Annotated in this window: 110 protein-coding genes, 3 pseudogenes and 1 riboswitch (1 of these 114 cut by a window edge); of the genes and pseudogenes, 83 read left to right on the top strand and 30 right to left on the bottom strand. The window is 70.7% G+C overall.

Going from position 1 to position 113109, the window contains the following annotated elements:
- Window positions 1-329: pseudogene (locus ACIBZJ_RS31050) on the bottom strand (pentapeptide repeat-containing protein); the annotation flags it as partial.
- 299 nt (window positions 330-628) lie between these two features.
- Here ACIBZJ_RS31050 and ACIBZJ_RS31055 point away from each other — a divergent pair.
- From ACIBZJ_RS31055 to phoU (ACIBZJ_RS31145), 19 genes are all read left to right on the top strand, one after another.
- A complete protein-coding gene (locus tag ACIBZJ_RS31055) occupies window positions 629-1258 on the top strand; it encodes an IPT/TIG domain-containing protein (protein ID WP_395936276.1) in 630 nt (209 codons plus the stop codon).
- Window positions 1259-1321: 63 nt separating this feature from the next.
- A complete protein-coding gene (gene ggt, locus ACIBZJ_RS31060) occupies window positions 1322-3271 on the top strand; it encodes a gamma-glutamyltransferase (protein WP_395935865.1) in 1950 nt (649 codons plus the stop codon).
- Between the two features lie 114 nt (window positions 3272-3385).
- Entirely contained in the window at window positions 3386-3589 is a 204-nt protein-coding gene (locus ACIBZJ_RS31065; RefSeq protein WP_395935867.1) for a Flp family type IVb pilin, read from the top strand.
- Between the two features lie 135 nt (window positions 3590-3724).
- Window positions 3725-3928, top strand: a complete 204-nt coding sequence (locus ACIBZJ_RS31070; RefSeq protein ID WP_395936278.1) for a Flp family type IVb pilin — start codon at window positions 3725-3727, stop codon at window positions 3926-3928.
- Window positions 3929-4030: 102 nt separating this feature from the next.
- On the top strand, window positions 4031-4222 hold the full coding sequence (locus tag ACIBZJ_RS31075; protein ID WP_395935869.1) for a Flp family type IVb pilin: 192 nt from the start codon (window positions 4031-4033) through the stop codon (window positions 4220-4222).
- An 11-nt stretch (window positions 4223-4233) separates the two neighbouring features.
- Window positions 4234-4680, top strand: a complete 447-nt coding sequence (locus tag ACIBZJ_RS31080) for a TadE family protein (protein ID WP_395935871.1) — start codon at window positions 4234-4236, stop codon at window positions 4678-4680.
- A complete protein-coding gene (locus ACIBZJ_RS31085) occupies window positions 4668-5954 on the top strand; it encodes a pilus assembly protein TadG-related protein (protein ID WP_395935873.1) in 1287 nt (428 codons plus the stop codon). Before ACIBZJ_RS31080 ends, ACIBZJ_RS31085 begins: the two co-directional genes overlap by 13 nt.
- A gap of 47 nt (window positions 5955-6001) precedes the next feature.
- Window positions 6002-6739, top strand: coding sequence for a Flp pilus assembly protein CpaB (cpaB, locus tag ACIBZJ_RS31090; protein WP_395935875.1), 738 nt, complete (start codon window positions 6002-6004; stop codon window positions 6737-6739).
- Window positions 6740-6755: 16 nt separating this feature from the next.
- The gene (locus ACIBZJ_RS31095) at window positions 6756-7931 is read left to right on the top strand and encodes a CpaE family protein (protein WP_395935877.1); all 1176 of its coding nucleotides are present in this window, start codon (window positions 6756-6758) and stop codon (window positions 7929-7931) included.
- Between the two features lies 1 nt (window position 7932).
- On the top strand, window positions 7933-9426 hold the full coding sequence (locus ACIBZJ_RS31100; protein ID WP_395935879.1) for a CpaF family protein: 1494 nt from the start codon (window positions 7933-7935) through the stop codon (window positions 9424-9426).
- The gene (locus tag ACIBZJ_RS31105; protein ID WP_395935881.1) at window positions 9423-11345 is read left to right on the top strand and encodes a type II secretion system F family protein; all 1923 of its coding nucleotides are present in this window, start codon (window positions 9423-9425) and stop codon (window positions 11343-11345) included. Before ACIBZJ_RS31100 ends, ACIBZJ_RS31105 begins: the two co-directional genes overlap by 4 nt.
- Window positions 11346-11347: 2 nt before the next feature.
- Window positions 11348-12268: a type II secretion system F family protein gene (locus tag ACIBZJ_RS31110; protein WP_395935883.1), complete on the top strand. Its 921-nt coding sequence runs from the start codon at window positions 11348-11350 to the stop codon at window positions 12266-12268.
- Window positions 12265-12873 (top strand): prepilin peptidase, encoded by a 609-nt coding sequence (locus tag ACIBZJ_RS31115; RefSeq protein WP_395935885.1) that lies wholly within the window; start codon window positions 12265-12267, stop codon window positions 12871-12873. Before ACIBZJ_RS31110 ends, ACIBZJ_RS31115 begins: the two co-directional genes overlap by 4 nt.
- A 288-nt stretch (window positions 12874-13161) precedes the next feature.
- Window positions 13162-14262 carry a phosphate ABC transporter substrate-binding protein PstS gene (gene pstS, locus ACIBZJ_RS31120; protein ID WP_395935887.1) on the top strand — a complete coding sequence of 367 codons (1101 nt, stop codon included), beginning with the start codon at window positions 13162-13164 and terminating at the stop codon, window positions 14260-14262.
- Window positions 14263-14362: 100 nt separating this feature from the next.
- A complete protein-coding gene (gene pstC, locus ACIBZJ_RS31125; RefSeq protein ID WP_395935889.1) occupies window positions 14363-15382 on the top strand; it encodes a phosphate ABC transporter permease subunit PstC in 1020 nt (339 codons plus the stop codon).
- Between the two features lie 2 nt (window positions 15383-15384).
- The gene (pstA, locus tag ACIBZJ_RS31130) at window positions 15385-16470 is read left to right on the top strand and encodes a phosphate ABC transporter permease PstA (protein ID WP_395935891.1); all 1086 of its coding nucleotides are present in this window, start codon (window positions 15385-15387) and stop codon (window positions 16468-16470) included.
- Window positions 16471-16503: 33 nt separating this feature from the next.
- Complete coding sequence (gene pstB / locus ACIBZJ_RS31135; protein ID WP_395935893.1) at window positions 16504-17280, top strand: phosphate ABC transporter ATP-binding protein PstB; 777 nt, start codon at window positions 16504-16506, stop codon at window positions 17278-17280.
- Window positions 17281-17310: 30 nt separating this feature from the next.
- Entirely contained in the window at window positions 17311-17943 is a 633-nt protein-coding gene (gene phoU / locus ACIBZJ_RS31140; RefSeq protein WP_395935895.1) for a phosphate signaling complex protein PhoU, read from the top strand.
- Window positions 17944-18025: 82 nt separating this feature from the next.
- Complete coding sequence (gene phoU / locus ACIBZJ_RS31145; RefSeq protein ID WP_395935897.1) at window positions 18026-18679, top strand: phosphate signaling complex protein PhoU; 654 nt, start codon at window positions 18026-18028, stop codon at window positions 18677-18679.
- 25 nt (window positions 18680-18704) lie between these two features.
- Here the strand turns inward: phoU (ACIBZJ_RS31145) and ACIBZJ_RS31150 are convergent, their stop codons facing one another.
- Together ACIBZJ_RS31150 and ACIBZJ_RS31155 are read right to left on the bottom strand one after the other, a co-directional pair.
- The gene (locus ACIBZJ_RS31150; protein WP_395935899.1) at window positions 18705-19700 is read right to left on the bottom strand and encodes an anion permease; all 996 of its coding nucleotides are present in this window, start codon (window positions 19698-19700) and stop codon (window positions 18705-18707) included.
- 3 nt (window positions 19701-19703) lie between these two features.
- Entirely contained in the window at window positions 19704-20330 is a 627-nt protein-coding gene (locus tag ACIBZJ_RS31155) for a DUF47 domain-containing protein (RefSeq protein WP_395935901.1), read from the bottom strand.
- 282 nt (window positions 20331-20612) lie between these two features.
- Between ACIBZJ_RS31155 and ACIBZJ_RS31160 the strand changes: the two genes are divergently transcribed.
- Genes ACIBZJ_RS31160 through ACIBZJ_RS31170 form a run of 3 tightly spaced genes read left to right on the top strand, consistent with a single transcriptional unit; the run spans window position 20613 to window position 22637 of the window.
- On the top strand, window positions 20613-21527 hold the full coding sequence (locus ACIBZJ_RS31160) for a DUF4352 domain-containing protein (protein WP_395935903.1): 915 nt from the start codon (window positions 20613-20615) through the stop codon (window positions 21525-21527).
- Between the two features lie 58 nt (window positions 21528-21585).
- Complete coding sequence (locus ACIBZJ_RS31165; protein WP_395935905.1) at window positions 21586-21888, top strand: DUF2516 family protein; 303 nt, start codon at window positions 21586-21588, stop codon at window positions 21886-21888.
- Between the two features lie 29 nt (window positions 21889-21917).
- Window positions 21918-22637: an alpha/beta fold hydrolase gene (locus ACIBZJ_RS31170; protein ID WP_395935907.1), complete on the top strand. Its 720-nt coding sequence runs from the start codon at window positions 21918-21920 to the stop codon at window positions 22635-22637.
- On the opposite strand, the gene ACIBZJ_RS31175 is transcribed toward ACIBZJ_RS31170, so the two are convergent.
- The gene (locus ACIBZJ_RS31175; RefSeq protein ID WP_395935909.1) at window positions 22612-23670 is read right to left on the bottom strand and encodes a Glu/Leu/Phe/Val dehydrogenase dimerization domain-containing protein; all 1059 of its coding nucleotides are present in this window, start codon (window positions 23668-23670) and stop codon (window positions 22612-22614) included. The genes ACIBZJ_RS31170 and ACIBZJ_RS31175 overlap by 26 nt on opposite strands.
- A gap of 78 nt (window positions 23671-23748) precedes the next feature.
- Between ACIBZJ_RS31175 and ACIBZJ_RS31180 the strand changes: the two genes are divergently transcribed.
- The 3 genes from ACIBZJ_RS31180 to ACIBZJ_RS31190 are packed head-to-tail and all read left to right on the top strand — an operon-like array spanning window position 23749 to window position 25284.
- The gene (locus ACIBZJ_RS31180) at window positions 23749-24204 is read left to right on the top strand and encodes an Lrp/AsnC family transcriptional regulator (protein ID WP_395935911.1); all 456 of its coding nucleotides are present in this window, start codon (window positions 23749-23751) and stop codon (window positions 24202-24204) included.
- Window positions 24205-24208: 4 nt separating this feature from the next.
- Entirely contained in the window at window positions 24209-24934 is a 726-nt protein-coding gene (locus ACIBZJ_RS31185; RefSeq protein WP_395935913.1) for an alanyl-tRNA editing protein, read from the top strand.
- Window positions 24935-24951: 17 nt separating this feature from the next.
- Entirely contained in the window at window positions 24952-25284 is a 333-nt protein-coding gene (locus ACIBZJ_RS31190; protein ID WP_395936280.1) for a DMT family transporter, read from the top strand.
- On the opposite strand, the gene ACIBZJ_RS31195 is transcribed toward ACIBZJ_RS31190, so the two are convergent.
- Genes ACIBZJ_RS31195 through ACIBZJ_RS31205 form a run of 3 tightly spaced genes read right to left on the bottom strand, consistent with a single transcriptional unit; the run spans window position 25281 to window position 27666 of the window.
- On the bottom strand, window positions 25281-26045 hold the full coding sequence (locus ACIBZJ_RS31195) for a maleylpyruvate isomerase family mycothiol-dependent enzyme (RefSeq protein WP_395935915.1): 765 nt from the start codon (window positions 26043-26045) through the stop codon (window positions 25281-25283). The genes ACIBZJ_RS31190 and ACIBZJ_RS31195 overlap by 4 nt on opposite strands.
- Before the next feature lie 47 nt (window positions 26046-26092).
- Entirely contained in the window at window positions 26093-26911 is an 819-nt protein-coding gene (locus tag ACIBZJ_RS31200; protein WP_395935917.1) for a class I SAM-dependent methyltransferase, read from the bottom strand.
- Window positions 26908-27666, bottom strand: a complete 759-nt coding sequence (locus tag ACIBZJ_RS31205; protein ID WP_395935919.1) for an SDR family oxidoreductase — start codon at window positions 27664-27666, stop codon at window positions 26908-26910. Before ACIBZJ_RS31205 ends, ACIBZJ_RS31200 begins: the two co-directional genes overlap by 4 nt.
- Window positions 27667-27809: 143 nt before the next feature.
- Here ACIBZJ_RS31205 and mshA point away from each other — a divergent pair, with 143 nt between their 5' ends.
- From mshA to ACIBZJ_RS31230, 5 genes are all read left to right on the top strand, one after another.
- Entirely contained in the window at window positions 27810-29093 is a 1284-nt protein-coding gene (mshA, locus tag ACIBZJ_RS31210; protein ID WP_395935921.1) for a D-inositol-3-phosphate glycosyltransferase, read from the top strand.
- Window positions 29094-29102: 9 nt separating this feature from the next.
- On the top strand, window positions 29103-29603 hold the full coding sequence (locus tag ACIBZJ_RS31215) for a YbjN domain-containing protein (protein ID WP_395935923.1): 501 nt from the start codon (window positions 29103-29105) through the stop codon (window positions 29601-29603).
- A 164-nt stretch (window positions 29604-29767) separates the two neighbouring features.
- Complete coding sequence (locus tag ACIBZJ_RS31220) at window positions 29768-31357, top strand: MFS transporter (RefSeq protein ID WP_395935925.1); 1590 nt, start codon at window positions 29768-29770, stop codon at window positions 31355-31357.
- Window positions 31358-31698: 341 nt separating this feature from the next.
- Window positions 31699-34053: a discoidin domain-containing protein gene (locus ACIBZJ_RS31225; RefSeq protein WP_395935927.1), complete on the top strand. Its 2355-nt coding sequence runs from the start codon at window positions 31699-31701 to the stop codon at window positions 34051-34053.
- A 24-nt stretch (window positions 34054-34077) separates the two neighbouring features.
- Window positions 34078-34833: a phosphoglyceromutase gene (locus tag ACIBZJ_RS31230; RefSeq protein ID WP_395935929.1), complete on the top strand. Its 756-nt coding sequence runs from the start codon at window positions 34078-34080 to the stop codon at window positions 34831-34833.
- Between the two features lie 149 nt (window positions 34834-34982).
- Here ACIBZJ_RS31230 and ACIBZJ_RS31235 read toward each other — a convergent pair whose 3' ends face one another.
- Window positions 34983-35681 (bottom strand): HAD-IA family hydrolase, encoded by a 699-nt coding sequence (locus ACIBZJ_RS31235; protein WP_395936282.1) that lies wholly within the window; start codon window positions 35679-35681, stop codon window positions 34983-34985.
- A 17-nt stretch (window positions 35682-35698) separates the two neighbouring features.
- Window positions 35699-36349, bottom strand: coding sequence for a phosphate signaling complex protein PhoU (gene phoU / locus ACIBZJ_RS31240; RefSeq protein WP_395935931.1), 651 nt, complete (start codon window positions 36347-36349; stop codon window positions 35699-35701).
- 196 nt (window positions 36350-36545) lie between these two features.
- Here phoU (ACIBZJ_RS31240) and ACIBZJ_RS31245 point away from each other — a divergent pair, with 196 nt between their 5' ends.
- Window positions 36546-37808 (top strand): sensor histidine kinase, encoded by a 1263-nt coding sequence (locus tag ACIBZJ_RS31245; RefSeq protein ID WP_395936284.1) that lies wholly within the window; start codon window positions 36546-36548, stop codon window positions 37806-37808.
- Window positions 37805-38485 (top strand): response regulator transcription factor, encoded by a 681-nt coding sequence (locus ACIBZJ_RS31250; protein ID WP_142709746.1) that lies wholly within the window; start codon window positions 37805-37807, stop codon window positions 38483-38485. The genes ACIBZJ_RS31245 and ACIBZJ_RS31250 overlap by 4 nt, the downstream gene beginning before the upstream one ends.
- Before the next feature lie 230 nt (window positions 38486-38715).
- Here the strand turns inward: ACIBZJ_RS31250 and ACIBZJ_RS31255 are convergent, their stop codons facing one another.
- Complete coding sequence (locus ACIBZJ_RS31255) at window positions 38716-38904, bottom strand: hypothetical protein (RefSeq protein WP_395935933.1); 189 nt, start codon at window positions 38902-38904, stop codon at window positions 38716-38718.
- A 117-nt stretch (window positions 38905-39021) separates the two neighbouring features.
- On the opposite strand from ACIBZJ_RS31255, the gene ACIBZJ_RS31260 reads away from it, so the two are divergent.
- A complete protein-coding gene (locus ACIBZJ_RS31260) occupies window positions 39022-40059 on the top strand; it encodes a helix-turn-helix domain-containing protein (protein ID WP_395935935.1) in 1038 nt (345 codons plus the stop codon).
- On the opposite strand, the gene ACIBZJ_RS31265 is transcribed toward ACIBZJ_RS31260, so the two are convergent.
- Window positions 40056-40844, bottom strand: a complete 789-nt coding sequence (locus tag ACIBZJ_RS31265) for a hypothetical protein (protein WP_395936286.1) — start codon at window positions 40842-40844, stop codon at window positions 40056-40058. The genes ACIBZJ_RS31260 and ACIBZJ_RS31265 overlap by 4 nt on opposite strands.
- A 113-nt stretch (window positions 40845-40957) precedes the next feature.
- Here ACIBZJ_RS31265 and ACIBZJ_RS31270 point away from each other — a divergent pair, with 113 nt between their 5' ends.
- The 9 genes from ACIBZJ_RS31270 (at window position 40958) to ACIBZJ_RS31310 (ending at window position 49278) form a co-directional block, all read left to right on the top strand.
- Window positions 40958-41944 (top strand): hypothetical protein, encoded by a 987-nt coding sequence (locus tag ACIBZJ_RS31270; RefSeq protein WP_395935937.1) that lies wholly within the window; start codon window positions 40958-40960, stop codon window positions 41942-41944.
- Window positions 41945-41992: 48 nt separating this feature from the next.
- The gene (locus tag ACIBZJ_RS31275; RefSeq protein WP_395935939.1) at window positions 41993-42829 is read left to right on the top strand and encodes a sugar phosphate isomerase/epimerase family protein; all 837 of its coding nucleotides are present in this window, start codon (window positions 41993-41995) and stop codon (window positions 42827-42829) included.
- Window positions 42830-43019: 190 nt separating this feature from the next.
- Entirely contained in the window at window positions 43020-43940 is a 921-nt protein-coding gene (locus tag ACIBZJ_RS31280; protein WP_395935941.1) for a proline dehydrogenase family protein, read from the top strand.
- A 19-nt stretch (window positions 43941-43959) separates the two neighbouring features.
- Window positions 43960-44763 (top strand): pyrroline-5-carboxylate reductase, encoded by an 804-nt coding sequence (gene proC / locus ACIBZJ_RS31285; RefSeq protein WP_395935943.1) that lies wholly within the window; start codon window positions 43960-43962, stop codon window positions 44761-44763.
- 303 nt (window positions 44764-45066) lie between these two features.
- Complete coding sequence (locus ACIBZJ_RS31290) at window positions 45067-45273, top strand: helix-turn-helix domain-containing protein (protein WP_395936288.1); 207 nt, start codon at window positions 45067-45069, stop codon at window positions 45271-45273.
- Window positions 45274-45793: 520 nt separating this feature from the next.
- A complete protein-coding gene (locus ACIBZJ_RS31295; RefSeq protein ID WP_003948845.1) occupies window positions 45794-45892 on the top strand; it encodes a 30S ribosomal protein bS22 in 99 nt (32 codons plus the stop codon).
- A gap of 40 nt (window positions 45893-45932) precedes the next feature.
- Window positions 45933-47024: an NAD-dependent epimerase/dehydratase family protein gene (locus tag ACIBZJ_RS31300; protein ID WP_395935989.1), complete on the top strand. Its 1092-nt coding sequence runs from the start codon at window positions 45933-45935 to the stop codon at window positions 47022-47024.
- A gap of 1080 nt (window positions 47025-48104) precedes the next feature.
- The gene (locus ACIBZJ_RS31305) at window positions 48105-49034 is read left to right on the top strand and encodes a lysophospholipid acyltransferase family protein (RefSeq protein WP_395936290.1); all 930 of its coding nucleotides are present in this window, start codon (window positions 48105-48107) and stop codon (window positions 49032-49034) included.
- Between the two features lie 28 nt (window positions 49035-49062).
- Window positions 49063-49278 (top strand): hypothetical protein, encoded by a 216-nt coding sequence (locus tag ACIBZJ_RS31310; protein WP_395935990.1) that lies wholly within the window; start codon window positions 49063-49065, stop codon window positions 49276-49278.
- Here the strand turns inward: ACIBZJ_RS31310 and ACIBZJ_RS31315 are convergent.
- The 3 genes from ACIBZJ_RS31315 to ACIBZJ_RS31325 form a co-directional block, all read right to left on the bottom strand.
- On the bottom strand, window positions 49275-50159 hold the full coding sequence (locus ACIBZJ_RS31315) for an HAD family hydrolase (RefSeq protein ID WP_395935992.1): 885 nt from the start codon (window positions 50157-50159) through the stop codon (window positions 49275-49277). The two genes, ACIBZJ_RS31310 and ACIBZJ_RS31315, sit on opposite strands and share 4 nt — an antisense overlap.
- A gap of 141 nt (window positions 50160-50300) precedes the next feature.
- Complete coding sequence (locus ACIBZJ_RS31320) at window positions 50301-51599, bottom strand: DUF5667 domain-containing protein (RefSeq protein ID WP_395936292.1); 1299 nt, start codon at window positions 51597-51599, stop codon at window positions 50301-50303.
- Between the two features lie 142 nt (window positions 51600-51741).
- The gene (locus ACIBZJ_RS31325; protein ID WP_395935994.1) at window positions 51742-52911 is read right to left on the bottom strand and encodes an ECF subfamily RNA polymerase sigma factor, BldN family; all 1170 of its coding nucleotides are present in this window, start codon (window positions 52909-52911) and stop codon (window positions 51742-51744) included.
- A gap of 394 nt (window positions 52912-53305) precedes the next feature.
- Here ACIBZJ_RS31325 and ACIBZJ_RS31330 point away from each other — a divergent pair, with 394 nt between their 5' ends.
- The 6 genes from ACIBZJ_RS31330 to hemB all read left to right on the top strand — a co-directional run bounded on the left by ACIBZJ_RS31330 (window position 53306) and on the right by hemB (window position 59599).
- Window positions 53306-53554 carry a glutaredoxin family protein gene (locus ACIBZJ_RS31330; RefSeq protein WP_395935996.1) on the top strand — a complete coding sequence of 83 codons (249 nt, stop codon included), beginning with the start codon at window positions 53306-53308 and terminating at the stop codon, window positions 53552-53554.
- A 179-nt stretch (window positions 53555-53733) separates the two neighbouring features.
- On the top strand, window positions 53734-54501 hold the full coding sequence (locus ACIBZJ_RS31335) for a redox-sensing transcriptional repressor Rex (protein ID WP_395935998.1): 768 nt from the start codon (window positions 53734-53736) through the stop codon (window positions 54499-54501).
- 43 nt (window positions 54502-54544) lie between these two features.
- A complete protein-coding gene (locus ACIBZJ_RS31340) occupies window positions 54545-55903 on the top strand; it encodes a glutamyl-tRNA reductase (protein WP_395936000.1) in 1359 nt (452 codons plus the stop codon).
- The gene (hemC, locus tag ACIBZJ_RS31345; protein ID WP_395936002.1) at window positions 55903-56844 is read left to right on the top strand and encodes a hydroxymethylbilane synthase; all 942 of its coding nucleotides are present in this window, start codon (window positions 55903-55905) and stop codon (window positions 56842-56844) included. Before ACIBZJ_RS31340 ends, hemC begins: the two co-directional genes overlap by 1 nt.
- The gene (locus tag ACIBZJ_RS31350) at window positions 56841-58415 is read left to right on the top strand and encodes a uroporphyrinogen-III synthase (RefSeq protein ID WP_395936004.1); all 1575 of its coding nucleotides are present in this window, start codon (window positions 56841-56843) and stop codon (window positions 58413-58415) included. The genes hemC and ACIBZJ_RS31350 overlap by 4 nt, the downstream gene beginning before the upstream one ends.
- A 125-nt stretch (window positions 58416-58540) precedes the next feature.
- Window positions 58541-59599: a porphobilinogen synthase gene (hemB, locus tag ACIBZJ_RS31355; protein ID WP_395936006.1), complete on the top strand. Its 1059-nt coding sequence runs from the start codon at window positions 58541-58543 to the stop codon at window positions 59597-59599.
- On the opposite strand, the gene ACIBZJ_RS31360 is transcribed toward hemB, so the two are convergent.
- On the bottom strand, window positions 59593-61458 hold the full coding sequence (locus tag ACIBZJ_RS31360; RefSeq protein WP_395936008.1) for a protein kinase: 1866 nt from the start codon (window positions 61456-61458) through the stop codon (window positions 59593-59595). The two genes, hemB and ACIBZJ_RS31360, sit on opposite strands and share 7 nt — an antisense overlap.
- Window positions 61459-61561: 103 nt before the next feature.
- A complete protein-coding gene (locus ACIBZJ_RS31365) occupies window positions 61562-62731 on the bottom strand; it encodes a lytic transglycosylase domain-containing protein (protein ID WP_395936010.1) in 1170 nt (389 codons plus the stop codon).
- Between the two features lie 96 nt (window positions 62732-62827).
- On the opposite strand from ACIBZJ_RS31365, the gene ACIBZJ_RS31370 reads away from it, so the two are divergent.
- Entirely contained in the window at window positions 62828-63802 is a 975-nt protein-coding gene (locus tag ACIBZJ_RS31370) for a hypothetical protein (protein WP_395936012.1), read from the top strand.
- Here the strand turns inward: ACIBZJ_RS31370 and ACIBZJ_RS31375 are convergent.
- On the bottom strand, window positions 63796-64425 hold the full coding sequence (locus tag ACIBZJ_RS31375; RefSeq protein WP_395936014.1) for an MBL fold metallo-hydrolase: 630 nt from the start codon (window positions 64423-64425) through the stop codon (window positions 63796-63798). The two genes, ACIBZJ_RS31370 and ACIBZJ_RS31375, sit on opposite strands and share 7 nt — an antisense overlap.
- Window positions 64422-65513, bottom strand: coding sequence for an S-(hydroxymethyl)mycothiol dehydrogenase (locus tag ACIBZJ_RS31380; RefSeq protein WP_395936016.1), 1092 nt, complete (start codon window positions 65511-65513; stop codon window positions 64422-64424). The genes ACIBZJ_RS31375 and ACIBZJ_RS31380 overlap by 4 nt, the downstream gene beginning before the upstream one ends.
- A gap of 111 nt (window positions 65514-65624) precedes the next feature.
- On the opposite strand from ACIBZJ_RS31380, the gene ACIBZJ_RS31385 reads away from it, so the two are divergent.
- Window positions 65625-66770 carry an NAD(P)/FAD-dependent oxidoreductase gene (locus tag ACIBZJ_RS31385; RefSeq protein ID WP_395936018.1) on the top strand — a complete coding sequence of 382 codons (1146 nt, stop codon included), beginning with the start codon at window positions 65625-65627 and terminating at the stop codon, window positions 66768-66770.
- Window positions 66771-66840: 70 nt separating this feature from the next.
- Here ACIBZJ_RS31385 and ACIBZJ_RS31390 read toward each other — a convergent pair whose 3' ends face one another.
- Complete coding sequence (locus ACIBZJ_RS31390; protein ID WP_395936020.1) at window positions 66841-67482, bottom strand: hypothetical protein; 642 nt, start codon at window positions 67480-67482, stop codon at window positions 66841-66843.
- Between the two features lie 63 nt (window positions 67483-67545).
- Window positions 67546-68172, bottom strand: a complete 627-nt coding sequence (locus ACIBZJ_RS31395; protein ID WP_395936022.1) for a carbonic anhydrase — start codon at window positions 68170-68172, stop codon at window positions 67546-67548.
- 145 nt (window positions 68173-68317) lie between these two features.
- Here ACIBZJ_RS31395 and hemL point away from each other — a divergent pair, with 145 nt between their 5' ends.
- From hemL to ccsB, 6 genes are read left to right on the top strand one after another with little or no spacing between them, the layout of a single operon-like run.
- Window positions 68318-69637 carry a glutamate-1-semialdehyde 2,1-aminomutase gene (gene hemL, locus ACIBZJ_RS31400; protein ID WP_395936023.1) on the top strand — a complete coding sequence of 440 codons (1320 nt, stop codon included), beginning with the start codon at window positions 68318-68320 and terminating at the stop codon, window positions 69635-69637.
- A 1-nt stretch (window position 69638) separates the two neighbouring features.
- Window positions 69639-70289, top strand: a complete 651-nt coding sequence (locus tag ACIBZJ_RS31405) for a histidine phosphatase family protein (RefSeq protein ID WP_395936025.1) — start codon at window positions 69639-69641, stop codon at window positions 70287-70289.
- A gap of 4 nt (window positions 70290-70293) precedes the next feature.
- Window positions 70294-70881 carry a TlpA family protein disulfide reductase gene (locus ACIBZJ_RS31410; protein ID WP_395936027.1) on the top strand — a complete coding sequence of 196 codons (588 nt, stop codon included), beginning with the start codon at window positions 70294-70296 and terminating at the stop codon, window positions 70879-70881.
- Window positions 70878-71711 carry a cytochrome c biogenesis CcdA family protein gene (locus ACIBZJ_RS31415; protein WP_395936029.1) on the top strand — a complete coding sequence of 278 codons (834 nt, stop codon included), beginning with the start codon at window positions 70878-70880 and terminating at the stop codon, window positions 71709-71711. The genes ACIBZJ_RS31410 and ACIBZJ_RS31415 overlap by 4 nt, the downstream gene beginning before the upstream one ends.
- Window positions 71711-73492: a cytochrome c biogenesis protein ResB gene (locus ACIBZJ_RS31420; RefSeq protein WP_395936031.1), complete on the top strand. Its 1782-nt coding sequence runs from the start codon at window positions 71711-71713 to the stop codon at window positions 73490-73492. Before ACIBZJ_RS31415 ends, ACIBZJ_RS31420 begins: the two co-directional genes overlap by 1 nt.
- The gene (gene ccsB / locus ACIBZJ_RS31425) at window positions 73489-74508 is read left to right on the top strand and encodes a c-type cytochrome biogenesis protein CcsB (RefSeq protein ID WP_395936033.1); all 1020 of its coding nucleotides are present in this window, start codon (window positions 73489-73491) and stop codon (window positions 74506-74508) included. The genes ACIBZJ_RS31420 and ccsB overlap by 4 nt, the downstream gene beginning before the upstream one ends.
- A 518-nt stretch (window positions 74509-75026) precedes the next feature.
- On the opposite strand, the gene ACIBZJ_RS31430 is transcribed toward ccsB, so the two are convergent.
- On the bottom strand, window positions 75027-75209 hold the full coding sequence (locus tag ACIBZJ_RS31430) for a hypothetical protein (protein ID WP_395936035.1): 183 nt from the start codon (window positions 75207-75209) through the stop codon (window positions 75027-75029).
- 316 nt (window positions 75210-75525) lie between these two features.
- A riboswitch (cyclic di-AMP (ydaO/yuaA leader) is annotated at window positions 75526-75651 on the top strand.
- 65 nt (window positions 75652-75716) lie between these two features.
- Between ACIBZJ_RS31430 and ACIBZJ_RS31435 the strand changes: the two genes are divergently transcribed.
- From ACIBZJ_RS31435 to ACIBZJ_RS31450, 4 genes are read left to right on the top strand one after another with little or no spacing between them, the layout of a single operon-like run.
- Window positions 75717-76643: an NlpC/P60 family protein gene (locus ACIBZJ_RS31435; protein WP_395936037.1), complete on the top strand. Its 927-nt coding sequence runs from the start codon at window positions 75717-75719 to the stop codon at window positions 76641-76643.
- 35 nt (window positions 76644-76678) lie between these two features.
- Window positions 76679-78124 carry a menaquinone biosynthesis decarboxylase gene (locus ACIBZJ_RS31440; RefSeq protein ID WP_395936039.1) on the top strand — a complete coding sequence of 482 codons (1446 nt, stop codon included), beginning with the start codon at window positions 76679-76681 and terminating at the stop codon, window positions 78122-78124.
- Window positions 78121-79017 carry a menaquinone biosynthesis prenyltransferase MqnP gene (gene mqnP / locus ACIBZJ_RS31445; RefSeq protein WP_395936041.1) on the top strand — a complete coding sequence of 299 codons (897 nt, stop codon included), beginning with the start codon at window positions 78121-78123 and terminating at the stop codon, window positions 79015-79017. Before ACIBZJ_RS31440 ends, mqnP begins: the two co-directional genes overlap by 4 nt.
- Window positions 79014-79643 carry a UbiX family flavin prenyltransferase gene (locus ACIBZJ_RS31450; protein WP_395936043.1) on the top strand — a complete coding sequence of 210 codons (630 nt, stop codon included), beginning with the start codon at window positions 79014-79016 and terminating at the stop codon, window positions 79641-79643. Before mqnP ends, ACIBZJ_RS31450 begins: the two co-directional genes overlap by 4 nt.
- 10 nt (window positions 79644-79653) lie before the next feature.
- Here ACIBZJ_RS31450 and ACIBZJ_RS31455 read toward each other — a convergent pair whose 3' ends face one another.
- Window positions 79654-79869 carry a BldC family transcriptional regulator gene (locus ACIBZJ_RS31455; RefSeq protein ID WP_142709843.1) on the bottom strand — a complete coding sequence of 72 codons (216 nt, stop codon included), beginning with the start codon at window positions 79867-79869 and terminating at the stop codon, window positions 79654-79656.
- A 520-nt stretch (window positions 79870-80389) separates the two neighbouring features.
- Here ACIBZJ_RS31455 and ACIBZJ_RS31460 point away from each other — a divergent pair.
- From ACIBZJ_RS31460 to ACIBZJ_RS31475, 4 genes and pseudogenes are all read left to right on the top strand, one after another.
- A complete protein-coding gene (locus tag ACIBZJ_RS31460) occupies window positions 80390-80842 on the top strand; it encodes an Lrp/AsnC family transcriptional regulator (protein WP_395936045.1) in 453 nt (150 codons plus the stop codon).
- 453 nt (window positions 80843-81295) lie between these two features.
- Entirely contained in the window at window positions 81296-82318 is a 1023-nt protein-coding gene (locus ACIBZJ_RS31465) for a threonine/serine dehydratase (RefSeq protein WP_395936047.1), read from the top strand.
- Window positions 82281-82784, top strand: a pseudogene (locus tag ACIBZJ_RS31470) (pyridoxal-phosphate dependent enzyme); the annotation flags it as partial. The gene ACIBZJ_RS31465 and the pseudogene ACIBZJ_RS31470, both read left to right, overlap by 38 nt.
- A 181-nt stretch (window positions 82785-82965) precedes the next feature.
- A complete protein-coding gene (locus tag ACIBZJ_RS31475; protein WP_395936049.1) occupies window positions 82966-84336 on the top strand; it encodes a hypothetical protein in 1371 nt (456 codons plus the stop codon).
- Here the strand turns inward: ACIBZJ_RS31475 and ACIBZJ_RS31480 are convergent.
- A complete protein-coding gene (locus ACIBZJ_RS31480; protein ID WP_395936051.1) occupies window positions 84299-84913 on the bottom strand; it encodes a putative glycolipid-binding domain-containing protein in 615 nt (204 codons plus the stop codon). The genes ACIBZJ_RS31475 and ACIBZJ_RS31480 overlap by 38 nt on opposite strands.
- 88 nt (window positions 84914-85001) lie before the next feature.
- Here ACIBZJ_RS31480 and ACIBZJ_RS31485 point away from each other — a divergent pair, with 88 nt between their 5' ends.
- Both ACIBZJ_RS31485 and ACIBZJ_RS31490 read left to right on the top strand, forming a co-directional pair.
- Window positions 85002-85379 carry an aminotransferase class I/II-fold pyridoxal phosphate-dependent enzyme gene (locus ACIBZJ_RS31485; RefSeq protein WP_395936053.1) on the top strand — a complete coding sequence of 126 codons (378 nt, stop codon included), beginning with the start codon at window positions 85002-85004 and terminating at the stop codon, window positions 85377-85379.
- Window positions 85380-85402: 23 nt separating this feature from the next.
- Window positions 85403-85549 (top strand): hypothetical protein, encoded by a 147-nt coding sequence (locus ACIBZJ_RS31490; protein ID WP_395936055.1) that lies wholly within the window; start codon window positions 85403-85405, stop codon window positions 85547-85549.
- 64 nt (window positions 85550-85613) lie between these two features.
- On the opposite strand, the gene ACIBZJ_RS31495 is transcribed toward ACIBZJ_RS31490, so the two are convergent.
- Window positions 85614-86891: a hypothetical protein gene (locus tag ACIBZJ_RS31495; protein ID WP_395936056.1), complete on the bottom strand. Its 1278-nt coding sequence runs from the start codon at window positions 86889-86891 to the stop codon at window positions 85614-85616.
- Between the two features lie 166 nt (window positions 86892-87057).
- The gene (locus tag ACIBZJ_RS31500; RefSeq protein ID WP_395936057.1) at window positions 87058-88587 is read right to left on the bottom strand and encodes a C40 family peptidase; all 1530 of its coding nucleotides are present in this window, start codon (window positions 88585-88587) and stop codon (window positions 87058-87060) included.
- Between the two features lie 399 nt (window positions 88588-88986).
- Between ACIBZJ_RS31500 and mqnE the strand changes: the two genes are divergently transcribed.
- Both mqnE and ACIBZJ_RS31510 read left to right on the top strand, forming a co-directional pair.
- On the top strand, window positions 88987-90156 hold the full coding sequence (gene mqnE / locus ACIBZJ_RS31505) for an aminofutalosine synthase MqnE (RefSeq protein WP_395936058.1): 1170 nt from the start codon (window positions 88987-88989) through the stop codon (window positions 90154-90156).
- Window positions 90157-90158: 2 nt separating this feature from the next.
- Window positions 90159-90461, top strand: a complete 303-nt coding sequence (locus ACIBZJ_RS31510) for a DUF4229 domain-containing protein (RefSeq protein WP_395936060.1) — start codon at window positions 90159-90161, stop codon at window positions 90459-90461.
- A gap of 190 nt (window positions 90462-90651) precedes the next feature.
- Here the strand turns inward: ACIBZJ_RS31510 and ACIBZJ_RS31515 are convergent, their stop codons facing one another.
- The gene (locus ACIBZJ_RS31515; protein WP_395936294.1) at window positions 90652-91452 is read right to left on the bottom strand and encodes an aminoglycoside phosphotransferase; all 801 of its coding nucleotides are present in this window, start codon (window positions 91450-91452) and stop codon (window positions 90652-90654) included.
- Between the two features lie 195 nt (window positions 91453-91647).
- Entirely contained in the window at window positions 91648-93726 is a 2079-nt protein-coding gene (locus ACIBZJ_RS31520) for a HelD family protein (protein WP_395936062.1), read from the bottom strand.
- Between the two features lie 430 nt (window positions 93727-94156).
- Here ACIBZJ_RS31520 and ACIBZJ_RS31525 point away from each other — a divergent pair, with 430 nt between their 5' ends.
- The 6 genes from ACIBZJ_RS31525 (at window position 94157) to ACIBZJ_RS31550 (ending at window position 100464) form a co-directional block, all read left to right on the top strand.
- Window positions 94157-94432 carry an isoamylase early set domain-containing protein gene (locus tag ACIBZJ_RS31525; RefSeq protein ID WP_395936064.1) on the top strand — a complete coding sequence of 92 codons (276 nt, stop codon included), beginning with the start codon at window positions 94157-94159 and terminating at the stop codon, window positions 94430-94432.
- A 21-nt stretch (window positions 94433-94453) separates the two neighbouring features.
- Window positions 94454-95305 carry a menaquinone biosynthetic enzyme MqnA/MqnD family protein gene (locus ACIBZJ_RS31530; RefSeq protein WP_395936066.1) on the top strand — a complete coding sequence of 284 codons (852 nt, stop codon included), beginning with the start codon at window positions 94454-94456 and terminating at the stop codon, window positions 95303-95305.
- 15 nt (window positions 95306-95320) lie between these two features.
- Window positions 95321-96949: a molybdopterin-dependent oxidoreductase gene (locus ACIBZJ_RS31535; protein ID WP_395936068.1), complete on the top strand. Its 1629-nt coding sequence runs from the start codon at window positions 95321-95323 to the stop codon at window positions 96947-96949.
- A 68-nt stretch (window positions 96950-97017) separates the two neighbouring features.
- A complete protein-coding gene (mqnC, locus tag ACIBZJ_RS31540; protein ID WP_395936070.1) occupies window positions 97018-98214 on the top strand; it encodes a cyclic dehypoxanthinyl futalosine synthase in 1197 nt (398 codons plus the stop codon).
- Between the two features lie 84 nt (window positions 98215-98298).
- Window positions 98299-99315, top strand: coding sequence for a MerR family transcriptional regulator (locus ACIBZJ_RS31545; RefSeq protein WP_395936296.1), 1017 nt, complete (start codon window positions 98299-98301; stop codon window positions 99313-99315).
- A gap of 129 nt (window positions 99316-99444) precedes the next feature.
- Complete coding sequence (locus ACIBZJ_RS31550; RefSeq protein ID WP_395936072.1) at window positions 99445-100464, top strand: polyprenyl synthetase family protein; 1020 nt, start codon at window positions 99445-99447, stop codon at window positions 100462-100464.
- Between the two features lie 26 nt (window positions 100465-100490).
- On the opposite strand, the gene ACIBZJ_RS31555 is transcribed toward ACIBZJ_RS31550, so the two are convergent.
- Both ACIBZJ_RS31555 and ACIBZJ_RS31560 read right to left on the bottom strand, forming a co-directional pair.
- Window positions 100491-102107 carry an AMP-binding protein gene (locus tag ACIBZJ_RS31555; RefSeq protein ID WP_395936074.1) on the bottom strand — a complete coding sequence of 539 codons (1617 nt, stop codon included), beginning with the start codon at window positions 102105-102107 and terminating at the stop codon, window positions 100491-100493.
- Window position 102108: 1 nt separating this feature from the next.
- The gene (locus ACIBZJ_RS31560) at window positions 102109-102633 is read right to left on the bottom strand and encodes an SCP2 sterol-binding domain-containing protein (protein WP_395936076.1); all 525 of its coding nucleotides are present in this window, start codon (window positions 102631-102633) and stop codon (window positions 102109-102111) included.
- A 100-nt stretch (window positions 102634-102733) separates the two neighbouring features.
- Between ACIBZJ_RS31560 and ACIBZJ_RS31565 the strand changes: the two genes are divergently transcribed.
- Window positions 102734-103426, top strand: a complete 693-nt coding sequence (locus tag ACIBZJ_RS31565) for a demethylmenaquinone methyltransferase (protein WP_395936078.1) — start codon at window positions 102734-102736, stop codon at window positions 103424-103426.
- Between the two features lie 145 nt (window positions 103427-103571).
- Here ACIBZJ_RS31565 and ACIBZJ_RS31570 read toward each other — a convergent pair whose 3' ends face one another.
- On the bottom strand, window positions 103572-104174 hold the full coding sequence (locus ACIBZJ_RS31570) for a superoxide dismutase (RefSeq protein ID WP_395936080.1): 603 nt from the start codon (window positions 104172-104174) through the stop codon (window positions 103572-103574).
- Window positions 104175-104561: 387 nt separating this feature from the next.
- On the opposite strand from ACIBZJ_RS31570, the gene ACIBZJ_RS31575 reads away from it, so the two are divergent.
- From ACIBZJ_RS31575 to ACIBZJ_RS31610, 8 genes and pseudogenes are all read left to right on the top strand, one after another.
- On the top strand, window positions 104562-105821 hold the full coding sequence (locus tag ACIBZJ_RS31575) for a geranylgeranyl reductase family protein (protein WP_395936082.1): 1260 nt from the start codon (window positions 104562-104564) through the stop codon (window positions 105819-105821).
- A 54-nt stretch (window positions 105822-105875) separates the two neighbouring features.
- Window positions 105876-106253 carry an NADH-quinone oxidoreductase subunit A gene (locus ACIBZJ_RS31580; RefSeq protein ID WP_395936084.1) on the top strand — a complete coding sequence of 126 codons (378 nt, stop codon included), beginning with the start codon at window positions 105876-105878 and terminating at the stop codon, window positions 106251-106253.
- A 44-nt stretch (window positions 106254-106297) separates the two neighbouring features.
- Window positions 106298-106957, top strand: a complete 660-nt coding sequence (locus tag ACIBZJ_RS31585; RefSeq protein WP_395936086.1) for a NuoB/complex I 20 kDa subunit family protein — start codon at window positions 106298-106300, stop codon at window positions 106955-106957.
- A complete protein-coding gene (locus tag ACIBZJ_RS31590; protein ID WP_395936088.1) occupies window positions 106954-107685 on the top strand; it encodes an NADH-quinone oxidoreductase subunit C in 732 nt (243 codons plus the stop codon). Before ACIBZJ_RS31585 ends, ACIBZJ_RS31590 begins: the two co-directional genes overlap by 4 nt.
- Before the next feature lie 19 nt (window positions 107686-107704).
- Window positions 107705-109027, top strand: a complete 1323-nt coding sequence (locus tag ACIBZJ_RS31595) for an NADH-quinone oxidoreductase subunit D (protein WP_395936090.1) — start codon at window positions 107705-107707, stop codon at window positions 109025-109027.
- A gap of 66 nt (window positions 109028-109093) precedes the next feature.
- A pseudogene (nuoE, locus tag ACIBZJ_RS31600) lies at window positions 109094-109984 on the top strand (NADH-quinone oxidoreductase subunit NuoE); the annotation flags it as partial.
- A 479-nt stretch (window positions 109985-110463) separates the two neighbouring features.
- A complete protein-coding gene (gene nuoF / locus ACIBZJ_RS31605; protein ID WP_395936092.1) occupies window positions 110464-111771 on the top strand; it encodes an NADH-quinone oxidoreductase subunit NuoF in 1308 nt (435 codons plus the stop codon).
- An 82-nt stretch (window positions 111772-111853) separates the two neighbouring features.
- Window positions 111854-113109 carry the beginning of an NADH-quinone oxidoreductase subunit G gene (locus ACIBZJ_RS31610; RefSeq protein WP_395936094.1) on the top strand. Its footprint extends 1279 nt past the window's final position, so 1256 of the gene's 2535 nt are visible here — the first part of the coding sequence; it begins with the start codon at window positions 111854-111856; its stop codon lies off the right edge, out of view.

The following is a 113109-nucleotide window of genomic DNA, read 5'->3' on the forward strand; positions in this document are numbered from 1 at the left end:
GTACGGCCCGGCCCAGTCCGGCCCGGCCCAGTCCGGCCCGGCCCAGTCCGGCCCGGCCCAGTCCGGCCCGGCCCAGTCCGGCCCGGCCCAGTCCGGCCCGGCCCAGTCCGGCCCCGTCCAGTCCAGCCCAGAGTGGGCCGCGTCCGGCCAGGTCCCGTCCGGCCAGGTCCCGTCCGGCCAGGTCCCGTCCGGTCAAGCCTCGTCCGGTCAAGCCGCGTCCGGTCAAGCCTCGTCCGGTCAAGCCTCGTCCGGTCAAGCCTCGTCCGGTCAAGCCTCGTCCGGTCAAGCCGCGTCCGGTCAAGCCTCGTCCGGTCAAGCCTCGTCCGGTCAAGCCGCGCCCGGTCAAGCCTCGTCCGGCCAAGCCGCGCCCGGCCAAGCCTCGTCCGGTCAGGCCGCGCCCGCGGCCATTCCCGGCACCACCGACTCGGCTCCCGTCACGACGGACCGATCCACCTCGCCGCAACGCCCGACGACCGCGGCCGCCAAGGCGGCCGCGATCCGGGCCGCGGAGAAGGCCAGCGCTCCCGTCGTCGAAACGGCCGCAGTGGCGAACCCGCTGCTCATCGCTCCGGCCGGCGCGCCGGTGTCGAAGCTTCCCGCCGGCGTGACCGCGCTCGCCGCACCGATGATGACGTTCGATCGAGCCCCCGCCACCGGCCTCCGCCCGCCCCAGCTGACCGCCGCCACCGCGCTGGCTCCGCGCGCGACCGCGAACGCCGACCCGGCGATCGCGAGCTTGACCCCGGGCCGGGGGCCGTCCGCGGGCGGCACCGCGGTCACGATCGCCGGCAGCAACCTCGGTGGCGCAGACACCACGATCGTGATCTGCGGCGCCCGGGTCGCGGCCGGCGCGGTCCAGGTCAACAGCACCGGCACGTCGCTGACGTTCACCGCCCCGAAGTGCACCTCGGGCACGAGCGTCGTGCACGTCATCACCAACAGCGGCGTCGCCACGAGCCAATACACCTACGGCGGCACCGCCGGCACACTCGACAGCGACGCGACCCGCCAGGTCTCCGCGACGACCGCCCTCCCGCGGACGACGCTGGCCTCGACCTCACCCGGCAACCTCGCCGCCGGAGTGATCGGCGCGCTGCTCCTGGTCGCCGGCATCGTCGCCCGCCAGGCCGTCCGCCGGGGTCCGTCCCGCTCGCCGCTGCGCCGTCTGGGCAAGCACGCGCTGCCCCACGATCCGCAGGTGATCGGGCTCAATTGGTCTCCCGACCTCGATCACGCCCTGCATCTCCGGGGTCACTGACGATTAACCCCCCGATCAGCGGGCACAGCGTCTCCCCAACGGACAACCGCTGGGGAGGCCCCTGTGGCGAACAAGCATCGGTTCCTCGGAGTCCTGTCCAGCGGTCTGGTCACCGCTCTTGCCCTGGTCGCCACCCCGGCGACCGCGGCCCCGCCCCCCGGCCCCGCCATCCAGACGAACGCCCCCGCCCCGGAGAACGCTCCTGCCGCCCCTCCGGACGGCCCCGCTGCCCCTGAGAACGCCCCGGCCGCCCCGCGGGACGGCCTCCCCGCCCCGGAGAACGCTCCTGCCGCCCCTCCGGACGGCCCCGCTGCCCCGGAAAACGCCCCCGCCACCCCGCCGAACAGCCCCGCGGCCACGGCGATCGGCTACGGCGGCGCGGTCTCGACCGTCGACCCGGACGCGACCGCGATCGGCATCGAGGTCCTCCGCAAGGGCGGCAACGCCGTGGACGCCGCCGTAGCGACGGCCGCCGCCCTCGGCGTCACCGAGCCGTACTCGTCCGGCGTCGGCGGAGGCGGCTTCTTCGTCTACTACGACGCCGAGCGCAAGCGCGTCTACACGATCGACGGCCGGGAGACCGCGCCGAAGACCTTCACCCCGGCCGTCTTCACCGAGAACGGCCGGCCGATCCCGTTCGACGACGTGGTCACCAGCGGTCTGAGCGTCGGCGTCCCCGGTACCCCGCTCACCTGGGCCCGGGCACTCGACTCGTGGGGCACGCGGAACCTCGCCCAATCATTGGCACCGGCCACCGACCTGGCCCGGAAAGGCTTCGTCGTGGACCGGACGTTCCACGACCAGACGGCCGACAACGCGGCTCGGTTCGCCCTGTTCCCGGCCACGAAAGCGCTGTTCCTGCCCGGTGGCCGACTGCCCGCCGTCGGCACCACGCTGCGCAACCCGGACCTGGCCCGCACCTACGAGACGTTGGCGAAAACCGGCGTCGAGGCCGTCTACCACGGCCCGATCGGCGCCGACATCGTCCGCACCGCGCAGCACCCGCCTGCTACCAAGGCCGTACGGAAAGGGCAGCTCACCACCGCCGACCTGGCCGCCTACACCGCTCCGTTCCGCGCGCCGACCCGCACCGGGTACGAGGGCCTCGACGTGTACAGCATGGCGCCGCCCTCCTCCGGCGGTACCACGGTCGGTGAGGCGCTCAACATCGTCGAACATGCCGGTCTGAATGGCCTCGGCCCGACCGGGTACCTGCACCGGTACCTGGCGTCGTCGACGCTCGCGTTCGCCGACCGCAACCGCTGGGTCGCAGATCCCGACGTCCAGGACGTACCGGTCAGTGGTCTGTTGTCGGACAGGTTCGCGGCCACCCGGTCGTGCCTGATCGACCCGGGCCGGGCGCTCACCACCCCGCAGCCGCCCGGCGACCCGCGCACCGTCGGCGGCCACTGCGCCCGGCCGGCCGGTAGCCCGGCCCCGACCCCCTACGAGGGAAACTCCACCACCCACCTCACGGTCGCCGACCGGTGGGGGAACGTGGTGGCCTACACGCTGACGATCGAGCAGACCGGCGGATCCGGGATCACCGTCCCGGGCCGGGGGTTCCTGCTGAACAACGAGCTCACCGACTTCAACTTCACCCCGGTGACGCCGGGCGTCCCGGACCCGAACCTGCCCGGGCCGGGCAAGCGCCCGCGCAGCTCGATGGCGCCGACGATCGTGCTGAGCCACGGCCGGCCGCTGCTCGCGCTCGGGTCGCCGGGCGGGGCCACGATCATCACGACCGTGCTCCAGATCCTGCTCGGGCGGCTCGACCGCGGTCTGAGCCTGCCCCAGGCGATCGCGGCCCCCCGGGCGTCGGCCCGGAACGGAAAGGCCGTCGAGGCCGAACCTTCGTTCGACACCCGTGCGCTCACGGCGCTCGGCTGGACCTTTACTCCGGTGAAGGAGATCGGTGCCGCCACCGGCATCGAGTTCCTCCACGACGGCCGCCTCCTCGCCGCCGCGGAACCCGTACGCCGAGGCGGCGGTTCCGCCGCCGTCGTGCGCTGAATCCAGCAACCGGCCTGCACTCGGAGTACACCGGTACGGCACTCGAACCCCTCGTACGGCCGTCGATGAGAAGGGCACAGGGGCAAGGAGCCCCGGTGAAACAGGGGGTCCGAGATGTTCCTGCACGCCTACACCGCCGTTGTGTCCCGCGCCGCCGTCCGTGTGGACGCGCTGAAGGCCCGCTCCGAGCGTGGCGCCACCGCAGTCGAGTACGGCCTGCTCGCCGCGCTCATCGCCGCCGTCATCGTGACGACCGTCCTGGCGCTCGGCGGCAAGATCAACACCGCGTTCAGCAAGATCAACGCCAACCTCACCTGATCCGGCGACCGCGAGCCGCGACACACACCCGAATTTCCCTCACCCGCGTCGGCACGGATGCCGATAACGGGGTTGTCCGGTAGCAGTCCTGCTGGCCGGCCCACGGATGGACCGACCGACATGAAGCGAGGATCGATGTTCCTGCACGCCTACACCGCCGTTGTGTCCCGCGCCGCCGTCCGTGTGGACGCGCTGAAGGCCCGCTCCGAGCGTGGCGCCACCGCAGTCGAGTACGGCCTGCTCGCCGCGCTCATCGCCGCCGTCATCGTCGCCACCGTTCTCGCGCTCGGCGGCAAGATCAACACGGCGTTCAACAAGGTCAGCTCGAACCTTCCCTGATCAAAGGTCATTCGGTGTGCCCCCGCCCGGGGGCACACCGAAGCCTGGCCGCGACACCGCTGACCGGTCCACGGACGGGCCGGTCGTTCTAAGCGAGGATCGATGTTCCTGTACGCCTACACCGCGGTCGTCGAGCGCGCCGCCGCGCTGAAGGCCCGCTCCGACCGGGGAGCGACCGCCGTCGAGTACGGCTTGCTCGCCGCGCTCATCGCGGCGGTGATCGTCGCGACCGTGCTCACGCTCGGTGGAAAGATCAACACCGCCTTCCAGAAGATCACGGACCTCCTGCCCTGACGGGCCAGCCGATGAGAGAACGCCTCGAACCAACGCCTGCCGTCCCGGCCTCCCGCCGGGGTGGCAGGCGTTCGTCGTCGTGGGGGCGCGATCGGGGTGCGGCCGCGATCGAGCTGGCGATCGTGCTGCCGATCATGCTGGTGATGATCTTCGGCGTCATCGACTTCGGCCGGATGATCAGTGCCCAGGCGACGCTGAGCGACGCGGCTCGGGAGGCCGCCCGTGCGCTCGCGTTCAACCAGGACGCCACGCTCCGGGCCCAGAAAGTGACCGGCACCACGGGCACCACGGTCACGGCGTCGACCGCCTGCCCGTCCACCGGCGCGGTCGCCTCGTCGACAGCGACGGTCACGCTCAATCAGACGTTCACGTACATCACCCCGGTGATGGTCCTGCTCGGCAGCGCCACCACCACGAAGACCCTGACCGCCACCGGGGTGATGGCGTGCCTGGGCTGACCCCGGCGAAGACCCGGCCCTGGTGGGACCGGCTCGCCGGACGCCGGCCGACCGGCGAGCGGGGCGCGGTGGCGATCATCGCGGCCGCGGTTCTGGCCGGCGGCGTGCTGTTCGGCATGGGGACGCTCACGGTCGACGTCGGCAAGCTCTACAACGAGCGCGAGCAGCTCCAGTCCGGCGCCGATGCCGCGTCCTGGGCGCTCGCCCGCGTCTGTGCGACCGCGTCCACGGCGGCCACCTGCGGCAGCCAGTCGCTGCTCGCGTCGTCGCTGGCCGGCGCGAACGCGAAGGACGGCGTGTCCGACGTCAGCCTGATCTGCGGCCGCGGCACCGGCCTGGCCGCGTGCCCGGCCCAGACCACGCTGATGTCCGACTGCCTGGGCACGGCTCCGGCGACCGCGAAGTACGTCGAGGTCCGCACGTCGACCAAACAGACCGACGGGTCGACAAAACTCCCGCCGACGTTCGCGGGCCTGCTGGACGCCTCGAACACCGGGCAGAAGCTCGGCGCCTGCTCCCGGGTGTCGTGGGGGATTCCGAACACCGCGACCGTGCTCGCGATCGGCATCGGCCGCTGCGAATTCTGGAAAATGACGAACAACGGATTGCTGTATTACCTGGTCAGCGGCGTTGGTGGACTGCTCACCGGCCTGCTCGGAGGCCTGGGGACGAGCGTCGGCGGCCTGCTCGGCGCGAACCCGCCCGCGGCCGGCGGCGACCTGATCTTCATCCACGACACGCTGGCCAAGACCACGACCAACCCGGCCTGCAACGCCAACCCGCCGACGACGCCGGTCTCGCCGACGGTCTGGACCGGCGGAAACGGTTTCGGCTTCCTGGCCGGCGCGTACAACGACCCCAACTGCGTGCAAACCGTCACTGTGGGTGACGTCCTGCCCGCCTCCGACCTGGGGTTGCTCGCGCCGGTGAACTGCCTGACGCCGCTGCAGAACGCGGTGGACACCGGCCGGCCGGTTCTCGTCCCGATCTACGACTACCAATGGAACCCGGTCGTCAATCTCAGCGCCTACACGGTCCGGATCGCGGGGTTCGCGGCGTTCGTCGTCCGTGGGTTCCAGATCGGCCTGCTCAACGGCACTCTGAAGGCGGTCGGGTCGCTGTTGAACCTCTCCGGCGGCCCCCAGTGCACGATCCTGGTCGACTACTGCCTCGACGGTTACTTCACGCAGGCGATCGTTCCGGCCCCGGCGGTCTACGTGGGCAGCTTGGGTACCACCGACTACGGCGTCTCACTCATGACGCGGGTCGGGTAGCCGATGGGGAGCCAAACGGTCGATACAGCGAGAATGGCTAATCCCGGATGAGACGTCGTCTACTGGCACTGGCGCTTGCGTTCGTGCTGGCTCTGCTGGGTTGCGTGGGCATACTCGCCTACGTCGGCGGAGCCGACGACCGCGCGGTAGCGGGGAAGAAGCCGGTCGAGGTACTCGTGGCCGGTGCGTTGCTCCCGGCCGGCACCACCGGCGCCGAACTGCGCAACGGCGGCAAGCTGAAGACCGTCCTGATGCCGGCCGAGTCGGTGCCGTCGGACGCGCTCGGGACGATCCCCGCCGGTCTGGACAACCTGGCCCTGACCGCGGACGTCCAGCCCAGCCAGCTACTGCTGCGGGGCGCGCTCGGCCGCAAGCAGACCAGCACCGGCGGCCTGACGATCCCGGCCGGGAAGCTGGCGGTGAGCGTCGACATGACGGCCGCGTCCCGGGTGGCCGGCTACGTCCGGCCCGGTTCCGAGGTCGCGGTGTTCTACACCTACCAGCCGACGGCGGACAGCGCGGACGGCTCCAGCGTCACCAACGCCGAGAAGGCCACCGCGACCCGGGTCCTGCTTCCCCGGGCGCAGGTGCTGGCGATCGGCGAGGCGGGCACCGTCAAGACCGCCGCCGCCGCGACGATCGCGGTCACGCTGGCGACCACCCAGGCGGACGCGGAACGGCTGGTGCAGGCCTCGCAGACGGGAACGCTCTCGCTCGGGCTCCTCAACGACGCGGTGACGGTCGAGCCGGGTAGCGGCGTCGACACCGACACCCTCTTCCGGTAGGCGACAGGAGCCCGGTGTGATCTACCTCGAACCGTCCGCGGAGAACATCATCGACACACCGGCGAACATCGCTGCCGCCGGTTTCACGCTGGTCAACTCCTGGAAGAAGCTCACCGCCCACCTGGAGCGGCACCCGGGAACGCTCCTCGTGGTGCTCGGGGCCGGGGTCGAGTTCGGTGCGGCCGTCGAGTTCGCCGCCTACCAGCGGGTCAAGAGCCCCGCCATGGGGGTGGTGCTGCTCCGTCGTCAGGTGACCCCGCAGATGCTGGCGGACGCCATGCGGGCCGGCATCCGTGAGGTCGCCGACCTGGACGACCCGGCCGCGATCAAGGCGGCGTGCACCCGGGCGCTCGAGGTGTCGCGGGCCCTGCGCAGCGCGGCGCAGAGCAACCGGGAATCGAGCTCGGAGGGGAAGGTCGTCACGATCTTCTCCGGCAAGGGCGGCTGCGGGAAGAGCACGGTCGCCACGAACCTCGCGGTCGCGCTGGCCGCAGGCGGAAGCCGCCGGGTCTGCTTGATCGACCTCGACCTGCAGTTCGGCGACGTCGCGATCATGCTGCAGCTGACGCCGGTGCGCAGCATCGCGGACGCGATCGGCATGGCCGGGCGCCTGGACGAGCCGGGCCTGCGCTCGCTGCTCACCCGGTACTGCCCCGGCGTCGACGTGGCGCTGGCGCCGGCCGGGCCGGCCGAGGGCGAGCACGTCACCCGTGACCTGGTGACCGAGCTGATCAACATGGCGAAGTCGCTGTTCGACTTCGTGGTGATCGACACCCCGCCGTTCTTCTCCGACCAGGTGCTGTCGGCGCTGGACGTCTCGGACCTGTACGTCCCGGTGGTCACCCCGGACCTGCCGACGCTGAAGAGCGTCCGCCTGACGTTGGACATGTTCGACGTACTGGAGTACCCGCGCGAACGGCGGCTGGCCCTCCTCAACCGGGCGAACTCCCAGGTGGGCCTGACGATCGCGGACGTGGAGGAAGCGGTCGGCACCCCGATGGCGGTGCACATGCCGTCCTCGCGGGACGTGCCGGTGTCGATCAACAAGGGTGTCCCGATCGCGCTGGACGACCCGAACAACCCGGTGAGCCAGGCGATCCGGCACCTGGCGAACCGCTGCGCGGACGTGGACGAGTCCACCACGCCGGTCGAGGCGAAGCGCCGGGTGCCCATCTTCGGCCGGAGGAGATGACGTGGGGCTCGCCGACCGGCTGCTGGCCAAGCAGAAGCAGGCCGATCCGGAACTGGAGGACGCCGAGGTAGAGCCGGTTGCTTCGGCCGGGTCCGAACCGGCCGTCCTGCCGATCGAGAGCCGCCGGCTGGCGGCCAAGAGCCGACGATCCACCTCGGCCGACGGGGGCCGGCAGGACGCGGCCTCGCGCTACCGGGAGGCAGGCCGGCAGCTCGCCGACCCGATCACCGAGGTGCGCCACCGGGTCCAGCGGACGCTCGCCGAGATGCTCGGCCCGAAGCTCTACGAGCAGGGGGCCGAAGACCTGGACCTGCGGGTCCGGGACACGGTCAGCGATCTGCTGGCCCGCGAGGAGACGCCGCTCACCGGCCTCGACCGGGCCCGGATCATCCGGGAGGTCACCGACGAGGTGCTGGGCCACGGCCCGATCGAACCGCTGCTGCGTGACCCGAGCGTCAGCGAGGTGATGGTCAACGGACCGCACCGCGTGTACGTCGAGCGCCGCGGACGCCTGGAGATGACCGACGCCGAGTTCAACGACGAGCCACACCTGCGCCGGGTGATCGACCGGATCGTCTCGCGGGTGGGGCGCCGGGTCGACGAGTCCAGCCCGATGGTCGACGCCCGTCTGCCCGACGGCAGCCGGGTGAACGCGATCGTGCCGCCGATCGCGCTGGACGGGTCGAGCCTCACGATCCGGAAGTTCGCGGTCGACCGGCTGACGATCGAGTCGCTGATCGGGTTCGGGACGCTCACCCGTGCTACCGCCGACCTGCTCTCGGCCTGCGTCCGTGGGCGGCTGAACATCGTGGTCAGCGGCGGTACCGGCTCCGGCAAGACGACGATGCTGAACGTGCTGTCGAGCTTCGTGCCGCACGACGAGCGCATCGTCACGGTCGAGGACGCCGCCGAGCTCCAGCTCAACCAGGACCACGTGGTGCGGCTGGAGTCGCGGCCGGCCAACGTGGAGGGACGGGGCACGATCTCGGCCCGCGACCTGGTCAAGAATGCGCTGCGGATGCGGCCGGACCGGATCATCGTCGGTGAGGTCCGGGACGGCGCCGCGCTGGACATGCTGCAGGCGATGAACACCGGGCACGACGGCTCGCTGACGACCCTGCACGCGAACACGCCCCGGGACGCGATCGCCCGCCTCGAGACGATGGTGCTGATGGCCGGCATGGACCTGCCGATGCGCGCGATCCGCGACCAGGTCGTCTCGGCCGTGCACCTGATCATCCAGGTCAGCCGCTTGCGGGACGGCAGCCGCAAGGTCACGCACATCACCGAGGTCGCGGGGATGGAGGGCGAAATCGTGACGATGCAGGACCTCTTCCTGTTCGACTACCGGGCGGGTACCGACGGCAACGGCCGGTTCCTCGGCACGCTGCAGCCGACCGGCCTCCGACCCGGGTTCATGGACGAGCTGTCCGCGCACGGCGTGGCGCTCCCGCCGGACGTCTTCGGAGCAGCGCCGGCCGGGCGCCCCCGGTGAGACGAGCGGGTGCCCTCGCGGCGGCCGCCGCGCTGATCTGCCTCACGGCCGCACCCGCCGTGGCCGCTCCGTCCCCCGACCCGCTCGAGCCGAACTCCGCCGGTGCGACGATCCAGCTCAGCGGCGTGACGACGCTGCCGAGCCAGGTCGAGTTCTTCCTGCACCCGGACGGGTTCTCGACGACGCCCGATCTGGGAACCGGCGTCACGGTCGACGCGGACGGCACGGCGCTGGCGACGACGGTCAGCGAGATCCCCGAATCCGCCTCCGACCCGAACCGCGCGGTGGTCCTCGTCCTGCACCTGGGCGCGGCCGGGTTCGACGCCGCGAACGCCGCGGTGGCCCGGTACGCGGTCGCCGCGCCGGACGGCGTCGCGCTCGGGCTGGTGGCGCTGGCCGAGCACCCGGTCAACGTCCTCGCGCCGACGACCGACCGCAACGACTTCCTGGCCGCACTCGAGCAGGTGGGCGTCGCCCGGTCCGGTGATCTGTCCGGCGCCGTCGCCCAGGCGGACGCGATGCTGGTCAGCGGCGCCGGGTCGGACCAGTACCGCAGCCGCCGCATCCTCGTCGTCTCGTCGGAGGACGCCTCCGCGACCGCGACCGCACAGACGATCGGCGCCCGGATGGCGGCGGGCGGCCGGACGCTCGACGCGGTGACCGTCGGCGCACCGGCCGCGGCGATCAGCCGCCTCGCCGCCGCCAGCGGCGGCCGGGTCCGGACGGTCGGCTCGGCGAACGGGCTGCACGACGCACTGGACGCCCAGGCCGGCGCGCTGGCCGCCGCGGCGCTCGTGCGCGCGAGCGTCCCCTACGAATTCTCGGGCCGGACGACGGACCTGCGGGCCGCCGTCGGCGACCTCACCACCACCGAGCGGGTGGCGCTCGCGGTCGATCCGAACGCGGTCGCGTCCGCGCCGGTCGCGACCCCGGTGCGGGCCGGAACCGCCTGGACGCTGCTGATCGGCCTGGCCGCGGTCAGCGCGCTGCTGGTCTGGTTCGCGGTCCGGGTGCTGACCCCGGCGTTCGCCGACAGCGAGGGCAGGCGGGCGATGGCCCGGCTGCAGCGGATCCTGGAGCACCCGCGGGGCGGGAAGCGGCGCTCGCGGTTCTCGGTGGTCACGCTCTCCGCGAAGGCCGCGACGGCGGCCGGCCGCCTGCTCCGCAACCCGGCCCGGCGGGCGAAGATCGAGCTCTCGCTGGAACGCGCGGGCAGCGCGATGACGCCCGACCAGTGGGTCGCGCTGCGGGTCGCGCTCACGCTCGGACTGACCGTGGTCTCGATGCTGGCGTTCGGATTCCTTCCCGGCCTGGTCGTGGGGCTGGTGGCGGGCCCGCTCGGCACCGGCGGCTGGCTCCGCTTCCGCGCCGGACGCCGGGCCAAGGCGTTCGCCCACCAGCTGCCGGACTCGCTGCGTATCGTCGTCGGCTCGCTGCGCTCCGGGTTCTCGCTGCACCAGGCGATCGACTCGGTGGCCAGCGAGGGCGACGGCCCGGTCGCGACCGAGTTCCGGCGCGCGCTGGCCGAGATCCGGCTCGGTGGCGACCTCGAAGAGGCGTTGGAGCGGGTCGCCGAGCGCAACAACAGCCGGGACGTGCTCTGGCTGGTGATGGCACTGCGGATCCAGAGCGACGTCGGTGGTTCGCTGGCCGAGGTGGTCGAGACGACCGTCGAGACGATGCGCGAACGCGGCCGGTTGGAGCGGCACGTCCGTGCGCTCTCGGCCGAGGGACGGATGTCGGCGTACGTGCTGCTCGCGCTGCCGATCGGCGTCGGCGGGTTCATGTTCGCGGTCCGCCGCGAGTACGTGAAGCCGCTCTACACGACCACGATCGGCATCGGGCTGCTGGTCGGCGCCGTGTTGTTCATGATCCTGGGCGCGCTCTGGCTCCGGAAACTGGTCAAGGTGGAGGTGTAGCCATGGCCTTCGTCCTGGTCTTGTCGCTGCTGGCCGTTCTCGGCGCCGTGATGCTGATGGCCTGGTCGCTGACCGTCACGCTGCGGCCGGGTGAGAAGCTGCTGCGCTCGCTCGAGGCGTTCGAGATGGTCCGCCGCGGTGCGGTGCCGGTCGGGCAGCGGTCGCTGTTCGAGCGCAGCCGGATCGTCGCGCGGCGCCAGTGCGGCGTCGTCGGCAAGACGCTGATGATGCCGAACTCGGAGGCCCGGTTGAACCGGCAACTCTCGTTCGCCGGTAACCCGCCGGAGTGGCCGCTGGAGCGGGTCGTCGCCGCGAAGGGCGGCGCGCTGATCGCCGGGTTGTTCGTCGGCCTCTACTTCGGAGCCGCGTTCGGCGGGGGCAGCGGGGCCGCGCTCGGCCTGATCCTCGGCGGGGCGGGCGGATTCCTGCTGCCCAACCTCCTCGTCTACAACGCCGGTCAGAAACACCAGCAGAACCTGCAGCGGACGCTGACCGACGTCCTCGACACGCTGGTGATCAGCGTCGAGGCCGGTCTCGGCTTCGACGCGGCGCTGGCGCAGGTGGCCCAGAACGGCAGCGGGCCGTTCGTCCGGGAGATCGTCCGGGTGCTGCAGGAGCTACAGCTCGGACGGTCGCGATCGGAGGCGCTGCGCGCGCTGGCCTCCCGCACCACGGTGACCGAGATCCATACGTTCGTGCGTGCGGTCGTGCAGGCCTCCGACCGCGGTATCCCGATCGCCGGTGTGTTGCGCGAACAGGCGCACGAGATGCGGCTCCAGCGCCGGCAGCGGGCCGAAGAGGCGGCCCAGAAAGTGCCGGTCAAGATCCTGATGCCGATCGTCTTCTGCATCTTCCCGGCCCTGTTCATGGTGATCATGGGCCCGGCCGCGGTGAACATCGCGAAGACGTTCAGCACGTTTTGAACGTCCTCGCGGCCGCGGTCCTGGGGCTGCTCGCCTCGCCGCTGCTGCGCCGGGAGATCCGTCGGTACGACGTGCCGGGGCCGCGTCCGGGGGCGGTGGAGGCCTTGGCGGCCGGGTTTCTCGCGCTGGTGACGTGGGCTCTGAGCGGTGGCGCGATCTGGCCGTTGCTGGCGGTCGGCTGGCTGGTGCTGCTCGGCGTCGTGCTGGTCTTCGTCGACCTGGCCGTCCAACGCCTGCCGAACCGGGTGACCGGTGCCGCGGCCGCGGGCGTGCTCGTACTCCTGGCGGCGGCCGGCGACTGGCGCCGTCTGGGCTGGGCCGTGGTCTGCGGGCTCGCGGCCTGCGCCTGCTACTTCGTCCTCGCGTTCGCGGTTCCGGCCGGCATGGGCATGGGCGACGTCAAGCTCGCGGCGTCTCTCGGCCTGGCGCTGGGCTGGTGGGGTGGCACCGTGACGATGCTGGGCATCGCGGCGGGCTTCTTCGTCTACGGCATCGCGGCTGTGGTGCTTCTCGCACGGGGCAAAGTCGGGCGCTCGGATCAACTCCCGCACGGGCCGGCGATGCTCCTGGGGGCGGTTACCGTCCTCGTGCTTTTCGGGGGCTAAACTGCGGCGAAACGCGGCGACCCGCCAGCGATAGTGGCGGTATGTCGGAAACTACTGGGAGTGACATCTTCCCGGTCGATGCACGATCGTGATCGCTGGGCGTGATCTCGTTCACCCAATGGCCACTGAGCTGTGCAGAGACAGTTAATTCTGGCACCAGCGGAGTTCACCCGCCGTTCATTTGGCCCCGGGAAGGCCGTCACCTTCGCTACCTAGCGTTCCGAGTCGACCGGCTCAGTAGCCGGCCCCAGAGGACTGGGCAGTAACCCCCCTGGAGGGACTAGCAACGTGAAGCTGCACCGCACTGGCGCCATCGCCGGGATTGCGCTTGCCAGCCTGCTCGCCATCTCGGCTTGTGGTTCGGACAACACTGACGACACCGCGAGCTCGTCCGGCTCGAGCTCGAGCGCCAACCCGAACTGTGCCGAGGGCCAGCTCGCGGCGTCCGGCTCATCCGCGCAGGGAACCGCCATGAACGCGTGGACCACGGCCTACGCGAAGGAATGTGGCGCGCAGATCAACTACAGCCCGACCGGCTCCGGTTCGGGCATCAAGGACTTCACCGCGGGCAAGGTCGCGTTCGCCGGCTCGGACTCCTCGCTGAAGGACGAAGAGCAGACCGCCGCTGACGCGCGCTGCAAGACCGGCAAGGCCATCAACATCCCGGGCATCGCGACCGCCGTCGCGATCGTCTTCAACGTGAACGGCGTCGACAAGCTGGCGCTGGACCCGGCGACGATCTCCAAGATCTTCCAGGGCCAGATCACCACCTGGAACGACCCGGCGATCGCCAAGACGAACTCGGGCGCCAAGCTCCCGGCGACCGCGATCTCGGTCGTCTTCCGGTCGAAGGACTCGGGCACCACCGACAACTTCACCAAGTTCCTCGACGCGCAGACGCCGGAGACCTGGAAGCTCGGCACCGGCAAGGGCTGGAAGGGCAAGACCGGTACCGGTGCGCCCGACTCGGCCGGCGTCGTCTCCGCGCTGACCGGCAAGGACGGCTCGATCGCCTATGTCGACGCGCCGGACGCCAAGAAGAACAACCTGAAGGCCGCCGGGATCGACACCGGTAACGGTGCGGTCGAGATCTCCGACGACACCGTCGGCAAGGCCATCGCCGCGGCCACGCAGGACTTCCAGGGCAACAACCTGAAGCTCAAGCTGAACTACGGGCTGAAGGACGCCGGTGCCTACCCGGCCGTGCTGGTCACCTACGAGATCACCTGCGAGAAGGGGCTCTCGGCCGACCAGACCAAGCTCACCAAGGGCTTCCTGGGCTACCTGCTGAGCGACGCCGGTCAGACCGCCGCCGCGGACGCCGGTTACTCGAAGCTCCCGAGCGAGGTCCTCACCAAGGCTCAGGCCGCGGCCGCCGCCATCGCCTGATTCCCGCCTGTTCCTGGGCCGGGTGAGGACCGACGTGTCCTCGCCCGGCTCGGGCCTGTCGCCGGGTCTTCTTGCCCCTTCGTCCCAGAGGAAGTTCGTCATGGCTGACCCCTCCACGCAACCAGCCACCCTCACCAACCCGCCGCGGCAGCAGGCCCCCGGAAAGCCGAGCGGACTGGGCGGTCAGAAGTCGACCCGCGGTGGTGACGCGGTCTTCAAGTTCGTCTCGACCGGCGCCGGTGCGATCCTGCTGGCCATCATGGCCGCGATCGCGGTGTTCCTGCTCTACAAGTCCGTCGACGCCTTCACCGGCAACGACTCGAACTTCTTCACGACCAAGGAGTGGAACCCGGACCCGAGCGAGCCGGGCGGCGCGTCGTCGTTCGGTATCGCGGCCCTGACGTTCCACACCCTGATGACCGGCATCATCGCGATGCTCATCGCGGTGCCGGTCGCGATCGGCATCGCGCTGTTCATCACGTTCTACGCCCCGCGCCGGCTCTCGCAGACGCTCGGCTACCTGGTCGACCTGCTGGCCGCGGTGCCCTCGGTCGTCTACGGCCTCTGGGGTCTGTTCTTCCTGGTGCCGAACATGACCGGGCTGTCGGACTTCCTCGACGAGTATCTGGGCTGGATCCCGCTGTTCGACTACCGGCCGACCGGCATCCCCGGTAACCGGTCGGACTTCACGGTCGGCATCGTGCTCGCGGTGATGATCCTGCCGATCATCGCGGCGATCACCCGCGAGGTCTTCCGCCAGGTGCCGCCGGCCCACGTGGAGGGTGCGCTGGCGCTGGGGGCGACCCGCTGGGAAATGATCCGGCTCTCGGTGCTGCCGTTCGGCCGCCCGGGTATGACGTCGGCCGCGATCCTCGGCCTGGGCCGCGCGCTCGGCGAGACGCTGGCGGTGACGATCATCCTGGCCAGCGCCTACAACATCAACTTCCACATCCTGGAGAACGGCGGCGTCACGTTCGCGTCGAACATCGCGAACAAGTACGACGAGGCCGGTGACATCGGGACGAGCGCGCTCATCGCGTCCGGTCTCTGCCTGTTCGTCATCACGCTCGTCGTCAACTCGCTCTCCCAGCTGATCGTGCGTCGCAAGAAGGAGGCCTGATCATGGCTACTCTCCAGGCTTCCCCCGACCTCGGCAGCAATCTACGCGGGCAGAAGCTGCCCTCCTGGGCACCATGGGCGATCGCCGGCGGCGCGATCGTCCTGAGCGGACTGTTGTTCGGACTGACCGGTGACAGCTTCAACAAGGCCCGGTTCGCGGTGCTGGCCGCGCTGCTCTTCGTCGTCCTGCTGACCGGATCCAGCTTCGCCGTCGAAGGCCGCCGTCAGGCCACCGACCGGCTCTTCTCGACGTTCGTCTACTCGACGTTCGTCCTGGCCATGGCGCCGCTGGTCTCGATCATCTATTACACGCTGGCCAAGGGGCTCGGCGTCATCGACGGTGGGTTCCTCACCCACTCGATGTTCACGATCAGCCCGGACAGCTTCGGCGGTGGCGCCTACCACGCGATCATCGGCACGCTGATCGTCACCGGCATCGCCGCGGTGTTCGCGATCCCGATCGGTGTCCTGACCGCGGTGTACCTGGTCGAGTACGGCGACGGGAAGCGGTTCGCGCGGATCGTCAGTTTCTTCGTCGACGTCATGACGGGTATCCCGTCGATCGTCGCGGGTCTGTTCATCTTCACGTTCTGGCTGCTCACGCTGGGCTTCCAGAAGTCCGGTTTCGCCGGTGCGCTCTCGCTGGTCATCCTGATGCTGCCGGTCATCGTCCGGTCCACCGAGGAGATCCTGCGGCTGGTGCCGATGGAGCTGCGCGAAGCGTCGTACGCGCTCGGGGTTCCGAAGTGGAAGACGATCGTGCGGATCGTCCTGCCGACCGCGTTCAGCGGCATCGTCACCGGCGTGATGCTGGCCATCGCCCGTGCGATGGGTGAGACCGCGCCTTTGCTGCTGCTCGTCGGCACGCAGGCCAAGATCAACTTCGACCCGTTCTCGAACGGGGACTCCGCGAACCCGATGGCGACGCTGCCGACGTTCATCTACTCGCAGCTCGGCGCAGCCGCCGGCAACCCGGACGCGCCGGGCACCGCCCGCGCCTGGGGTGCGGCCGTGACGCTCATCGCGATCATCATGATCTTCAACCTGGCCGCCCGGTTCATCGGACGGTTCACCCGGGCCCGCGGCTGAGTCCCGCACACCCCTCTTCGAAAGGCGCCGAACATGTCCAAGGGACTCGAAGTCAAAGACCTGAACGTCTACTACGGCAGCTTCCTCGCGGTCGAGGGCGTGTCGATGTCGATCGAGGCGCGCTCGGTCACCGCGTTCATCGGCCCGTCCGGCTGCGGTAAGTCCACAGTGCTCCGCACGCTCAACCGGATGCACGAGGTCATCCCGGGTGCGCGCGTCGAGGGAGAGGTGCTGCTCGAGGGCGAGGACATCTACGGGAACTCCGTCGACCCGGTGAACGTCCGCCGGACGATCGGCATGGTGTTCCAGCGTCCGAACCCGTTCCCGACGATGTCGATCTACGACAACGTGATCGCCGGTCTGAAGCTCCAGGGCCGCCAGAAGAAGAGCACGCTCGACGACACCGTCGAGCGGTCGCTGCAGGGCGCGAACCTGTGGAACGAGGTCAAGGACCGTCTGAAGAAGCCGGGCGCCGGGCTCTCCGGTGGCCAGCAGCAGCGCCTGTGCATCGCCCGCGCGATCGCCGTCGAGCCCGACGTCCTGCTGATGGACGAGCCCTGCTCGGCGCTGGACCCGATCTCGACGCTGGCCATCGAGGACCTGATCCAGCAGCTGAAGACCGAATACACGATCGTCATCGTGACCCACAACATGCAGCAGGCCGCGCGGGTCAGCGAGCGGACCGGCTTCTTCAACCTCTCCGCCGTCGGCAAGCCCGGCAAGCTCGTGGAGATGGACGACACCCAGAAGATCTTCACCAACCCCACCGACAAGCGCACCGAGGACTACATCACCGGCCGCTTCGGCTGATCCGGGCCCCCTCAACACAGGAGACATCCCGTGCGTACCGAATTCCGCAGTGCCCTGACGTCGGCCGAGAGCACCCTGGCCGACCTGGCGGACACCGCTGCCGGGGCGATCGAGCAGGCCACGGTCGCTCTGCTCGAAGCGGACCTTTCCGCTGCCCAGCGAGCGCAGGAGCAGAACAAGGTTCTGCACGAGCGCGTGAACGAACTGGAGAACACCGCCTACGACCTGCTGGCTCTGCAGGCCCCGGTGGCGTCCGACCTCCGGGTCGTGGTGACGGTGGTCAAGCTGGGTGCCGACGTCGAGCGAATGGGCTCGCTGGCGGCGCACATCGCCGAGACCGCGCAACGGGGCTCGCGGATCCCCGAGCCGCTGGTGCCGGTCTTCCGTCAGATGGGCGAGGTGGCCCAGCAGATGGCGATCGACGCCGGTGCCGTGCTGCGCTCCCGCGACACCACCGACGCCGGGCGCCTGTCCGACGACGACGACACGGTCGACCGGCTCCGGCTGGAGCTGTTCCGCCAGATCGCCGGCAACTGGGAACACGGCGCGGAGGCCGCTGCCGACGCCGCTCTGCTCGGCCGCTACTACGAGCGCTTCGCCGATCACGCGGTCGCGATCGGTGACGCCGTGGTGTACCTGGTCACGGGTGTGGCGGCGGAGTAACCGTCCCTTTTGTATACCGAGCCCGACCCGCGTTCAGCGGGCCGGGCTCGGGTATGTTCCGGCACGACGACAGGGGTGGCACGTGCGCGAGGGCTTTCGCGGTCAGCTGGACGCAATCCGGGGTGCGCTGGCCGACATGACCCACACTGCGGCGACCGCGATGGAGCGGGCGACCGTGGCGCTCCTCGGCGCCGACCGGGAGGTCGCCGACGGCGTGGCCGCGCTCGCGATCCAGCTCGACGGCGCGCGACGGGCCGTCGAGGACCAGACGTACGAGGTGCTGGCGCTCCAGCAGCCGGTGGCCAGCGATCTGCGGACGATGGTGATGGCGATCAAGGTCGGTGGCGACATCGACCGGATGGGGTCGCTGGCCAATCACGTCGGCAAGATCGCGGTGCGCAGGCACCCGGGCTACGCGGTGCCCGACCAGCTGTTCCCGCTGTTCCGCCAGATGGGCGAGATGGCGGTGCGGATGGCTCGCGGGGCCGAGGCGGTGCTGCAGTCCAACGACGCCGCCGACGCCGGCCGGCTGGCGATCGACGACGACGCGATGGACGGCCTGCGCCGCACGCTGTTCCGGACGCTGCTCGACGAGTGGCCGTACGGCGTCGAGGCGGCGATCGACGTCGCCCTGCTCGGCCGCTACTACGAACGGTTCGCCGACCACGCGGTGTCGATCGCCGACGGCGTCGTCTACCTCGTGACCGGCGAACTCCCCAAGGAGTCCCTCGGCTAAGGGCTGAATCGTCCCCACGTGCCGATCAGAACAGCAGCGGGTGGAGAATCGTCTCCAGCGCGGCGGCGACCAGTGCGGCGGCGGGGATCGTCAGTACCCAGGCCGTGACGATGTTCGTCGCCACACCCCACCGCACCGCCGACAACCGCTTCGTCGCCCCGACCCCCATCACCGACGCGGTGATCGTGTGCGTCGTCGAGATCGGCACGTGGAACACGTACGCGGTCGTGTAGAGCACCGCGGCGGCCGCGGTCTCGGCGGCGAACCCGCGCGGCGGATCGAGGTGGATGATCCGCCGCCCGAGCGTCCGCATGATCCGCCATCCGCCGGAGTAGGTACCGGCCGCCAGCGCCAGAGCCACCGCGACGATCACCCAGAGTGGCACGTCGAAGCCGGTCTGGTAACCGCCGACGACCAGCGCCAGCACGATGACACCCATCGTCTTCTGGGCGTCCTGCAGGCCGTGCCCGAGCGCCATCGCGGCGGCCGACACGGTCTGCGCGTACCGGAACCCGCGGCTCATCCGGGCCGGGTGCGCCCGCCGGAACGTCCACAGGATCGCCAGCATCAGCGCGTATCCCAGGCCGAACCCCACCAGGGGTGACACCACCATCGGGATCACGACCTTGTCGATCACGCCGGACCACTTCACCAGCGCGTCCGACGACAGGGCCGCCCCGACCAGCCCGCCGATCAGCGCGTGCGAGGACGACGACGGCAGCCCGAAGTACCAGGTGATCAAGTTCCAGACGATCCCGCCGAACAGCGCGCAGAACACCAGCAGCAGCCCCTCGCCCCCGGACGGGGCGGAAACGATGCCCTCGCCGACGGTTTTCGCCACCTCGGTGCCCAGCAGTGCACCGGCCAGGTTCGCGACCGCGGCCATGATCAGCGCGGCCCGGGGCGTCAGCGCGCGGGTGGAGACCGACGTCGCGATCGCGTTCGCCGCGTCGTGGAAACCGTTCGTGTAGTCGAACGCCAGGGCGATCGCGATGATCGCCAGTACCGGCAGCAGCTCCACCGGTCAGGACTCCTTGACCGCGATCGTCTCGACCGTATTGGCCACGTGCTCGAACGCGTCCGCGGCGGCCTCGAGCTCGTCCGCGACCTCTTTGAGCTTCATCACGGTCAACGTGTCGTACTCGCCGCTGAACAGCCGCACCAGCAGCATCCGGTAGGCGTGGTCGCCCTCGTTCTCGATCTCGTTGGCCTCGATCCAGTACGCCTCGAGGTCCTTGAGCGACTGGAGCCTCGGCATCGCGGCCGCGGTCAGCACCGCCGCGCGGGACAGCGTCTCGATCAGCTCGTGCATCTCCCGGGGCAGCGCGGGCAGCTGCGAGAGCCCGTACAGGTAGATGAGGTTCCCGGCGCCCTCCATGTGGTCCATGACGTCGTCCAGCAGCGACCCGAGCCGGTAGATGTCCTCGCGGTCGAAGGGCGTGACGAACGTCGAGTTCAGCTTCCGGAGCAGCGCGTGCGTCACGTCGTCGTTGGCGTGTTCGATGTCCTGGAGCCGGTCGGAGATCGATTGGAAGTCCGGATCGGCCAGGCTCAGCTCACCGAGGATGTCCGCGCCCGTCACCAGGTTGTTGGCGGCCTGGCTGAAGAAGTCGTAGAAGGCGGTCTCGGTGGGGCGGAGGCGGATACGCACGTGAACCCCTGTGAAAAGTGAGGTGGCCAAAAGGTGGACTGCACGATGATGCTAGGCAAACCGGATGCGTCGGCGTGATTCGGCGTCTGTTTCCGCACCCCGGCGAGCCTCGATCGGCGTCGGCTGCGGGCCGGGCGCGTACCGGTACGCGAGCGGGCCGGTACTCAGTGCGAGCACGGCGTCGGCCAGGGTTAACGAAGCCTCAAGGCCGCCGCCAACTTCGGCGCGGCCGTGATTGGATGCTGCGGTCACGTGTGAACGCCTGATGATGGAGTTTCTCGAATGGCACAGCCCGAGGCGCCCGGCCCCGCGGCCCCTGGTCCCTACTCCGGCTACGGAGCACCCGGCTACGGGCCTCCCGCTGCCGGAGCCCCCGGACCAGGCGCGCCGGCCCCCGGCTACGGAGCCCCGGGCTACGGCCCGCCCGCGTCCGGTGCTCCGGCATCCGGTGGGCCCGCCCCGGGCTACGGCCCGCCGTCGTCCGGCTACGGAACCCCGGAATACGGGCCGTCCGCCTACGGGGCGCCGCAGGCGAACGCCGCCTACGGCGCGCCGCCGCCCCCGCCTCCGAACCGGCCGGTCGGCCTGATCATCGGGGCGATCGTGGCGGCCGTGGTGCTGATCATGGTGGCCGGCGGCGTGATCGCAGCGGTCGTCATCAACAACCGCGGTTCGAACGACGACCCGACGATCGCGGCCAGCGACGGCCCCACCGCGGCGCCGACGACGCAGGGCGCGCCGTCGGCGGCCGAAGACCCGACCACCGACTCGACGGCCCCGACGAGCGGCCGCGGCGTGATCGGCAAGCCGGTCCAGCAGGGCGACATCATCATGACCGTGCTCGCGAAGCCCGAGTGCGGCGTGAAGTCGATCGGCAGCGGTTACACGACGTACGAGCCCAAAAAGGGCCAGTGGTGCCTGATCAGCATGAAGTTCGAGAACGTCGGCAAGTCCGCGGTGAAGCCTCGCTCGTACAGCACCAAGCTGATCGACGGGCAGGGCGGCGAGACGCTGATGGATCTGTTCTCGTTCAAGGCGAACCCGGACGACAAACTCGACCTGTTCGAGAACATCTACCCGGGCAAGGCCGTCACCGGCATCATCGCGTTCGACATCCCGTCCGACCAGGTCCCGGCCACGCTGAAGCTGAACCCGGACGGCGACTACGACGACGAGGTCCAGATCTCACTCAAGTAAGCGGCGGTGGCTACCGGGTCAACGCCCCTTACCTAGCGCACTCCCGTAGGCTGGGAGCGTGGGTGGATGGGTAGGCCAAGTCATCGGGGCCATCAACGTGGTGGTCCTGGTCGTCAGTCTCGCGCTCGAGGCGTGGGCGTTCGTGCACGCCTTGATGCAGAAGGCCGAAGCGTTCCCGGCCGTCGAGACGTTGCAGAAGGGCGTCTGGCTGGCGCTGATCGGCGGCACGATGCTCGCGTCGCTGCTGTTCTTCGCCTTCGGCATGCTCTTCGCGATGATCGCGCTGATCGCGGCGCTGGTGTACCTGCTCGATGTGCGCCCGCGTATCCGCGAGATCAGCAACGGCGGTAGGAGCTGGTAGACCGGCTGGTCACCGGCGGCGGCGAGCCGGTGACGGTGTTCGCGCACGGTCTCGGCGGCAGCATCGCCGATACGCGTCCGCTCGGGTCCGGCGTGAGCGGCACCCGGGTCTTCCTCTCGTTCCGCGGCCACGGTGCCTCGGAGCCGCTCCGGGTCGGCTGGACCTACCGCGACCTCGCCGACGACCTGCTCCAGGTGGCCGACGAGTACGGCGCGACCAGGGCGGTCGGCACCAGCCTCGGTGCCGGTGCGCTGACCCGCCTGGTCGCCGACGCACCCGGCCGTTTCGAACGTCTGGTGTTCTTCCTGCCCGCCGCGCTCGACCGGCCCCGGCCGGTGGAGGCCCGGAGCCGGTTCGCCGCGATGGTGTCGGCGCTCGAGGACGACGATCCCGAGCGACTGGCCGCCGTGGTCACGCTGGAGGTCCCGGAGCCGAACGCGTCGAGCACCGCGGCCCGGGCCTACGTCCGGCAGCGGGTCGCCGCGCTGCGCGCGCCGGGCATCGCCGAGGCACTCCGCCGCCTGCCCACACTGACCGTTCTTCCTTCTGCGGACGCGCTGCGCGCGGTCACTGCCCCCGCGCTCGTGCTGGGCTGCGCCGGCGATCCGCTCCACCCGGCCGGGGTTGCTCAGGCGCTGGCGGACGCTCTGCCGAGCGCGCAGCTGCACCTCTACCCCGAACCCGGAGTCCTCTGGAACCAGCGGGCCGACCTCCGCCGCCGGATCAGTTCGTTCCTAGCCGTTCGGTGACGAGCCGTTCGGTGACCAGCCGTTCGGCGGCCGCGGCCGGAGTGAGTCCCTCGGCCTCGGCCAGCTGGTAGACCCGGGTCAGCGTCTCGCCGATCGCGTCGATGCGGGCGGCCACCGCGGCCTCGGGCTCGCGGTAGAGCTCGGTGGCGACCGCGTGGACGATGCCGCCGGCGCTGACCACGTAGTCGGGGGCCCAGAGGATGCCGCGGTCGTGCAGTAGCCCGGCGACGTCCGCGGACGCGAGCTGGTTGTTCGCCGGGCCGACGATCGCCCGGCAGCGCAGCTCCGGTACCAGGGCCGGCGTCAGCACGCCCCCGAGCGCGGCGGGCACCAGCACGTCGACCTCGGCGGTGAGCGCCGACTCGGGGGACGCCCATCGCGCTCCGAGCTCGTCGGCCAGTGCTTCGGCGTCGGCCCGGACGTCGGAAACGACCAACCGGGCCCCGGCCGAGGCGAGCCGCCGGGCGACGTCCGCCCCTACCGAGCCGAGCCCGACGACGGCGAACGTCCGGCCGGCCGGCCACGAACGTGCGGAGGCCGTCGCACCGCCCGGATCCGGCAGGCGGTCGACCGTGGCGCGGAGCGCTGCGAGGACTCCGGCCGCCGTGCCGGGGGACGAGCTGCCGCTGCCGCCGGCCGACACCGGCCGGCAGAAGGCATGGGAGGTGCGCTCGCCGATCACGACCATGTCGTCGGACGAGGTCCCCACGTCGGGCCCGGTGCCGTACCGGCCGCCGAGTGCCTCCACCGCGTCGCCGACGTCGAGCAGCAGTTCCCGCCGGTCCGGACGCGCTCCCGGAGGCAGTGCGACCACGGTCTTGCCCCCTCCGTTCGCGAGTCCGGCCAGCGCGTTCTTGGCGGTCATCGAGGACGAGAGCCGGAGCGCGTCCTCGACGCCGTCGCGCCAGTCGGCGTAGTTCCAGATCCGGCAGCCGCCCAGCGCCTGCCCCCGTGCGGTCGAGTGGATCGCGACGACGATCGGAACCCCGGACCGGCGACCCGCAGTGACGTGAAGCTCCTCATGCGTGAACATGCCGAGAACGTAGAGCCATCTGCGGCGTGAAAGCCGACAGGCCGAACGAAATTCGGTCCGTCCGCAAGAATGCCGGTCATGGACGACATTGATTCGGCGATCCTGGCCCATCTCCAGCGCGACGCACGGCAGACCAACCGCGAGCTGGCCGCCGCGGTCGGGCTCGCCCCTTCCACCTGCCTGGAGCGCGTCCGGGCGCTGCGGGCCGCGGGCGTGCTCACCGGCTTCCACGCGGCGGTCGACCTGGCCGCGATGAACCGCCGGGTGCAGGCGTTGATCTCGGTGCAGGTCCGGCCGCTCAGCCGCGAAGTCATCCAGAGCTTCAAGAGCTACACGGCCGCGCTGCCCGAGGTGCTCTCGGTGTACGTCGTGACCGGCCAGCACGACATCCTGCTGCACGTCGCGGTGCCCCATGTCGACGCGATGCACACGTTCCTGATGGACCGGATCACCGTGCGCCGGGAGGTGATCGGGTTCAACACCTCGGTGATCTACCAGCACACGCGAAACGCGGTGGTGTCGCCGCTACCGTGACGGCATGCCGCACACCCACCGACTCGACCTGCTCGACCCGACGCTGCGCGAGTGGGATGCCACCGTGCTGCACGTCGACACCGAAAACCCGGAGCAGGGGATCGTGCTCGACCGCTCGGCGTTCTACCCGGGCGGCGGAGGCCAGCCGCCGGACCACGGGACGCTGCTCTGGGGCGGCACCCAGACGCGCATCGCCGGTACCCGCAAGGGCGACGACCTGTACCTGATCCCGCAGGAAGGCGACCCGGTGCCGCCGGTCGGCACTGCCGTCCGGGGCGCACTCGACGACGAGCGCCGGACGCTCCTCATGCGGACGCACTCCGGCCTGCACGTCCTCTGCGGGGTCGTGTTCCGCGACTTCGGCGCGCTGGTCACCGGCGGCAACATGGAGCCGGGCGAGGCCCGGATGGACTTCAACCTCCCCGAGGTGCCCGCCGGCTTCAAGCAGACGATCGAGGACGCGGTCAACCTCGAGGTGGACGCCGACCGGCCGGTCGAGGTCAAGGTGCTGCCGCGCGACGAGGCGTTCGCGATCCCCGACATCGTCCGGACCGCGACGAACCTGGTGCCGCGGGAGCTCACCGAAGTCCGCGTGGTGGACATCGTCGGACTGGACGCCCAGGCCGACGGCGGTACCCACGTAGCGTCTACGAAACAGATCGGCCGCATCACGGTGGCCAAGATCGAGAACAAGGGGCGCGGGTTCCGCCGGGTGCGGGTGCGCCTCTGATGACGGAGAGGTCGTTCGTGGGCGTGTGGGTATGGCTGGCGTCGGCGATCGTGGCCGAGGTGACCGCGACCAGCGCGCTGAAGGCCTCGCACGGGTTCACGGTGCTCTGGGCGAGCATCGTGGTCGTGCTCGGGTACGGCTGGTCGTTCTTCGGGCTGTCGCAGGCGCTGAAACTCGGCCTGGGCATCGGCACCGCCTACGCGGTCTGGGCCGGTGTCGGCACCGGCCTGATCGCGATCATCGGCTGGGTCGCGTTCGGCGACAAGCTCGGGATGACCGCGATCGCAGGCATCCTGCTGATCGTCGTCGGGGTCGTGCTGGTCAACCTGAGCGGTACCGCCCACTCCTAGGCGTTGAACAGTGCCTCGGGTAGCGCGGGGTTGCCCTCGACGGTGAGCACCGACAGCGGGATCCGGCCCCAGAGCGCGAGTTCCAGATCGCTCGCGGTGCCGGTCACGGCCGACTGGGCGTGCGGCGGGTCGTCGAAGACCGTGCCGGTGTCCAGTAGCGAGATACCGACGCCCCGCATCCGCACGGCCCAGTGGGCGTCCACGTCCGTCGCGCGCAGCGTCACCACGCCGCGGGGAGTGTCGTCGGCCCAGTCGTGCTTGGCCGGCAGGAACGTGTCGAGCATCTCGTCCACGCCGTCGACGGCCAGCCGGGCGTCGATCGGTTCGGTGAGGGCCGCACCGGCGCCGAGCTGGGCGTCCCAGCGGTGGATCGCGGTCTCGTGCGCCATCCGGCGGAACCAGAACCGCGCGACCGGCTCCTGAATGGACCAGTTCCAGGCCGGCGTACTCGGATCGGTCGACCCGAGCGCGGCCAGGAGGATCCGGAACGACTCGTCCCACCACTCGATGACGTCCGTACCGGACGGCGCGGCCTCGGGCGCCTCCCCGTCTTCGGGCGGCGTCGTGACGCCGCGGACCACGTGCGCGCCGTGGAACCGGTAGACGGCCCCGACGTGGGCGACCAGCCGCTCGACGTTCCACCCCGGACAGGACGGAACCGGCGAAGCCAGTGTCTCGGGGGTGAGCGCCGCACGGAAGCCCGCGCCTTCGCGCCGCAGGTTGTCCAGCCAGAATTCCGCGTCCGGGCGGCTCTCGCTCATGAGTCGCGTCCTGTCGTGGTGGGAGGCTTTTTGGGGTCGGCACAAGCCTAGGGCGTCGCAGGGTCCGAGGCGCGGGGAGCTACCGCGTCCCAGGGGAGCGTCACCTCGCCGAGCCGCCATCGCCTCGCGGTCCCCCGTACCGGCCAGCCTTCGCCGGCCAGGCGACCCACCGCGTCGAGGAAGCGCTGCCGCGGCCCGAACGGCGCCATCGGGGCAGCGGCGTCCCAGGCCGCGTCGAACGCGTCGAACAGCGCGTGCACGCGCTCGCCGGGCACGTTCCGGTGGATGAGGGCCTTCGGCAGGCGCTCGGCGAGCGTCGACGGCCGGTCGAGGGACGCGAGCCGGACCGAGAACGTCAGCGTCCGGGGACCCTCCGGACCGACGGCGACCCAGCCCCCGATCCGGCCGAGCTCATCACAGGTTCCGTCGATCAGCAGGCCGTCGGGCGCGAGGCCTCCGCGCAACGTCGTCCAGGCGTCGGCGGCGGCCTGCTCGTCGTACTGGCGCAGCACGTTGGCGGCCCGGATCACGGCCGGTCGCAGCCCGGCCAGCTCGAACCCACCCCGCCGGAACGTCAGCCCGGGCGGCTCGGCGGCGTCGGCGGCGGCGGCCACCCGGTCGGCGTCGAGCTCCAGGCCGACCACCCGGACGTCCGGATGCACCGACCGCAACCGGGTGTAGAGCTCCACGGTCGTGACCGGGGACGCGCCGTACCCGAGGTCGACGACCAGCGGCGCGGGCCGGGCCCGCATTTCCTCGACGAGCCAGCGGTCCATCCGGCGCAGCCGGTTCGGATTGGTGGTGCCTCGGGTGGGCAGGCCCAGCGCGCGAGCGCGCCCCGCGGCCAGCCGCGGGGCACGTTTCACCTGGTCCGGGAGACCTTGTAGTTGGACGCCTGGGCGACCGGGCGGACGACGACGAGGTCGATGTCGACGTGCTTGGGCCGAGTGACGGTCCAGCCGACGATGTCAGCGATGTCGTCGGCGGTCAGCGGCTCGGCGACGCCCTCGTACACCTTGTCGGCGCGGGCGTCGTCGCCGCCGAAGCGGTTCAGCGAGAACTCGTCGGTCTTCACCATGCCGGGTGCGATTTCGGTCACCCGGATCGGCAGCCCGTTGAGCTCCAGCCGCAGCGTCTCGGAGAACGCGTTGATCGCGTGCTTGGCCCCGGTGTACCCGCCGCCGCCTTCGTAGACGCCGTGCCCGGCGGTGGACGACATCAACACGACGATCGCGTCGTCGGCGGCCTTCAGCGCCGGCAGCAGCGCCTTCGTGACCCGCAGCGTGCCGATGACGTTGACCTCGTACATCCACTGCCAGTCGGCCGGGTCGGTGACCTCGATCGGCTCCTGCCCTTTGGCGCCGCCGGCGTTGTTGAGCAGCACTTTCACCGGCCCGGGCAGGGCTTCGACAGCGCGGGCGAACGCGGCCACCGAGCCTTCGTCGGTGACGTCGAGGGGGATCGCGACGCCGTCGATCTCGGCGGCGAGTTCGTCGAGCCGGTCCTTGCGCCTGGCACCCAGCGCCACCTGGAATCCCTCGGCGGCCAGCCGCCGGGCGCTCGCTGCTCCGATACCACTGCTGGCGCCGGTGACCACGGCGACCGGACGGGGGTTGCTCATACCCCGATAGTGCCGCATGCCACGTGCGGTCACCGACGAGCGTCCGCTGGAAGATAGTTGAAGTCGGGAGTGTTACGTAAGCTCAGGCCGGGGGATGACCGACGCCGTTCTTCTCATGGTCTACCTCGTGGAGGGGAGTACGGGTGTCGTTGTCGACCCGCAATCGCGGGCGGTTGCCTCGTCGGGTAGCGACGATCACCCTCCATACCTCTCCGCTAGATCAACCAGGAACCGGCGACGCGGGCGGGCTCAACGTCTACGTCGCCGAGGTGTCCCGGCGGCTCGCGGCGGCGGGCGTCGAGATCGAGATCTTCACCAGGGCGACGTCGTCCGACCTGCCGCCGGTCGTCGAGATGGCTCCCGGGGTGCTGGTCAGGCACGTGCCGGCCGGTCCGTACGAGGGTCTTCCCCGGGACGAGCTGCCCGGCCAGCTCTGCGCGTTCTCCGGTGCGGTGCTCGAGGCCGAGGCGCACCAGGAACCCGGCTGGTACGACCTCGTGCACTCGCACTACTGGCTCTCCGGCCAGGTCGGCAGCCTCGCCCGGATGCGGTGGGGCGTCCCGCTCGTGCACTCCGCGCACACGCTCGCGAAAGTGAAGAACGCGGCGCTGGCCCTCGGCGACAAGCCGGAGCCGGCCGGCCGAGTGCTCGGCGAGGAGCAGGTGGTGGCCGACTCCGACCTGCTGGTCGCGAACACGCCGGCCGAAGCCGGGCAACTCGTCGAGCTCTACGGCGCCGACCCCGAACGGGTGTCGACGGTGGCGCCCGGCGTCGACCTGGCGCGGTTCCAGCCCGGAGACCGGCGGGTCGCCCGGCGCCGGTTCGGCCTGCCGGAAGACGGCACCGTGCTGCTGTTCGTCGGCCGGATCCAGCCGCTGAAAGCCCCCGACATCCTGGTGCGGGCGGCGGCCGACCTGGTGGCGTCCGACCCGTCGCTGCGGCAGTCGCTGACCGTCGTCGTGTGCGGCGGCGCGAGCGGCAACGGGATGGGGGAGCCGGCCGCGCTGCGGCGGCTCGCGTCCTCCCTGGGCGTGGCCGATCTCGTCCGGTTCCTGAAGCCGCTGCCGCCGGACGAGCTGGGTCAGCTCTACCGGGCCGCGGACGTGACGGTCGTCCCCAGCCACAACGAGTCGTTCGGGCTGGTGGCGGTCGAGTCGCAGGCCTGCGGTACGCCGGTGGTGGCCGCCGCGGTCGGCGGTTTACGGACCGCGGTCGCCGACGGACAGTCGGGTGTGCTGGTGCCGTCGCACGACCCGGCCGACTACGCGACCGTGCTGCGCCGGCTGATCGCCGAGCAGCGCTACCGGGCGAAGCTCGGGCACGGAGGCGTACAGCACGCAGCGATGTTCTCCTGGCAGCGCACGGCTGACGGCCTGCTGGATGGGTACCGTGCCGCCATGCGTTCGCGCTACCTGACGCCGGTCTGAGGAGGTCGCGTGCCGAAGGACGAACTGGTCGCGCTGGTCGAGGCGTTCCTGAAGGAGCGGGAGGCCGAGTACGACCGCACACCCGCGGGCGGCTTCGTCGTCACGCTGCCCGGCACGCGCAAGCAGAAGACGCTGGCGAACCTGGTGATCGGCGACCACGCCATGCGCATCGAGGCGTTCGTCATGCGGCACCCGGACGAGAACCGGGAAGAGCTGTACTCGTATCTCCTCACGAAGAACGCCCGGATGTACGGGGTGGCTTTCAGCATCGACAAGGCCGGTGACGTCTTTCTCACCGGCCGGGTCCCGCTGACCTCGGTGAACGAGGACGAACTCGACCGGCTGCTCGGGTCGGTGCTGGAGTACTCCGACGAGAGCTTCAACACGATGCTCGAGATCGGGTACCCGAGCGCGATCCGGCGCGAGTGGGCCTGGCGCGTGAAGCGCGGTGAGTCGCTAGCCAACCTCGAGGCGTTCTCCGAGTGGGCGGCCGGTCCAGAACGACCCTGACGGCCGAGCGCGCCTCCTCATGACGCCTCGCTGATGTCACGACGTCGGCGCGCTCGGACGCCAGGGCCGCCCTGGACCGGCTCCGGCTCAGAACAAAAGGCCGAGTGCCCAACTTGTTGTAGTGACCAAAAGTTGCATCGGTCAATGATCTGCGGATAGCGTCGGTGGACGTGGACCAAGAGACCGTGCATCGGCGTCGCTGGCTGATTCTCGGCGTGCTGGTGGTGTGCCTGCTCGTCGTCATCCTCGACAACACGATTCTGAACGTCGCTCTGAAGACGATCCAGCAGGACCTGGGCGCGACCCAGTCCCAGATGGAATGGGCGATCAACTCCTACACGCTGGTCTTCGCCGGGCTGATGTTCAGCGCCGGTGTACTCGGCGACCGCTACGGACGGCGACTGTTCCTCATCGTCGGCATGATCGTCTTCGGGCTGGCGTCGGTGGCCTCGGCGTTCGCGGACTCGCCGGCGCAGCTGATCGGTACCCGGGCACTGATGGGCATCGGGGCAGCGCTGGTCCAGCCGCAGACGCTCTCGGTCATCACGAACGTCTTCGACCCGTCCGAGCGCGGTAAGGCGATCGGCATCTGGGCGAGCTTCTCCGGCGTCGGCATCGCGATCGGGCCGGTGACCGGCGGTCTGCTGCTCGAGCACTTCTGGTGGGGCTCGGTCTTCCTCGTCAACGTGCCGTTCGTGCTGGTGGGCGTCGCCGCGATCGCGCTGTTCGTGCCGGAGTCGAAGGACCCGTCACCGGGCCGGATCGACCCGTTCGGCGTGCTGCTGTCGATCGCCGGCCTGTCGCTGCTGGTCTACGGCATCATCCACGGCGGCGAGACCAACGACTGGGGCTCGCTCCCGGTACTCGCACCGATCTTCGGCGGGGTGGCACTGGTCGCACTGTTCGTGATCGTCGAGGCACGCAGCAGCCATCCGTCGCTGGACGTCACGCTGTTCCGGAACCCGGCGTTCTCGGCCGGCGCGGTCAGCATCGGGCTGGTCTTCTTCGCGATGCAGGGCGCCACGTTCTTCCTCGCCTACTTCTGGCAGGCGGTGCGGGACTACTCGCCGCTCGAGGCCGGTCTGCTCGTGGTGCCGGTCGCGGTGGGTATCGCGCTGGCGGCGCCGCGGTCGGCGAAGATGGCGGTCCGGTTCGGGACGCGGGTCGTGGTCGCGTTCGGCATGACGCTGGTCGGGTTCGCGCTGGGTGCCTACTCGTTCGTCAGCCGGGACACGCCGGTCTGGGTCATCGAGATCATCGTCTTCGCGCTCGGCTTCGGCATGGGGAACGCGATGGCGCCCGCCACCGAGGCGGTCATGTCGGCGGTGCCGCGCTTCAAGGCCGGTGCGGGTTCCGCGGTCAACAACACCGTGCGGATGGTCGGTGGCGCGCTCGGCGTCGCGATCATGGGGTCGTTGCTGTCGGCGTCCTACCGGACGAACCTCGGCGACGCGGTGAACGTGCTGCCCGCGGCAGCGCGCGACGGTGCGGGGGAGTCGATCGGCGGTGCGCTGGAGGCCGCCGGTCAGCTGGCCTCCCGGTCGGCCGGGGACGCGATGGCGCTGGTCGAGTCGGCCAAGGTCGCGTTCGTGGACGCCATGCACGTGACCGCGGTGGGGTCGGCGGTCGTGGCCTGGCTCGGAGCGATCGTCGCGTTCATGTTTCTGCCTCGGCGGCGGGTCGCTGACGAGGCACCGGGGGAGCCGGACGGCGCTGCGGAGGAACCGGCGGAGACGGCGTCTTCGAAGGGGTGAAGTCGGTAGGGCGGTTCGGTCGCATAAGCGGATGATTCAGTCTTAACTAGTTCAGTTAGGCGACCGAACCGCGGATCTGTGAACTTTCTTAACGGCTGCTTAGCCAGCGCCTAAAACTTCGGAGCTCCCACTCGCGTTCTACCCCTTTTGCGGGGCGGAAGCGGGATTTGTGGGCGGTACGAGCTGCCTACGATCGCGCTCGACGTGCCGGTCAAGCGGGGAGCAACGTGAACGGTCAGCCTCGAGAGCCTCATCAGCGAGCCACAGGGGCAGCGTCCGTTCCTCCCCAGCGGCCGTCCACTCCGTCCGCCCCGCCTGCGCCCGCCGCGCCTCCGCCGCAGTTGAGCTGGTCGGCCGGGCCGGGTCCGGCCGGCCGGACGGCGCAGCCCGACATCGCGTCGCAGACCGGGCCGTACGCCACGACGGCGGCCCCGGTCAGTGGCGCCCCCGTGAGCCCGGGCGGCAGCCCGATGTACGGCGGCTCCCACCGGCGGGCCCGCAACGGCACGCGCAAAGTCCTCGACCAGCGTCCGCTCTGGCAGCGGCCGAAGCTGCTCTCGCTCGCCGCCGCGTTCGTCGCGACGGCGTTCATGGCCGCCGACGGCAAGCTCCGGATCATCCCGTTCCACCTGTTCAGCGGCGCGGCCGACGGCACGGTCTCGGTCGCGTTGGACAAGGTCGTCAACGAGTTCCGACCGCACAAGCAACTCGGGGCCGGCGTCGACGGGCTGGAAGGCGGCGAGATCGCCAAGGTCTGGACCGAGAAGAACATCGGCGCGATGAAGTCCGCCGGCTGGGGCGCGATCAGCTACCGGCTCCGCACCGAGCTCGGCGTCAAGGCCTGGCACTGGAACCCCACCGGTACCTGGTCGAACGCGGCCGCGAAGGAGGGTTACTGGACCTCCAGCGACACGATCACCAAGGACGCCGGTGTCTCCTACGGCTACCACTTACCCCGCCGTGGCAACACGATCGACCAGGCCAACAACGACGCGTTCGCGAAGCTCACCGACGGCGACCCGAACAGTTTCTGGAAGAGCAACCCGTACCTGGACTCGCGGTTCACCGGCGAGCCCGACGCCGAGCACGCGCAGTGGATCATGATCGGCCTCGGCTTCGCCAAACCGGTCCAGGACGTCACGATCAACTGGGGAACGCCGTACGCGACCCGGTTCAAGGTCCAGTACTGGTCCGGCAGCAACGACGCGATCCACCCGTCGCACCCGACCGCGAACTGGAAGGACTTCCCGAACGCCGAGTTCGCGGGCACCGGTGGCAAGCAGACCGTCACGGTGGCCGACTCCCCGGTCAACGCGCAGTTCGTCCGGATCGTGCTCACCGCCGACTCCGACACCGGACCGGCCGGCTCGACCGACGTCCGCGACCGGCTCGGCTACGCGGTACGCGAGCTCTCGATCGGCTACTCGAAGGACGGGTCGTTCGTCGACCACGTCGTCCATCGGAAGGACCAGAAGCAGTCGCCGACCTGGGTCTCGTCGACCGACCCGTGGCACCGGGCCTCGGATCTCGACAAGGACTACGAGCACGCGAGCTTCGAGCGCACGTACGCGAGCGGGCTGACGAACAACGAGCCGATGATGATCCCGGTGCCGGTGCTGTACGGCATTCCCGAGGACGCCGCCGCGCTGATCTCGTACCTCAAGAAGAAGAAGTATCCGTTCACCCAGGTCGAGATGGGCGAGGAGCCCGACGGCCAGATGGCGACGCCGGAGGACTACGGCGCGCTGTACCTCCAGGTCGCCGACGCGATCAAGAAGGTCGCCCCCGACGTCGAGATGGGCGGGCCCGGCTACCAGACCGTGCTGCCGGACTGGATCCACTGGGCCGACGAGACCGGCGACAAGTCCTGGACCAGCCGGTTCGTGAAGTACCTCCAGGGTCGCGACCGGATGGACGACTTCGATTTCTTCTCGTTCGAGTGGTACCCGTTCGACGACGTCTGCGGGAATCAGGCGAAGCAGATCGCGCAGCACCCGGCGATGTTCGATGCGCTCATCGAGAAGCAGTACGAGCACGGGCTGCCGCGGGACGTCCCGATGGTGATCACCGAGTACGGGTACTCGTCGTTCGCCGGCCAGGTCGAACTGGAGTTCCCGGGCGCGATCGTGAACGCCGAGACCGCGGCCCGGTTCCTGGCTCGCGGTGGCCACACCAGCTACTTCTACGGCCTCGAACCGAACTGGGTGTTCCAGGAAGAAGAAGGCAAGCCGTGCAACACGTACGGCAACCTGATGATGCTGCAGTTCCACGACGACTTCCAGATCCGGCCACTGGTCGGGTACTACGCCGCGCAACTGGTCACCCGGCATTGGGTGGAGCCGGGCAACGACGAGCACCAGATGCTCGAGACCACTAGCAACCTCGTGCTGCCGGACGGGAACCCGCAGGTCACCGCGTACGGCGTGAAGCGTCCCGACGGCAAGGTGTCGGTGATGCTGATCAACAAGGACCCGAAGAAGGAGGTCACGGTCGAGCTCGAGGGCACCGGCGGTGACCTGGACGGGCCGGTGCAGATGTACCAGTACTCGAGCGAGCAGTACGACTGGGAGCCCGGTCCGGTCGAGGAGAGCGGCGGTAAGCCGCGGAAGAGCCTCCCGCCGCAGAAGACCAGTCATCGCTCACCCAAGGTCACGCTGCCCCCGTACAGCATCTCCGTGGTGCATGCAGAGCGTTGACCCAGGTCTGGCAGGCTGTCGGGCATGAGTGAAGCGATCGGAACCCTGGTTTTGCTCCGCCACGGCGAGAGCGAGTGGAACGCGAAGAACCTGTTCACGGGGTGGGTCGACGTCGACCTCAATGCCAAGGGCGAGGCCGAGGCGCGCCGCGGCGGCGAACTGCTGAAGGATGCCGGCCTCCTGCCGGACGTGCTGCACACGTCGGTGCTGCGCCGCGCGATCCGGACGTCGGTCCTCGCGCTGGACGCGCTCGACCGGCTGTGGATCCCGGTCACCCGGAGCTGGCGGCTGAACGAGCGGCACTACGGCGCCCTGCAGGGCAAGAACAAGAAGCAGACGCTGGACGAGTTCGGCGAGGAGCAGTTCATGCTCTGGCGTCGCTCGTACGACACGCCGCCGCCCCCGCTGGACCGGGACGCCGAGTGGTCGCAGTTCGGCGATGCGCGGTACGCCGCCCTGCCGCCGGAGCTGCGTCCGCAGACCGAGTGCCTCAAGGACGTCCTGGAGCGGGCGCTGCCGTACTGGTACGACTCGATCGTGCCCGACCTGCAGGCCGGGAAGACCGTGCTGGTCGCGGCACACGGCAACTCGCTGCGCGCGGTCGTGAAGCACCTCGACGGCGTCAGCGACGAGGCGATCGCCGGCCTGAACATCCCCACCGGCATCCCGCTCCGCTACGACCTGGACGCCGATCTGAAGCCGCTGAACCCCGGCGGCACGTACCTCGACCCGGAAGCCGCCGCCACCGCCGTAGCAGCAGTAGCCAACCAAGGTCGCTAGGTGGGCGGCCCGCCCAGAACGACGCCGGCAGGCGAGCGCGAGGCCTTGAGTATCAGCTATACGCGGCGGCCTCGCGCTCGACTGCCGGCGCCGCTCTGGGCGGGCTCCAGGTCAGGACGACGTGCTTACGGCGCGAGGCGCCTGCGGGCTTAGCTTGCCGCGGTGAGGACGGCGGCGTCGTCTCTGGCGGGCGCTTTGAGGCTGATGGCGGTGAGGTCCGGCACGACGACGTCGGCGTCGCCGAGGTCTTCGGCGGGGTGTGACGTCGTCACCGCGACGACCGGACAGCCGGCGTCGCGGCCGGACCGGATGCCGGCGGGCGCGTCCTCGAAGACGACGACCGCGCCACCGGCTCCGAGCCGCTCCATCCCGATCAGGTAGGGCTCCGGGTCGGGTTTGCCGGCCCGGACGTCCTCCGCGGTCACCAGCACGCTCGGCGTCGGCAGCCCGACCGCCGCCAGCCGGGCCGTGGCGACCGCCAGCGTGCCGCTGGTGACGATTCCCCACGGCACCACGCCGTCCACCGCGTCGACGAGCTGGTGGGCGCCGGCGACCGCGGTGAGGCCGGCGATGTCGTCGGCCTCCAGCGCGGCGAGGCGTGCGGCGGCGTCGGCGACCTGGTGGGCCGGAAGCATGCCGCGGATGTGGTCTTCGGCGCGCTTGCCGTGCAGCTGCTCCGGGAGTGCCTCGGGCGGCAAGCCGTACCAGCTGAGGAACGTGGCCCACTGCCGCTCCACGACCGCGGTGGAGTCGACCAACGTCCCGTCGAGATCGAAGAGAATCCCGGCGAGCGTCGTCGACCAGATCTCTGGGTTGGCAAGACGATCAAGGTGCGTTCGCGCGGCCATCACGACCGCATTCTTCCTCAGGCGCTGGCCGGGAGCACACCCGTCACCAGTTGCACCATCCGCCTGGCCAGCGAAACCGCATGATCGGCGTAACGCTCGTAAAACCGCCCGAGCAGCGTCACGTCGATCGCGGCCTCCATTCCGTGGGCCCAGTTGTCGTCCAAAACCCGGTCGAACAACTCCCGATGGAGCGCGTCCATCCGGTCGTCGTCCCTCGCGATCTCGTTGGCGAGTGACACGTCTCGCTCTACTAACACGTCGCGTGTCTTCACGATGATCTTGTCGACGACCTCGGCCGCCTCGGCGAAGATCGGCCTCAGCTCCTCCGGCACCGCGCAGTCGGGATAGCGCATCCGGGCGATCGTCGCGACGTGCCGGGCGAGGTCGCCCATCCGCTCGAGCGACGAGACCATCCGCAACCCACCGATGATCGTCCGCAGGTCGACCGCGACCGGCTGCTGCCGGGCGAGCAGGTCCATCGAGCGCTCTTCGAGCTCGCGGTGCAGTGCGTCGATCTGGGCGTCGCCGGAGATGACGGTCTCGGCCAGCGTGAGGTCGGACGTGAGGAGCGCGGTCGTCGCCGAATCCATCGCCAGTTGGGCGAGGTCGGTCATCCGGACGAGGATCTCGTTGATCTTCGAGAGCTCGCCGTGAAACGAATCGCGCATCTATAGACCCTTTTCGACCGACTTCAACTCGGTTTGCCCGGCAGTTTTCTCGACGTTAGTGGTCGACCGGGCGCCCGGCCTTTCTCCCTCGGTGTCGATCCCCTGAAAGTTGAGCAGCTATCCGGTGAACAGCTGCCACAAATTTCGGTCAAGCGGTCACGTTAGGGGCACTGGGCTCCGAGCGCCTCATACGATCATTGTCGTGGATCTCGTATCGGCGCTGCTCATCGGCGTCCCGGCCCTGCTCTTCGGAGTCGTGGCCGGGCTCGCGGTGCACGCGTTCGCGCGGCGTCGGCCGCGGGTCGAGACGACCCCCGAACCGACCACGGCGATGGACCTCGATCTGGTCCGCCGGAGCCTGGACGGGCTGGGAATTGGCGTAGTTGTTCTGGATCCCCGCGACGAAGTCGTGCTCGCGAACCCTGCGGCACGTAGGCTAGGGGTTGTCCGGGACGGTCGGATCGGACATTCGGTACTTCGCGCCTTCAGTCGGCAGGTTCGGCAGATCGGTGAGGTGCGCGAGACCGAGGTTGAGCTGCCGCGCGGGCGCGGCCTGGAACCGTTGGGGGTTCGGGTCCGGGCCGCCCCGCTCGGCGTCGGCGGTCATGCCGTGATGCAGGTGGAAGACGTCACCGAGGCGCACCGGCTGGCCAACGTCCGCCGTGACTTCGTCGCCAACGTCAGCCACGAACTCAAGACGCCGGTCGGTGCGCTCTCGCTGCTGGCCGAGGCGATGCTCGACGCGGTCGACGATCCGGCCGCGGTCCAGCGGTTCGCCTCCCGGATGCGCCACGAGTCCGGCCGCCTGGGCCGGCTGGTCCAGGAGCTCATCGAGTTGTCCCGCCTGCAGGGCGCCGACCCGCTGCCCGAGCCGGTCGCGGTCGCCGTCGACCAGATCGTCTCCGAGGTCGTCGATCGCACCAGGACGGTGTCCGAAGGCAAGTCGATCTCGGTGGTGTCCGGCGGTGAGCGCGGTCTCGTCGTCGAGGGCAACGAGAACCAGCTGATCACGGCGCTGGTCAACCTGGTCGAGAACGCCGTGACCTACAGCCCGGAGCGCACCCGGGTCGCGATCGGGACCCGCCGCCGCGGCCACCTGATCGAGATTTCGGTCTCCGACCAGGGCATGGGCATCACCGAGGGCGACCTGGACCGCATTTTCGAGCGTTTCTACCGGGCCGACCCGGCCCGGTCGCGCGCAACCGGTGGCACCGGGCTGGGCCTGGCCATCGTCAAACACATCGCGACCAACCACGGCGGCAGCGTGGACGTCTGGAGCGTGGAGGGATCCGGCTCGACGTTCACGATCCGGCTGCCGGACCCCGGCTGCGACTCGCCGGGGTTCGAGGATTTCGACGCACTGGAAGACCTCGACGAGGAACCGGCTTCCGCCGGGGAAAGTCCGGGCATCGAGGCCCGAGACGATCGCCCCACAGCAGTAACGAGAGGTGACGCGTGACCCGAGTTCTGGTGGTCGAAGACGAGGAGTCGTTCTCGGACGCCTTGTCGTACATGCTCCGCAAGGAGGGTTTCGAAGTCGGGCTCGCCGCCACCGGGCCGGATGCACTGACCGAGTTCGATCGGGCCGGCGCTGACATCGTTCTGCTCGACGTCATGCTGCCCGGCCTCTCGGGCACCGAGGTCTGCCGGACGCTCCGCGCGCGCTCGACGGTGCCGATCATCATGGTGACGGCCCGCGACGGCGAGATCGACAAGGTCGTCGGGCTCGAGATCGGCGCCGACGACTACGTGACGAAGCCGTACTCGCCGCGGGAACTCGTCGCCCGGATCCGGGCCGTGCTGCGCCGCCGGACGGAGCCGGAGGAGCTGACACCGGCGACGCTGGAGGCCGGCCCGGTGCGGATGGACGTCGACCGGCACACGGTCACGGTCAACGGTGACGGGATCTCGCTGCCGCTCAAGGAGTTCGAGCTGCTGGAGATGCTGCTCCGGAACGCCGGTCGGGTGCTCACCCGGGGGCAGCTGATCGATCGGATCTGGGGCGCGGACTACGTCGGCGACACGAAGACGCTCGACGTCCACGTCAAGCGTCTGCGCGCCAAGATCGAGCCGTCGCCGTCGAACCCGCAGTACCTGGTCACGGTGCGGGGCCTAGGCTACAAATTCGAGGCTTAGTGGGCGGCCCGCTGAGGACGACGGATGACAGGCGAGCGGGCCTCCTTGAGACACCGAGGCCAAGGTCTCGGCGTCGGCCCGCTCGACTGTCACCGACGTCCTCAGCGGGCTCCGTGTCAGAGCGATCGGGTTCCCTTGAGGGGCTGGGGGCAAGGTCTCGGCGTCGGCCCGCTCGACTGTCACCGACGTCCTCAGCGGGCTCCACGTCAGAGCGATGCGCCTGGCGGCGCTCAAGCGGCTGCGCCGCACGAAGCGAGTTCGCGCGCGGGAGCGTTGCGGCCGGTGGTGATCGTGACCAGGCCGCCGCAGTGGCATTCGACCTCCATCACGATGCCGTGGTCGGTGTTGTCGTAGCGGCGGATGTCGTCGGTGCTGGCCAGGGTGCGCGCCCCGTGGTGGGGGCAGTCGATTGCGAACATGCAGATAGCGTCCCGCCGGACCGTGTGACGGTGTGAGTGACCGGAACGACCCCGTCCGAAAGAAAACTGCCAATGTCTGTGTATCGCTGATCGCAAGAAAGCTGCCATGATGACCGCATGATCGTCACCGGCGTGACCCCCAACACGATCGGCGCGCTGAGCTTCGGCATCGTCACCGAGGTCTTCGGCTACGACCGCACCGCGATCGGCCTCCCCGAGTTCGACTTCCGCATCGTCCCGGCCCAGGGCGGTCCGATCCGCACGCTCTACGGCGCGACGATGCACCTCGACGGTGACGTCACCCGGATCGACGAGTCCGACCTCGTGCTCGTCCTGCCCTGGGAGACGTTCCACGTCCCGCCGCCCGAGCCGTACCTCGAGGCGCTGCGCCGGGCCTATGACCGCGGCGCCACGCTGATGGGCTTCTGCTCGGGCACGTTCGTGCTCGGTAAGGCGGGTCTGCTGACCGGACGCAAGGCCACCACCCACTGGCAGAACGCGGCCTACATCGCCGACCAGTTCCCGGACGTGACGATCGACGCCGACGTGCTCTACGTCGACGAGGGCCGGGTGCTGACCGGTGCGGGCAGTGCGGCCGGGCTCGACCTCTGCCTGCACTGGGTCCGCCGGGAGTACGGCGCACGGGTCGCGAACGCGCTGGCCCGGTCGGTGGTCGTGCCGCCGCACCGCGATGGCGGGCAGGCGCAGTACATCGTGTCGCCGCTGCCCGAGGTCGGCGACTCCGACCGGCTCGTCGACGTGCTGGCCTGGATGCGGACGAACCTGCACGAGGCGTTGACCGTCGACGCGCTCGCGGCGAAGGCGCTGATGAGCCCGCGCAGCTTCGCCCGGCACTTCCGGGCCACCACCGGCACGACGCCGCGCGCCTGGCTGCTGGTCCAGCGCCTGCAGCGGGCCGAAGAACTGCTGGAGGGCGGCGACCTCCCGGTCGAGGAGGTGGCCCGCCGGGTCGGGTTCGGCACCGCGGCGGCGCTGCGCGACCAGTTCGTCCGCCGGCGCGGCGTCCCCCCGCGCGACTACCGACGCGCCTTCCGTTCGGCGTCCGAGTGCCCCGCGTCCGAATTCCCGGCGTCCGAATTCCCGGCGTCCGAATTCCCGGTGTCCGAATGCGCTGAGGAAGAAGGCGCAGCCTAGGCGCCGGCGGCGCGGGAGGCCTCGACCGTGGCCGGGTGGGGTGCGATGAGGCCGCGGGCCTCGCGGGCCTCGCAGAGACGCTTGAGCTCCGCGTAGGCGGGCTCGCCGATGAGCGCGGTCAGCTCCGGCCCGTAGGAGAGGTACAGCGGCTCCGCGCCGACGTGTGCCTCGGGGGCCGAGGTGCACCACCAGTGCAGGTCGTGTCCGCCCTCGCCCCAGCCGCGGCGGTCGAACTCTCCGAGCGTGTCGACGAGGATCTGCGTGCCGTCGGTGCGGGTCACCCACTCCTGCTCCCGCCGGACCGGCAGCTGCCAGCAGACGTCGGGCTTGGTCTCGAGCGGGTGCAGACCCTCGCGCAGCGCGAGCGCGTGCAGCGCGCAGCCCGCTCCACCCGCGAAGCCCTCCCGGTTGTGGAACAGGCAGGCGCCGTCGACGACCGCGGTCCGTAGCCGGTCTTCCTCGTCGCCGACCGAGTCACGCTCGGTCCAGGCCTTCGAACTTCCCTTGCGATGGAACTGCCAGTCGGCCGGCCCGAGCCGCTTCACGAACTTCGCCACGCGCTCGACGTCGTCGTCGTCGGTGAAGAAGGCACCGTGGCTGCAGCAGCCGGTCTCGGCCCGGCCCTCGACCACACCGTGGCAGCCGACACCGTAGATACAGGTCCACCGAGACAGCAACCAGGTGAGGTCGGCCTTCACCACGTGCTCCGGATCAGCCGGATCGATCAGCTCGAGCCACTCGCGGGGGAAGTCGAGTGAGACCTCGGCATCGCGGGGGCGGGGCATCGGAAGTTGCACCGTACGGGCCACGGGTCACACAGTACGACGTGTGCTCCGGCCTGGGTGAACACTGGGTGACGGGACGCCGGGAGCTGCGAATCCGGGCGTACCGTCGAGGAATGCGGTTGGGGGTTCTGGACGTCGGATCGAACACGGTTCACCTGCTGGTGGTTGATGCCCGGCGGGGTGGGCACCCGCTTCCGGCGTATTCGGAGAAGTCGGTTCTGCGGCTGGCCGAAGCGGTCAACAACCGGGGGAACCTGTCCGAGAAGGGCGCACACTCCCTGCTCGACGCGGTGGCGTCGGCCAAGGACGCCGCGCGCCGGCTGGACGTCGATCACCTGCTCGCGTTCGCCACGTCCGCGATCCGCGAAGCGCGCAACGGCGAGAAGGTGCTGGAGAAGGTCCGGAAGGAGACCGGCGTCGCGTTGTCGGTGCTGTCCGGCGAGGACGAAGCACGGCTGACGTTCCTCGCGGTGCGCCGCTGGTTCGGCTGGTCGGCCGGGCGGCTGCTCTGCCTCGACATCGGCGGCGGTTCGCTGGAGATCGCGGTCGGAATCGACGAGAGCCCGGATCTGGCGCTGTCCGTGCCGCTGGGCGCGGGCCGGTTGACCCGGGAGCGGATCACGCACGACCCGCCGGCCCGGCGCGAGATCGCCGAGCTCCGCGAGTACGTGGACGGCAGGCTCGATCCGGTCGTCGAGAGCGTCGCCCAGGCCGGTCGGATCGACCGCGCGGTCGTCACGTCGAAAACGTTCCGGACGCTGTCCCGGCTGGCGGGCGCGGCACCGTCCGCGGCCGGAGCGCGGGTCCGGCGGACGCTGACCGTCGACGGGCTGCGGCAGATCACCGAGTTCATCTCCCGGATCTCCTCGTCCGACCTGGCCGAGATCGAGGGCGTGAGCTCGGGCCGGGCGCACCAGCTGCTGGCCGGTGCCGTCGTCGCCGAGGCCACGATGCGGCGGCTCGACCTGACCGAGGTCGAGCTGTGCCCGTGGGCGCTGCGCGAGGGCGTCATCCTGCAGCGGCTCGACTGGCTCGACAGCGGCATACAAGACCCGTCGCTCCCCGGGCTCGCGGCCGACCTGGTACCGGCCAACGCCTAGGCGGCACGGGACGGTTGGCGCCGAGCACCGGGGGCTACTCTGGATGGAGTGACCAGGGAAGGCGACACACCGCAGACGGTTAGGGTTCCGGCCGCCAAGGTCGGGCTCTCCACCGCGTCGGTGTACCCAGAGACGGCCCCGGCGGCATTCGAGCTCGCTGCCGCGCTGGGCTATGACGGCGTCGAGGTCATGGTGTGGAACGACCCGATCAGCCAGGACGTCGATCAGCTCCGCGATCTGCAGCAGCGGTACGGCCTGCCGGTGCTCTCCATCCACGCGCCCTGCCTCATCATCACCCAGCGCGTCTGGAGCCCCGACCCGTGGGAACGGCTGCGGCGGTCGAAGGAGGCCGCTGAGGTGCTGGGCGCCGACACGGTCGTCGTCCACCCGCCGTTCCGCTGGCAGCGCGAGTACGCGCGCAACTTCGAAGACGGCATCGAGCGGCTGGGCGCCGAAACGGCGGTGAAGTTCGCGGTGGAGAACATGTTCCCGCTGCGGGCCCGCGGGCGGGCGTTCATTCCGTACGCGCCGCACTGGGACCCGACGTCCGGCTCGTACCGGCACTTCACGCTCGACACGTCGCACACCGCCGTCGCCCGGACCGACGCGCTCGCCCTGCTCGACCGGATGGGCAGCCGGCTCGCGCACCTGCACCTCGCCGACGGCAGCGGGCTGTTCAAGGACGAGCATCTGGTGCCCGGTCGTGGTGATCAGCCGTGCGGCACGGTGCTCGAGCGGCTGGCGTCGAGCGGGTTCCGCGGATCGGTCGTCGTCGAGGTCGGTACCCGCGGGATGGACCGCGAGCAGCGGGAGGCCGACCTGGCCGAATCGCTGGCGTTCGCGCGGCTCCACCTGGCCGCTCCCGCGACGTCCCAGCCGGTCTGATCTCACATCGTGCGACAGCTGCACCCCGATGTCGTGCATGTTTCGTAGGACGCTCGTACTCTTTCGGAGGGCGCCCCACCAAGGCGCCCGTGCTGCGCCCCCGGATCGGGACACCACCCGGCCCGGGGGCGTTGCGTCTGTTCGCCGGGCCTTCACGGAGGTAGGCGGGAACCCACGTTAGGCTCCCTTCATGCTTCGAACGGCGATCCTCGCGGCGGCCGGCCACCCGACCGTCGAGCGCCTGGTCACCACGGCGTCGGTCGCCCGGAACCTGGTCTCGCGCTACGTCGCGGGCGACGAGGTCGACGACGCGGTGCGCGTCAGCCGTTCGTTGATTTCGGACGGGCTGACCGTCACCCTCGACCGGCTCGGTGAAGACACCGCCAACGAGGCCGACGCGGCGTCGACCACCGACGGCTACTGCGCGCTGCTCGACGCGCTGGCCGAGGCCGGGGTCGCACCACCGGCCGAGGTGAGCGTGAAGCTGTCGGCGGTGGGCCAGCGGCTCGACCCGAAGCTCGCGACCGAGAACGCGCGGAAGATCTGCCAGGCGGCGGCCGGGGTGGGCACGACCGTGACCCTCGACATGGAGGATCACACCACCACCGACCTGACGCTCGACACGCTGGCCGTCCTGCGGGCCGACTTCCCGAGCACCGGCGCGGTGCTGCAGGCCTACCTGCGCCGCACCGAGACGGACTGCCGGGACCTGGCTGTTTCCGGCTCCCGCGTCCGGCTGTGCAAGGGTGCCTACGCCGAGCCGGAGTCGGTCGGGTTCGAGACCGCACTCGACGTCGACCGGTCGTACGTCCGCTGCCTCAACGTGCTGATGGCCGGCGACGGGTACCCGATGCTGGCCACCCACGACCCCCGCCTGATCGCGATCGGCGAGGAGCGGGCCCGCTGGTACGACCGCACGCCCGACTCGTTCGAGTTCCAGATGTTGCACGGGGTGCGGCCGGACGAACAGCGGCGGCTGGCGCGGGACGGCTACACCGTCCGGATCTACCTGCCGTTCGGGCGAGACTGGTACCCCTACCTGATGCGTCGGCTCGCCGAGCGCCCGGCGTACGTGGCGTTGTTCGCCCGGTCGCTGGTGTCGAGCCGCTGAGTTCTCGGAAGGCTTTCCTGTGGACACGTTGGCGATCTTCGGTGGCGGCAAGCTGGGCGAGGCGTTGCTCTCCGGCCTCCGGCGGGCCGGGCGGACGCCGGAGGAGATCGTCGTCGTCGAGCGATCTCCCGAGCGGGCCGGGTATTTGAGCGAGAAGTACGGGGTGCGGTGCGTGCCCGCGGCGGAGGCGGTCGCCCACGCCCGGACGCTGATCGCCGCGGTGAAGCCGCAGGACGTCGGCGTGCTGCTCGACACGCTGGCGCCGCTGGTGAGCGCCGACCAGCTGGTCGTCTCGGTGGCGGCCGGGATCCCGACGAAGTACTACGAGCAGCGGCTGGCCGACGGCGTCCCGGTGATCCGGGTGATGCCGAACACTCCGGCGCTGGTCGACCAGGCGATGAGCGTCATCTCGGCCGGTGCGCACGCGGAAGAGAAGCACTTGGCCGCGGCCGAGGCTCTGCTGGCGCCGGTCGGGCTGGTCCGGCGCCTGCCGGAGTCGCAACAGGACGCGGTGACGGCGCTGTCCGGGTCCGGGCCGGCGTACTTCTTCTTCCTCGTCGAGGCGATGATCGACGCCGGGATCCTGCTCGGGATCTCCCGTGAGGTCGCGGCCGACCTGATCGTCCAGAGTGCACTCGGTGCCGCGACGATGCTGCGCGACACCGGGACGCATCCGGTGCAGTTGCGCGAGGCGGTGACGTCCCCGGGCGGGACGACGATCGCGGCGATCCGCGAACTGGAGCGGCACGGGGTTCGGTCGGCGCTTCTCGATGCGATCGAGGCCGCCAGGGACCGGTCCGTCGAACTGGGCAAACTGTACTAATTGGCGTCGATGACGGATGAGCCCACTGTGGTCGGTGGGGTGTCTGGCGTGCCGCGTGGTGGGCTCCGCGTGCAAATAGTGGGACGGGCGAGCTGTCCGGGACGTGACAAAACATGAATCCACCCCGTCCAAAGTGGGGCAAATCTGGGCGAAAGGGTGGCGTCCGTCGCGATAAGCATGGACAGAGTTGCGGAGGGTATCGCTCGCTCCCACTTGCACCGTTACTCTACTAAGAGCACGTGCGTGACCACCGTGCCGGAGGGGAAGCCGGCACCCGATACGTGCCCGGGTGAGGTGGGTCGTATGGCAGTAGTAGGACCATCGAATCTGTCCGACGTTAGGTTCCTCACCGTCGCTGAGGTGGCGACGTTGATGCGAGTCTCGAAGATGACCGTGTACCGGCTCGTCCATTCCGGAGAGCTGAACGCCGTACGGGTCGGGCGCTCGTTCCGTGTGCCCGAACGTGCAGTGCACGAGTATCTTCGCGACGCGTTCACCGACTCCGCCTAGAGAGACGGCTCTGATTCGGGTTCGAGTAGGTAGCGGCCGGGGAGTCCGCTGCGTTCTCCACCCCGAGTCGGGGAACCTGACCTGATCGGGTGGCTTGCCACCCAACAGGACAGCCGTGGCTCGTTACCGGCCCCCCTGCCGGCCAACGACCACGGCTTTTCTGTGTTTTGTGGGCGGCCCGTCCAGGACGACGCTGGCAGGCGAGCGCGAGGCCTTGAGTATTTGTGTATACGAGGCGGCCTCGCGCTCGACTGCCAGCGTCGCCCTGGACGGGCTCCAGGTCAAAGCGTGGGTTCTGAGGGCGTGGGTTGTGGGGTGGGCTTTGGGTTGGGGCGCTTGGGTTGGGGCGCTGTTTGTGGGGTGGGGTGGGCGCTGGTTGTGAGGCCTGCGGGGTGGGTGCTTGGCTGGGTGCTTTGGGGGCTTGGCGCTGGGGGCGCTCGGCGCGCGGGGGGATCTGGCCGGTGGGATAGGCTGTGGGTCTGCTCTGCTCGATCCGGTCGATGAACGCTGAGGAAGTCGTATGGGTTCAGTCATCAAGAAGCGCCGCAAGCGGATGGCGAAGAAGAAGCACCGCAAGCTCCTGAAGCGGACCCGCGTCCAGCGTCGCAACAAGAAGTAAGCAGGGCGGTCGCGCCACTTCCGGGGTCCGGGGAGGGCACATGTCGGCAGATGATTCACGCTCCGGTGCGCCCCGGGTCGTCCTGGTCACCGGCGTCAGCCGGTACTTCGGTGGACGCCTGGCCGCCCGGCTGGCCGCCGACCCGAGTATCGAACGGGTACTCGGCGTCGACACGGTGGCCCCGGACGCGGAAACCGCCGAACGGATCGGCCGCACGGAATTCGTGCGCGCCGACATCCGTAACCCGCTGATCGCGAAGGTCATCGCCGACGCCGGCGTCGACACCGTCGTGCACATGAGCGTTCTCGCGACCCCGGCCGGGCTCGGTGGCCGGGCGTCGATGAAAGAGCTCAACGTCATCGGCACGATGCAGTTGCTCGCGGCGTGCCAGAAGGCACCCACGGTTCGCAAGCTCGTCGTCCGGTCGTCGACGGCGGTGTACGGGGCCTCGCCCCGCGATCCCGCGGTGTTCACCGAGACCATCCAGGCCAAGGCGAACCCGCCGAGCGGTTACGCCAAGGACGCCACCGAGGTCGAGAGCTACGTCCGTGGCTTCGCCCGGCGGCGTCCGGACGTGATCGTGACGACGCTGCGGCTGGCGAACATGCTCAGCCCGCGTATCGACACCCCGCTGGCCCGGTACTTCGCGCTGCCGGTCGTCCCGACCGTGCTGGGCTTCGACGCCCGGCTGCAGTTCCTGCACGCCGAGGACGGTCTCGACGTGCTCTGCCGTGCCGTGGTCGAGGATCATCCCGGCACCTACAACGTCGCCGGGCCGGGTTCGCTGCTGCTGTCGCAGGCGATCCGGCGGGCCGGGCGGGTTCCGCTGCCGGTGCCGTCGTTCACCACCCCGTATCTGGGGATGGTCGTGCGGCAGGCCGGTGCCATCGACTTTTCCGCCGAACAGACCCGGATGCTCACGTACGGCCGGGTCGTCGACATCACCCGTCTCCAGCAGGAGTTCGGCGTCACGCCCGCGTACACGACCGCTGGTGCCTTCGACGATTTCGTCCGCGGGAGCGATCTGGCGTCCGTGCTGTCGTCGGAGAACCTCGGCGTTCTCGAGCGGACGCTGACCGCGCGGTGGTCGGCAGCCAGACGCCTGGTCGAGTCGGTTCGAGGACCCCGGTAGGGCGAGACCCCCGGTTGGCAAGGAGTGCCGCACATGCCCGACGCCCAGATCATTCCCTTCGACGGTGGCGCCGCCCGTGCACAGCGCCGCGCGAGGAAGGGAGACGGCCCGCCCCCCGCCCCCGCGGATCCCCGCGTAGCGGAGGTCCCGGCGGCGGAGGCCCAGCCCGGGAAGGCTTCCGGTGCAAAGGCGCCGAGCGCGAAGGCGCCCGCGAGGGCGGTGCCGCCCGTGAAGGCCCCCGTGAGGAAGGCGCCGGGGGAGAGGTCTCCGGCCGCGACGGTTTCTGCGCCGGAGGCGCCGGAGTCGAACGCTCCGGCCGCGGATTCGGAGTCGAACGCTCCGGCCGCGGAGGCCCCTGCGACGAGCGCGCGGGTGGCGAGTGCTTCGGTGGCGGAGGCTCCTGCGACGAGCGCGCCGGTGGCGAGTGCTCCGACGGCGGAGGCTCCCACGAGGAAATCGACGACGGCGAACGCTTCCGCTGCGGAGGCCCCTGCGACGAAGGTGCCGGCGACGGCCGTGGAGGCCCCGGCGAGGGCGGCGGCGACGGCGGCGAACGCTCCGGCCGCGGAGACGGCCACGAACGCTCCGGCCGCGACGGCGCCCGCGAGGAATGCTCCGCCGGCCAAGGCTCCGGCGGCTAAGGCTCCGGCGGCCAAGGCTTCGGCCAGGAAGGCGGCTGGGGCGGCTGCCGCGGCGAAAGCGTCCGGAGGACAGACATCCGGGGCGAAGGCGCCGGGGGCGAGCGCCTCAGCGGCGAAGGCCGGGGCGCCCGCGGCGGCCAGTGCTCGGGCGACGAAGGCCCCGGCGGCGAAGGACGCGGCGGCCGGGGTTTCCGGGGCCGGGACGCGCGGGGCAGGGACGCCCGGGGCTGGAACGGGCGGGGCTGGGTCCGGCGCGCTAGGGGCGGAGAGCGTCGTTGCGGACGCGCCTTCCGTAGACGGGGGCGCTCCGAAGAAGGTGCCCGCCGGGAACGTGTCTGGCGCTCAAGCGCCGGGCAGGAAGATCCCGGCGAAGAAGATCCCGGCGAAGAAGATCCCGGCGAAGAAGATCGCTGTGAAGAAGGTCGCGGCCAAGGCGCCGGTGAACCGAGCGGCAAGCCCCAGCCCCACCGCCCGCGGCGCGGCTCCCGCTGCCGCGACCTCCCGCTCCGGCGCGGAGCCGGCTCGGGCTCCGGACGTGTGGGATCGGCGGGTGGCGAACGCGCTGGCGTTCGCCCGGCGTCGCCTCACCGGCGAGTACGAGACCGACGAGTTCGGCTTCGACCCCGAGTTCTCCACGTCGGTGCTGGCCCCTGCGCTCCGCCCGGTCTACGAGAAGTGGTTCCGGGTCGAGATGTCCGGCCTGGAGCACGTCAGCGACACCGGCGGCGCGCTCGTCGTCGCGAACCACTCCGGCACGGTCCCGCTGGACGCCGCGATGCTCCAGCTCGGTCTTCTCGACCACCACCCGGCGGCGCGCAACCTTCGGCTGCTCGCTGCCGACCTGGTGTTCCAGTTGCCGTTCGTCGGCGAGCTGGCCCGCAAGTCCGGCAGCACGCTGGCCTGCCAGCCGGACGCGGAGCGGCTGCTGTCCGGCGGCGAGCTGGTCGGGGTGTTCCCGGAAGGCTTCAAGGGTGTCGGCAAGCCGTTCAGCGAGCGGTACAAGCTGCAACGCTTCGGCCGTGGCGGGTTCGTGTCGGCCGCGCTCGCGACGAAGGCCCCGATCATCCCGTGCGCGATCGTCGGCGCCGAAGAGATCTATCCGAAGATCGGCGACGCCAAGATCATCGCCCGGATGTTCGGGCTGCCGTACTTCCCGCTGACGCCGACGTTCCCGTGGCTCGGGCCGCTGGGCGCGGTGCCGCTGCCGTCGAAGTGGTACATCGAGTTCGGTGAGCCGATCGAAACCTCGGCCCTGGCCGCGGGTGCCGACGACCCGATGCAGGTGTTCAACCTGACCGACCAGGTCCGGGAGACGATCCAGCAGATGCTCTACCAGCTGCTGATGCGCCGGAAGAGCGTGTTCGGATAGCCGGGCGGTTTCGGGGTAACCGACCGGCATGACCGAGAACAGCAACGAGACCGGCGGCGTCACCGAAGAAGAGCGCCGCCTGGCCATGGCGACCTACTCCGGCGACGGCCAGAACGACGACGCGACCGGCGGCGACGCGCTGGCCGAGGTGTGGCAGGACCGCGGCGCCGACGAGCCCGAGGGTGAGTCCGCCGAAGGCCACCGCCCCACGCCCGACGACGACCGCAGCGCGACGAACCTCTAAGCGATGCGTTTGCGCACGGCCAGCGTGCCGGCGACGCCGGTCGCGACCAGGCCGGCGGCGGCTACGGCGGGGCCGCCGAGCTTGGCGGCCTTGCGGGCCGTGCGGTAGTCGCGCACCTGCCAGCCGCGCTCGCGCGCGACCTTGCGCAACGCGGTGTCGGGGTTGATCGCCACCCCGGTGCCGACCGTGCTGAGCATCGGGACGTCGTTCACCGAGTCGCTGTACGCGGTGCACCGGCCCAGTTCCAGCCCCTCCCGGCGAGCCAGCGACAGCACCGCTTCGGCCTTCGCCGGGCCGTGCAAGGGCTCACCGACCAACCGGCCGGTGTACTTGCCGTCGACGATCTCCGACACCGTGCCGAGCGCCCCGGTCAGGCCCAGCCGGTGGGCGATGATGTTGGCCAGCTCGACCGGTGTCGCGGTGACGAGCCAGACCCGCTGCCCGGCGTCCAGATGCATTTGGGCCAGTGCCCGCGTACCGGACCAGATCCGCTTGGCCATGACCTCGTCGTAGATCTCCTCGGCGTGGCCGAGGAGATCGCCGACGTCGCGGCCGGCGACGAACGCGAGTGCGGCCTCGCGGGCCGTCATCATCCCCGCGGCGTCTTCGAGGCCGGACATCCGGAACTTCATCTGCTGCACCGCGAAACCCATCAGGTCGCGGCCGCTGAAGTACTTCCGTGCGGCCAGGCCGCGGGCGAAGTGGAAGATCGACGCACCCATCATCATCGTGTTGTCCACGTCGAAGAAGGCGGCCGCGGTCGTATCGGGCACGACGAGCGGGGGCGACTCGACGTCGGCGGCGGCCGCGCTGGCGGCCCCGGCCACGACGGCCAGGGCGTCTTCGCGGGTCCGGCCGCGTCGGTTGACGAGCGTGATCACGCTGCTACCTCCGAAACACACTGACGTGCAGAAACGCGCCGACGCAAGTGTAGAGTCGGCTGCCTTGGGCGCTCTGTGCCGCCCGGGGCAACAGAACGTGAGGCGTACACGCCCAGCGTGTGAACGTCCGGAGCGGACCGGTTAGTCCTTCGGACGCTCGCTCTCCAGGGCGCTCCTGACGACGCTGTCGAGGCTGTCGCTCGGGAACCCGGTCTCGCCGGAACCGACCAGCGAACCGATCGACGCTCCGGTGGTGAACGGCGGCGGGAAGACGGTTCCGGATTGCGGGACCATGCTCTCGGCGCTGCTCGACGGGCTGGCGTCCCACTCGTCGTCGGTGGCGGGCGGAGACGTCCGGCCGACGGCTCCCGGGGAGCCGAGGCCGGTACCGGCGGCACTGCCGGTCGGGGACGCGGACGGCGACCCGGACGAACGGCCCGAGTTCTGCCGCCGGGTCGGGGCGGGCCAGTTGCGCGGCGGCGGCGCCGGCTCGCTCGAGGGTAGCGAGGTTTCCTCGGACCGGGGCCGGGAACACTCCTCGGCGATCGGGCCCAGATCGTCGCTGGTGGCCGGCGGAGCGCAGCGCACGACTCCTCGAAGGGTCGCGGAGCGCACGCTGATCCGGTCGAGCAGGGCCACCGAGGCACGGATCCGGCGCACGGCGGGCGTTGAACGGGTGACCCGAGCCAGGTGATCCAATTCACGCCGCTGGGCCTGCGTGAACTCGTTCACGAGGTCGAGCGGGGCCGGATGGTGCTGGGTCACCGCGGCGGTGCCCAGGTCGGCCATGCCGAGCCGGGTGTCGCTGTCCATGTCGTCGAACAACCGCGTGAGCTGACGCAGGTCGGTGGTCGCGGCGGCGGCCTCGGCGAGCCGGTTGCGAGCGAAATCGAGGTGGAGCTGGCCGCGGGCGACCGACGAGCGGGCCAGCGTCAGCTGAGCGGCCTCACGGCTGCGCTTGACGCCGTAGAGCGCGTCTCCGGGGTTGGCGCCGCCGGAGGCGAACCCGACCCCGGAGAGAGCCACCAGACCGGCGAGCGTGCCGCTGATCACCGTGACCCGACGGGGAACCCGGCGGCGCAGGTCGGGCAGGGCCCGGGGACGCGCGGGGAGCTCGGCCGGAGGCGGGTTGAAGCCCGGCTCGGCGTTGATGCCGTGCACCGAGGCCACCGCGATCAGTCGCTGTCGCAGCCGGTCGCGGAACTCGTCGTCGGCGCGTACCTGCGAACCGGCTCGACCGAGGCGCTCCGTGAGGAGCACCAGGTCGGTGACCTCGTCGGTGCCGTCTTCGGGCGCCCGATGGGCGCCGGAGACGTGTTGTCTCGCTGCGTGCTGGGGTACGTGACCGGCCCGATCCGGATATCGGCGCTCGGTGCCACGACGGCCAGCCACCCGCGCGTTGAAGTCCCGTGCTCGTCGGCGTTCGGCAGGACTCAACATCACCGTGGGCACCTCCTCTCCGCCCCCTCGGTACCGGCGTCCCGGTGCCGAGCAGACCGTCTGCTCGGCATCTCGGATAACGCGCCGTGCCGTCCGTGGGTTACGGGTCGGCGTCGTACCAGGAGGAGTCGGTTCGGGTCCGTCACAGAGTGAATCCCTCTGGAAGGAGTCGTCCGAGCGTCCGGACCGCACGGTATTGGAGCGCCTTGATCGCGCCGTCGTTCTTGCCCATGATCTGGGCCGTCTCGGAGACCGAGAGGCCCTGCAGGAACCGCAGCGTGATGCATTCCTGCTGCTCGGGGTTGAGCCGGCGGACGGCGTCCAGCAGCGTCGCGTTGTCCAGCCGGGCCAGCACCTCCGCTTCCGGACGTCCCTCGGGGCCGTGGTCCTCGTCGTCGGCGTCCCGCATGTCCGCGGTCGTGACCTCGAGCCGGGCCCGTGCGGATTTGTAGTGGTCGGCGATCAGGTTGCGGGCGATCGTGACCAGCCAGGCGCCGAGGTCGCGGCCCTGCCAGGTGACGCTGCCGATGCGCCGGAGCGCGCGGAGCCAGACCTCGCTGGTCAGGTCCTCGGCGACCGAACGGGAGCCGATCCGGTAGGAGATGTACCGGTAGACCGTGTCGAAGTACCGGTCGTAGATCCGCGCGAACGCCTCGGTGTCGCCGGCCTGGGCCAGCCGGACCAGCCGCCAGACGTCGTCGCCGTCGTCCCTGGCCCCGTCCGGGTCGCGGTCGGGTTCCCGGGACCCGAGCGGTCCGCGTCTCGACCCGCGGGTCGGAGCCGGGACGTGACCCGGTGGGCTGCTCCCCGACCCGCCGACGACCCCTGACCCACCGACGACCCCGGGCCCACCGAGGGCCCCCGGCCCGCCGATGACCCTGGTGCTACCGGTCGTCTCGGCGTCGTCGGCCGGGCGCCGCGGCGCGGGGTTGCGCTGCGCACGGGAGGACGGCCGGCTCTGCCTGCGCGGATCGGCCGGATGGGGTTCCGGCTGTTCGGGCACCGCTCCGCCGGGACCGGGACCGGGACCGCCACCGGAGCCGGAGCCGGGCCGGGCACCCGCGCCGGGCAGCGGCGGGCCACCGCTCGGCTGGGCCGGCACCTCGGGGGCCGCGTGCGCACCGCCGGCACTGCGGGACCACGGCAAGCCGTGGCCCGAGTGCCTGCCGGTGAGGCAGCGCAGCCCGGAACCGACACTCAGACCGGCACTACGCAGACCGGTGCGGTCGCGCAGGTCGGTGAGAGCCGACCGGAGATCGGAAAGGTCGAGTTCCAGCCCGGTGCCCCGAGGCAACGCGCCGTATCCCGCCATTCCGCCGATCATGCTCGTCCCCCCATGTGGCCCACCGCGCCCGCCGGGGAAGTCGCGAGCAACGACTTCGGCCGAACGGCTGGGTGTCCGGGTGGACCAACTACAGCATGTACATGACTGATAACGGAGAGATCATACTTTCCCCAAGGCTGCCGCCGCGCCGGGGACGCACACACCACGACATTTCTTCCATTCCGGCCCCCAAGTCGTGCACTGCGGCACATCCTGACACTGCAGTGCCACAGAGAGTTGCAAAAACTCGACCACGCCCCCGGACTGGGGTCAGTGGTCTGCCCGGAGTGGAGGGAATGCCCCCTGAAGTCACAAGAGGCTCGTCCGTCGCTGCCGGAACACCCTTCAGTGACGGACGCATCGCCGGTCTAAGTTGGGCGGCATGGCGGCGACCGACCACACCGTGACCCTGCTGACCCGGGCCGGGTGCCATCTCTGCGACGACGCGAAGGACGTGATCTCCCGGATCGCGTCCGATACCGGCGTCGGCTGGCGCGAGGTCGACGTCGACGCCGATCCGGACCTCGCCGACGAGTACGGAGACCGGGTGCCGGTGGTCCTGCTCGACGGTGCCGAGCACGGCTTCTGGCGGGTCGAGGAGCAACGGCTGCGCCGCGACCTCGCGGGCTGAATCCTTTCGAACTCACGTTCTGTGGCGAGCGGGCTTCAGAAAGTGTCTGTGGTGCTCGTCACCACGTCTCTGGCCTGCGTCGTCGACTTTGTGCAGGCGTTCACAAGCGGCTAACGTGAAGCGAGACGCTGTTCCCGTAACTGGTGCAAAACAGCGGTCCCACACAGTCGAGGAGACCGATGTCCGATCGTCCGCGCATCCGCACAGCGGGTCGTACCCGCGGCGTGCCCGACGCGACGGTCGCCCGGCTCCCGGTGTATCTGCGGGCGCTGCACGTGCTCGCCGACACCGGCTGCGACACGGTCTCCTCCGAGGAGCTCGCGGTCGCGGCCGGGGTGAACTCGGCCAAGCTGCGCAAGGACCTGTCGCACCTGGGCTCCTACGGCACCCGCGGGGTCGGCTACGAGGTCTCCCTGCTGGTCGACCAGATCTCCCGTGCGCTGGGTCTCACCCAGCGCTGGGCCGTCGTGCTGGTCGGGGTCGGAAACCTGGGTCACGCTCTGGCCGGCTACGCCGGTTTCGCCTCCCGCGGGTTCCGGATCGCTGCGCTCTTCGACGCGGACGCCGAGCGGGTCGGCCAAACCATCGCGGGCATCGACATCCGGCACATCGACGATCTCGACCGGGTCGTCGTCGAGGAGCAGGTGTCGATCGGCGTGATCTCGACGCCGTCCGAGGCCGCCCAGGAGGTGGCCGATCGGCTGGTCGAGGCCGGCGTCACCAGCATCCTGAACTTCGCACCCTGTGTGCTGCAGGTTCCCGACGGGGTCGACGTCCGCAAGGTCGATCTCGCGCTGGAGTTGCAGATCTTGTCCTTCCACGAGCAGCGCAAGGCCGACAATGCGTCGAGCCGTGCTGCGGTGAACGGAGCCGAGATCGCCGTCAACGGCAGCGTCACCCCGTTGCCGGCTCCGCGAGTCGACGCCCGGGAGGTCGTCGGGCAGTGAGCGCGTATCGAACCGGGACCCTCGAGCGGAGCGTGCACCAGGTATGAGTGTTGTCGTCGTCGGCCTCAACCACCGCACCGCACCGGTACGCCTGCTCGAGCGCGCGTCCGTGCCGTCCTCCGAACTCTCCGGTGTCCTCGCCGCGCTGATCAGCGGCGCGCACGTGGCCGAGGCGGTCGTCCTCTCGACCTGCAACCGCGTCGAGGTCTACGCCGCGGTCAACACGTTCCACGGCGCTCTGCACGAGATCGGTCAGGTCCTGTCGGCCCGCACCGGCGTCCACATCGCCGAGCTCGCCGATCACCTCTACGTCCACTATTCGGACGCCGCGGTGCGGCACGTGTTCTCGGTCGTGTCCGGCCTCGACTCGCTGGTCGTCGGCGAGCCGCAGATCCTCGGCCAGGTGCGCGACGCGTACAACGCCGCCGACGGGCACGGCGCGCCGGGCCGGGTCCTGCACGAGGTCATGCAGCAGGCCCTCCGGGTCGGCAAGCGCGTCCACACCGACACCGACATCGACCGCGCCGGGCAGTCGGTGGTCACCGCCGCCCTGCGCGTGGGCGCGGAACGGGTGGGCTCGCTGACCGGCCGCCGAGCGCTGATCGTCGGCGCGGGCTCGCTCGGGGCCCTCACCGCCGCCACGCTCCGCCGCGAGGGCGTCGGGCCGATCACCGTCCTCAACCGCACCGGCGGCACCGCCCACCGGGTCGCCGCGGGCGTCGGCGGCCGCGGTGGCGACCTCACCGGGCTGCGGGCCGCGCTGTCCGAGGCCGACATCGTGGTCACGGCCACCGGCGCGACCGAGGCCGTGCTCACCTACCAGGACGTCTCCGCCGCGATCACCGCACGCGGCCCCGAAGCCCCCGACCTGGCGATCCTCGACCTCGCGGTCCCGCGCGACACCGAGCGCGCGGTCGACGCGCTGCCCGGCGTCGTCGTGCTCGACATCGAGGCGCTGACCGCCGCGCTGGCGAACGAACCGGCGTCGCTGGCGGTCGAGGACGCGCGGTCGATCGTCGAAACCGAGGTCGAGGCGTTCGCGGCCTGGCAGCGGTCGACCGAGGTGGCGCCGACCGTGGTCGCGCTGCGGGCCCGGGCCGACCAGGTCGTGGCCGGTGAGCTCGAGCGCCTGCACTCCCGGTTGCCCGACCTCGACGAGGTCTCCCGCCGCGAGGTGGAGAAGACCGTCCGGCGGGTCGTCTCGACGTTGCTGCACACGCCGACGGTCCGGATGAAAGAGCTGGCCACGGCCCCTGGCGGAGACCGCTACGCTGCGGCGGTCCGGGAATTGTTCCTCCTCGACGGGCACGCGCGGCCGGCGGCCGCCGTCACCGTCGAACCGGACGGTGTCAACCCGTGGATCGTCGCCGACAGTGTCCTGAGCGAGGGGGAGGTGCGCTGATGAGTGGGCCACTGCGGCTGGGGACGCGGGCCTCGAAACTCGCGCTCGCACAGTCCGGCGACGTCGCCATCGCGGTGACGGCGGCCACCGGCCGCGAGGTCGAGCTGGTGCACATCAGCACCGAGGGCGACCGCGACCGCGCGACGCCGCTGACCCAGATCGGCGGCACCGGCGTCTTCGTCTCGGCACTGCGTGACGCGCTGCTCGCGGACGAGATCGACTTCGCGGTCCACTCGTACAAAGACCTGCCGACCGCCGCCGCGCCCGGCCTGACGATCGCCGCGGTGCCGTTCCGGGCCGACCCCCGGGACGCGCTGATCGCGCGCGACGGCCTCACACTGGAGAAGCTGCCGGCCGGTGCCCGCGTCGGCACCGGGGCGCCGCGCCGGATCGCGCAGGTGCTCTCGGCCCGTCCGGATTTGGTCTGCGTGCCGATTCGCGGGAACGTGGACACCAGGATGAACAAAGTCAACAGCGGTGAACTGGATGCGGTCGTACTGGCCGTAGCGGGCCTGGCCCGCCTCGGGCGCGCCACCGAGATCACTGAAGCGCTCGACCCGGACGTGCTGGTGCCCGCACCGGCACAGGGCGCGCTGGCCGTCGAGTGCCGTGCCGACGACACCGAGATGGTCACGCTGCTCGGCGCGATCGAGGCCTCGGCCGCACGCGCCGAGATCACGGCCGAACGGTCGCTGCTGGCTGCGCTCGAGGCCGGGTGCAGTGCCCCGGTCGCCGCCTGGGCCACGCTCGACGGCGAAACGCTCACCCTGCGGGCCCGGGTCGCGGCCCTGGACGGTACGTCCGTGCTCACCGAAGCCCGGACGATCACCGTCCCTCACCCGTACGACAGTTTGCACACCGACGCCGAAGCGGTCGGGAAGCAGCTCGCTGCCGACCTCCTCGCCGCAGGCGCCGACACCCTGATGGGGAGAACCGCATGACCCGTCGCTCCACGACCGGCCGAATTACGTTCGTCGGGGCAGGCCCCGGCGACCCGGGGTTGCTCACCCGGCGCGCGCTCGAGGCCGTCTCCGACGCCGACCACATCCTGCACGACCGGTCGCTGCCGCCCACGCTGCTCGCCGCGGTGGTAACCGCCGCGCCGGCCGAGGTCGAGGTCAGTGTCGCCGAAGGCGCTGCGGGTGACGTCGCGAAGGTGCTGTTGTCCGGCGCCCGCTCCGGCCGCACGGTCGCCCGCCTGGTGGCCGGAGACCCGCTCACCTCCGAGTCGATCGTCCGCGAGGTCCAGGCCGTCGCCCGGACGTCGGTGCCGTTCGAGGTCGTACCGGGCGTGCCGCTCGCCGAGGGTGTCACCGGCTACGCCGGTGCGCCGACCGGTGGCCTGCGCACGACGGTCGAGGTCCGCGACGTGACCGCGCTCGACTTCGACGCGATGGTCGCGGTCCCCGGCTCGCTGACGCTGACGATGGACGCCGGTGACCTGCCCGCGGTCCGCGACGGGCTGCTGGCCGCCGGGATGAGCGGTCAGGCGACGATCCTGGTGACCGGCGACGGCACCACCGACACCCAGTCGACGTCGGTGGCGACGCTCGACGGCATCGTGGACGCGGCGATCGGCCTGTACGGCACGCTGGTGGTCTCGATCGGGGCCGGGGTCGGGCTGCGCGACAAGATCTCCTGGTGGGAGTCGCGGCCGCTGTACGGCTGGAAGGTCCTGGTTCCCCGCACCAAGGAGCAGGCTGGCGCGATGAGCGCCCAGCTCCGGGGCTGGGGCGCGATCCCGGAGGAGGTGCCGACGATCGCCGTCGAGCCGCCCCGGACGCCGGCCCAGATGGAGCGGGCGATCAAGGGCCTGGTCACCGGCCGGTACGAGTGGGTCATCTTCACGTCGACCAACGCGGTCAAGGCGGTCTGGGAGAAGTTCGCCGAGTTCGGTCTCGACGCCCGGGCGTTCGCCGGCGTCAAGATCGCCTGCGTCGGCGACGCCACCGCGGCGGCCGTGGAGGCGTTCGGCGTCAAGGCCGAGCTGCTGCCGAGCGGTGAGCAGTCCAGCGACGGTCTGCTGGCCGACTTCCCGCCGTACGACGAGGTGCTCGACCCGATCGACCGCATCCTGCTGCCGCGGGCCGACATCGCGACCGAGACGCTGGCCGCCGGCCTGATCGAGCGCGGCTGGGAGGTCGACGACGTCACGGCGTACCGCACCGTCCGGGCCGCCCCGCCGCCCGCGCCGATCCGCGACGCGATCAAGTCGGGCGGGTTCGACGCGGTGCTGTTCACCTCGTCGTCCACGGTCCGGAACCTGGTCGGCATCGCCGGGAAGCCGCACGCCCGCACGGTCGTGGCCTGCATCGGGCCGAAGACCGCCGACACCGCCCGCGAGCTCGGGCTGCGCGTCGACGTGCAGCCGGAGACGTCGAACGTGCCGTCGCTGGTCGAGTCGCTGGCCGAGTACGCGCTCGAACTGCGGGAGAAGCTGGCCTCGCTGCCGGCCAAGCCGCGCCGGGGGGCCAAGGCCCAGGGCCCGACGGCGGGGCGGCTGGCCCGCTGAATCGACCGGTTCGGGTGACGCACTGAACGTCACCTGAACCAGCAAACTCATGGCCGCGTGATGCACAGTGGAGAGGTGCACGGGGTACCCAGTGGTACCGCGCGGCCGGGAGAGGGAGATAGCTGATGAGCGGGACGTTGCGGCGCGCCACGGGTGGTGCCCCGTCGCTGGAGAAGCTCTGCCCCGGTCTGTCGCCGGGCAGCGGTGGCGGCGGTGGCGGGTTCCCGACCGTCCGGCCGCGGCGTCTCCGGCAGAGCTCGGCCATGCGCCGGCTCGTGTCCGAGGTCCGGGTGCACCCCGCCGACCTGGTTCTCCCGCTGTTCGTCAAGGAAGGGATCCCGGAGGCGCGGCCGATCCGGTCGCTGCCGGGCGTCTTCCAGCACTCCCGGGACTCTCTGAAGCGTGCCGCCGCCGAAGCGGTGGCGGCCGGCACCGGCGGCATCATGCTGTTCGGGGTGCCGACCGAGCGTGACCACTGCGGCACGACCGACGCGGTGCTGAACACCGCGATCGAAGACGTGATCGCCGAGGTCGGAGACGACACGGTCGTGATGAGCGACCTGTGTCTGGACGAGTTCACCGACCACGGGCACTGCGGGATCCTGGCCGCGGACGGCTCGGTCGACAACGACGCCACGCTGCTGCGGTACGCCGAGATGGCGGTGGCCCAGGCCGACGCCGGGGCGCACGTGCTCGGGCTGTCCGGAATGATGGACGGCCAGGTCGGCGTCGTCCGGGCGGCCCTGGACGCGGCCGGGCACACCAACACCGTGATCCTGGCCTACGCGGCGAAGTACGCGTCCGGGTTCTACGGGCCGTTCCGGGACGCGGTGGAGTCGCAGCTCAAGGGCGACCGGAAGACCTACCAGCAAGACCCGCCGAACGCCGCCGAGGCACTGCGTGAGGTCGCGCTCGACATCGCCGAGGGCGCGGACATCGTGATGGTGAAGCCGGCGCTGCCCTACCTCGACGTGCTGCGGCAGGTCGCCGACGCGGTCGACGTGCCGGTGGCGGCGTACCAGGTCTCGGGTGAGTACGCGATGGTCGAGGCGGCGGCGGCGAACGGGTGGATCGACCGCGAGCAGGTCATGCTCGAGACGCTCGTCGGCGCCCGTCGGGCCGGCGCCGACTTCGTGCTCACGTACTGGGCCACCGAAGCTGCCGGGCTGCTGGAGCGTCAGTGAGGCGGGCCGGCGGCCCGTTTGGTCAGTAGCACCAGGATCGGCACCAGCGGGACGAGCCACCAACCCAGGGTGGCCACGGCCCAGACCATCGACGTGAAGCCGGTCGCCAGATAGCGGACCGCCAGCAGGACGGCGACCAGCGTGCCGGCCCAGCCGGCCGCGGTCTTGGCGGCCATCGCCCAGGACGCGGTGCCGCCTCGGCGGACGAGCGCGACGCAGGCCAGCAGCAGCAGCGGGATCGCGGCCAGCCGTCCGGCGACCGTGGCGGCGTCCGCGGTGTGGTTCGCGGTGACCCAGGTGGTGACCGGGTCGGGCATCCAGTTCAGGCGCCGGCCGACCGTCGAGCTCAGGTCGAAGGCGTCGCCCAGCCAGGGTGGGGCGGTCAGCGGGCCGCCGACCAGCAGCGAGCGGATGCGCGGGGTCTGGGCGATCGCGTCGACGAGCGCGAGCAGTGTGAGGCCGAGGAGCCAGGTGCTCCAGGCCCGGCGGCCGCCGCGGCTCCTGATCGGCGGGCACTGCAGCCGCTCCCACGGCACCCGCCGGCGCGTCTTCACCGCCGGCGCGCGGTAATCCCGGCTCGGCGCTCCCGGCGGCGCCCACGGCGCCCGCTGCGGAGGCGGCCCCCCGTTCGGAACCGCGGGCCCGATCGGTGGAGATGCGCCGATCGGTGGGGACGCGCCGATCGGTGGGGACGCGCCGATCGGTGGGGACGCGGCCCGGATCTTCGCGGCGGCGCCCTGCAGGCGGGCGGCTCCCTCTTTCAGGCGGCCGACGGCCACCTGAGCCGGCGACGGGCCCTCCAGCGCCGGAGCGGCCTTCTGCGCGGGCGCAACGGCCTGCCCCATCGAGCGGCCCGACTCGGCCGAGCGGGCCGATGCCACCTCGAGCGGAGCGCCTCCCGCCCGACGGGAGAAGCGGTCGGCCAGGTACGCGACGAAGTCCAGCGGCGGAGCGTCGGCCCCAGGATCCGCGGACGACGACGGCGGGACACCCTCGAACGGTTTCGTGGGCGCGGGCCGGTACCGGATCGCGTTGTCGACCTCGGACGGGAGCCAGTCGTCGCGGTCGGCGAACGAACCGACCTGGCGCACGATCCAGTCCAGCGGCGGCCGCGCGGCCGGCTCCTTCGCGAGGCAGCGCCCGATCAGCTCGGCCAGCCCGGGAGGCAGCCCGGACAGGTCCGGCGGAGCGCTCGACACCCGGTGGGCCACCGCGAACGACTGCCCGGCGCCGAACGGCGCGAGGCCGGTCGCCGCGTGCGCGAGTACCGCACCCAGCGAGAACACGTCACTGCTCGGCGCCAGCACGGCGCCCGCGAGGTGCTCGGGCGACATGTAGCCGGGCGTGCCCAGCAGCGGGCCGTCGCCGGTGAGATCGATGCCCTCGACCGCCTTCGCGATGCCGAAGTCGATCACCCGGGGCCCGTTCTCGGAGAGCAGGACGTTCGAGGGCTTGAGGTCGCGGTGGATCACCCCGGCCCGGTGGATCATCGAGAGCGCCTCGGCCAGGCCCGCCGCCAGCGCCCGGACCGTGTGCTCCGGGAGTGCCCCGTGCTCGGTGAGTACCTGAGAAAGAGACTGACCCCGGATGTACTCGGTCGCGAGCCAGGGCGGATCCGCGTCCGGGTCGGCGTCGAGCATCGCCGCGGTGAACGGACCGCCGACCTGCCGGGCCAGCGCTATCTCGCGGCGGAACCGCGTCCGGAAGTCGGGGTTGATCGCGAGGTGGCCGTGCACGGCCTTGACCGCGACCAGCCGGCCGCCCGGCGACCGGCCCAGGTACACGGTGCCCATGCCGCCGGTTCCGAGCACGCCGACCAGGCGGTACTGCCCGAGCTGTCCTACGGTCGGTGCGCTCACTGAGGCTGGGCTCCTTCCCCGTTCGCCCGGGGCCGGCACACCCTCCGTGCCTACCCGGCCCGGCCCCGGGCCCCAGCAACCATCCTCTGCCTCTCAGTCAAGCTCACGTCGCACGGCCGTACGCGTCCGCGTACTCGTAGACCCGCTCGACGTACGCGGGTACCCGGTTGTAGCTGTAGACGGCGGACGACCAGCCGTCGGCGGTGGACAGGTTCTGGCCGCCCGCGCAGAGGTAGTACCCGGCGGCGAGTGCGGCGTCGTCGATGTCGTAGGGGTCGGCGCGGCCGTTGTGGTCGGCATCAACCGACCAGGCCTTCCAGGTCGAGGGCAGGAACTGCATCGGGCCGATCGCGCGGTCCCACTGACGGTCGCCGTCGAGCGTCCCGCCGTCGGTGTCGCGGACGCGTTCGACGCCGATCCCGGCCAGCGGGACGCCGATGATCGGCTTCGTGCTCGTGCCGTCGGGCGCGAGGCCGGCGCCTCCGTAGCGTCCGTGGTTGGACTCGACGGCACCGATTCCGGCGAGCAGCGTCCAGGAGAGTTTGCAGCTCGGCTCGGCCGTGGTGAGCACGGCCTCGGCGTAGCCGTACGCCTGGAGCGCGACCGGGGGGATGTCGATCTGGCGCAGCGCGTTCGCCCAGTGCGCGAGGGCGTCGGCGGGGCGGGGGGAATGCTCTTCCGGCCGTTCCTGCGGAACCAGCGCCTGCGCGCTGGGAGACGGCAGAAGCGTCGGCGGTTCGGCCGACGGGCTGGCCGGAGTCGCGACGACCCGGGGCGGGGCGGGGGGTGCGGTGAGCGGGGGTTGCGTCTCGCCGCGGCTCCAGCCCCAGACCGCCCAGCTCGCGCCGGCCAGGCAGAGCACGAACGCGGCGGCGCCGGCGACCGGGGCCAGGTAGCGGCGCGCGGGGCTGCGGGGGGACCAGGCGTGCGGGTGGGCGGTCCGCTCGTCCGGGGTGAGCTCGGGCCACGGACTGAGCGGTGGTGGCTCGGGTATCTCGCCGAGGTCGTCGACGATCTCGGCGGTACCCCAGCCGCCGCCGGTGGCCGGGGTCACCGGCTCCACCGACGGCCGGGCCCACCTGCCGTCGGCGGTACCGGCGGTACTGGCGGTACTGGGAGCACTGGCGGCTCGGGCGGCCTGGTCGGTCTGCTGGGCCCAGGCTTCGGCGTGGTGGGTCCAGGCTTCGGCGGCCAGCCGCCACGGCTCGGGGGATTGCGGTCGCTCAGGATCGTTAGCGTCTTCTTCGTCGGAATTGCCCGTTTCGGTGCGCACCGTCACAGAGTGCCGCCTCCGACCGCCGGACGCACGCTTTCCGGGCAGGTAGTTCAACTCATGTGCGCAGGTCGGAGCAGTTGTCATGATGACACCATGACCACGCCGACCCCCGACGCCGTCCGGACCACGCTCGCCGAGCTGGTCCACGAGCAGGTCCTCACCTCCGAGCAGGCCGACACGGTGTCGAACCGGCTCACCGCCCTCTGGGCACCAGCGACTTCCTCCCCGCGACGGGGCCGCATCGTGGAGGTCGCCGGCTACCTCGGCGGTGCGATGGTGCTCGGTGGTGCGGCCGCGATCGTCGTCCCGACCTGGGATTCGTTTCCGGCCCCGGCCCGGTTCCTGCTGGCGGTCGTCGTGACCGTCCTGCTGCTCGGCGGGACGGTCGCGGCCCGGTTCGCGCAGTTCGGCGAGGCCGACGCCCGGCACCGCCTGGCGTCCGCGCTCGGTGCCCTGGCTGCGGGGGCTGCGGCGATCGCGGCGGCGGTCCCGGCGGACGACGCGCACGAGCTGCTCGCCGGCTCGATCGCGGCGCTGGCGGTCGCGGTCCCGGCCTACGCGCTGGTGCGTGGGGCGCCGCTGCTGGCCGGCGCCTGGCTGGCGTCGTCGCTGCTGATCGGTGACGTCCTCGACCGGTCGCAGGTCGAGGGTCTGCTGCCCTGGGGGCTCGCGTTCGCGGTCGTCGGCGCGCTGTGGCTGCTTCTGGCCGTGCCGGTGCTGGGGAACCCGGTGAAGGAGCCCGGGCTGGTCGCGGCCCTCGGGGGGTGCACCGGCTTCGGCGCGGCCGAGGCGCTGATCACCGAAGACAAGGTGCCCCTGACGATCGTCGGCCTGGTGATCGGGGCCGGGTTCGCGGCGGCGGCGCTCGCGCTCTACCTCGGTACCCGGACGTGGCCGGCGCTGATTCCGGCCGTCCTGATCGCGCTGGTGGTGCCCGCGACCGCGCTGGCCGGCCTGTTCGACAACGTGCTGGCGGCTGGGTTCGCGGTGGTGATCATCGGCGCAGTGCTGCTGGTTGCGGGCGGCGTCGCACTGGCGACCCGCCGCCCGCAACCCCGGACTCAGTGACCCCGGTCGATCCATTCCTGCAGATGCGGTGCCTCGGCGCCGATCGTCGTCGTGTCGCCGTGGCCGGTGTGCACGACGGTGCTGGCCGGTAGGTCGAGCAACCGGCCCCGGATCGACTCGATGATCGTCGGGAAGTCCGAGTACGACCGGCCGGTCGCGCCCGGGCCGCCGGAGAACAATGTGTCACCGGAGAACAGCGCGTCCAGCGCGGGCGCGTAGAAGCAGACGGCCCCGGGCGCGTGCCCCGGGGTCGCGAGCACCTCCAGCGACACTCCGGCCACCGACAGCGTCTGGCCGTCGGCCAGCTCACCGTCCGGAGCACGGTCGGGGTAGACCGCGTCCCACAACATCCGGTCGGCCGGGTTCAGCAGGATCGGCGCCCCGACGTACCCGGCCAGTTCCACGGCCGCGTTGATGTGGTCGTTGTGCCCGTGCGTGCAGGCGATCGCGGTCACGGTCCGGCCGCCGACCGCCGCCGCGATCGCGTCCGCCTCGTGCGGAGCGTCGATCACCAGGCACTCGGAGTCGTCTCCGACGATCCAGACGTTGTTGTCGACCTCCCACTCGCCGCCGTCGAGCGCGAAGATCCCGGACGTGACGATGCGGTCGATCCGGACCGTCACTCGAACACCACGACCGAGCGCAGCACGTCACCGTGGTGCATCTTCTCGAACGCGGCCTCGACCCCGTCGAGCGGAATCGTCTCGGTGACGAACTTGTCGAGCGGCAGCCGGCCCTGCAGGTACAGGTCGATCAGCATTGGGAAGTCGCGGCTGGGCAGGCAGTCGCCGTACCAGGACGACTTCAGCGCGCCGCCGCGTCCGAACACGTCGATCAGTGGCAGTTCGAGCGTCATGTCCGGCGTCGGGACGCCGACCAGCACGACGGTGCCGGCCAGGTCACGGGCGTAGAACGCCTGCTTGTAGGTCTCCGGGCGGCCGACGGCCTCGATCGCCACGTCGACGCCGAAGCCGTCGGTGAGGTCCTGCACCGCCTTGACGACGTCGTCGACCTCGCGGGCGTTGATCGTGTGGGTCGCGCCGAACTCCTTCGCCCACTCGAGCTTGCGGGGGTCGACGTCGATCGCGATGATCCGCCGCGCACCGGCCAGGTACGCCCCGGCGATCGCGCCGTCGCCGACGCCACCGGCGCCCCAGACCGCGACGCTGTGACCACGGCCGACGCCACCGGTGTTGATCGCCGCGCCGATGCCGGCCATCACGCCGCAGCCGAGCAGACCGGCTACCGCGGGGGCGGCCTTCTCGTCGACCTTGGTGCACTGGCCCGCGGCGACCAGCGTCTTCTCGACGAACGCGCCGATCCCCAGCGCGGGCGACAGTTCGGTGCCGTCTTCCAGCGTCATCTTCTGCTTGGCGTTGTGCGTGTTGAAGCAGTACCAGGGCTGGCCGCGCAGGCAAGCACGGCAGTCGCCGCACACCGCGCGCCAATTCAGCACCACGTAGTCGCCGGGCGCGACGTTCTCGACCCCCGGGCCGACGGCCTCGACGACACCCGCTGCCTCGTGACCGAGGAGGAACGGGAAATCGTCGTTGATGCCACCCTCGCGATAGTGCAGGTCGGTGTGACAAACGCCGCAGGCCTGCACCTTCACGACGGCCTCACCGGGGCCCGGGTCGGGCACCAGAATGGCCGTGACCTGGACCGGAGCGCCTTTAGCTCGCGAAATGACTCCACGTACCTGCTGGGCCACTGCGACTCCCCTTCCCGCGCGTGCGCACCGGAGAGCGGACGCCCCGGCGCGTGCGGTGATTGTTACGGGACGATGATCCTCCAGAGAAGCCTACTGACGGGGAGAACGCCGGTGGACAGGGTGGTCATCGTCGGAGCATCGCTCGCCGGCTGGTCGTCGGCGCGTTCGCTGCGGCTGGGCGGCTTCGACGGCGTGATCGACCTGGTCGGTGAGGAACCGCATCGTCCGTACGACCGTCCGCCGCTCTCGAAGGCCTATCTGGCCGGAGATCTCGACCTCGACGGCATCTCCCTGCTGACCGACGGCGAGGACGCCTCGGTCACCTGGCGCCTCGGCGTCCGCGCCGTCGGCCTGCGCGAACGCACCGTGGTGCTGGCCTCCGGCGAGGAGCTGACCGGCGACGCGGTGGTGATCGCCACCGGCACCGCACCGCGCCTGCTGCCCGCCGCCGCCGGGCTGCGGGGCGTCCACACCCTCCGTTCGAATCTGGATGCGGACGCTCTGCGAGCGGCGTTCGTGCCGGGCGCGCGGGTCGTCGTCATCGGGGCCGGGTTCATCGGGGCCGAGGTCGCGTCGACGGCGTCGAAGCTCGGGGCGTCGGTGTCCGTGCTGGACGCGGCCCCCGAGCCGATGGCGCAGGTGTTCGGCCCCGAGATGGCGGCCGTGGTGAGGGGCCTGCACGGCCAGCACGGCGTACCGCTGGAGACCGGGGTCTCGGTGGCCGGGTTCTCGTCCGCCGACGGTGCGGTGACCAGCGTCGTACTGGGCGACGGACGGGAGCTGCCCGCGGACGTCGTCGTGGTCGGCATCGGCGTGGTGCCGTCGGTGGGGTGGCTCGAAGGATCCGGCGTGGCGCTCGACAACGGCGTGCTCGTCGACGCGGCCGGACGGACGTCGGTGCCGGGCGTCTGGGCCTGCGGTGACGTCGCCCGGTACCCGTCGGGGCGGGCCGGTGGGCCGATCCGGGTCGAGCACTGGACCCATGCCCGGGAGCACGGGGCCGCGGTCGCCAAGGGGCTGCTGGGCGAGCCGGTGGAGTACGACCCGGTGCCGTACGTCTGGAGCGAGCAGTACGGCGTGATGGTGCAGTTCGCCGGGTTCGTGCAGCCGGGGGACTCGGTCGAGGTGGTCGACGGAGACCCGGCCGACCACCGGTTCGTCGCCGCCTACAAACGGGAGGGCCGGTTGGTCGCGGTGCTCGGGGCCAGGATCCCGCGGACGTTCGTGCGACTGCGACGGGAGCTCATGACGGTGTGAGTCCGTCACTACAGACAGAACGGTGGCCGCGGACCCTCCCGATCCGCGGCCACCGAGTTTCCGAGGGTGGTCAGCCCTTCAGATTGAGCGTCAGCTTATTGCCGTCGCCGGCGAGCAGTGTCGTCAGGAGCGGGGTCAGCAGACCGCAGTGCGTGAAAGCCGGGATCTTGTAGGTGCCTTCCACCGTCGTCGTCGAGAAGATGTCGATCGGCGTGGTGTTCCTGAGCGTCGCGCTGGTCGCCGCCCTCGTGGTGCAGCCGGGGCTGACCAGGTTGAGCCCCGGCAACGAGTCCTGGAAGACCCGCAGTACCCGCAGCTTGAACGTCGTCGTCGTGGACAGTGTGTTCGCGCCCAGGTCGACGGTGCCGGTCAGCCCGCCCTGCGGCACGATCCGGACGATCGACGTGGTCGGGATCAGGCTCGCGAGCTTGAGGTGCACGGTGAGGTCGGGGATCTCGGCCGTACCGGTGAGCGTTTTGGCGTCCAGGTCGATCGAGGTCTTCACGACCGACGTGGGGATGGCGGCGGTGACCTTCTGCTTGGCGAGGAAGGTCGTGCCGGTGGTGTTCGCGAAGACCAAGTCGATCGGGGCGGCCTGAGCCGGCTGCGCGAGGGCGAGGGCGACGACGGAGGCCGCCGCGGCGGCGGTCAGCGTGGTGAGCAGACGACGCAGGGGACGCACGAGTTCCTCCTTGAACGCGGGGTCGCTCACGTTACTGGCGGGTAATGCTGATTAGCCAGCGAATGATGGCAACTTCGTCCGCACGCACAAAGCTCAAAGAAATCTTGCGCGTCCGTCTTCCAATTCGTAGACCGCGCCGACCAGCTTCACCGAGCCGTCGGCGACCGCGTCGGCGATGGCCGGGGAGCGCTCGATCAGCAGGTTGATCACCCGGACGACGTTGTAGCCGATCGCCCGGTTGAGCTGTTCTTCCTTCGTGCCCCCCTCGCGCTGGGCCTGCAGCGTGATCGGCAGCACCCGCTCGACCAGGTCACGTACCGAACCGCTCGGCTCGAGTTGACCGGACGCGGTCTCGGCCGCGGCCTTGAGCGCGCCGCACGACTCGTGCCCCATCACGACCACGAGCGGGACGTGCAGCTGGGTGATCGCGAACTCGATGCTGCCGAGCACCGCGAAGTCCACGATCGGCCCGGCCGTGCGGCACACGAACAGGTCGCCGAGGCCCTGGTCGAACACGATCTCGGCCGGAACCCGCGAATCGGCGCAGCCCAGGACGGCCGCGAACGGCTCCTGACCGGCGACGAGCTGCACCCGGCGGGCGTCGTCCTGATTCGGGCGGGCGGGTGAGCCGGCGGCGAAGCGTGCATTACCGGCCACCATCAGCGCGTACGCCTCGTCGGGAGTGGGACGCACCGGAAATTCCACGGGCTGAGCAGACACGGCGGCTCCTCTGGAGTCGTCAGGGGCCTCGGAAAGCGACCCGAGTCTCCTGTATACGACTGTATTGGCACGACTGCCTAACCGATGTGCGCGTCACCACGCCCCCGACGAGACGTCTACGGCCGGTAGTTGACACAATGGCGGCGTGAGCTATCCCGACGACGCGCCCCTCTCGGCCGACTGGTTCGCGCGCGCCAGCACCGTCGTGCCCGGCGGGGTCAACTCGCCGGTCCGGGCGTTCCGGGCGGTCGGCGGTACGCCCCGGTTCATGGTCCGAGGCCGCGGGCCCTACCTGCACGACGTCGACGGCCGGGAGTACGTCGATCTGGTCTGCTCGTGGGGGCCACTGCTGCTCGGCCACGCGCATCCCGACGTCGTCGCCGCGCTCGCCGACGCCGCGAGCCGGGGCACCAGCTTCGGGACACCGAGCCTCGGTGAGGTCGAGTTGGCCGAGGAGATCGTCGCCCGGGTCGAGCCGGTCGAGCAGGTCCGCCTCGTCAACTCCGGCACCGAGGCGACGATGAGCGCGCTCCGGCTGGCCCGGGGCGTCACCGGCCGCAGCAAGGTCGTCAAGTTCGCCGGCAACTACCACGGGCACGTCGACGCGCTGCTGGCCGCGGCCGGGTCGGGCGTCGCCACGTTCGGGCTGCCCGACACGCCCGGAGTCACCGGCGCGAGCGCGGCCGACACGATCGTGCTGCCCTACAACGACGCCGACGCGCTGAAGGCCGCGTTCGCCGAGCACGGTGACGGGATCGCGGCGGTGATCGTCGAGGCGGTGCCCGCGAACATGGGCGTCGTCCCGCCGGTCGGCGGCTTCGACGTGCTGATGCGGGAGCTCTGCACGAGCGCCGGCGCGCTGCTGATCAGCGACGAGGTGATGACCGGCTTCCGGATCTCCCGGGCGGGCTGGTTCGGCGCGTCCGGGGGCCGGGTCGTTCCCGACCTGTTCACGTTCGGCAAGGTGATGGGCGGCGGTCTGCCTGCCGCGGCGTTCGGCGGCAAGGCGGACGTGATGGCCGCGCTCGCTCCGGCCGGTCCCGTCTACCAGGCCGGAACTCTCTCCGGTAACCCGCTGGCCTGCGCGGCCGGCCTGGCCACGCTGCGCGCGGCGACGGACGAGGTCTACGCGGCGGTCGACGCTTCGGCCGGACGAGTGGCCAGGTTGGCGTCCGAGGCGTTGACTGAAGCCGGTGTGCCCCACCGGGTGCAGGCGGCTGGCAACCTGTTCTCGGTGTTCTTCGGCGCCGGTGAAGTCCTCGACTTCGACGGCGCCAGGCGGCAGGACACCGCGGCCTACGCGGCGTTCTTCCACGCGATGCTGGCCGAGGGCGTCTACCTGCCGCCCAGTGCCTACGAAGCGTGGTTCCTGTCGGCGGCGCACGACGACGAAGCTCTGGGTCGCGTCGCGGCAGCGCTGCCGGTAGCGGCCCGCGCTGCGGCAACGGCCCGGACGGGAGACTGAGTTGACGGTCACGACCATCGTGCACGTGATTCGACACGGCGAGGTGTACAACCCGGGCGGCATCCTCTACGGACGCCTGCCCGGCTACAAGCTGTCGCCGCTCGGCGAGCAGATGGCCAAGGTGACGGCCCAGCACCTGGCCGGTCGTGACGTCACGCACCTGTTCGTCAGCCCGATGGAACGCGCGCAGCAGACGATGGAGCCGTTCGCCGAGCAGTTCGGCCTCGAACCGACAGTCGACGACCGGCTGATCGAGGCGACGAACCTGTTCGAGGGCAAGCCGTTCGGCCCCGGCGACGGGCTCTGGCGGCACCGCAAGTACTGGCACTACCTGCGCAACCCGTTCCGTCCGTCCTGGGGCGAGCCGTACGCGCAGCAGGCCGAGCGGATGTTCTCGATCGTCTCCGACGCCCGGAAAGCCGCGGCCGGTCACGAGGCGGTGTGCATCTCGCACCAGTCGCCGATCGTCATCCTGCGGCGGCACCTGGAGAAGAAGACGCTCTGGCACGACCCCCGGCGTCGTCAGTGCGCGCTGGCCAGCGTCACGTCGGTGCGATTCGAGGACGACGAGGTGGCCGGCGTGGAGTACGCCGACCCGGCCGCCGCCCTGATCGCCCAGTCGAAGACCGCGCAGACCGAGCGAGGCGCCTGACACCATGTCCTTCCCCTCCTGGCTCCTCCGCGGGATCGCCGTCGCCTCGCTGGCCGTGCTGGCCGCCTGCTCGACGGGGTCGGACGCCGTGGACCAGGACTCGGGTGGCTCGCTGCGGTTCGTGGCGGGTTCCGGGGCGTCCAAGTTCTACGAGGCCGGCGATCGCAAGCAGGCGCCGGACATCTCCGGCACGCTGCTCGACGGCGGCAAGTTCACGCTCAGCCAGGCGCGGGGCGACGTCGTCGTGTTCAACTTCTGGGGCTCGTGGTGCGGGCCGTGCCGCGCCGAGGCCGACGACCTGGAGCGGGTCTACACCGCGACCAAGGCGAGCGGGGTGCGGTTCGTCGGCGTCAACGTGAAAGACACCGAGTCGCGGGCGAAGGCGTTCGACGTCAACTTCAAGATGTCGTACCCGAGCCTGTTCGACTCGGCCGGGCGGGTCGCGCTGCAGCTCCAGGCGGTACCGCCGAACGCGGTGCCGGCGACGATCATCATCGATCGCGACGGGAAAATCGCCGCGGTGTTCCGCAAGGGCCTGCTGGACGACGAGTTGCAGCCGGTGGTCGAGCGGGTCGCGGCGGAGAAGCCGTGAGCCTTCCCGAACTCGTCACCGAGGGGCCGCTGGTCGTCGCGGCCGGGGTGAGCGCGCTGGCGGGGCTGGTCAGCTTCCTCTCGCCGTGCGTGCTGCCGCTGGTGCCGGGTTACGTCTCGTACGTCACCGGGATCGCCGGCGCCGACCTGGACGCGGCACTCGGCACGGATCCGTCCGGCCGGCCGGTGGAGGCCGCTCCGGCCGGTGGTGTGGCGTTGGCGACCCGGGCCGAGGCGCCTCCGCGGGTGCGCGTACGCGGGAAACTGCTGCTCGGGAGCCTGCTGTTCGTCGCCGGGTTCACCGCGGTCTTCACTCTGCTGGCGTTCGCGACCGGGGGACTGGGCTCGTTCCTGCTCGAACACGAGCAGGCGCTGCAGCGGGCGGTCGGGGCGCTGGTCATCGTGTTCGGCCTCGGCTACCTGGGCGTCCTGCCGGGGTTGCAGCGGGAGACCAGGGTCCGCTGGCTACCCGCGTCCGGGCTGGCCGGGGCCCCGCTGCTCGGCGCGGTGTTCGGGCTCGGCTGGATCCCGTGCGTCGGCCCGACGCTCGGCGCCGTGCTGGGGCTGGCCGTCGTCCAGGGCGGGGCCGGGCGGGGCGCGTTGCTCGCGGTGGCCTACTGCATCGGGCTCGGGGTGCCGTTCGTGCTGTTCGCGCTGGGGTTCCGGCGGGTGCTGGGTGCGTTCGCGGTCGTGCGTCGGCACAGCGTGTGGGTCGTCCGGATCGGTGGGGTGCTGCTGATCGCGGTCGGCGCCCTGCTGTTGCTCGGTGGGTGGGACGACCTGGTGATCTGGGTGCGCAGCGTGTTCGGCGCCGGAGGAGTGGCGCTCTGATGTCGACCACGACCCCACCGGACTCCGCCGAGACCCGCGCCGACGACGAGGCCGTCACCGGGCTCGCCACCGCGCCGGAGGACGCAACCGCGCGCGAAGACCGTCGCGCGGGCCGCACCGACCCGGACGGCGACGGGCCCGGCGGCCGCGGACCCGGCGCCTGGGGCCCGGGCGGGTGGAACGCGCTGGCGGCGGCACCCCGGCGCTGGTGGCGCCAGCTGACGAGCATGCGCACCGCGCTGGTGTTGCTGTTCCTGCTCGCGCTGGCCGCGGTACCGGGCAGCACGTTCCCGCAGCGCTCGCTGAACCAGGCCAAGGTCGAGCAGTACTTCAGCCAGCACCCGACGCTCGCCCCGATCCTCGACAAACTCTCGGCGTTCGACGTCTTCGCCGCGCCCTGGTTCGCGGCGATCTACCTGCTGCTGTTCGTCTCGCTGGTCGGCTGTCTGGTCCCGCGGATCCGCGTCCACGGCCGGGCTCTGGTCAGACGGCCACCGGCCGCACCACGGAACCTCGGCCGCCTGCCGGTCTCCGCGACCGCGGAGGTGGGTGGCGAAGCGGCCGTGGCGGCCGCCGCCGTCCGCCGGACCCTGCGGAAGAACCGCTGGCGGACGGTGGAACGCACCGAGCCGTCCGGCGCGGTGACGGTCAGCGCCGAGAAGGGCTACCTGCGGGAGACCGGGAACCTCGCGTTCCACGTGGCGCTGGTCGCGCTGCTGGTCGGCGTCGCCTCCGGCTCGATGTGGGGCTGGAAGGCCAGCATGCTGGTCGTCGAGGGCAACGCGTTCTGCGACACCGTGCAGGCCTACGACTCGTTCACCCCCGGCACCCGGATGCGCGACGCGTCGCTGCCGCCGTTCTGCGTGCAGCTGGACGATTTCCAGGGCACGTACCTGGCCAACGGTCAGCCGAAGGACTTCCTGGCCAAGGTGAAGTACGTGGAGGGCGACCGCGCGTACCGGGAAGACCCGGACCGGTCGTACGACATCAAGGTCAACCACCCGCTGCGGCTCGACGGCGCGAACATCTACCTGATCAACCACGGCTACGCGCCGGTGCTGCGCTACACCGACAAGTACGGGACGGTGTTCGAGGAGTCCCCGGCGTTCCTGCCGCAGGACGCGCAGCTCACCAGCGAGGGCGCCTTCCTCCTGCCGGACGCCAACCAGAATCCGAAGTCGACCGACCGTGCCCGCGACGTGCAGATGGCGTTCACCGGCTTCTTCCTGCCGACCGCGCCGACGTCCGGGCCGCCGATCCGGTCGGTACGCCCGGAACTGGCCGACCCGGCGGTCACGCTGGTCGGGTACCGCGGTGACACCGGGCTCGACTCCGGGATCCCACGGTCGGTCTACTCGATCGACCAGAACCAGGTCGACAGCGGCGCGCTGAAGTCCGTCGGCTCGAAGAAGCTTTCGATCGGCGAGACCTGGACGCTCGACGACGGCACCAAGCTGCAGTTCGTCGGCGTCAAGGAGTTCATGACCGTGCAGGTCGGCCACGATCCGGGCGAGAAGATCGTGCTGGTCGCGGCCGCGTTCATGCTCGTCGGCCTGATCACGTCGCTCACCGTGCGGCGCCGCCGGCTGTTCGTCCGGATCTCGCCCGACGGCCGGATGGACGTCGGCGGCCTGGCCCGGACCGACCCCGACCGGTTCACCGAAGAATTCGATGTGCTGTCCCAGCGGCTCGCCGACGCCGCCGGTGTCGCGCAACCGCCACCTGACGCACCCGCCGACACCAAGGAGTCGGTCGCCGTGGGGAAAGAAGGATCGTCATGACGGACGCCCAACTCGCGGACCTCTCGAACACGCTGCTCGTCGTCGCGATCCTGGCGTACACGATCGCGATGTTCGGCTACGCCGTGGAGTTCGCTTTCGGACGGAAGGGCCTGGTCGCGGCACGTGCGGCCACGCCGGCGCAGCGGAACCGGGTCCTGGTGGGGGCCGGCGGACCGGCTTCCGACGCGCCGGTGTCGCCGGCCCGGCCGGCCGTGGCTCCCGTGCCCTCACCGGGCGGGCGGGCCGCGTGGTTCGGCCGGGCCGCGGTGGTCGCGGCGGTCCTCGGTGCGCTCGCGCAGCTCGGCTGCCTGGCGTCGCGGGGAATCGCGGCCGGGCGGGTGCCCTGGGGCAACATGTACGAGTTCGTGTCGGTCGCCTGTGTGGTCGGCACGATCACGTGGCTCGTGGTCTCGGCCCGGCGGCCGGTGCGGTACCTGGGCATGTTCGTGATGCTGCCGGTGGTGCTGCTGCTGGGGCTGGCCGGGACCGTGCTGTACGTGGACGCCGGGCCGCTGATGCCGGCGCTGAACTCGTACTGGCTCTGGATCCACGTCTCCACCGCGTCGATCTCGGTCGGGATCTACCTGGTCGGCGGCGTGATGTCGGTGCTGTACCTGCTGCGCGACGGTTACGACCGCCGGGTCGCGGCGGGCCGGCCGGCGAACGCGCCGGGCTTCCCGTTCGGGGTGGGACGGCATCTGCCCGGTGCGGACGGGCTGGAGCGGCTCACGTTCCGCCTGCACGCGTTCGGGTTCCCGATCTGGACGTTCGCGATCATCTGCGGGGCGATCTGGGCCGAGGCGGCGTGGAGCCGGTACTGGGGCTGGGACCCCAAGGAGACCTGGGCGTTCATCTCCTGGGTCGTGTACGCCGCCTACCTGCACGCCCGGGCCACGACGGGCTGGCGCGGGCGCCGCGCCGCCTTCATCGCGGTGGTCGGTTTCGTCACGATGATGATCAACCTCTACGTGATCAACTTCGCGGTCAGCGGTCTCCACTCCTACAGCGGGCTTTAGTGGGCGGCCCGCCGAGAACGACGCTGACAGCCGCGCCACACGACTTGAGTATGACCAATACGGGGCGTCGTGTGGCGCGGATGTCAGCGTCGCTCTCGGCGGGCTCCAGGTCAGAGCGCGGCGCTGGCGCGCCTTGAACGGCGCTGGCGCGCCTTGAACGGCGCTGGTGTGCTACTTGGTTTGGGTGACCGGTGCGGGGTGTCTGGTGGCGCGGGGGTGGGCTCTCCCTCGGAGGGCTCTCGGCCCGGGCGCGGCGCTGGCGCGCCTTGAACGGCGCTCGTGCCGATCGGTGCGGGGTGTCTGGTGGCGCGGAGGTTGGTGCCGCTCTTGGTGGGCTCTCGGCCCGGGTGCGGGGCCGCGCGCCTTTGAGTGGCGGCGTGCCTTCGGCGCGGTGGCGGGCCGGGTCGGTGGTTCGGGGCGAGGCCATTCGGCAGCCTGGGAGCGGGATCGGCGCGTTGTGGGGTATGCCACTTCGGGCCTTGTGTGGGGTGGGTCGGAACCTTAATTCTCGGGTGCGGTCAGCGGCGGTCCGGGGGTGGCTGGTCCGGGGGTGAGGGCTGATCGTCCGAACGGGGGGTGTCGTCCCGGCGGCGATAGGCAAGGGCGGCTTCGTAGTCGTCGCCCCGGAGCCAGCCGACCACCACCACGTCCTCGTGTTCGGCCTGCTGCGCCATGGTTCCGTCCCCCTCGATGCCGGTCACGTTATCGACAAATTACCCCAAAGTTCCGAATCCGGGTGGTAGGTAACGGTCGTATCGGGCGTCACAGCCGTCACGACGTGCGGGTCGTCCGTTCGGCTGTCCATAGTGGACCAGCAGGTCCGCCGTTCGGCGGAGGGATCCGCAAAACCGCATTAAGAAGCGCTTAAGAAGACGTTCCGGAGTGGACTAACTACGCGGCGCTGTCATCTGTTAGACGTTCACTCAGAAACTCCGGCGAGGCTGGACCGGCGAGTAACACATGGCCTACCGTGTCCCACGACTCTCCGAACGTCCGCCGTTCACCATGGATGGCGTCGGGTAGTCGTCGCCTAATCGAAAGAACCGGGGAACCGAGTTCCCGGGGTGAATCCGCCGTCGAGGCGGTAGGGCAGCTCCCGCCCGAACCCGTCAGCTAACCCGGTCGGCGACCTAGTGGGAGTAAGGAGTGCCGCGCCAGTGAGATCCGTTCGGACTCACGCTCGTCGTCCGATCGTTCTGGTCAGCGTCTTGGCTGCGATTCTCAGCCTCGCGCTGTTACCGGCAGGCGGCGCCAGCGCGGCACCGTCGCTCACCGATGCCGAGAAGCAACTCGATGCGCTCGGCGTCAAGATGGACAAAGTCAACGAGCAGATGAACAGCGCCAAGGTCCAGCTCAAGCGGGTCAAGACCCAGCAAGCCGGGCTGAACCGTCAACTCTCGGCGTCGCAGGCCAAGCTCGACGCCTCGCAGGAGGCGGTCGGCAAGATCGCCGCCGCTGCCTACCGCGACGGGCGGATGCGCCTCTCGTCGTCGATCATCGACACCGGCTCGCCGGCCGACTTCCTGGACCAGCTCGCCACGATGGATTGGCTGTCCGCGCAGCAGCGCGACACGATCGACGAGGCCAAGGCGTACCAGGCCCAGTTCGACGGCACCAAGAAGAAGGTCGACCTCCAGGTCCAGACGGCGACGCGTCTGGAGAAGCAGCTCGACACGCAGAAGAAGTCGATCGAGAAGGACCAGGCCAAGTGGGAGCAGGTCCGCCGCTCCGCGTACGCCAAGAAGTACGGCAGCTCGTACACCACCGTGACGTACAACGGGCAGGCCAGCGGCAACGCTGCCACGGTCGTCCAGTTCGCGCTCGCGCAGCAGGGTGAGCCGTACGTGTTCGGCGGCGCCGGCCCGAACGTCTGGGACTGCTCCGGGCTCACGATGATGGCCTGGAAGCAGGTCGGCGTGAACCTGCCGCACTCGGCGCACCAGCAGTACAACATGATCCCGCACGTCTCCAGGGAGAACCTGCAGCCGGGCGACATCGTGTTCTTCTACTCCGACCTGCACCACTCCGCGATCTACATCGGCAACGGTCAGGTCGTGCACGCGCCGACCGAGGGCCAGCCGGTCCAGGTCGAGCAGGTCAACAACATGCCGTTCGCCGGGGCCGGACGCCCGTAGCGCGAGCTGTCGGTGGGCCATGAATACTGGTGTTCATGGCCCACACCGACCTTCGTGAGTTCCTGAAGCGGCTGGAGAAGGCCGGTGAGCTCAAGCGGGTGACCGCGCCGGTCGATCCCACGCTGGAGATCAGCGAGATCACCCAGCGCGTGGTGCGCGACGGCGGCCCGGCCCTGCTGTTCGAGAACCCGACGCGCGGCGAGATGCCGATCGTGATGAACGTGTTCGGCACCGAGCGCCGGATGGCTCTCGCGCTCGGCGTCGACTCGCTGGACGAGATCGGGCAGCGCATCGCGGGCATGCTCAAGCCCGAGCTGCCGCAGGGTTTCAGTGGCTTCCGCGAGGCGCTGGGCAAGCTCACGCAGCTCAAGAACGTCCCCCCGAAGAAGGTGAAGACGGCCCCGTGCCAGGAGGTCGTCTTCAAGGACGACGCCGTCGACCTCGACCGGCTGCCGGGCCTGCAGGTCTGGCCAGGAGACGGCGGGATCTACCACAACCTGGGCCTCACCCACACGAAGCACCCGGAGACCGGCGCCCGCAACCTGGGCCTCTACCGCCTGCAGCAGCACAGCCGGAACACGCTCGGCATGCACTGGCAGATCCACAAGGATTCCACCGCGCACCACGCGGTGGCCGAACGGCTGGGGCAGCGGCTGCCGGTCGCGATCGCGTTCGGCTGTGATCCGGTGGTGTCGTACTCGGCGACCGCCCCGCTGCCGGGAGACATCGACGAATACCTCTTCGCGGGCTTCCTCCGGGGCGAGCGGGTCGAGATGGTCGACTGCCTGACGGTGCCGCTGCAGGTGCCCGCGCACGCCCAGGTGGTGCTCGAGGGGTACCTCGAGCCGGGCGAGCGGGCTCCGGAGGGCCCGTTCGGCGACCACACCGGCTTCTACACGCCGGTGGAGGACTTCCCGGTACTGCACGTCGAATGCATGACGACGCAGCGCGCGCCGATCTACCAGTCGATCATCACCAGCCAGCCGCCCCAGGAAGACGGCCCGATCGGCAAGGCCACCGAGCGGATCTTCCTGCCGCTGATCAAGTTCATGATCCCCGACATCGTCGACTACGACCTGCCGGATGCCGGCGTCTTCCACAACTGCTGCATCGTCTCGATCGACAAGCGGTTCCCGAAGCACGCGATGAAGGTCATGAACGCGATCTGGGGCGCCGGGCTGTTGTCACTCTGCAAGCTGATCGTCGTGGTCGACGCCGACTGCGACGCGCACGACTACCGCGAGGTCGCGTTCCGGGCGTTCGGCAACGTCGACTACAACCACGACGTGTTGCTCACCACCGGGCCGGTAGATCACCTCGATCATGCGTCCTACCAGCAGTTCTGGGGTGGCAAGCTGGGGGTGGACGCCACCCGGAAACTCCCGGCGGAGGGTTATCACCGCGGCTGGCCGGAGGAGATGCGGATGAGCCCGGAAGTAGTCGCGAAAGTCGACGCGCGCTGGCGGGAGTTCGGGCTGTGACCTCGGCCCTCGAGTCGCCGAACAAGGTCAAGGCGTTCCTGCGCCTGGTCATGATCGAGCACTCGGTGTTCGCGCTGCCGTTCGCCTACGTCGCCGCGCTGACCGCGATGCGAGGTGAGGGTCCCGACGTCCAGTGGTTGACGCTCGGCTTGATCACCGTCGCCATGGTGGCGGCGCGGACCGTCGCGATGGCCGCCAACCGCATCATCGACCGGCGGATCGACGCGCAGAACCCCCGCACCGCGCAGCGTGAGCTCGTCACCGGAGCGCTGTCGGTGCGGTCGGCCTGGGTGGGCCTGACCGTGGCGCTGGTGGTGTTCCTGGCGTCCGCGGCCTGGCTGGGCTGGCTCTGCCTGGTGCTGTCGCCGATCGCGCTGTTCTTCCTGACGATCTACTCGTACGCCAAGCGCTTCACCGACTTCCCGCAGGCGTTCCTCGGGCTGGCCCAGGCGATCGCGCCGCTGGGGGCCTGGATCGGCGTCACCGGGCACTGGTCGTGGGCGGCGTTCGTGCTCGGGCTGGCGGTCGGCACCTGGATCGGTGGCTTCGACCTCATCTACGCGTGCCAGGACGTCGACGTCGACCGGCGGATCGGTGTCCGGAGCGTGCCGGTGCGGTTCGGTGTCGCGGCGTCCCTGCGGGCCTCCGCAGTCGTGCACGTGGCCACGGTGGCGCTGTACGTGTGGTTCGGCGCGATGACCGGCTACGGGTGGCTGTGGTGGGCCGGGGTGGTGTTCACCGCCGTCGTGCTGGCCTACGAGCACGTGATCGTGCGTCCGGACGACCTGTCGCGGGTCAACCGGGCGTTCTTCACCGCCAACGGCGTGATCGGGCTCGTCCTGTTCCTGTTCGCGCTCGCTGACCTGGTGTTCCTGCAGGGCCTCCGCTGGTGACCAGGCTGCCCTGGGTTGTCGGTGTCTCCGGAGCGAGTGGAACGTCGTACGCGCGGTCGGTGCTCAACGGGTTGCTCGACGCCGGTGAGGCGGTCGACCTCGTGGTGTCGCGCGCGGCCCGGCTGACGCTGATCGACGAGACCGGGCGGTCCGTGCGCGACGCGCACTGGGAAGAGGACGTCGCGGCCTGGCTGGGACGCGATCTCAAAGACATGCGCTACTGGGCGGCCGGCGATCTGGCGGCCGGGCCGAGCAGCGGCTCGTACCCGGTACGGGGAATGATCGTGGTGCCCGCGAGCACGGCGGCCGTGGCCGGCATCGCACTCGGGCTCTCCAAAGATCTGCTGCAGCGGGCCGCGGACGTGAACCTGAAGGAGCGGCGGCCGCTGGTTGTGGTGCCCCGGGAAACCCCGCTCTCCCGGGGGCACCTCGTCCATCTGCTGGCGCTCCACGACGCCGGAGCGGTGGTGCTGCCGGCCAGCCCCGGCTTCTACGCCGGAACCTCCACGGTGCAGGAGCTGGTCGACTTCGTTGCGGGGAAGGTGCTCGACACCCTCGGAGTGGGCCACACCCTCTTCACCAGATGGCGCGGCGAACTGGGTGGGGCACGGGCGCGCCCGAACTGAGAGACGTGGTCTAATGCCCCGCCGCTCTGCGCTCCTCGAGTTCGACATCCGGGTCTCCGGATGCGAGCAGCGCGCGGACCTCGGATTCCCGGAAGCGACGGTGACCACCGGGCGTGCGGATGCTGCTGATTCGCCCAGCGGCCGCCCACCGTGTCACGGTCTTGGGGTCCACCCGGAAAAGCGCCGCGACCTCACCTGGGGTGAGTAGACGCTCGCCAACCTCCACTTTCGCCTCTCTTCTCGCCGGTGCGAAATCGCACGTTGATGCGCCGGAACGGCGCGGCGTTATTGGTTCGCGAGTCATTCAAGCACCGGAGGTCTCCTCGGCGACCGGAAACGGCCAAACTGATCTGATCGGGAGTCGATGGTCGATGCATCACCGATTGTGTGGCCGCACATCGATTCGCTGTGGTGCCGACCAGTCTCTACCCGGGTGACCTGCGATTACGGAGATTTCACGGCTGGTTGACACAGCGTCGGCAAGGCTTCGAGTCATCGTTCGATTCCGAAGACGTAGTCGTGTGCCTGTGGTCACGAATTGTCGAGCCCTGTTCAGCGAGTGCGCTTGGGTCCACATCGAACCAGTTCGTTTGCACTTCCTGACGACAGCGTTCGCTGCGACAACGTCGACCACGTCTGTTTCCGCGCACTGGCGGGTCAGCGTGCGGCGCGCGTGCGGCTTACGATGCCCTGGGCCGGCGAGCGGCCGTGTCGGTGCACAGCCGGAACCACCGGAGAGGGGCGTCGTGGACGAGATCGACCGGCGGTTGCTGGACACGCTCCGGAGCAGCGGCCGGGAGACGTACGCGGAGTTGGCCCGGCGCGTCGGGTTGTCGGCCCCGGCCGTACACGACCGCGTGGGCAAACTCGAGTCCACCGGCGTCATCACCGGCTATCACGCGTCGGTCGACACCACGGCGATCGGTCTCGACGTCACCGCGCTGATCGGCGTGCTGCAGGCCGAGAGTTCGGAGCAGGACGAGATCGCCGAAGCGCTGCGGCGCTTGCCCGAGGTCGAGTCGTGCTGGTTCGTCGCAGGTGAGGAGTCATTCCTGCTCCTCGTGCGAGTGCCTGACGTGGCTTCTCTGGAGCACACGATCGGCCGGCTGAACCGCATCCACGGCGTGGCCCGCACCCGGACGACCGTGGTCCTCTCCACTAAATGGGAAGGACGCGCTCGTCCGTTGGACGACCGCTGAACCGGACGGATTCCGTACGCGAGTGACTCTCGCTTTAGCTTCCCGTTTCGGTCCGCAACCGATTTTAGGCGGACGCCGCCGGGCCGCTAATTGCGGACAGGATCGGTTCTCCGTCTGTCGGGGTGGCGACAATTTACCGTCCGTCCGTAACGCTTGTGGGTCCACCTCGGAATCGTGAACGGAAATTCGTCGGCGATTTGGATCTGGGCCGTCCCGAGTCGGATACCGAGAGTGGTGAACCGATAGGGGGAACGGCTGGGGCTTCTGTGTCGAACGGCGAGTGGGTTTTGCCGGGTCGGCGGATGGGCTCCAATTGGAAGAGCGATTCCTGGATCGAATTAGCATCCTCTTAAAAGCGGATAAAAGGTCTGTATTGGACCTGAGGGCCGTTCGGTGGTCAGCCCGCCCTCGCTACCGGGGACGCGTAGGGCAGGGGTGGCTATCGTGGCCGTCATGACCGCGATCCCCACCACAGCCCCCTCATTGGTGACGCTGAGCGACATTCAGGCCGCTGCCGACAGGATTCGGAACTTGGTAGTGCGGACGCCGCTGTTGCCGTGCGCGTGGGCGGAGGCCGGGCGTCCGCTCTGGTTGAAGCCGGAAAGCCTGCAGGCGACCGGAGCGTTCAAGCTGCGCGGCGCGAGCAACGCGCTGGCCCTTCTCGACGCCGGGCAGCGGGCGCGCGGGGTGGTCGCGCAGTCGAGCGGCAACCATGCCCAGGCGGTGGCGTACGCGGCCGCGCGGCTCGGGATCCGGGCCACGATCGTCATGCCCGACACGACGCCCGCGGTGAAGCTCGAGGCGACGCGCGCCTTCGGGGCCGAGGTGATGATCGTGCGCCCGGCCGAGCGCGACATTCGTCCGCTGGAGCTGGTGGAGCAGTACGGGTACGCGCACATCCCGCCCTACGACGACCCGTGGATCATCGCCGGGCAGGGGACGGTGGGGCTGGAGATCGCGGCGGACCTGGCGGCGGGCACCGGAGACCCGGTCCCGGACACGGACGGCGCGCCGGATCTCGTCCTCGTACCGGTGAGCGGGGGAGGTCTGATCTCCGGCGTCGCCACCGCGATCAAGGCGCTGTCGCCCGCGACCCGGGTGATCGCGGTCGAGCCGGAGCTCGCCGCGGACGCGGCGGAGAGCTTCCGCGCCGGGCGGCGCGTCACCTGGACCGCGGATCGGACCTACCGGACGATCGCCGACGGCCTGCGCACGACGTCGCTGGGCGTGCTGCCGTTCGCGCACATCCGCGAGCACGTGGACGCCGTGGTGACGGTGTCGGAGGAGGAGATCGTCGCGGCCGTTCGGACGCTGGGGCGCCGCTCGCGGCTGGTGGCCGAGCCGTCGGGCGCCGTGACGACGGCGGCCTACCTCTTTCACGCGTCGGAACTGCCCGCGGCCTCGCGGACCGTGGCGGTCGTCTCGGGCGGGAACGTGGATCCGGCGGCCTACCTCGGGTATTTCGGTGGGGTCTGACCGCGACTGGACCGACGAGGCGGTCCGGCGGGTCGAGGCGGACGCGAACCGCTCGGCCGATACGCACCTGCTGACGTTCCCGCTGCCGCAGCGGTACGCGGACGTCGATCTGTACGTGAAGGACGAGTCGACGCACCCCACCGGCTCGCTCAAGCACCGGCTGGCCCGCTCGCTGTTCCTGTACGCGCTGTGCAACGGCTGGATCCGCGAGGGGACGACGGTCGTGGAGGCGTCGTCGGGCTCGACCGCGGTGAGCGAGGCGTACTTCGCCCGGATGCTCGGGCTGCCGTTCGTCGCCGTGATGCCGTCCGGGACCAGCGCGGAGAAACTGGCGCTGATCGAGTTCCAGGGTGGGCGCTGCCATCTCGTCGAGGACCCGCGGACAGTGCACGCGCAGGCGCACCGGCTGGCCTCGGAACTCGGCGGCCACTTCATGGACCAGTTCACCTACGCGGTCGAACGGGCTCGACCTGGCACCTTATGCCGAGACGCTGGCCCGGTTCGACGAGACCGGAGAGTGGGTGCCGCCGGTCGCACCTTCCCATCGCGCGGCGGAGTCCGGGTGAACCGCTGGTCTTCGTCCCTGGCGCAGTGCAGCATGAAGGGTGAGAGGTCGCTGGGGGGCGTGCCGGAGGTCGGGGTAGACGGTGATCAGGGATCAGGTGTCCGCGCTCGTCGCCCGTCAGCCGCTCGTCCTCGTCGTGGGGCCGGCCGGTGCGGGGCGTAGCGCTGCGCTGACGATGCTGGCCGGTCCGGCTGCGGGCGGGACGATGATCGACCTCGGGGCCTTATGGATGGCCGTCGACCCGCCGGGAGACAGGCCCCGCACGGTCCGGCTGAACGGCGCGCCGTCCGCGGTGACCGGCAAGGCCTGGGAGGCGATCGCCGGAGCGATCGGGGCGGTGGCGGCCCCTCCGGCGGTGGTGCTCGTCGACACGTTCCAGGGGTTGTCGGCCGCACTCGGGCCGGCCGGTGCGGCGGAGACCGTGGGGGCGCTGGTCGCGCCGGGGCGCACGGTCGTGCTGGTGCTCGACGACCTGGCCGAGGCGGAGCAGTTCGGCCCGCTGGCGCTGCGGTTCGGTGCGGTGGTGAGTGTGGACGGTCAGTCCGTGCGGGCAGTGGCGCCGGTGGCCGATGTGATCGCTCACTCGGCGGAGGGCGCGGTGGGCGGGCCGCCGCCGGCCGGAGAACCGCCCCGGCGGGCGTGGGCGGAGGCGGCGGCCGAATTGGCGAGGCCGGTGCCGGTGTCGCCGCCGGCGGGTGGTGCCGGGGTCGTGGTGCCGGAACCGCGCAGCGGGGGCGAGGAGCGATCCGGGACGGGCGAGCGGCGCCGGTGGTGGTGGCGCCGGAACGAGCCCGCAGCTACTGCACCTAGCGTGCCTACCGTGCCCACTGCGGCGAGTGCGCCGCCGCGGGCGCCGGGTGCGGGCGACCAGGGCGTGAGGGGCGGCGGTGGGGCGCTGGGGGCGCCTCCGGTGGGGCCGCCTCCGGCGGTCGAGGCGTTGCGGTACCCGGAGCCGGACTCGTCGGTGGGACCGGCGGTCGAGGTGGCGGTCCGGGTGGTCGACACCGCTGGGGCGCCGGTCGCTCAGCCGCTGACGCCCGGTGGGTACTACCTGATCCAGCTCGCGATGCGCGCCGCTCCGACGCGCGGGCCCGACGACGGGGGCGGTGCCTGGGTGCAGGTCTCGGTGGTCTCCGACTCGGTGCCGGTCTCGGGCGGCCCGCACACGATGTTCGTCCCCCGCTCCGGAGCGGCCTGGACCTGCCCGTGCCAGCCCGGCGGCCCCCACACCTGCCTGCCGGAGGAACGCTCCGAGCGGCTCGAGCTCCCGTTCGTCGCACCCCGGCGTCCGGACGTGTACCGCGTGCATCTCGCGGTGCGGCACCGGGCCACGGTGATCCACCAGACGCGGCTGGAGCTGCCGGTCGCGGGCCCCGGCTTCATCCTTCCGGAGTCGGCCGGGCCGAGCGCGACCGTCACGTACGAGGCGTCCGGGCCCGCGGCCGGTCAGTAGACCGGGTCGCGAGGCCCGGGTAGTCGACGACGAAGCCGTCGTCGTCGACGGCGAGCTGCACGCGGTAGTCGCCGGAGCGGAACCCGATCTCGCCCGGCCCGGCGGCGACGTACTTCTGAGCGCTCGCCACCACGGCGAGCGACGGCAGCTCGACGAACGCGACCGTCAGGTCGTACTCGGTGCCGACCTGCTGCTCCCGCAGGTTCAGACGGCGGATCGGCAGCGTGTTGGTCAACGGCGAGAACGCGATGTCGACGTCGACCGCGTCGGTGAGCGTCTCCGGGTACTCGGCGCCGGGCTGCGGACCGGCCAGCGCACCGGTCTCGCTGGCCCGGACCTTCCAGGCGTCGCGTCCGGACTGGCGGACGAGCCGCAGCGAGCGGGACCAGCCGGCGCCCTCGGTGGAGATCTCCAGCGACGCGGTGGCCCAGCGCTCGTCGGTGCCGAGCGTGTAGCGGGCGCTGTACGGCTCAGGGGCCGCACCGAGCGCCCAGCTGGTCGCCCGGAGTCCGTGGCCTGCGGAGATGACCGCGAGTTCGGCTCCGAAGCCGAACCGGTTCCATGCGTATTCAGCCATGAGCGTGCGGCCCCTCGGGTAGACGTCGGCGCAGCGTCCAGCCTTGCACGGCACGATGGGGACATGGACGTCTGGGCGAAATCGGCGGGTGATCGCCGACGAGATCCACGCCCCGCTGACGCTCGGCGAGGCCGTGTTCACGCCGTACCTCTCGCTGGACGCCCGGGGTTTCGCGGCCGTGTCGGCGTCGAAGGCGTGGAACCTGGCCGGGTTGAAGACGGCGATGCTGGTGGCGGGGCCGGCGGTGGTGTCGTCGCTGGAGCGGGCGGACGACGACGCCTCGTCGTCGACCGGGATCCTCGGGGTGATCGGGTCGGTGGCGGCACTGACCGAGGGGGAGGAGTGGCTCGACTCGTTGCGGGCGGCGCTCGAGGTGAACCGGCGGGTGCTGGCGGCGGAGCTCTCGTCGTCGGGGGTGGGGTTCCGGACGCGACGTATCTGGCCTGGCTCGATTTCCGGGGCGTAGGGCTGGGGGACGAACCGGCTTCGGTGCTGCTGTCGCGGGGACGGGTCGCGTTGTACCGGGGGCTGGAGTTCGGGCCGGAGGGTGCCGGGTTCGCGCGGTTGAACTTCGCGACCAGCTCCGAGGTGTTGAGCGAGGCGGTGTCGCGAATCACGCTGGGCCTGGCGCGTTAGTACGGGCGCGTCAGTACGGGCGCGCTGATACGGGCGCGTTTGTACGGGCGCTGGTAACGGCGCGTCAGGAGAGGACGTTGGTGAGGACGTCCATGATCGTGTCGCCGGCGACCATGGCGATGCCTGCGCCGATGGCGACGGCGACGAGGAGGACGATCGCGACGATCAGGACGGTTTTGCCGGTGCTGGATTTGGGTTCCGGCTGCGGCGGGGCCGAGGTCGCGCCGAGCAGGGCACCGGCGAGGGACGACGTCTGCTCGGGGTTGTAGTCGGTCGGGTGGCCCGGCGTCGCTGTGCCGGGTGGGAACGGGGAGTCGGCGGGGCGGCCGGTGTACCCGGACTGTGGTGGGTGCGCGGACTGGGCTGGGGGCGCGGACTGAGGCGCGGGCGTGGTGGGGTGCGCGGTCTGGCCGGACTGGGCCGCCGGGCCCGGAATGGGGGATTGGGCGGATTGTGCCTCCTGGGCGGAGGGGCCGCCGGCCGGGTAGGCGGACCAGCCGGGTTCGTGCGTCCAGGCCGGGCGGGCCACCGTGGGGATGTCGTCCAGCGGGTCGAACAGCGGCGCACCCACCGGCGGCTGTGCGGTCGGCGGTTGGGCGGTCGGCGGTTGGGCGGCCGGGATGCGCGCGGCGGCGCGGGCGCCCGCCGGGGGACGCGGCGGAGCGACCGGCTCCGGTACCGAGGCCTTCCCGGCACCGGCCGCCGGGGCCGGGTTGTGTGCGGGCGCGCCGCCGTAGACCGTCGACGGCCCGGTCGGACGAATGCGCGTCTGGTCGACCGAGCCGGCCGCCGGGCCGGAAGCGGTTTCCCCGGCGGGGCTGACGGGCCGGATCCGGGTCTGGTCCAGGGCGGCCGGGGGTGCCGGGGCGGGACTGGTCGGGCGGATCTGGGTCTGATCGAGGGGGGCCGGACCGACCGGGGACCGGTGGATCGCGGTCTGAGCGGAGGCGTCCGGAACCAGCGGCGACCGGTGGATCGCGGTCTGGTCGGTCCGCGAGGTGGACGAACTGCTGGGCGCCGCCGGGGAGCCGGGCCGGATCTCGGCCAGACGAGCCGCGATCTCCGGGGGGAGCGGGGCGATCCGGGTCTTGGCGGCCGGACCGACGTCCTCGTTCAACTCCTCCGCGGTGGGCGGCGCCAGCCGGGAATCGGCCGTGGGCGGCGCCAGCCGGGAATCGGCCGGCCCGGCCGCCGGGCTAGCCGCTGGTCCGGGCGTCTGCTCCGGGGCCGGGGAGTCGGCCGGGCGCTGCTCCGGGATGACCGGCGGTGTGAAGCGGGCACCACCCGGCAGTTGCGACGGATCGAGCCGCACGGTCCGGGGGCCCTCTTCCTCCTCGGTCATCACTGTCTCCACCTCTCGGTCGTCCGGGCTCCGCACCACACGGTTCCAGGCCCGGGGAAACGGTGCCAGGTGAGGGTCAGCATTTCCGTTGTGCAGCTGACAGAACCGCCGTTCGGGGGCCAAATTCCGGAAGACCCGCAATCGGCGCGGTACGCCCGGTGCCCGATCAGCGCCGACGGACGGGTGGGGCCGGAGTCTTCGGCTCGGCCGGAGCTTTCGGCTCCGCCGGTTCGGGAGGCACCGAAGGCTCCGCCTTCTTCGCGCCCGCCTTCCTAGCGCCAGTGGTCTTCGCGCCCGCCTTGTTCGCGCCCGCCCGGCGCGTCGGCGCCCGGTGCTTTCCCCCGGCCGTCGTGGGATCCTTCACCTCAGAGCGCTCGGCTGCGTCGGAGCGTCGGGTCGCGTCGGACTGCTCGACCGCCCCCGAGCGCTGGGCCGGCCCCGAGTGCTGGGTCGCCTTGGAGTGCTGGGTCGCCTTGGAGCGTCGGGTCGCCTCGGAGCGGCGGTCGGCCGGGGCGCGGTGCTTCCGGCGGGGCCGGTCCGGGCGCAAGGCCTCGGCGTAGGAGGAGTACGAGCGCGTGGAGCGGCGCACGTCCAGGCGCCCGGGCACGACCCGTCCCGCCGCGAAGAACTCCGACCACCAGACCGGCGCAACCCGGACGACGTCCCCTTCGGTCGGTGCATGCACCATCAGCCCCCGGCCGAGATACACCCCGACGTGGTGGATCGTGTTCCAATCGGCCCGGTCCGTCGCGAAGAACAGCAGGTCACCCGGCAACAGCGCGGTCACCGACACCGGCGCGCTCGCCCGGTACTGCGGCCGTGCGGTGCGCGGCACCGCGACGTCCGCGGCCGCGTACGCCCTCTGCACCAGGCCGGAGCAGTCGAATCGGTCCGGGCCTTCCGCGCCCCACTCGTACGGTTTGCCGCGCTGGTTCAGCGCGAACCCGACCGCGGTCAGCGCCGCCTTCCCGGCGCTTCCGTCGGAGTCGCGCAGGTACTTCCTGGCCAGCGCCGCGTTCGTGGCGTCCCGTTCCCGGTTCAACGCGATCAAGGCGGACGCCCGGGCGGCGCGCAGGCGTCGGATCGTGGCCGAGCGTGCCGCCAGATTGCGGCGGAGCGCGTCGATCAGGACGGTCTGGCTCTGTACTTCTTCGGCGGCGTGCGCGGCGACTTCGGCCCGGAGTTGTTCGCTCGCCTCCGCGACGTCCAGATCGATCGCAGCGGTGCCGATCTTCGGGACGCCCGGCTGGCCGAGCATCGCGGACCGCGGGTCGGTCACCAGGCTCCGGGGCCGGTTGGCCTCGGCGATGAACGAGGCGCGCGCCCACGCCTCGGCGCCGGCCCGGGCGCCTGCGGTCTTCACGGCCGCGGCGGTCACCGCGACGGCGGCCCGGTCGTACGCCGACCGGAGCGTGCTGAGCTGGGCCTGGGCGTCGGTCAGTTCGTCCGCCAGCGCCTCGGCGGCCGCGGTCTCGCGGGCGATCCGGGCCAGCACCGGATCGGTCGCCGGCCGGGGCCGGGCCGCGGGCGCGGCCGCCCGTCCGGAGGCTGCCGGAAGCATGCGGACGTTCTCGAGCGGCTGGGCGATCACTGCTCGGACCTGGGGGGAAGAGGCCCAGGCGGCGCCGGTGCCGGTGGCGGCGATCAGCGTCAGTGCGGTTGCGGCCGTGATCGAGAGCCGGGCCGAAGACTGCACGACGGGGGGCTTCCGGTGCGCGCCACCCATCAGCCGCGAGGCCCGGGCACATGTCCGTCTGAGAACATTAACCGGGTATAGCAGTTAATACGTAAATAGTCACGTATTGAACCCATGACGACCGTTCGCGCGGTCGGCGGAGCGCCCCGGCTCGGCTCGGCCGCGGTCGCCTGCGACGGGGCGAAGCCGGCGAAGCCGGCCGTCAGAACGGCGGCGAGCGCGACTAGTGGCATGGGTTTCATGTCCGGTCCTGTCTGGGTAGCCCTCAAAAAAAACGGACTAATCAGACGTAATCGCTGTCAGTGCCGACCGGCATCAGGGATTCACCTACGGTTCGCGGTGGGCCGGGACACAGCCCGCTCGGCCCGGGTGTCCGAGAGGCGCGCGTACGCTGGGCTCATGGATTCCGGCCTCATGCGCGAGATCGAGCAGAAGGTACGAGCGGGCGAGCGGCTCTCGTACGACGACGGTGTCGCGCTCTACGACTGCGACGATCTGGCCTGGCTCGGCGGCCTCGCGCACGAGGTGCGCACGGCCAAGAACGGCGACGTCGTGGTGTTCAACGTGAACCGCCACCTGAACATGACGAACGTCTGTTCCGCCTCCTGTGCCTACTGCTCGTTCCAGCGCAAGCCGGGCGAGAAGGACGCGTACACGATGCGGATCGAAGAGGCGGTCCGGCTCGCCAAGGGCATGGAGGGTGAGGGCCTCACCGAGCTGCACATCGTCAACGGGCTGCACCCGACGCTGCCCTGGCGGTACTACCCGCGGTCGCTGCGGGCGCTCAAGGAGGTCCTGCCGAACGTCTCGCTGAAGGCGTTCACCGCGACCGAGATCCACTGGTTCGAGAAAATTTCCGGCCTCCCCGCCGACGAGATCCTCGACGAGTTGATCGACGCCGGGCTCGAGTCGCTGACCGGCGGCGGTGCCGAGATCTTCGACTGGGAGGTCCGGCAGCACATCGTCGACCACGCCACCCACTGGGAAGACTGGTCGCGCATCCACCGGCTGGCCCACTCGAAGGGCCTCAAGACGCCCTGCACGATGCTGTACGGGCACGTCGAGGAGCCGCGTCACCGCGTCGACCACGTGCTACGGCTGCGTGAGCTGCAAGACGAGACCGGCGGTTTCCAGGTCTTCATCCCGCTGCGCTACCAGCACGACGGGGCGAAGCCGGCCGACGGGAAGATCCGCAACGTGCTCGAAGAGCGGACGCAGATGGCGACGCCGGCCGAGTCGCTGAAGACGTTCGCGGTGTCGCGCCTGCTGTTCGACAACATTCCCCACGTGAAGTGCTTCTGGGTCATGCACGGGCTGTCGCTGGCCCAGCTGTCGCTGAACTTCGGTGTGGACGACCTGGACGGCTCGGTCGTGGAGTACAAGATCACCCACGACGCCGACCGTTACGGCACGCCGAACACGATGCATCGAGACGGGCTGCTCGATCTGATCCGGGACGCCGGGTTCACGCCGGTGGAGCGCAACACGCGGTACGAAGTCGTGCGACGCTACGACGGCCCGACGTCGCTCGCCGAACGGCGTGCCGAGCCGCAGCCGATGTGGAGCTGAGAATGACCGAGCCGGATGGCTCCGAAGACCGTAGGCATGCGTTGGAGCGTCTGCACCCGGGCTTTCTCTACACGACGGCCCGGTTCATGATTTTCGTCGCCTGCGTCGTGCTGTTGTTCGTGATCGGGTTCCGGTCGTGGTTCCTGGTCATGGGGGCGTTGCTGCTCTCCGCACCGCTGTCGTTCTTCCTGCTGCGCAAACAGCGGGAGGCTTTCGCCGAACGCGTCGAGGGCCGGGTGAGCAGGCGTCAGGCCGACAAGGCCAAGTTGCGCGCCGCTCTGGCCGGCGACGACGACCAGCCCTAGGCGTCGAGCGGCAGAGGTTCGCCCGGGCCCGGCCGAGCACCGGATCGACCTCGCCGGCGACACCCCGCTGGCCAGCGCGGGCAGCAGCCGGTTCGCGAACTGACGCTGTGAGCAGTCAGGCTGCAGTACCCCCACCTGTGAGAGCCGCATTCGCGTGGAGGCCAGGTCGACGTGTGCCATCAGGCGGTGACTAGTTGAGGTGCCGAGCCCAGTGCTCTGCGCAGTGCGCCATGTCCGCGCGCCAGGCATCGTCCGGTGTCTGTTGCTGGATCTCGGCCCAGAGCGAGGCGTTGGCGGTGGCGAAGCCCTCGCGAGCACCGGCGGGTGCGTCGTGCCAGCCGGGTACCCGGGCGACCCAGGTTTCGGCGGACTGTGCGTCGTGGCCGGCGTTCATGAGTCGGATTGCCCAGACGCTGGGGTCGAGCCAGCTGGGGCCGAGGGTGGGCCAGGCCCAGTCGATGAGGTGGGCGCGGCCGTCGCGAATCAGGATGTTGTCGGGCGCGAGATCCGTGTGCAGGAGCTGGTCGCCGTCGAGCAGAGGGAGCAACTCCGGGCGCGAGTATGCGGCCCAGCGCTGACCGGCTCGACGGAGACCCGGGGTCTCCGGGCAGCGAACATTCGCTAGCTCGACCAGAGCGTCGACCACGAGAGCGAGATCGGGAGACCCAGGGGTGTAGTCGGCGGCCCGGGCGTCCTGGAGGAGTTCGTAGCCGAGCAGGTCCCAGCCGGCGGTCTGGACGCGCCAGAGCAGTCGTGGGCAGCTGGGCGGCAGGTACGGGTTCACGGCGGCTTCGCGGTCTTGCGCAGTGACCTGCCGGTTGTCGGTCTGGATGCCTTTGACGAAGACCGCGCCGCTCTGAACGCCGAGCCGGGTCGCGAGCGCGGAGTTCTTTCCGTCGCTGGCGTCGCTGGTCCAGTGGATCGGGCCGGTGTGCTGCTCGATCGCCGCGCGGGCCTCGGTGGGGAGTTGGTCCCAGGTGAGGCGGGGCATGGACACGCGGTTTCTCCGTGACGGTTGGTGCACGGCGGACGCCCCGACTTTACGACCCACGCCTTGATCAGCGACGGTCTCTGCTGGACGGCAATCCTGTACGGAGCCGACTACGCTCGTCTCCTCGGCCGCGACCGTGTCCTCTCGAGGCGCTGACAACTGTCGTCACCGGGCCAGAGGACGCACGGCCGCAGGTCAGGACGCATCCGGCCGTCCAGGATCGAGGCATGGGTCGACTTTGGTACTGGAATTGCTGGCCAGGGACTCGGGCAACGGCCGGGTGTGGAGCACGATCAGGCGGGAGACGGCTCGGGTCAGCACCACGTAGAGGCGGTTCAGTCCGCGTGGCTCCGCGGCGACTATCGCCGCCGGTTCGAGGACGATGACGGTGTCGAACTCCAGGCCCTTGGCGAGGCTGGCCGCGAGCACGGTGACGGGTCGCTCGGTCGCCTCGGGTTCGGTGGGCGAGAGCTCGACGGCGACAGGTACTCCGGCGGCGGCCAGCCGGGCGGCGACGCCGGGTGTCTCGGCATCGGCGCTGATGACACCGATCGAGCCCGGGAGTGCCATCGCTTCTGCGATGGCCGCCGCGAGTGTGTCGTCGAGGTCGGGGACTGCGCGTACGTCGAGTGCGCCTGTGGTGCGGCGCATCGAGGTGGCCGGGGCGACGCCGGTGGCGAGGGCGGGCAGGAGGCGGTTGGCGTAGTCGACGATCTCGGCGGGCATGCGGTAGCCGGTCGTCAGCGGGGTGATCTGGGTGTCCGGCTTGTCGAGGTCGGCGAGCAAGGCCTTCCAGTCGGTGGCGGCGTGGACGGCGGTGCCTTGGGCGAGGTCGCCAAGGACGGTGAGTGATCCGTGTCGTGACCGGCGCGCGATGGCGCGGGCCTGCATGGGGGAGAGGTCTTGGGCCTCGTCGACGAGGACGTGCCCGAATCCGGGGACTCGTTCGAGCTGGCCGGCGACCTCGTCGATGAGCGCCGCGTCGGCGGCCGACCACTTCGGGCGGCGCTGCGCGGGCCGGATGATGGCGGCCTGCTCGTCGGCGGTGAGGATGCCTTCGGCGGCGACGGCGAGGAAGTCGGGTTCGGCCAGGATCCGATTGACCAGGCCAGTCGGGGTGATAGCGGGCCACGATTGGTCGAGCCACGCACGGACGGGCTTCGACCGGGCCACGCGGCGTACCCAGGAGTCGGATGGTGCGCCGCCGCGGTATTCGCGCTGACGGCGGAATCGTTCGGCGACTTGGAGCGCGGCGCGGTCGCGGCTCGTCGCGTACGGGACGCCGGAGACGTAACCGGCCTTCGTCTCGGCCAGGATCGTGCGGAGCTCTCCGGGGCCGATGCGCAGGCGCACGCCGGGTTCGACGAGCACGATCGGCTCGGTGGGTGGTGCGAACCCGGCTGCGAGTGCGTTGGTCAGGACCGTCGCCATCCGGGCGTCGCCCTTGACGCGGGCGGCGGCCGGGTCGTCGATCGCGGTGACCGGCCCGTGCGCGACGACGTCGTCGATGGTCATCTGCTTGACGTCGGCCTCGCCGAGCGCGGGCAGGACCTGACTGATGTAGCTCAGGAACGCGGTGTTCGGGCCGACGACCAGTACCCCGGCGCGGCGGAGGCGCTCGGGATAGGCGTAGAGCAGGTAGGCGACGCGGTGCAGGCCCACGGCAGTTTTTCCGGTGCCCGGGGCGCCTTGGACGCACAGACTCGTGTCGAGTTCCGCGCGGACCAGCACATCCTGATCGGGCTGGATCGTGGCGACGATGTCGCGCATCGGGCCGACACGAGGCCGTTCGATCTCCTCGGTGAGCAGTCGCGAGCCCAGCCCCGATTCCTCTCCGGCGGTGAGCTGCTCGTCCTCGAACGAGGTGAGCGCTCCGCGGTCGAACCCGAACCGGCGTCGTCGCTGGACGCCTTCCGGCGTTACGGCGCTGGCCTGGTAGAACGCGGTGGACACCGGGGCGCGCCAGTCGACGACCATCGGCTCGCCGCTCGCGTCGGTGACGTGGCGGCGGCCCACGTGGAAGGTCTCGCCCGCGTACAGCGTGCCGCTCGCCCCGAAGTCCAGGCGGCCGAAGAACAGCGGGGTGGTGCCGTCGTCGAGGAGTTGCTCCATGCGCTTGGCCAGAGCGCGGGCGAGCATCTCGGCGGAGAACGGGTCGCCGGCGGCGTCGCTACGGGTCAGTTCCTCGGTGCGCTGGCGCATCGCGGCCAGCGCCGCGCGAGAGGCTTCGAGGTGAGTGGCTTCGTGTGCGAGTTCGGTGTCCAACGACGTCATTGGGGCCTCCGGGACCGGTGGATGGTCCCCACTGCCCTAGGCCCGGCGCGACGATCGGCCTCGCTCCGGGGCGCCCGGCTTCGACGGGGTTCTGGCGTGATGTTCGCCGCCGTCGGCGGCAAGACCAAGAACGATACGGCTGCGGACGCTCTGAGGCGAACCAGTTCCTGAGATGCGGCCCGCGTCAGCCGTGCCTCATCAGCGGTGTGGTCCCGATCCCGGGCGATGACGTCGAGGTGCGTCCCGCTGACGAAGGTTCGTGTGGCCGGGCCGGCTCGGACCGGCGTCCTGGTCGGGCTGGACGCGGCGCCGGTGAGGCGGCTGCGGGACCCTCGGCCGAGAGCTGATTTCTGATGGACCAAGAAAACTGGTCTAACTGGCATTAATCGTGCGATATTGGACGCACACTGGCAGGGAGAGGAGTCCGTTCGTGCTCAAGCGCACACCGCTGGACAACGCCAAGACCAAGGTCACGTTCACCCTGCCGATCGACGACCTGACGCAGTCCGTCAGCGTCGTGGGCGACTTCAACGGCTGGCAACCGGGCAAACACGAGCTGACCCCCCGCCGCAACGGCACCCGCAGCGTGACGCTCACGCTGCCGGCGGGTGAGCACCGGTTCCGCTATCTGGGCACCGGTGGCATCTGGCTCGACGACCTGGAGGCCGACCGGATCGACTCCCAGGGCAGCGTTCTGGTCGTCTGAACCCGACGTACTGTCGGAAGGGTGAAGGAAGCCCCCCGACGCCCCCGGGTCGGACACATCCAGTTCCTGAACTGCCTCCCGATCTACTACGGGCTGGTCAGGACCGGTGCGCTGCTGGACGTCGAGCTCAGCAAAGACACGCCCGACCGGCTGAACGACGCGTTGGTGCGCGGTGACCTCGACATCGGGCCGATCAGCCTGGTCGAGTACCTGCGCAACGCCGACCAGTTGCTGCTCCTGCCGGACATCGCGGTCGGCTCGGACGGCCCGGTGCTGTCGGTGAACATCGTGTCGCAACGGCCGCTCGACGAGCTGGACGGCCGGCGCGTCGCGTTGGGGTCCACCAGCCGGACCAGCGTGCTGCTGGCCCGGATGTTGCTCGCGGAGCGGTACGGCGTCCGGCCGGACTACTACGTCTGCCCGCCCGAGCTCGGCGTGATGATGCAGGAGGCCGAGGCCGGTGTCCTGATCGGCGACGCCGCCCTGCGCGCTCTCTACGAGGGCCCCGGCAGGGGCCTGACCGTAACCGACCTGGGCGCGGCCTGGCGCGAGTGGAGCGGTACCCCGATGGTGTTCGCGGTCTGGGCGACTCGGCGCGACTTCGTCGAGAGGCACCCCGGCCAGGTGAAGGACGTGCACGACGCGTTCCTGCGCTCGCGTGACCTCTGTCTCACGCAGATCGACGAGGTCGCCGCGGACGCCGCCCGCTGGGAGGTGTTCGACGCCGCGACGCTGGCCAACTACTTCCGGACGCTCGACTTCTCGCTCGGTGCACGCCAGGTCGAGGGGCTGCGCGCGTTCGCGGCCAAGGCGGCGGAGGCCGGTGAAGTGCCGCCGCTTCCGGCCGGTGGGCCGGAGTTCGTCGAGCTGTAGTTGCGGCTCGGCGCGATGCTGACGGACGTGACGACACGACGGGGTTGGACACTGCCCGGGCTACCGGCGTTGGCGGGGCTGGCGTCGGCGGCATCGGCGCTGGGTGCGGCCGAGGTGGTGGCCGCGTTCGTCGGACCGTCGTCCTCGCCGTTGACCGCCGTGTCCGGCGAGATCGTCGACCGGATCCCGAGGTCGATGGAGCAGTTCGGGATCCGGACGCTCGGGCATTGGGACAAGCCGGTGCTCACCGGAATCGTCGTGCTGGTGCTCGCCGGCGTCGCGGCGCTGGCAGGCATTCTGTCTCGGCGTCGGGTAGCGTATGGATTGTTGGTAATTATAGCTTTTGCGGTAATTGGGGTAGTTGCAACGGCTTCTCGGCCTGACTCGACCAGTTCCTCGGTCTGGCCGACCGTGGTCGGCGCGGGAGTCGGCCTGGCGGTGCTGTCGTGGCTGGTACCGCGCGCACTGGCCGCCGAGGACTCCGCCCGTGCCGCGGAGCCGGCCGATGTCGGGGGTGCGGCCGGCTCCGCTCCCCAGCCCGTCGGGCCTCCGCCGCTTCCGGTCACCGGGGGCGGAGCGGCCTCCCGGCGGGCGTTCCTGTATCTCGCGGGCGGCACCACAGCGGCGGCGGTCGTCGTCGGGGGCACCGGACGGGGGGTCGCTCGCTGGCGGGGCGTCAGCGACGAGCGAGCGGCGATCCGCCTGCCGAAACCCGCTGATCCGGCACCACCGGTCCCGGCCGGCACCGAGCTCGACGTCCACGGCATCACCCCGTTCTTCACCCCGAACGGCGACTTCTACCGGGTCGACACCGCGTTCGTGCTCCCGCAGGTCAACCCCAAGAGCTACCGACTGAAGATCCACGGCCGGGTCGGTCGCGAGATCTCGCTCACCTACCAGGACCTGCTCGGCATGCCCCTGGTCGAGCGTGACGTGACGCTCACCTGCGTCTCGAACGACGTGGGTGGCAACCTGGCCGGAAACGCCCGCTGGCTCGGCGTCCGGCTGAAAGACCTGTTGGACGAGGTGGCGCCGCACCCGGACGCGGATCAGCTCGTCGGCCGCTCGGCCGACGGCTGGACCTGCGGAACCCCGACGGTGGCCTGCCGGGACGGACGCGACGCGCTGCTGGCGATCGGGATGAACGGCGAGCCACTGCCGGTCGCGCACGGGTTCCCGGTGCGGATGGTCGTGCCCGGTCTGTACGGCTACGTGTCCGCGACGAAGTGGCTGGTCGACCTCGAGCTCTCGCGGTTCAGCGACTTCGACGCGTACTGGGTCCCGCGCGGCTGGGCCCAGCAGGGGCCGATCAAGACCGCGTCGCGGATCGACACCCCGCGCGCCGGAGCGAAGGTGGGAGGCACCGTGACGGTGGCCGGTGTCGCCTGGGACCAGCACACCGGGATCGAGAAGGTCGAGGTGCGGGTCGACGACGGCCCGTGGCAACCGGCGACGCTGGCCACGGCCGACTCGCGCGACACCTGGCGGCAGTGGCACTGGGACTGGGACAACGGCGTCAAAGGGGACCACACGCTGACCGCGCGGGCGACGAACGCCGACGGCGAGACCCAGTCCGAGCGGTACGCGCCCCCCGCGCCGGACGGATCCCAGGGCTGGCACTCCGTCGACGTCACGGTTCGTTGACCGGGCCCCGGCCGCCGACGACGTCGGACACCGATCTCCGGCCGGAAGGCCCGGGTACCCTCGACTGCGTGACCGGAACCGCTGCTACTGCCGACATCCTCCAGCGCGCCGCTGACGGTGGCCGCATCTCGCCGGACGAGGCGTTGCTGCTCTACACCGACGCGCCGCTGCACGCGCTCGGCGGGGCCGCCGACACGGTCCGGCGCCGGATGTACGGCGACATCGCCAACATCGCGACGTACATCATCGACCGGAACATCAACTACACGAACGTGTGCGTCACCGCGTGCAAGTTCTGTGCGTTCTACCGCGCGCCGAAGCACGACGAGGGCTGGTCGCACGACCTGGACGAGATCCTCCGGCGATGCGACGAGGCCGTGCAGCTCGGCGCGACCCAGATCATGCTGCAGGGTGGTCACCACCCGGAGTACGGCGTCGAGTACTACGAGACCGTGTTCAGCGCGATCAAGCGCGACTTCCCGTCGCTGACGCTGCACTCGCTCGGGGCGTCCGAGGTCGAGCACATGTCGAAGGTGTCACACGTCTCCATCGAGGAGGCGATCACCCGCATCCATGCGGCCGGGCTCGACTCGTTCGCCGGTGCCGGTGCCGAGATCCTGGTCGCGCGGCCGCGGAAGGTCATCGCGCCGCTGAAGGAGTCCGGTGAGCGCTGGCTCGAGGTGATGGAGACCGCGCACGGCCTGGGCGTCGAGTCGACGGCCACGTTCATGATGGGCACCGGCGAGACCAACGCCGAGCGCATCGAGCACATGCGGATGATCCGTGACGTGCAAGACCGCACCGGCGGTTTCCGCTCGTTCATCCCGTGGACGTACCAGCCGGAGAACAACCACCTGAAGGGCAAGACCCAGGCCACCGGGCTGGAGTACCTGCGGCTGGTCGCGGTCGCGCGGCTGTTCTTCGACAACGTCCGGCACCTGCAGGGTTCCTGGCTCACGACCGGCAAGGACATCGGCCAGCTCACGCTGCACTTCGGCGCGGACGACCTCGGCTCGGTGATGCTCGAGGAGAACGTGGTGTCGAGCGCCGGGGCCAAGCACCGCTCGAACCGCACCGAGCTGATCCACCTGATGCGCAGCGCAGGACGCGTACCGGCCCAGCGCGACACGCTCTACCGCCACCTGGTCGTCCACACCGACCCGGCGAACGACCCGACCGACGACCACATCGTGTCGCACTTCGCGTCGACCGCTCTGCCCGGCGGCGGCGTCGGACGCACCCTGCCGCTGGTCGAGGCCAGCTGAGAGTGATCTCGGCGCGCGAGATCCAGCGGGGCGCGCGATCATCTGTAGGTGGCGAGTGACGAGCGCGGTGGTGCGTCCGAGACGGTGCGCCCGTCCTGGACCGGCCCGCGTCTGACCGCGGGTGCGGTCGCCCGGCGGCTCGGCGTCGCGGTCACCACGTTGCGGACCTGGGACCAGCGGTACGGCCTCGGGCCGAGCGAGCACGAGGCCGGGCGGCACCGGCGCTACTCCGTGGAGGACGTCCGCCGTCTGGAGATGATGCGGCGGCTGACGTTCCAGGGCGTGTCGCCGGCGGACGCGGCCCGCACCGCTCTGGCGGCCCGGGTCGACGAGCTGGCTGAGCCCGCGGCCCGGCCGGCCGCGCGGGTTCCGAGCCGGCGGGTGATGCCGGTCGGGCTGGCCCAGGCGGCGGCACGTGGGCTGGCCCGGGCGGCCGGCAGCATGGATTCGGACGCGATCGCCGAAGAGATCCGGACCTGTCTGCGTACCTACGGGACGGTGCTGACCTGGACCGAGGTGCTGGTTCCGGTGCTCACCGCGCTGGGCCAGCGCTGGCAGGCCGGGCACAGCGTCATCGAAATCGAGCACCTGCTGTCCTGGCACATCTCGACCGAACTGCGGATGGTGATGCCCGGCCCGTCGGGTCCGCGCCGGTCGCGGAACAACGACGAGCCGATCCCGGCGCTCGCCCCACCGCGGACGCTGCTCGCGTCGGTCGACGACGAGCAGCACACGCTGCCGCTCGAAGCGCTGGCCGCCGCGCTGCGGGAGGCCCGGCGCGGCACCCGGATCCTCGGTGCGCGGGTCCCGGCCGACGCGATGGTCGAGGCCGTGCGCCGGACCGGGCCCGCGGTCGTCGTGCTCTGGTCGCAGATACCGGACAACGCTGATCCCACCGTGTTCACACGGTTGTCGGGGCTCGGGCGTCCGCTCAGGATGGTGGCGGCCGGGCCGGGCTGGGTGACCGCCCGCCGACGGTTGCCCAACGGCGTCGCGTTGCCGACGACGCTCGTCGAAGCCGTGGAGGGGGTGCTGGCGGCGCTGGGCGGACCGACCGGTACCGGGGCGTCTCGAGATGCGGGCCGACGCCTCTCACGGTAGGAATCGAGTCAGCGTTAATCGACTCAGAAGCGATGCGCAGCCGGATGGGACGAGGTCGACATGAGCACGCGAACCACCAGCACGGCTCGGAGGTCCGTCGTGCCGAAACCCAGACCGACGAGCGTGGACGTGCGGACACGCGTCGGTCTGGTGCTGGAGGAATTCCTCGCCGACTACACGGCGGTGCTGGGCCGGGTCGGCGAGGAGCTGTCCGACCTCGAGGCACCGCTGCAGGCCGCGGTGCTGGCCGGGGGGAAGCGTCTCCGGCCGCTGTTCGCGTACTGGGGTGGCCGGGCCGCCGGTGCACCGGACGGCGAGGAGCTGGTCCGGGCCGCGGCCTCGCTGGAGCTCCTGCACGCGTTCGCGCTGATCCACGACGACGTGATGGACGACTCCGACCTGCGTCGCGGACGCCCGTCGGCGCACCGGGCGCTGGCGGCCGCGCACCAGGCGGCGGGGCGGCACGGCGACCCCGACCGGTACGGCTCGGCGGCGGCGATCCTGCTGGGCGACCTGCTGCTGGTGCTCTCGGAGCAGATGCTGGTGTCGTCCGGCGCCGGCATCCGGGTCCGGGACGTGTTCGCGTCGATGCGCCTGGAGTTGATGGCCGGGCAGTACCTCGACATCGCCGCACCGACGCGCGGTGGCGTGTCGCTGGAGCGTGCGCTGCGGATCGCCCGCTACAAGAGCGGCAAGTACACGGTGGAGGCGCCGCTGCACCTCGGCGCGGCCGTGGCGGGCGCGCCCGCGGCGGTGGTGGACGCGTACACCGCGTTCGCGCTGCCCATCGGTGAGGCGTTCCAGCTGCGTGACGACCTGCTCGGTGTGTTCGGTGACAGCGCGGTGACCGGCAAGCCGTCGGGCGAGGACCTGCGCGAGGGCAAGCAGACCGCGCTGATCGCGCTGACCCGTACGCACGCGTCGCCGGCGGGGCAGGAGTTGCTGGCCGCGCAGCTCGGCCACCCGTCGCTGGACGTGGACGCGCTCCGCGGGGTGATCGTCGACTCGGGGGCGTGCGAGCGGGTCGAGCGGATGATCGCCGACCGCTGCGAACACGCGCTGGCAGTACTGGACGCCGCTCCCCTAGCCCCCGAAGGCCGCGACGCCCTACGCGAACTAGCCATAGCAGCAGCCAACCGCCACGCGTAGCCGGGTTCTGACCTGGGGCTCGCCTGTCAGCGTTGGTCTGGGCGGGCCGCCCTCAACAGGCGGGGGACTACTTTGCCGGTCGCGTTGCGGGGCAGCTCGGCGAGGAAGAACACGTCCCTCGGCACGCAGAACCGGGCGGCGCGATCGCGCACCAGGGCGCGGATCGCGTCCTCGTCCAGCGTGTGGCCCTCGCCGAGCACGACGTAGGCGGCGAGCCGCTGCCCCCAGTCGTCGTCGGGCACGCCGACGACGACGACCTCACGCACCCCGTCCGCCTCGGCCAGGATGTTCTCGACCTCGCGCGGGAACACGTTCTCGCCGCCGGACACGATCATGTCGTCGTCGCGACCGTCCACGAACAGCAGGCCGGTCCGGTCGAGGTGGCCGACGTCGCCGGTGCTCATGAAGTCGCCCCGGACCTCCTTGCCCGCGCCGTTCGTGTAGCCCTCGAACAGCATGCCGTTGGAGACGAAGATCCGGCCGGTGACGCCGACCGGCAGTTCGCTCCCGTTCTCGTCCAGGATCGTGATCCGCGTGCCGAGCGGCATGCCACCCGCGGTCCGCGGTTCCCGGCGGAGGTCGGCCGGGGTCGCGATCGTCGCCCACGACACCTCGGTGGACCCGTACAGGTTGTAGAGCACGTCTCCGAAGGCGTCCATGAAGTGCGGCGCGAAATCACCGATCAGCGCGGACCCGCTGCTCGCGACCGCGCGCAGCGCGCTCAGGTCGTGGGCTGCGCGGACGTCCGGTGGCAGCTCCAGCATGCGTTGCATCATGATCGGGACGACGAACACGCCGCCGGCGCCGTGCACGGCGAGATCCCTGAGCGTGGTTTCCGGATCGAACCGGCGGCGCAGTACCAGCGTCGCCCGCAGGCCCATCCCGACCTGCAGGCCGGCGAAACCCCAGGTGTGGAACAGCGGCGCCGGTATCGCGATCGTGTCCCGCACTTTCAGCGGGATCTTCGACAGGATCGACGCGAGCGCGCCCAGCCCGTGCGGCGGCGGCCGTCGCGCGCCTTTCGGAGCTCCGGTGGTGCCGGACGTCAGCACGATCGTCCGTCCGACGATCTCCGGTGGGGCGGCCCGGCCGCCGGGGTGCGTGGCGACCAGGTCCTCGAGCGTGCTTCCGGTCGTCGTGCTTCCGGTCGTCGGGGTTTCGGTCCAGGCCACGACCAGGGGGACGCCTGGCGGCAGGTCGCCGACGAGCGGGAGGAACTCCTCGTCGGCGATGAGGAGTTCGACCTGCTGTTCGCGCAGGACCGTCTGGATCTGGGCGGCCGGGAGCCCGGTGTTGAGCAGCACCGTGTCGGAGCCGAGCATCGCGGACGCGACCAGCGCCTCGATCAGCCCGGCGTGGTTGCGGCAGAGCACGGCGACCCGGGTCTTGCCCCGCACGCCGAGTTCCGTCAGGCCCTGGGAGATCCGGGTCGCGCGGTCGATCAGCTCGGCGAACGTCACCTGGCGCCGCTCGTCGATCAGCGCGATCCGCTCGGGGTCGCGGGCCGCGGCGCTGGTGTAGCCACCGGCCAGGCTCAGGCCCCAGCTCTTGAGCGCGACGAGTTGCCTGGTCACCCGGTCGGGACGCCCTGGCGCGATGATCCCGGCCCTGATCAGCGTGGTGGCGAGCTGCCCGGCGTACATCTCAGGCGGCCGGGATGACGAAGATCTTGGCGAGTACCGCGGCCAGGCCCAAGTCACCGCGGACCTTGAGCTTGCCGGTCATGAACATCGTCGTGGGCCTGCCGTTGCCGGACGTCAGCAGCAGGAACTCGGGGCCGCCGAGGATGATCGTGGTGTCGGCCTCGTACTGCGCAGTGGCGTTCGCGTCGCACCGGTCGCCGTGCAGCACGAGTTCGAACTCGTCCGTGCGACCGTCCGGACCGCCGGTCACGTTCCAGTGGATGACTTTCCGGGCCCGGGGCTCGCCGGCCCGGTAGTGGTCGGCGAAGCGCCGGAGGATCTGATCGAGGACGGCCGTCCGCAGCGGGCTGTTCATCACCGCTTCGAGCTGGTCCCGCCGGGCCCGGCCGATCAGCCGGGCGAACGCGGCCGGGTCGAGCGAGTCCAGGCTCTCCTCGGACGCGGCGGCGAGCAGCGACTCGAACTCCTCGACGCTGATCTTCTTCGGATCGATCTCGGCCAACTGCCGGGGATCTAAGGGCGACACGGCGGGCTCCCTCGGGTCGGTAGTTTACGCGCCAGTAGGTTACTCCCGGGTTAAACAACCGGGCCAGTGGTTCTGGGAAACCGCCGATTAGGCTGTGTCCATGACGCGGGCCTCCCTGGACAAGCTGCCGAGCGACGTGGCGTCGATGTTCGACCAGGTCGCTCCACGCTACGACCTCACGAACACGGTGCTCTCGTTCGCGCAGGACCGGAAGTGGCGGGCGATCACCGCGGACGTGCTCGACCTGCGTCCGGGGGAGCGGTGCCTCGATCTGGCCGCCGGAACCGCGGTGTCGACGGCCGAGCTGGCGCACTCCGGTGCCGAGGTGATCGCGTGCGACTTCTCGCTCGGGATGCTCCGCGAGGGGCGCGGCCGGGGCGTCCCCCTGGTGGCCGGCGACGCGATGCACCTGCCGTTCCCCGACGCGACGTTCGACGCGGTGACGATCTCGTTCGGGCTGCGCAACGTCGCCGACACGGCGGCCGGGCTGTCGGAGATGGCGCGGGTGACGAAGCCGGGCGGCCGGCTCGTCGTCCTCGAGTTCAGCCACCCGACCTGGGCGCCGTTCCGCACGGTGTACACCGAGTACCTGATGAAGGCGCTACCCCGCGTCGCCCGTGCCGTGAGCAGCGCGCCCGACGCCTACGTGTACCTGGCCGAGTCGATCCGAGCCTGGCCGACGCAGGAGCGACTGGCCCGCACGGTCGCCGACACCGGCTGGAACGCCGTCCGCTGGCGCAACCTGACCGGCGGCATAGTCACCCTCCACCATGCTTTGAGGGCGGCCCGCTGAGAACGACGCTGACAAGCGAGCGTGCCTTCTTATTACGCTTCGCCGGTGTAACGACGTCGGCGCGCTCGATTGTCAGCGTCGCCCTCAGCGGGCTCCGGGTCAGTGCAAAACGGCGCCGCGCGCCTACGGTCACTGCAAAACAGGGCTAGGCGCCGACGGTCAGGCACGCAATGCGCTTTCCGGCGGTGCCGGCTCGGCCGGCCATGGTCTGGGTCTTGTCGGCGTGGAGGACCAGCGACTTCGGGGTCTCCGAGAACACCCACATCTGGGTGCTCTTGCTGGTGCCGTCGCCCTGCGAGTCGGTCGTGACGTCGAGCCAGACCTCGTTCTGCGCGTTCGCGTACGCCGGGTTCACCGACGGCGGCGACGCGGACGCGGCCGGGTCCATCCGGTGCTGGTAGTGCGGCCCGGCCGCGTCGCCGGCTGCACCGCAGGGCTTCGTGTGCAGGTGGGCCCCGTACGTGCGGTTCGGCAGCAGCTTGCTGACCGACAGCGTCACGGTCGTGGTGTCGACGATCTGCGCGACCACGAGGTGCGCCTCGGCACCGGCCGGTACCAGCGAGGAGTCGTACGAGATCGCCTTGTTGCCCGGCGAATACCGGCTGAACGTTCCCTGCGCCACGATCGGCCGCGGTGCCTCGAGCGCCCCGGACGCCACCGACTCCGGCCGATCGGCGGGGTCCGTCCGGCCGCATCCGGCGGCGACCAGGGCGGTAGCCGCCAGGACGAGCGCTGCGGTCCGACGCATCAACAGCCTCCAAGAAACGCCCGCAAAGAACGCTACAAATACGTATATGTAGCGATTCACTTTCCCGCGCACGCTACTCTTCACTTCGATTTTTTGTGACCCTGCCTCCACGCTCCGGCGTGCTCGTCGCGCCCGGATATAACCGCACAAAGCTGCCCACGCAGACAGCGCTGACGACCCGCTCGCCACCACTCGATCACCCGAGGGCCAGCGGGTGTTAGGTCAGCCTTAGTACCCAGCCTCGCGAGGGGCGGCATAGACTGCCCGTGCCTAGTTCGTGAACATTTTCACAAGCGCACGCAAGCCCTGCTAGAGCCCCGAAAGGCAGCCGTGACCACCGAGCCCGCTTCCCGCGGTGCCGAGCCCCCCGTGGTCGACACCGCCGATATGAACGCCGACGTCATCGTCGTCGGCGCCGGCCCGGCCGGGTCGGCTGCCGCGTATCACCTCGCCACTTCCGGGCTCGACGTCCTCCTGCTGGAGAAGACCGAGTTCCCGCGCGAGAAGGTCTGCGGAGACGGTCTGACGCCCCGGGCGGTGCGCTCGCTGGTCTCGATGGGTATCGACACCTCGGTCGAGGCGGGCTGGCTGCACAACAAGGGCCTCCGGGTGATCGGCGGCGGCGTCCGTATGGAGCTGCCCTGGCCCGAGCTGGCGGCGTACCCGAACTACGGGCTCACCCGCACCCGGATGGACTTCGACGACATGCTCTCGAAGGGCGCCGTCAAGGCCGGTGCGCGGCTGCAGACGTCGACGACGGTCACCGGTCCGGTGCTGTCGACGGCCGGGCGCGTCGTGGGCGTCGAGGCCGAGGTCGGTCCGGAGAAGACTCCGGCCACCTACCGGGCTCCGCTGGTGATTGCGGCCGACGGCGTGTCCGGCCGGTTCGCCCTGTCGCTCGGTCTGGCCCGAAACGAGGCCCGGCCGATGGGTGTCGCGGTCCGGCGGTACTACCAGAGCCCGCGCCACGAGGACGACTACCTCGAGTCCTGGCTGGAGCTGTGGGACAAGGTCGAGGGCCGCGAACGCCTGCTGCCCGGGTACGGCTGGATCTTCGGCCTCGGTGACGGCCGGTCGAACGTCGGTCTCGGCATCCTGAACAGCTCGGCGGCGTTCAAGGACGTCAACTACCGCCAGCTGCTCAAGACCTGGATGGCCAGCACTCCGGAGGAGTGGGGCTTCCGCGAGGAGAACGCCGACGGGCCGATTCGCGGCGCGGCGCTCCCGATGGGCTTCAACCGCAAGCCGCACTACACCCGCGGCCTGATGCTCGTCGGCGACTCGGGCGGCATGGTCAACCCGTTCAACGGGGAGGGCATCGCCTACGCGATGGAGTCCGGCGAGATCGCCGCCGAGGTCGCCGCTCAGGCCCTCGCGCGTCCGGCCGGGCCGAACCGCGAGCGGGCGCTGCGCGCGTACCCGACGCTGCTGACCGAGCGGTACGGCGGTTATTACCGTCTCGGTGGCGTGTTCGTGAAGCTGATCAGCAACCCCGACATCATGAAGGTCGCGACCCGGCACGGGCTGCCGCACCCGCTTCTCATGCGATTCGTGCTCAAATTGCTCGCGAATCTCACGGATCCTCGGGGCGGGGACGCCATGGACCGGGTCATCAACGGCCTGACCAAGCTCGCGCCCGCAGTCTGATCTACGTTTTCACGGCATTTCCTCGCTGCACACCGACGTCAGGGAAGGGAACCGATGGACACCGGTGGTTCACTCGCGCTTTATATGCCGATCGTCGGCCTCTTCATACTCGCTGCGTTCTTTGCGGTGTTCAGCGTCGGAGCAGCGGCGTTCGTCGGGCCGAAGCGGTACAACAAGGCCAAAGCCGAAGCCTACGAATGCGGTATCGAGCCGTCACCGCAGGCGAGTGGCGGAGGCCGGTTCCCGATCAAGTTCTATTTGACGGCGATGCTGTTCATCGTCTTCGACATCGAGATCATCTTCCTTTACCCGTGGGCCGTCGCCAACGAGGCGCTCGGTGTGTTCGGGCTGGTGGAGATGGTGTTGTTCATCGCTAGCGTGTTCGTCGCCTACGCGTACGTGTGGCGTCGCGGCGGCCTCGACTGGGACTGAGTCGCCCCCCGACTAGCCCGTTCACTCTGAGAGGGGTCCGCGCCATGGGGCTGGAAGAGAAACTCCCCGGCGGGGTTCTGGTGACCACCGTCGAGAAGCTCGTCAACTGGAGCCGCAAGTCGTCGATGTGGCCGGCCACGTTCGGTCTGGCCTGCTGCGCGATCGAGATGATGACGACCGGCGCCGCCCGGTACGACTTCGCGCGCTTCGGAATGGAGCGCTTCAGCGCCACTCCGCGCCAGGCCGACCTGATGATCGTGGCCGGTCGGGTGAGCCAGAAAATGGCACCGGTTCTCCGGCAGATCTACGACCAGATGCCCGACCCGAAATGGGTGCTGTCGATGGGTGTCTGCGCGAGTTCGGGCGGAATGTTCAACAACTACGCGATCGTCCAGGGCGTCGACCACGTCGTCCCGGTCGACATGTACCTCCCGGGCTGTCCGCCGCGGCCGGAGATGCTGCTGGACGCAGTCCTCAAGCTGCACGAAAAGGTCATGCACGAGCCGCTCGGCCCCAAGCGCCGCGCCGAACTCGCCGAGGCCAAGGCGAACGGCACCGCGAAGCGTTACGGGACGATCCCGTCCTCCTTCCGGTACGACAAGACGCTCCGCAAGGAATGGGAGCAGGCCGAGGCCGAGGGCCGGGCCGAGCAGTACCGGATCGAGAAGACGGCCGAGCTCTTCAAGACGGGGACGCGCAAGTGACGATCGAGGGCAACGATCCTGTCAGGCCCGACGCCGCGGGGCCCGGCGACCAGCAGGCGGCCCAGAAGGGCATGTTCGGCGTCTCCGGCACCGGTGACACGTCCGGATTCGGCGGCCTGGTCCGCCCCGTCGCCGACCCGCACGCGACCCCGCGCCCCTACGGCGGGTACTTCGACGAGGTCGTCGACCTGCTGGGCGACGCGGTGGCCAGCGCCGGCGTCGGATTCGAAGAGACGGTCTACCGGGTGGTGGTCGACCGCGGCGAGCTGACGCTCTACGTCCGTCCGGAGCGGATCGCCGAGGTCTGCAAGCTGCTCCGCGACTCCGACGGCCTGCGCTTCGAGCTGTGCAGCTCGGTCTCCGGTGTCGACTACCTGGACGCTCCGTCCGGCGTCGACGCCGAGGAAAAGGCCAGGCGGCTGCACGTCGTCTACCAGCTGACGAGCATGACGTTCCGGCGCCGGATCCGGCTCGAGGTCGCGGTCACGATCGAGGACCCGCGGGTCCCGTCCGTCACCGAGATCTACCCGACCGCCGACTGGCAGGAGCGCGAGGTCTGGGACATGTTCGGCGTCCTGTTCGAGGGGCACCCGGCGCTGACCCGGATCCTGATGCCGGACGACTGGGACGGCCACCCCCAGCGGAAGGACTATCCGCTCGGTGGCGTGCCGGTCGAGTACAAGGGCGCGGAGATCCCGCCGCCCGACACCCGCCGGGCCTACCGGTGACCGGCCAGGAGGTGGCCTGATGACTCAGACAAGCGATCCTTACGCCGGCTCGCGCGAAACCACCGAAGGACGGATCTACACCGTCACCGGTGGCGACTGGGATTCGATCCACGCCGAAGATCCGCTGGCCAGTGAGCGCATCGTCGTCAACATGGGTCCCCAGCACCCGTCGACGCACGGCGTGCTGCGTCTCGTCCTCGAGCTCGAGGGCGAGACGATCACCGAGGCCCGCACGGTCATCGGGTACCTGCACACCGGCATCGAGAAGAACACCGAGTACCGGACGTGGACGCAGGGCACCACGTTCGTCACCCGGATGGACTACCTCTCGCCGATCTTCAACGAGACCGGCTACTGCCTCGCGGTGGAGAAGCTGCTCGGCATCGAGGTGCCCGAGCGCGCCAACACGCTGCGGGTCCTGCTGATGGAGCTCAACCGGATCAGCTCGCACCTGGTCTGGCTGGCGACCACGGGCATGGAGCTCGGCTCGACCACGATGATGATCTACGGCTTCCGCGAGCGGGAGCACGTGCTCGACCTGTTCGAGGAGATCACCGGTCTGCGGATGAACATGGCGTTCGTCCGCCCGGGTGGCCTGGCGCAAGACCTGCCGGTCGGCGTCGTCGAGAAGATCCACGAGTTCATCCCGTACATGCGCGACAAGATCAACGACTACGAGAAGCTGCTCACCGGCCAGCCGGTCTGGAAGGCCCGCACCAAGAACGTCGGGTTCCTCGACGTCACCGGGTGCCTGGCGCTCGGCATCACCGGGCCGGTGCTGCGCTCGGCCGGCCTGCCCTGGGACCTGCGCAAGCAGATGCCCTACTGCGGCTACGAAGACTACGAGTTCGACGTCATCACCGAGACCACCGGCGACGTGTTCGGGCGCTACCTCGTGCGGATCAACGAGATGCGCGAGTCGCTGAAGATCGTCGAGCAGGCGCTCGACCGGCTGGCCCCGGGGCCGGTCATGGTCGGTGACAAGAAGATCGCGTGGCCGGCGCAGCTTGCGCTCGGCGCAGACGGCATGGGCAACTCGCTCGAGCACGTCCGGCAGATCATGGGCCAGTCGATGGAGGCCCTGATCCACCACTTCAAGCTCGTGACCGAGGGCTTCCGGGTCCCGTCCGGCCAGGTGTACACCGCGGTCGAGTCGCCCCGGGGCGAGCTGGGTTTCCACGTCGTCAGCGACGGTGGCACCCGGCCGTACCGCGTCCACGTGCGCGAACCCAGCTTCATCAACCTGCAGGCCTTCCCGGCGATGGTCGAGGGTGCCCCGATCGCGGACGCGATCGCTTCCGGCGCCTCCCTCGACCCGGTGATGGGTGGGGTCGACCGATGAGGGATTCGCTGACCCGTCGTGAAATCACGAGCCTCACTTCAGGCTCCGAACGTGGGCGAGACCGGAATGAGTGAAATTACCAACGAAGCCGTCCGCACGGACCTCATCGAGCAGGCGGCGACGATCGTCGCCCGGTACCCCGAGGGACGCTCGCGTTCGGCGCTGCTGCCGATGTTGCATCTCGTGCAGTCGGTGGACGGATACGTCAGCCCGGCCGGGATCGCGTTCTGCGCCGAGCAACTCGGCATCACCAAGGCCGAGGTCGCGGCCGTCGCGACGTTCTACACCATGTACAAGCGCCGGCCGACCGGCGAGTACCTGGTGAGCGTGTGCACCAACACGATGTGCGGGGTGCTCGGGGGCGACAAGGCCTACGAGGCGCTCTCGCAGTACCTCGAGGTGGGGCACGACCAGACCACCGAAGACGGCAAGATCACGCTGGAGCACGCCGAGTGCCTGGCGGCCTGCGACTACGCGCCGGTGATGACCGTCAACTACGAGTACTTCGACCAGGTGGACGAAGGCTCGGCCTTGACGCTGGTGAAGCAGCTCCAGGACGGTGAGCGTCCGATGCCGACGCGCGGCGCCGGGCTCTGTTCGTTCAAGCAGATGTCGCGGCAGCTCGCCGGGTTCGACGACAACCGGAACTCGGTGGCCGACGCGATGATCGGCGTCGAGCCGACGGTCGCCGGTAACCGGATCGCGGAGGAGCGCGGGGTCAGCGTCCCGGGGTACTACCCGAACACGCCGATCCCGAGGAAGGCCGACAAGGACGCCGCCCCGGCCCCCGCAAAGGCCGCCGCTCCTGCCCCCGCCGCTCCTGCCCCCGCGGCCCCGGCTCCCGCCGCTCCTGCTCCCGACGCCGCGCCGGCTGCGGGGAAGGCTGCGCCGGCTGCGGAGACGCCCGCTGGGGCTGCTTCGGCCGACAAGGCCGCGACCGCCGCGACGGCTGACGGGCCGAAGAGCGCCGAGCCGCCGGCCGCGCTGATCCCGGTCCAGCCCGCCTCCGAGCCCGCCGCCCCGTCCACGCCGGCCGCGAAAGCGTCCGCCGACGACACGAAGTCTGCTGACAACACGACGCCGGCCGACAAAGCGTCCGCCGGAGAGACCGGGAAGCCCGCGCCGCGGACGCGCAGGCGGACCACCGGGCCGACCGTGTCGGCGACCGCCGAGCCCTCCGGCCGGCGGCCGGCCAACAAGGCACCGGCCAAGCGCGCCACCCGCCGCCCGGGCACCGAACGCTCGGCCCCGGCGGTCGAGCAGGCTCCCACCCAGCCGGCCCAGCCGGCGACCGAGCCGCAGGTGAGGGACGTCGAGACGCCGGAGAACCCGGCCGAGACCTCGCCGACCGTTCCGGAGCCGGCGATCGACTCCAAGCCGGCCGGTGACGCCTCGCCGACCGATCCGCGCACCGCGAACGCTGAAGGGGACGCCGAATGAGCGAGCGCGAAGTCCTCACCCCGGTCCTCACCAAGCGCTGGCTCTCGCCCGAGGCGTGGAAGATCTCGGTCTACGAGCGGCTCGACGGTTACTCCGGGCTGCGCAAGGCGATCAAGGCCCACCCCGACGACCTGATCCAGCTGGTCAAGGACTCCGGTCTGCGCGGCCGCGGCGGCGCGGGCTTCCCGACCGGTCTCAAGTGGGGATTCATCCCGCAGGGTGACGGCAAGCCGCACTACCTCGTGGTGAACGCCGACGAGGGCGAGCCCGGCACCTGCAAGGACCTGCCGTACATGATGGCCGACCCGCACGGCCTCATCGAGGGCATCGTGATCGCGAGCTACGCGATCCGGGCGAACTTCGCCGCGATCTACATCCGTGGCGAAGCCGTGCACGCCGCCCGTCGGCTGCGCAACGCGGTCAACGAGGCCTATGCCCGCGGCTATCTCGGCCGCAACATCCTGGGCAGCGGGTTCGACCTCGAACTCGTCGTCCACTCCGGCGCCGGTGCCTACATCTGCGGCGAAGAGACCGCGCTGCTGGACTCGCTCGAGGGCTACCGTGGCCAGCCGCGGCTCAAGCCGCCGTTCCCCGCGGTCGCCGGCCTCTACGGCGGCCCCACCGTGGTGAACAACGTCGAGACGATCGCCAGCGTGCCGTACATCGTGCTCGGCGGGGCCGAGTGGTTCAAGTCGATGGGCACCGAGAAGTCGCCCGGCCCGAAGATCTACTCGATCTCCGGCCGGGTGAACCGTCCGGGGCAGTACGAGTGCACGATGGGCACCACGCTGCGCGAGCTGCTCGAGCTGGCCGGGGGCATGAAGGACGGCCACGAACTCCGGTTCTGGACGCCCGGCGGGTCCTCGACGCCGCTGTTCACCGCGGAGCACCTCGACGTTCCGCTCGACTTCGAGGGCGCGGCGGCGGCCGGCTCCATGCTGGGCACCACGGCCATTCAGGTGTTCAGCGACCAGGACGACCCGGTGTACGCGACCTACCGCTGGATCGCGTTCTACGCCCACGAGTCGTGCGGCAAGTGCACCCCGTGCCGCGAGGGCAACTACTGGATGGTGCAGGTGCTGCGCCGGATCCTGTCCGGCCAGGGCACCAAGGCCGACCTCGACACGCTGCTCGACACCTGCGACAACATCTTCGGCCGGTCGTTCTGCGCGCTGGGTGACGGCGCGACCAGCCCGGTGACGTCGTCGCTGAAGTACTTCCGGGACGACTACCTGGACTACATCGAGGGTCGCAAGGCGCCGTACTTCTCGGCCGAACAAGCCGCACTCGCCGGAGCGCACTGATGACTGTGTACCCCGTCCGCCTCCTCCGCTCCGCTCCTCGGTCGCTAGGGCTCCCTACGATGCTCACTTCGGAGGCGACCTCATGACCATCGCCCCCCAGGCCGTAGACACGGTCACGCTCACGATCGACGGGCTGTCGGTCACCGTGCCGAAGGGCACGCTGATCATCCGGGCCGCCGAGCAGCTGGGCATCCAGATCCCGCGGTTCTGCGACCACCCGCTGCTCGACCCGGTCGGCGCCTGTCGTCAGTGCATCGTCGAGGTCGAGGGCCAGCGCAAGCCGGTCGCGAGCTGCACCGCCACGGTGACGCCCGACATGGTGGTGAAGACGCAGCTCTCCAGCCCGGTGGCCGAGAAGGCGCAGCGCGGAACGCTGGAACTGCTGCTGATCAACCACCCGCTCGACTGCCCGATCTGCGACAAGGGCGGCGAGTGCCCGCTGCAGAACCAGGCGATGAGCAACGGTGCCGCCGAGTCGCGGTTCCGGGACGTCAAGCGCACGTACCCGAAGCCGCTGGCGATCTCGACGCAGATCCTGCTCGACCGCGAGCGCTGCGTGCTCTGCGCCCGCTGCACGCGGTTCTCCAAGCAGGTCGCCGGCGACCCGTTCATCGAGCTGCTGGAGCGCTCGGCGCTGGAGCAGGTCGGCATCGCGTCCGACGAACCGTTCCAGTCGTACTTCTCCGGCAACACCGTGCAGATCTGCCCGGTCGGTGCGCTGACCAGCGCCGCCTACCGGTTCCGGGCCCGCCCGTTCGACCTGGTCAGCACGCCGTCGGTGTGTGAGCACTGCGCCGGTGGCTGCGCGCTGCGCACAGACTGGCGGCGCGGCAAGGTCCTCCGCCGGCTCGCCGGCGAGGACCCGGAGGTCAACGAGGAGTGGAACTGCGACAAGGGCCGCTTCGCGTTCCGTTACGCGACCGGCAAGGAGCGGCTGACTCAGCCGCTCGTGCGCAACTCCGCCGGTGAGCTCGAGCCGACCTCGTGGAGCGAGGCGTTCACGGTGGCGGCCCGCGGGCTGGAGACCGCCCGCGAGAACGGCGGCGTCGGCGTGCTACCCGGCGGCCGGGTCACGTTCGAGGACGCCTACGCGTACTCGAAGTTCGCCCGGGTCGCGCTCGGGACGAACGACGTGGACTTCCGGGCCCGCCCGCATTCCGACGAGGAGGCGCTGTTCCTCGGCGCGCACGTGGCGGGCTCCGGGCTCGGGATCACCTACTCCGACCTCGAGAACGCGTCCGACGTCCTGCTGGTCGCGCTCGAGCCGGAGGAGGAAGCGGCGATCCTCTTCCTCCGCCTGCGCAAGGCGTGGCGGAAGCTCGGCACCCGGGTGTGGTC

Source organism: Cryptosporangium sp. NPDC051539, from assembly GCF_044454545.1.
Taxonomy (GTDB): Bacteria; Actinomycetota; Actinomycetes; order Mycobacteriales; family Cryptosporangiaceae; genus Cryptosporangium.

Excerpts from the sequence above, each read along its gene's own strand:
- ACIBZJ_RS31055 (WP_395936276.1), top strand. The coding sequence starts at position 629 with ATGACGTTCGATCGAGCCCCCGCCACCGGCCTCCGCCCGCCCCAGCTG.
- ACIBZJ_RS31065 (WP_395935867.1), top strand. The coding sequence starts at position 3,386 with ATGTTCCTGCACGCCTACACCGCCGTTGTGTCCCGCGCCGCCGTCCGT.
- ACIBZJ_RS31070 (WP_395936278.1), top strand. The coding sequence starts at position 3,725 with ATGTTCCTGCACGCCTACACCGCCGTTGTGTCCCGCGCCGCCGTCCGT.
- ACIBZJ_RS31075 (WP_395935869.1), top strand. The coding sequence starts at position 4,031 with ATGTTCCTGTACGCCTACACCGCGGTCGTCGAGCGCGCCGCCGCGCTG.
- ACIBZJ_RS31080 (WP_395935871.1), top strand. The coding sequence starts at position 4,234 with ATGAGAGAACGCCTCGAACCAACGCCTGCCGTCCCGGCCTCCCGCCGG.
- cpaB (WP_395935875.1), top strand. The coding sequence starts at position 6,002 with ATGAGACGTCGTCTACTGGCACTGGCGCTTGCGTTCGTGCTGGCTCTG.
- ACIBZJ_RS31110 (WP_395935883.1), top strand. The coding sequence starts at position 11,348 with ATGGCCTTCGTCCTGGTCTTGTCGCTGCTGGCCGTTCTCGGCGCCGTG.
- pstC (WP_395935889.1), top strand. The coding sequence starts at position 14,363 with ATGGCTGACCCCTCCACGCAACCAGCCACCCTCACCAACCCGCCGCGG.
- pstA (WP_395935891.1), top strand. The coding sequence starts at position 15,385 with ATGGCTACTCTCCAGGCTTCCCCCGACCTCGGCAGCAATCTACGCGGG.
- pstB (WP_395935893.1), top strand. The coding sequence starts at position 16,504 with ATGTCCAAGGGACTCGAAGTCAAAGACCTGAACGTCTACTACGGCAGC.
- ACIBZJ_RS31160 (WP_395935903.1), top strand. The coding sequence starts at position 20,613 with ATGGCACAGCCCGAGGCGCCCGGCCCCGCGGCCCCTGGTCCCTACTCC.
- ACIBZJ_RS31175 (WP_395935909.1), bottom strand. The coding sequence starts at position 23,670 with ATGTTCACGCATGAGGAGCTTCACGTCACTGCGGGTCGCCGGTCCGGG.
- ACIBZJ_RS31180 (WP_395935911.1), top strand. The coding sequence starts at position 23,749 with ATGGACGACATTGATTCGGCGATCCTGGCCCATCTCCAGCGCGACGCA.
- ACIBZJ_RS31185 (WP_395935913.1), top strand. The coding sequence starts at position 24,209 with ATGCCGCACACCCACCGACTCGACCTGCTCGACCCGACGCTGCGCGAG.
- ACIBZJ_RS31195 (WP_395935915.1), bottom strand. The coding sequence starts at position 26,045 with ATGAGCGAGAGCCGCCCGGACGCGGAATTCTGGCTGGACAACCTGCGG.
- ACIBZJ_RS31205 (WP_395935919.1), bottom strand. The coding sequence starts at position 27,666 with ATGAGCAACCCCCGTCCGGTCGCCGTGGTCACCGGCGCCAGCAGTGGT.
- ACIBZJ_RS31230 (WP_395935929.1), top strand. The coding sequence starts at position 34,078 with ATGAGTGAAGCGATCGGAACCCTGGTTTTGCTCCGCCACGGCGAGAGC.
- ACIBZJ_RS31235 (WP_395936282.1), bottom strand. The coding sequence starts at position 35,681 with ATGGCCGCGCGAACGCACCTTGATCGTCTTGCCAACCCAGAGATCTGG.
- phoU (WP_395935931.1), bottom strand. The coding sequence starts at position 36,349 with ATGCGCGATTCGTTTCACGGCGAGCTCTCGAAGATCAACGAGATCCTC.
- ACIBZJ_RS31255 (WP_395935933.1), bottom strand. The coding sequence starts at position 38,904 with ATGTTCGCAATCGACTGCCCCCACCACGGGGCGCGCACCCTGGCCAGC.
- ACIBZJ_RS31260 (WP_395935935.1), top strand. The coding sequence starts at position 39,022 with ATGATCGTCACCGGCGTGACCCCCAACACGATCGGCGCGCTGAGCTTC.
- ACIBZJ_RS31265 (WP_395936286.1), bottom strand. The coding sequence starts at position 40,844 with ATGCCCCGCCCCCGCGATGCCGAGGTCTCACTCGACTTCCCCCGCGAG.
- ACIBZJ_RS31270 (WP_395935937.1), top strand. The coding sequence starts at position 40,958 with ATGCGGTTGGGGGTTCTGGACGTCGGATCGAACACGGTTCACCTGCTG.
- ACIBZJ_RS31280 (WP_395935941.1), top strand. The coding sequence starts at position 43,020 with ATGCTTCGAACGGCGATCCTCGCGGCGGCCGGCCACCCGACCGTCGAG.
- ACIBZJ_RS31290 (WP_395936288.1), top strand. The coding sequence starts at position 45,067 with ATGGCAGTAGTAGGACCATCGAATCTGTCCGACGTTAGGTTCCTCACC.
- ACIBZJ_RS31295 (WP_003948845.1), top strand. The coding sequence starts at position 45,794 with ATGGGTTCAGTCATCAAGAAGCGCCGCAAGCGGATGGCGAAGAAGAAG.
- ACIBZJ_RS31300 (WP_395935989.1), top strand. The coding sequence starts at position 45,933 with ATGTCGGCAGATGATTCACGCTCCGGTGCGCCCCGGGTCGTCCTGGTC.
- ACIBZJ_RS31310 (WP_395935990.1), top strand. The coding sequence starts at position 49,063 with ATGACCGAGAACAGCAACGAGACCGGCGGCGTCACCGAAGAAGAGCGC.
- ACIBZJ_RS31320 (WP_395936292.1), bottom strand. The coding sequence starts at position 51,599 with ATGTTGAGTCCTGCCGAACGCCGACGAGCACGGGACTTCAACGCGCGG.
- ACIBZJ_RS31325 (WP_395935994.1), bottom strand. The coding sequence starts at position 52,911 with ATGGCGGGATACGGCGCGTTGCCTCGGGGCACCGGGCTGGAACTCGAC.
- ACIBZJ_RS31330 (WP_395935996.1), top strand. The coding sequence starts at position 53,306 with ATGGCGGCGACCGACCACACCGTGACCCTGCTGACCCGGGCCGGGTGC.
- ACIBZJ_RS31335 (WP_395935998.1), top strand. The coding sequence starts at position 53,734 with ATGTCCGATCGTCCGCGCATCCGCACAGCGGGTCGTACCCGCGGCGTG.
- ACIBZJ_RS31340 (WP_395936000.1), top strand. The coding sequence starts at position 54,545 with ATGAGTGTTGTCGTCGTCGGCCTCAACCACCGCACCGCACCGGTACGC.
- hemC (WP_395936002.1), top strand. The coding sequence starts at position 55,903 with ATGAGTGGGCCACTGCGGCTGGGGACGCGGGCCTCGAAACTCGCGCTC.
- ACIBZJ_RS31350 (WP_395936004.1), top strand. The coding sequence starts at position 56,841 with ATGACCCGTCGCTCCACGACCGGCCGAATTACGTTCGTCGGGGCAGGC.
- hemB (WP_395936006.1), top strand. The coding sequence starts at position 58,541 with ATGAGCGGGACGTTGCGGCGCGCCACGGGTGGTGCCCCGTCGCTGGAG.
- ACIBZJ_RS31370 (WP_395936012.1), top strand. The coding sequence starts at position 62,828 with ATGACCACGCCGACCCCCGACGCCGTCCGGACCACGCTCGCCGAGCTG.
- ACIBZJ_RS31410 (WP_395936027.1), top strand. The coding sequence starts at position 70,294 with ATGTCCTTCCCCTCCTGGCTCCTCCGCGGGATCGCCGTCGCCTCGCTG.
- ACIBZJ_RS31420 (WP_395936031.1), top strand. The coding sequence starts at position 71,711 with ATGTCGACCACGACCCCACCGGACTCCGCCGAGACCCGCGCCGACGAC.
- ccsB (WP_395936033.1), top strand. The coding sequence starts at position 73,489 with ATGACGGACGCCCAACTCGCGGACCTCTCGAACACGCTGCTCGTCGTC.
- ACIBZJ_RS31440 (WP_395936039.1), top strand. The coding sequence starts at position 76,679 with ATGGCCCACACCGACCTTCGTGAGTTCCTGAAGCGGCTGGAGAAGGCC.
- ACIBZJ_RS31465 (WP_395936047.1), top strand. The coding sequence starts at position 81,296 with ATGACCGCGATCCCCACCACAGCCCCCTCATTGGTGACGCTGAGCGAC.
- ACIBZJ_RS31480 (WP_395936051.1), bottom strand. The coding sequence starts at position 84,913 with ATGGCTGAATACGCATGGAACCGGTTCGGCTTCGGAGCCGAACTCGCG.
- ACIBZJ_RS31495 (WP_395936056.1), bottom strand. The coding sequence starts at position 86,891 with ATGACCGAGGAGGAAGAGGGCCCCCGGACCGTGCGGCTCGATCCGTCG.
- mqnE (WP_395936058.1), top strand. The coding sequence starts at position 88,987 with ATGGATTCCGGCCTCATGCGCGAGATCGAGCAGAAGGTACGAGCGGGC.
- ACIBZJ_RS31510 (WP_395936060.1), top strand. The coding sequence starts at position 90,159 with ATGACCGAGCCGGATGGCTCCGAAGACCGTAGGCATGCGTTGGAGCGT.
- ACIBZJ_RS31515 (WP_395936294.1), bottom strand. The coding sequence starts at position 91,452 with ATGCCCCGCCTCACCTGGGACCAACTCCCCACCGAGGCCCGCGCGGCG.
- ACIBZJ_RS31520 (WP_395936062.1), bottom strand. The coding sequence starts at position 93,726 with ATGACGTCGTTGGACACCGAACTCGCACACGAAGCCACTCACCTCGAA.
- ACIBZJ_RS31535 (WP_395936068.1), top strand. The coding sequence starts at position 95,321 with ATGCTGACGGACGTGACGACACGACGGGGTTGGACACTGCCCGGGCTA.
- ACIBZJ_RS31555 (WP_395936074.1), bottom strand. The coding sequence starts at position 102,107 with ATGTACGCCGGGCAGCTCGCCACCACGCTGATCAGGGCCGGGATCATC.
- ACIBZJ_RS31565 (WP_395936078.1), top strand. The coding sequence starts at position 102,734 with ATGACGCGGGCCTCCCTGGACAAGCTGCCGAGCGACGTGGCGTCGATG.
- ACIBZJ_RS31570 (WP_395936080.1), bottom strand. The coding sequence starts at position 104,174 with ATGCGTCGGACCGCAGCGCTCGTCCTGGCGGCTACCGCCCTGGTCGCC.
- ACIBZJ_RS31575 (WP_395936082.1), top strand. The coding sequence starts at position 104,562 with ATGAACGCCGACGTCATCGTCGTCGGCGCCGGCCCGGCCGGGTCGGCT.
- ACIBZJ_RS31580 (WP_395936084.1), top strand. The coding sequence starts at position 105,876 with ATGGACACCGGTGGTTCACTCGCGCTTTATATGCCGATCGTCGGCCTC.
- ACIBZJ_RS31585 (WP_395936086.1), top strand. The coding sequence starts at position 106,298 with ATGGGGCTGGAAGAGAAACTCCCCGGCGGGGTTCTGGTGACCACCGTC.
- ACIBZJ_RS31595 (WP_395936090.1), top strand. The coding sequence starts at position 107,705 with ATGACTCAGACAAGCGATCCTTACGCCGGCTCGCGCGAAACCACCGAA.
- nuoF (WP_395936092.1), top strand. The coding sequence starts at position 110,464 with ATGAGCGAGCGCGAAGTCCTCACCCCGGTCCTCACCAAGCGCTGGCTC.